The sequence below is a fragment of the Pedobacter africanus genome (assembly GCF_040548825.1).
Classification (GTDB): Bacteria; Bacteroidota; Bacteroidia; order Sphingobacteriales; family Sphingobacteriaceae; genus Pedobacter; species Pedobacter africanus_A.
In genome coordinates, this window is record NZ_JBEPSL010000005.1 from 173,014 (window position 1) to 288,356 (window position 115,343).

Sequence of the window (115,343 nt, forward strand, 5' to 3'; positions counted from 1 at the left end):
AGGAGCCTTTTTTACATTAGAGGTGGCTATTTCCCAGATTTATCCTGGGCAGCTTTCTGTAGCTGCATGGCCATCATTTCTTTCATGGTACGGTTCATACCTTCTGTAGAACCATCCAGGAAGATAACATTGCCTTCGCTGTTTTCCGCAAATTGTTTGATGGATTCTGTCCACATGGTGAAAAGAATAACCGAGATATCCAGATTGGCTTCTTCCATTTCCTGGGCAGCTTTGGTCATACCATGTGCCACTTCGGCCCTGAAGAGTGCAATACCCTGTCCGCGCAATTGTGCGGCCTCGCGTTCTGCCGCTGCAGCAATTTTAATGGCATTACCGTCGGCCTCGGCACCTTTGGTCTTGGTGATCAACAGCGCCTGACCTTCATTCTCAGCAGCTGCCTTCAGGTTGTTGGAGGCCACTACCCTGCTCATAGAGCGCATGATCTCTTCATCAAAAGTAATGTCATTCAGCTGCAGGTCCTGCAGGTGATAACCCCAGCTTTCCAGTACCTGATCTATCTGTTGTTTCACGTGTTCTACAATTTCGTTGCGCTGGGCAAGTACATTGGCTTGTTTTTGCGTGGCCACATAGGCCCGGATAGAGCCTTCAATGGTGCGGATCAGTGCCTGCATCAGGTTGTTGGAATCCACAAACTTAAAAGCTACGTTTTTAATGGTTTCTTCATCATGGTTGATGACAGAATAAAGCAGCATGGCCTTAAAATACACATTGGCCTGATCCTGGGTAACGGCCTGAAAGGACAATTCCACCGATCTGTTCTGTATTGAGATCCTGGAGTGGATGTTTTCTATCAGGGGAATCTTTAAGCTTAGTCCCGGACGTAAGAGCCTCCTGTATTTCCCGAAAATGGTAATCACAGCAATTGTTCCTTGTTTTACGGTAACAAATGAACTGATCAGGATAATAAAGGCTACAAAGAGAAAAATGTAAAGCGAATAATTCATAAGTCGTTTTTAAATGATAAATAATTCATTTAATATACGAACAAATCTGAATGATCAGCGGTTTTTGTTTAGCGAACTGCACATTACATGCAGGCACGGATGTTGTGTATTGATAATGAACTAAATTTCAAACGTTATGAATGTAAAAAGAACATTTGGCACTATCTTAACAATTTTAGGTATCATCGGCCTTATTTATGCAGGATACGGATTTGTTAAACACAGTATACAGAGCCGGGAATTAATTGTTGCGGGCATCATAGGGCTTATTTTCTTCGTTTCGGGGATAGGTTTGGTAAAGAATACAAAAGACGAATCTTAATCCTTTAACTCAATACGGCCAGATCCGGAGAATTTTAGCCTGTGGCCCGGGAAATCGGTATTGGTCAACGATCTGATTTTGTTGAATGCCCCCTGGTTTTCATCTAAAGTCAGGCGGTTAACTTTGTCCTGTTTTACAGATACGATATCGGCGTACACAAAATCGCCTTTGGAATTTATTTTTAATTGCAGTACTGGTGCGATCCCATTAGGGCCTTTAAGGCTAAACATGCCATAGGTACAAAAGTTGCCGAGGCTGTAAGCAATAAACTTGTTTTTGTACACTTCCACCGCCCTGGTAACATGCGGGCCATGTCCAAGCACCACATCTGCTCCTGCATCTATTACAGCGTGGGCAAAGGCATATACATTGCCCCTGTTCTCACCATAAAATATTTCCTTGCGTTTTAAAACATGCTCGGCTTTAGCCCCTTCGGCACCACCATGGAAAGAAACAATCACAATATCGGCCTGTGCCTTTAACCGGCGAACCAATTGCGTGGCGCTGTCTGTCTGATTAATGGAAACGGTGTTTTCGTTAGGTGCAAAAGCACAGAAAGCGTACTTTATACTATCTCTTTCAAAAATGGCATAGGGATGGGATTGCAGTCCGGCATAGGGAATTTCCAGGGAATCCAGAATCGCGGCAGTGCGGCTTCTGCCTTTGAGCCCGAAATCGCCCACATGGTTGTTCGCGATGCTCAAGAGGTTAAACCCGGCTTTTTTGATGATGCCTGCATACCGTTCGGGCATCCTGAAAGCGAAACAGCTGTTGCTGTTCGGGTCTTTGCATTTGGTAGATTTGCCATTATCGAGCAGGCAGCCTTCCAGATTGCCAAAAACAATATCGCCCTGCAAAAGGCTGTCCACCGCTTTAAAACTATGGATCGCATCATCTGGAGGCAGGTTTGATTTTGTCGGATAGGCCGAGCCGATCATGATATCGCCAACGGCGGTAATAGCTATCGTATCTTTTTTAGGAATTACAGGCGTGTCAATCTGAACCTGTTTGGGTATACTGGCGGCATTATTGGTGCAGCTTAGGGCAATCAGCGCAATTTTTACACTAAGCAGGGTTATTGCTGAAAGTTTCAATTGTCTATTCCTGGATCAGGTCTTCCTTAACGCCGTCTAGTATCCGGCCACCTTTGTAAAAATATCTTGAATAATAAGGCTCGTTTAAATTGCTGATCACTACACCGCGACTGGAAGAAGCATGCGCAAAGCGATTATCGCCCAGGTAAATTCCGATATGTGTAATACTTCTGCTTTTTATCTTGAAAAATACCAGGTCGCCTTCTTTCAGCTCATCTTTTGGCAGGGGATCTACCATGCTGAAAATATCGCGGGAGTTGCGCAATATCGTAGTGTTGAAAACTTTATCGTAAATGGCTTTGGTAAAAGCCGAACAGTCAATTCCTTTCTGGGTATTTCCTCCGAACCGGTAAGGGGTTCCAATCCATTCGTAGATGAACTTGTATAATTTAACATTGGAGGTTGCATCTACCGCAACACCCATAACCTGTGAAAAATATTGGGATGCTAAATTGTCGGGGTCTGCTACTTTGCTGGTCTCTTTTGTTTTTGTTTGTGCATTTAGCGCCGTTAAACTGCACAAACCAATGAGGGAAGAAAACAAAAACTTTTTAATCATGTTATACTGTTAAGTTTGGGTACTAATCACTTACACTTAAACGTACACCACTAGGGCTTATTGTCAGGCTGTCAAAACTATGTATTTTACAAATGTTATCCAAATGTATTGTTTCTAAATGTAAAAGTTATTAACAATTTTGGCATAATGCTTTATTTTTTTGTACCATATAAGTTTCGGTCGCTTCGAATTTACAGGCAACTTTATGATGGTTTATCGGGTATCTGTTTGCTTAAAATTTGTCAGGATGTCTATATGCACTAATATTGACCTTGTTAGCTGGCTTGCCGGATGGTGTAAAATAAGCGTCCTTAGTGTGCATTTTACATCATTTACTTCTATATATTGCAATAAAAAAGTAGATTTGCTCTCGTAAAAAAAATCAACACCCCAAAATGAGTGCAGTAGAAATAAATAAAGATACCTATCTGAAGTGGTTTGAGTCGATGTTGCTGATGCGCAAGTTCGAAGAAAAAACCGGCCAACTTTACGGACAACAAAAAATCCGTGGTTTTTGTCATTTATACATCGGTCAGGAAGCTGTAGTAGCCGGAGCGATTTCCGCACTTCAGCCTGAAGATACGATGATCACTGCTTACCGTGATCACGCTCATGCACTGGCTAAAGGTGTAAGTGCAAACAGCATCATGGCTGAAATGTACGGTAAGGTAACTGGCTGTTCCAAAGGTAAAGGTGGTTCGATGCACATGTTCAGCAAAGAGTTTAATTTTTATGGCGGACATGGTATTGTAGGTGGTCAGATTCCTTTGGGAGCAGGTATTGCATTTGCTGAAAAATATAAAGGCACTAAAAATGTAAACGTTTGCTATATGGGCGACGGTGCCGTACGTCAGGGAGCTTTGAATGAAGCTTTCAACATGGCTATGCTATGGAAACTCCCGGTTATTTTCGTTTGCGAAAACAATGGTTATGCCATGGGTACTTCGGTAGAACGTACCACCAACATGACTGATATTTATAAAATTGGTTTAGGTTTTGACATGCCTTGTGCCCCTGTAGATGGCATGGACCCGGTTGCAGTACACAACGCAATGGATGAGGCCGCACAACGTGCAAGGAACGGAGAGGGACCAACCTTCCTCGAAATGAGGACTTACCGTTACCGCGGGCATTCTATGTCTGACCCGGCTAAATACCGTACCAAAGATGAGCTGGAAGAATATAAAGCTAAAGATCCGATTGAATTGGTAAGAGAGGTAATCCTTAAAGAAAAATATGCCAGCGAGGCCTGGATCGAGGAAATCGAAAATAAGGTAAAGCAGATTGTTGATGAGTCTGTAAAATTTGCTGAAGAATCTCCATTCCCTGATGCATCAGAACTGTATACCGATGTATATGTGCAGCAGGATTATCCTTACGTAAAAGATTAATTAAGAACGCATTTCATAGATATATAGCATGGCTGAAATAGTTAGAATGCCCAAAATGAGCGATACCATGACCGAAGGGGTAATGGCTAAGTGGCATAAAAAAGTTGGCGATAAAGTAAAGAGCGGCGATGTAATGGCCGAAGTGGAAACCGATAAGGCGACCATGGATTTAGAATCCTATTGGGATGGTACCGTATTGTACATTGGTGTAGAAGAAGGTAAGGCCGTTCCTGTTGATGCTGTTATTGCTGTTATCGGTAAAGAAGGCGAAGATTATAAAGCTGCTTTGGATGCAGAAGGTGCTGCTGCCCCTGCCGCTGATAACAAACCTGCTGAAGCTGCTCCTGCAGCCGAAAAAAATGAAGCGCCTGCGGCTGAAGCCAAAAGCGGATTGTCTGAAGCTGAACTGGCAGCAAAAGGGGTTACCGTAATCCGTATGCCTTTGCTTAGCGATACCATGACTGAAGGTGTAATTGCGGAATGGCACAAAAAAGTCGGCGATAAAGTTAAAGACGATGATATCCTGGCCGATGTGGAAACCGATAAGGCAACCATGGAGGTAATGGGTTATGCCAGCGGAACTTTACTGCACATCGGTGTGGAAAAAGGTGCTGCTGCCAAAGTAAATGGGATCATTGCCATTGTAGGGCCTGAAGGCACAGACATCAGCGGTATCCTGGCACAGGGCGATGTTCCTGCCAAACCGGCTGCTGATGCGAAATCTGATGCCCCTGTGGCAGAGAAAGCTCCTGAGGCAAAAGAAGAAGCTCCTGTTTCATCTGGAAACGGTGAAAGGGTAAAAGCATCTCCATTGGCCAAACGCATTGCAAAAGATAAAGGGATCGACCTTTCACAGGTTGCCGGAAGCGCAGATGGTGGTCGTATCATTAAAAAAGACATAGAGAACTTCAAACCTTCCGCTGCCGCTCCGAAAGCAGCGTCTTCATCGGCTCCTGCTGCAGAAAAAGCTGCGCCGGTAATCCCTCAGTATGTTGGTGAGGAGAAATTTACCGAGAAACCGGTATCGCAGATGCGTAAGGTCATCGCTAAACGTTTAGCAGAGAGCCTGTTTACCGCTCCGCATTTCTATTTAACCATCAGTATTGATATGGACAATGCAATGACTGCCCGTACGGCAATTAATGCGGTTGCTCCGGTTAAGGTTTCTTTCAATGACATCGTAATCAAAGCGGTGGCTGTTGCCTTAAAACAACACCCTGCGGTGAACTCTTCATGGGGCGGCGATAAGATCCGTTTCAATGAACATACCAATATCGGCGTAGCCATGGCGGTAGAAGACGGCTTACTGGTACCTGTAGTTCGTTTTGCGGATGGCAAATCCTTATCTCATATCTCGGCAGAGGTTAAAGAATACGGACAAAAAGCAAAAGCCAAAAAACTGCAGCCATCAGATTGGGAAGGTTCTACCTTTACCGTTTCTAACCTGGGTATGTTTGGTATTGATGAATTTACATCAATCATCAACGCTCCCGATGGCGCTATCCTTTCTGTAGGAGCGATCCAGGCAGTGCCTGTTGTTAAAAACGGAGCCGTTGTACCGGGTAATGTCATGAAGCTGACTTTAGGCTGTGACCACCGTGTGGTTGACGGCGCTACTGGTGCCGCCTTCCTGCAAACCTTAAAAGGATTGCTGGAAGAACCAATCAGGTTGCTCGCTTAGTACCAGCATTGAGCCCCTTAAGAGAACCTTAAGCGCAGGCCAATAGTGTCGAAATATTATAAAGGTTGCCTGCTCATTAATGCAGGCAACCTTTTTTTATGCCTGTTAGTTTTGTACTTTTGCGCCTATGTCAAACATCAAACCCTCTTTAGCAAAAGGAACCCGCGATTTTTCTCCACAGGAAATGGTGAAACGCAATTATATTTTTGATACCATTAAAACAGTATTTAAAAAATATGGTTATGCCGAAATACAGACCCCGGCAATGGAAAACCTGGCCACACTAACCGGAAAGTATGGTGATGAGGGGGATAAACTGATATTTAAGATCCTGAACAGCGGTGATTTCCTTTCCAAAGTGAAACCCGAGCTGATGGCCCAGGCCAATTCAAATGCCATTACCTCCTCCATCAGTGAAAAGGCATTGCGTTACGACCTCACGGTACCTTTTGCCCGTTATGTGGTGATGCACCAGAACGATATTGCCCTTCCCTTCAAACGTTTTCAGGTACAGCCGGTATGGCGCGCAGACCGGCCTCAGAAAGGGCGCTACCGCGAATTTTATCAATGTGATGTGGATGTTGTGGGATCGGAGAGCTTATTGAACGAGGCCGAATTTGTACTGATCTACCAGGAAGCGCTGAGTAACCTGGGACTTAAGGACTTTACCATAAAAATCAACAACCGCAAGATCCTTTCCGGAATTGCGGAGGTAGTGGGTAAACCCGAGCTGATTGTTGACATGACCGTTGCTATTGATAAGCTGGATAAAATCGGCCTGGAGGGGGTGATCAAAGAACTCCTGGAGCGCGGTTTTACTGAAGCGGACATTGAAGGGTTAAAACCGGTTATTTTACTGGAAGGTTCCAATACGGAGAAGTTAAACAGCCTCCGGGCTGTGCTTTCCGCGTCGGCCATCGGCCTTAAAGGCATAGAAGAGATAGAGCAGGTTTTTGCATATTTAGCTGGAATGCTTACCGCTGATATATCGAAACCAGACCTGGAACTGGACATTACACTGGCCAGGGGGCTGAACTACTATACCGGTTGCATATTTGAGGTCAAAACCAATGAAGTAGCAATGGGCAGTATAGGTGGCGGCGGCCGTTATGATGACCTTACAGGCATGTTTGGATTGAAAGGCTTAACAGGTGCGGGAATTTCTTTTGGGGCCGATAGGATTTATGATGTTTTGCAGGAGCTCAATCTTTTTCCCGAATCAGCGGCAGCAGGAACAAGGGTGCTGATCAGCAACTTTGATAAAGACGCCGAGAGCTATGCATTACCAATACTGCAGGAGTTGCGTAATGCCAACATCGCCGCAGAGTTGTATCCATCTTCAGCAAAGCTGAAAAAACAAATGAGCTATGCAGATGACAAGCGTATCCCATTCGTCATTTTAATTGGAAGTGACGAAATGCAGACCGGATTGCTGACCTTAAAAGATATGCACAGCGGGGCACAGCAAAAGCTTACAGCGACAGCGATAATAGAGCTGTTAAAGGGCTAATAGGTTTTGCCGGCCAGTATGCCCTCAATCCGGTCCAGTAATTCATCTATATCAAATGGTTTTGGCAGGAAGCCATTAGGCTTATATTCACCATGCTGTATATTTTCAGCCGTATATTTGGCTGATATCAACAGGACGGGGATGTGAGTAGTTGCCTCGTTTAGTCTGATCTCTTTTAACAGGTCCCTTCCATCACCATCAGGAAGCATGATATCCAGGATCACCAGGTCAGGCTTCATCTGGTCAATATGGACCATCATATCTGCACTCCTGTTCAGGCCGGTCACCTTATAGGATTCGCTTTGCAGGATCAGCGTGATTACATCAAGGATGGCATGATTATCCTCAATAACAAGAATGTTTTTGTATGTTGCAGTGTTTTTTTTCAATTCGACCAGTTTGAATTGCAAATATATCAAGTAGATTTGTTTGTTTACCTATTTTTTGTTTTTTTTAAACAATTAATAATGAAGTCATAATACGGCCATGTTCTAAGCTCCGTATGCCAGATTAATCGCATAATTGATTAATTTTGTTGCCGATTGAAAAGGAAACACCAGCATATTCATCGGCGTCTGTCGATTTTGCTGTTATGGGTATTTGCCATAGCACTTACTCCTTTTAGTGCTTTTCACAGCCACAAACACGAAGAGCCCTCTTGTGCAGGCTATCAAAAAACCTGTAATCACAAACTGCACGTCAGCAATCATAGTGACGACTGTCTGGTATGTAAGGCTCATTTTGAAAAAAATTACCTGCGTGCACAGCAATATTTTCCAACCTACAGGACTTATACGCATGCGAGGCCGTATTATTCCATCGTTATTGGTACATATATTGAACTGATCAGCCTTTCCCTCAGGGGGCCCCCTATAGTTTAAGATCTTCACAAAAGGCAATCTGCTGCCTTGTTTTTATAAATACCATACATTTCATAAACCGGCATTGCTGCGCTATAGCTATGCGGTAAAATAACAGATAAATGAAAAAGACCTATCTTTTACTATATACATTATTGTGCTCATTTTTTACATTGAGTAGCTTTGCAACCGATATGGCCCAGTTCAGGGGCAAGGTTGTTGATGCTTCAGACCAGAGCCCGCTGGTTGGGGCAACCATTTACATTACAGATTTAAAGGCCATTACCACGACCAATGCACAGGGAGAATTTGTTTTAAAGAATGTGCCTGCAAAAGGAAAATTCCTGCTGGAAGTCCGCTATGTGGGTTATAAAACCTATTCTTCGGTGGTCGACCTGGGCAGTCAGAATGGCTTGTCCATTTCCTTAACCCCATCAATTATTGAGAGTGCCGAGGTGGTGATTACAGGCTCGCCGTTCAGTTCAAGCAACAAGACCAGCAGTTTATCGGTAGTTACGGTTGGCAAAACCAAGCTGGCGCAGGCAGGGGGCACTAACCTGATGGATGCGATTGCCAAAATACCGGGTGTTGCTCAGGTAAGCACGGGTGGTGCAATCTCCAAGCCTGTTATACGCGGCTTAGGTTATAACCGGGTGTTGACTATGGTTGACGGTGCCCGTGAAGAAGCCCAGCAATGGGGAGATGAACACGGAATAGAGGTCGACCAGTTTTCGGCAGCAAGGATAGAAATTTTAAAAGGACCGGCAAGTTTGCTGTATGGCTCGGATGCTCTGGGCGGGGTGATCAATGTAATTGACGACCTGGTTCCTGCTCCCGGGATGCATAACGGTGAATTTACCAGTAATTATAGCACCAATAACGGACTTACCGCTTCATCCTTAATGCTGCAGGGTAATGAAAATGGTTTTGTATATCGTGGCCGTGCATCTTACAAAAATGCCTACGGTTTCCGGTATAAAGATACCACGGTGCCCAATTCCGGTTTCAACGAACTGAACTTTAACGGGATGCTCGGCCTGAACAAAAGCTGGGGCTATTCTCACCTTAGCTTCTCCCGTTTTCATACCAATATTGGTCTGGTAGAAGATGGTCCCGATGAAAATGGCAATTATTTAAATGAAGACGGAGAGGTCATCTCAAGCGCGGCAGCCAGGGAGCGCAGATTGGGCTTACCTTACCAGGATATCAATCACTACAGGGCTGCTTTAAACAGTAATTTTATTTTAGGTAAGGGCCAGTTGAAAACCGTTTTTGCCTTTCAGAACAACATCAGAAAAGAGTTTGAAGAAAGTATAAGTGAGCCGGGTTTGAACCTGAACCTCAAATCCTATACTTACGATGTAAAATATTACCTCCCGAATATTGGAAAATGGGAACCCGCTTTTGGTCTGCAGGGCATGTACCAGGACAATTTGAATAAAGGAGATGAGTTTCTGATTCCCGATTACAACAGCAATAACATTGGCGCATTTGCCTATCTGAAGCGGAATTTTGAGAAGGGCGCGATCAATATAGGCGCGCGGTACGATTATAAAAAGGTAAACGGGAAAGATCTGAATTTTGAAGGGGAGCAGGTGTTTTCAGGTTTCAGCAATGAATTTTCCAATGTATCAGGATCCCTAGGCCTTGCCTTCGAGATTGCGAAAAACCTGGTGCTTAAAGGGAATGCAGGATCGGGTTTCAGGGCGCCAAATATTGCGGAGCTCGGGGCAAATGGCCGGCATGAAGGAACTTTCAGATACGAGATCGGGAACAGCAAGTTGAAGCAGGAAACCAGTCTGCAGTTTGACCTGGGCCTGGAGTACACTGCAGAAAATGTAAGCTTTGGCTTAAATGCTTATGCCAACCGCATCTTCAACTACATTTATCCGGGTAACTTTAACAACGAAACCATGCCTTTTGAGAACGAGGATGGAAGCGTGGAAACGCTGCCTGTATACCGTTATGTACAAACCAATGCTGATTTAATTGGAGGCGAGGCCTCGGTAGATTTTCACCTGGTGAAATCATTGCATTTTGAAAATTCTTTTGCCTATACCAGGGGTGTTAACCGGGCCAATGATGCTGCACTGCCTTTTATTCCTGCAGCAAGCATTAACAACGAGATCAGGTTTGAGCCCGGCATTAAAGGGCTTGCCGATAGTTACATTAAAGTTGGAGTAAGCAATACCTTCAAACAAGCCCGTTTTGATAGTTTTGAAACGCAAACCGATGGTTATACCTTGCTGGATGCCGGAATTGGAACTAGCATCAATACCAAAAGGGGGAAGCTTAACCTTTGGATAACCGGGCAAAACCTGCTGGATAAGCAGTATTACAATCACCTGAGCAGGTACAAACCTGTTAACATTTATAATCCGGGCCGTAATGTAACCTTTGGCATCAGTGTACCATTTTTGTAACAAAAGAGGCTAAAGCCTTAAATGAATAGCCTGGGGACATTCTTCAGGCTATTCTTTTTCCTTTAAATTTCCGGAGAATTGTAAATAATGCTTATGTTTAGAACTTTCGCTAACACTTATTGTTCTTTCAGAAAAAACCTATGTTAAAAAAAATATCATTCTCCATTTTAATGCTTTGCGGACTTGCATTAACGGCAGGTGCGCAGCAGATCGATACCCTATCCATTACACTGGAAAACGTTAAATACGCATACCCTGTAAAATATTTCCCGATTGTGGCAGAAGGCCAGGATGTACGCATGGCGTATATGGACATTGCGCCTACACAACTGGCCAATGGCCGTACTGTAGTTCTTTTTCACGGGAAGAACTTCGGCGGCTATTACTGGACCGGGGTAATCAGGTCTTTAACCAGCAGAGGGTTCAGGGTGGTGGTGCCCGATCAGATTGGCTTTGGCAAATCGTCCAAACCTTTTATACATTACAGCTTCCATCAGATGGCGGCCTGGAACAAAGCTTTGCTGGATGCCCTGGGTATCCAGAAAGCCAGTATTTTAGGTCATTCCATGGGTGGGATGCTGGCCACACGTTTTGCGCTGATGTATCCGGACCAGACAGAGAAGCTATTGCTCGAAAACCCAATAGGCCTGGAAGATTACCGCCGTTTTGTGCCATACGCCAGCACCGGGGAACAATATAAAACAGAATTGAAGTCGACTGCAGAAAGTGTACGTAAGTATTATCAGAGTTCTTATTTCACCCTGTGGAAACCAGAGTATGAGGAGCTGGTACGCATTGCCGGAGGGGTAACCAATAGTGCCGATTTCCCGCGCTGGGCAAAGGTTGCGGCCATGACTTATACCATGATTTATGAGCAGCCTGTAGTGTACGAGTTCATCAACATAAAGGTACCTACCGTTTTGTTTATAGGTAAAGAAGATAAGACCATAGTAGGCAAAGGCTTACTGAGCCCCGACCAGCAGGCTTTGTACGGGCAATACCGGTTTTTAGGAAAACAAACTGCCGCGAAGATACCGGGTGCTAAAATCATCGAATTTGACGGCTGCGGTCATATTCCGCATATTGAAATCGCCACGGAGTTCAATGTGGCTTTGCTAGGCAGCCTGTAGGTTATTTTTTTGCCGGATCCTGTAAAAAGGTTTCTGATAGGATATGATAAAGCTCCGGGTGTTTTTCTTTTAACTGTCCGGGCTTTTCAAAAAAGTATTCCGATACTACGGCAAAGAACTCTGCTTCGTTGGTAATGGCGTAAGGGTTAATGTCTGACTTCCCCTTTTCAATGCGCTGCATCTCCTGGTGGATCATTTTTACCCATGGAAGGGTGTACTCATGCTTCATTAAATTATCTGGTACCCCATCTGTAGCACCATCAGATTTGTCGAGCAGGTGGACGAACTCATGGATGGCGGTGTTCTCCTTGTCGGCCATGTTGGAAAAACCAAGGTGCAATGCCGATTTTGAGAGAATCATTTGTCCGTTCATATACCCGTCACCTACCATGCCTAAAATACTTCTTTCGGCGCCCTCAAACTGGAAGTCTTTATTAAAGGTATCCGGATATAATAATACACTCGACAGGTTTTTATATTGCCAGTCTTCTTCAAACCCAAATACAGGAATAATAGCGCTGGAAGCAACCAATAGCCTGTCAAGGGCTTCAATGGTTACCCCTACGCCTTCAATGCGTACATAGGCTAAAAATGCTGCGATCTTATGTTCAAACCTTTGCTGCCCTGCCGCATTAAGCTGTTGGTAATAGTGAACATGATGCGCTAAAAGATTTCGTTCGGCTTCAGTAAGCTCGTTTACAGGCCTTTGCCTTGACTTATTCCCTCTTAGAATAAAATAAACGACAATTATAAAAGCCGGGATAAGTACAAAAAGAATGGCATTCATAAACTATGCTTCGAGGATTTCCAGTTGGGCAATGATTTGTTCTTCTGTAACCGGATAAGTTACCTCATTAACTATGGATTGATAAACGGCCTCAAACAGTCCAATGTAATTTCCATTCTCGGAATCAACGTAGCTTACATGCGGATTTCCCTGCTCATCCATAATGGTCAAGCGGCCTTTGCTGTCGGCCGGTTCAATGCCATAGGCAGGATTATTTAATTTCATCCCCTTTAACAATTGCTCTTCCTGCACATCGGAGCGGCCTTTAACAAATGAGCCTGCGGAGCCGTGCAGTACAAAGGCTTTTTGCGGGTCTGCAACCAGCAGACTGGACGTAAGGAATATGTTAAGGTCGTTGGGGTAAGCCAAATGGATCATAAAGTAGTCGTCCACTTTAGTGCCCGGCCGGTGTTTTCCCAATATTTTATAGAAGGAGCTGGGTTTCCCAAACAGGCTGATGGCCTGATCAAGCAGGTGGGGGCCCAGGTCATAGAGCAGCCCGCTTGCCGGATGAGGCTCTTCCTTAAATGTTTTAGGCCCGATGGCTTTTCTGTAACGATCAAATCGGTAATGCACCTCGTTGATTTGGCCCAGTTTTCCGCTTTCCACTACCTTTTGAATGGAGGTACAATCGCTGTCCCAACGCCTGTTGTGGTAGACAAAGATTTTTTTACCCAAACTTTCCGCAAGCCTAAACAGTTCTTTGGCTTCGGCGGATGTCGCCGTAAAAGGTTTTTCAACCAGGATGTGTTTGCCTGCCCTTAACGATTTTTGCGCATAGTCGTAATGGGTATAATTGGGTGTATTGATAATGATCAGCTCGATTTGTTCATCTGCAATTAAGTCGTCGATCGTATCGTAGCTTATAACCCCTGGATAGTCGGCGGCAGCTTTCTTCTGTGTCCGTTCGGTTACGGCATGTAGCTTAAACCCCGGATGATTATCTATAAAAGGGGCATGAAAAACTTTTCCTGACATCCCATATGCCATTATACCTGTTATAATTTCCGTCTTCATTGTTTAAAATTCTGTGTTAAGGGCCGCTCAGGTCAGTAAAATCTCTGACTGGCTAAATTTAGCTAAATCCCTTTGGTATTTGCGTAATATATTGCAATAAACCTACATTGCTAATTGTATCTTTGTCGTATGAAACCTGCAGAAACACATGCGAAATGGAAAATTTTGCAACAGAAGATAGCGGATGAGTTTGATGCAGAGGCTCCTGATTTAAAAGTGATATTGTTTTTGATCGGGGTGCAGGAGTTGGGTAAGGGGCCGCGTAAGTACAGCAAGCGTCAGAAAGAAGAGCTGATGCACATTGCGACCTGTCGTTTGTTAAGTGAAATGGGCTTTTATGAGCTTGAAGGCCTTGATCAGGACGGCTGGCCACACTGGAAACTGGTTAAACCCGTTCCTTCCTTTGCGATGATGGAACAGGAGCTACTGCTGAAATCGCTGGCGATACACTACTTTGAAGATATCTACGAATTTTAGCTAAAATGGAAAAACCCGAAGTACATGGTACAACGGGTTTTCTTTTTATAGGTAGATGTAAATGTGCTGAATTATTTTCCTTGCTGCTGCGCTTCTTTTTTCAACTGATCGTTGGCCACAATAACCACCTCAACCCTACGGTTAGCAGCCCTTCCTGCTTCAGTTGCATTGTCCTCGATTGGTTCAGAAAATCCTTTTCCCAGGGTAATCAGACGTGAAGCCGGTACACCTTGTGAAACAGCATAAGCTTTAACGGCTGCAGCCCTTCTTTCAGATAAGCCCATGTTGTAAGACTCTGTACCTTTATTGTCGGTATGACCAATTACCTTGATATCAGTTCCCGGATATTGGTTTATTGATCCGGCTAATGATTTGATGTTTGTTTTTGCCTGAGCTGTCAGGTCAGATTTGTCAAAACCAAAAAGGATACCGCTATCAAATTTAACGATGATACCTTCACCCTCACGGATAACTTCGGCATTTGGAATGGCATTTTGTATCTCTGCAGCTTGTTTATCCATTCTTTTGCCGATAAAACCACCTGCTGTACCACCCACAGCTGCACCTATAATAGCACCAACTGCTGTGTTACCAGCCTTCTTGCCGATGATTGCGCCGATAACACCACCCGCTGCTGCACCAATACCTGCTCCTTTCTGAGTTTTTGTTAAACTATCGCAACCTTGAAATGCCATGGCACCAAGGGCTAATGCTATACTAAATGTTGCTATTTTAAATTTTGAAGTCATCATAATGTTATCATTTGTTTATAACAACAACAAATCAAACCTGATGCCAATCTTTTTTGTTTCCTGATTTTTACCTTATGCATCCTTAAATTAATACAATCTACCAGTTCGGCCCGGGGAAACAGGTAGGCCCGAAGTGGTTGGTGACCACAATTCTATACAGTCATCATTCAGCAAAATAGGCTTCCAGTTCTTTCAGTGTATGCTCATCCTTATGGAAGTCTTTAATTATCACGCCTTTTTCCAGCAGGATAATCCTGTCGCATACGTCGGTTACATGGTTCAGGTCGTGACTCGAAATTAGGGTAGTCATGGTTTGTTGTTGTTTTAACGATTTAATCAACGTTTTGAGCCTGATCTGCGTGGTGGGGTCCAGATTGGCGAAAGGCTCATCTAATATCAGCAGTTCCGGATTTTGCATCAGTGCGGCAGCAATGCCAACCTTGTTCTGGTTCCCCTTGGAAAAATCCCGGATGTATTTTCCTCTGTTCAATATCTCACCGTTAAAAAATTCTGAATACCGTTGCAGGTAATCTTTAACATCTGCCAGGCTAAGGTTATGCAGACTGCCTATAAAAACAAAGTATTCTTCGGGAGTTAAGTAATCGATCAGAAAACCTTCATCCAGGTAAGATGCGGTATAATTTTTCCAGTTGTCACTATGCATCACATCTTCACCTTTAGAGAAAACCGAACCCGAAGTTGGGCGGATAAGGTCTAAAATCATGCGGAAGAGCGTGGTTTTTCCGGCGCCATTGTTTCCTACCAGTCCAATTGTTTCGCCGGCACCTATTTGCAGTTGCTCAATGTTTACAACAGGCCTATTGCCATAAACTTTTTTTAAATCCTGTATTGCTAACATCATATTATTCTCTGAAGCCTTCGGCTATTTTATATCGTTGTTTTTCAAACTTTCTGGTGATGAAATTTATCCAGTAACCCCGCATCAGGAGCATCGACAGGCCAAACAGGGAGACAATCATCAAACCTATATAGGGTTTGTCGAGCAGACCAAACGGAATGTATATTAAAATCGGGGTCAGTGTGTAAGGGAACATCAGCAGCCACTGGTTGGCGCTAATGCCCTGGTAATTAAAAGTTGCCCCTTTGTTGATCTCCAGTCTTTTATAATTGAAGTTGGCCAGGTATAGTACCACTACCGTCCCAAAGCCTACATTGTACAGGTAGGCTGTTAAATGCAGCAGCAGTAATTTGGGGCTTAAAAACCCATAAAAGCTGGCGAGTAGTGTAATCAGGGTGCAGGCAATTGTAAAGAGCAGGAATTTGGCTTTTATAAAATCCTTAAAACGGATTTTATTGCTAAGCAAACCATCAAAATGGGCACTTTGCCAGGCAAACATGAATTGGCCGTACATCAGGATGGAAATGCCGGTCATAAAGATAGCCCCGAACATCATCTGTCCGAATGCATCTGTGGCTATTGCCTTTTGTTTATAAAAGATGAAACCATACAGCAGGAACAGAAAGCCCATGAATAGTGAGGTGCGGGAACGTTTGTGCCGTAAAATGAGTTTTAACTCTAAAGCCGCAAGTTCGCCTGTTCTGCCAAAACGGTTTAAAAAAGGATAGTCGGTACTTACCTTTTTCTCTTCTGCTGCGCTCAGTTCTTCTGTGTATAAATTTTGCCGCAGGTACCGGCTATTGATATAAAATATCACCAGGGCTGCAGCAGAAAAAAACATTGCTGTTAGTGGCTGCCTTGAAATGATACGGAAAATATAATCAGAGCCAGTCATGATAGAGATAACTTTGTAGTATTCCAGTGCGGCAAAAAGACCGATTACCGAAAGTCCGATGACCGTATACCAGATGTTTGTTATGGATTTTCGCTTGATGTACAATACCAGGTAGTTGTTAAAAAAAGTGATGGAAAGAATGGCTACGATGTACATCAGTGTTACCCAGGCTCCGTATGTGGCCATTATTTTTACGAAACAGAAAGGCAGGAACAACAGGAAAGGCCAAAGGTTAAAGGCCGAAAATAAAGCTCTGATGTTTAAGAAACTGATGATCTTGCGCTTGGGAATCTTCAGGTGAAGGTAAGGAACTATGCTTAGTGTGGGCAGTTCCTGCAGCTGCAGGCGCATGATAAAATCGAATGCAAAGTAGTATAAAATAATGCCGTTGAAACTTTTGATGATGTTCTGATCAGGAAATACCCTTGAAAGCAGCTGTGCCATTCCAAAGCCTGCGGCTAAAACTACGATCAGGAAATACAGTAAAAAAAAGATCAGCACGATCTGTGCGGCCAGGCTGCCCTTGCGGTTTCTTGAGCGCCAGAAGGCTTTCCACTGATGGTTTAAAAAGGTACCCAGCATATCAATAATTGTACTTGTTTTTCCAGTTTCTTCTCAATTGCTCCCTTAGTTTTTCTTCTGCTGGGTTTTTTCCGGGATCATATAATTTTGTGCCGGTCAGTTGTTCTGGCAGGTACTCCTGTTCTTCAAAATTCCCCTCATAGCTATGTGAATATTTATAATCCTTACCATAACCGATGTTCTTCATCAGTTTGGTAGGCGCATTACGGATGTGCAGGGGTACAGGCAGGTTCCCGGTTTGTTTAACCAATGCCTGGGCGTGGTTAATGGCTTCATATGCAGCATTGCTTTTTACAGAAGAGGCCATATAGGTAACGGCTTGTGACAGGATGATCCTGGCTTCGGGAAAACCGATCACGTTTACCGCCTGAAAACAATTGTTGGCCAGCAGCAGGGCATTGGGGTTGGCATTTCCGATATCTTCGGAGGCCAGGATCAGTAACCTGCGTGCAATAAATAAAGGATCTTCGCCACCTTCTATCATCCGGGCAAGCCAGTATACGGCGGCATTTGGGTCGCTGCCCCTTATAGATTTGATAAAGGCAGAAATGATGTCGTAATGCTGTTCACCTGCTTTATCGTACAGGGCCAGGTTCTGCTGGGCATGTTCCAGTACATTTTCGTTGGTCAGGACTATTTTACTGCCGCCGATGCCGTTGATGGCGATCTCCAGCACATTCAGTAATTTCCTGGCATCCCCTCCGGATAAACGGATCAGAGCTTCATGTTCTTTAATGGTAATTTTCTTTTCCTTCAGGACCACATCCTGTTTAATGGCCGTTTGCAGCAGTCCGGACAGTTCCGTTTCATTAAGGGCTTTCAGGATATAAACCTGGCAGCGGGAAAGCAGGGCCGAGATGACTTCAAAAGAAGGATTTTCTGTGGTGGCACCAATTAAGGTCACCAAGCCCCGTTCAACTGCCCCGAGCAGACTATCCTGCTGCGATTTGCTGAAACGGTGGATCTCGTCTATAAACAGAATGGGCAGGCCCAGAAGGCTATCTTTCAATAAAGCAGCTCGGTCGATGACATCCCTGATGTCTTTAACCCCGGAATTGATTGCACTGAGATTAAAAAAGGGGCGGTCCAGTGTTTGCGATATGATATAGGCCAAAGTGGTTTTGCCAACTCCCGGAGGGCCCCAGAATATCATTGATGGCAGCTGTCCGCTTTGTATGGCTTTTCTCAGTACGGCATCAGGCCCTACCAAATGCTGCTGCCCCACATACTCGTCCAGGTTTTGGGGACGCATACGTTCGGCTAATGGAGGGAGGTTCTGCATAAGCGTAAATATACTAAAAAAAGTAGCAAAGAAAACCCTTTATTTAGGCACTTTCTTTAGGGCCTGCTTTAGGCTTTTTCTTCCAGAACTTGCGTTTAGGCTTGCCTGCGTCATTTTTTTTAGGAAATCTGTGCGTGGACGGGCTTGTTGCCGCTTCCGAAGGGGCCGATCCCAGATGTTCCGGTAAAGGAATTCTTTCGATCTCTTTTTCGATCAGCTTTTCAATACTGCTCAGCTTCCGTTTGTCCCTGCTGTTTACCAGCGTAATCGCCGTTCCTTTGGTAGCTGCCCTTGCTGTACGGCCAATGCGGTGTACATAATCTTCTGCGTCATGGGGCACATCAAAGTTGACCACCAGGTCTATACCTTCCACATCAATACCGCGACTCAAAACATCGGTACCTATTAAGATTGGTAATTGTCTGTTCTTAAATTTCAGCAAGATGCTTTCCCTTTCTTTCTGTCCAAGGTCCGAATGAAAAGCTTCCGCCTTAAGTCCCAGGTTACGGAATACCTTGCCCAGGTTTTTAACCTTTTCTTTGGTGGAGGCAAAAATGATCACGCTTTTGTAGGTGTCTTCTTTTAAAATTCCAGTCAGCAAAGGGATTTTTTGCTCGTCGTGCACAAAGTAAATCTGCTGTAAAATGCCTTCTGCAGGTTTTGATATGGCAATGTTAACCTGTTCCGGATGCTGTAGCAGGTTTGCTGCCAGTTTCCTGATCTTCGGTGGCATAGTCGCCGAAAACATTACGGTCTGCCTTTTTTGCGGCAGATAACTCACGATGCGCATGATGTCATCATAAAAGCCCATGTCGAGCATCCTGTCGGCCTCATCGAGCACCAGGTGCTGCAATTGGTCAAGTTTTAAAACACCTGAAGAAAGGTGGGAGATTAAACGGCCCGGTGTGGCAATAATGATATCTACCCCTTCACGCATAGAGCGCTTTTGCTGTTCATAGGCAATGCCATCCCCACCTCCGTAAACCGTTAAAGAACTGATATTGGTGAAATAAGAGAGGGCTTCTACCTGCAGATCGATTTGCTGGGCAAGTTCTCTTGTAGGGGCCAGGATCAGTGTATTGTTGTGGCGGTTTTCTGTTTCAACAATCATGTTCATGATTGGTAACAGGTACGCACCGGTTTTTCCGGTTCCGGTTTGTGCGCAGGCAATCAAATCTTTCTTATTTAAAATAAGCGGAACTGCTTGCTGCTGGATTGGGGTTGCATTGCGGAAACCCATTGCTAATAACCCTTCTAACAGTTCAGGGTTAAAATTAAAATCTTTAAAATCCAATATACTTTTATCTTGTTAGTATTTTCTGTATAAAAGTAATGCTTTTATTTCTATTTATTCTTATCTGCATAACCAAACACTTTCTGAAGCAGCGAAGATGACCTTGCCCCCAGATTGTCCCTTATTTTAAGTTCTTCCTGGGCTACCTGTATAAACATGCCATCTATGGCTTTTTGGGCCACATAATCGGAAAGGTCGGTGTTCACTGGCTTTACCAGAGGTATTTTATTATACTGACCTGCTGCATCGCCCCAATATTTGGTGGCACCTACTGTAGCCAGGCTTTGGGTAATAACAGGTTTAAATTTTTCCATCAGCTGTGCAGTGGTTACCCTTTTGAAATAATTGGTAGCGGCGTCCTTACTACCCAGCAGGATATTGGTGGCATCGGTAATGGTCATTTGTTTAATGGCCGAAATAAAAATAGGCTTTGCTTCTTTGGCTGCACTCTCGGCAGCGCGGTTCAGACTCAGGATTACATTGTCGGCCAGTTTTCCCATCCCCAGGCTGCGTAAAGTTTTTTCAACTTTCTGGGCTTCCGGCGGGAAAAGGATCTTTACAGCCATATTACCAAGAAAGCCATCTTTTGCTGAAAGAAGGTCGGCCCCCCTCGAAGTGCCAATCTCCAGCGCTTCCTTAATGCCCATCCCGATTTCCAATGCGCTTGGTGTGCCTGTAGTACCTGTTGTGCTGCCGTTTTTACCGGTAACCTGTTTTAAAATATTTCCTAGTTTGATCTGGCTGTAAGCCGTGTAGGTATTTAATGATAAACCAGCCGCCAGGGCCAGGTATATTAAGCTCTTTTTCATTCCTGCTGTTTTTTGGCTGAAGATAGCAAATCTTCTGCCACCTTTGGCTCCAGCCCCGCATATTTATTGATCAGACGATTCAGGAGCTGGTTCAGGTACTCTACCTGGTAGCTTCCAACCGTAGGTTTCAGGTGACTGTTTCCTATTCCGCTGTCGTCAGTTAAGAAAACATAGGTTCCGTTGGTTCCGATGGCCATAAAACGCATTAAAAATTCTGTGCGTTTATCGATACCACTGGCAACAACCGGGATTAAGGCTATCCCACGGGAAGCCGCTTCTTTTACCGAGCGCTGGATGCTTTTTACCCTGGCGGCATCGTAATGCGGCGGGGCATCCAGGATCATGAACATGAGCCTGGCCGATGTTCCGGTTTCAGACCAGCGCTGCTGATAAATGGCATTTTCCATGGCTTCTTCTACCGCTTCTTCAAAATCGCCCCCGCCATCGGCGTACTGGTTGGCCAGGTTTCGTTTTACCTTTTGTAGGTCCTGCTCAAAACCGAAATCACGGATGACGTATTCATCACCCCTATCCCTGTAAAATACCATGGCTGTCCGGGTGTTCAATTGGTTTTTGGTATTCAGGCGGCCAATAATGTCTTCCAGCTCTGATTTCAGGTAGCTGATCTCATCGCCCATAGAGCCGGTTGCGTCGACCATAAACAGCACATCCAGGTTCCTGATTTTTTCTGCGGGCTTATCCATAGCAATGTTAACCTTGCGCGCATTTTGTGCAAATACCTTTCTGTAGATCTCCTTTCCCTCCGGACTTTCAACCGTTATCGTCAGGCCGTCTTTCCTGTTGTCGTATAAGGATGGCCATAACTCGGCCTTACCTTCAAAATTGGTTTTTGCTTTCCAAACCGGGTTCCCGTTTTGTACAGCAGTAACGGCATAGCCGATCAATGGCTGTTGCTGCTTATTGCTGAGCTCCACGCTGATGCGGTTGCTGGTATAAAAGGACCAGTACGATTGCATGTCCGACCATTCCTGGGTATTCATCAGGTTGTTCCAGAAAGGCCAGTGTTCCATGTCGTTCCATTCGCCGGCAGTAAGCTGATTTGACTGGGGTTTTGGCCTTTTTGGCCAGGGACCGGGAGCTACAGATTTTTTATCGCTTATTGCTTCAGATCTGGACCCGCGTATGGCAATGCCCGATTCTGATTTGGCTATCCCAACCGCCCTGCTTTCCAAAGCAGGGGCTGACACACTGCCGACGGTTGCTGCTTTAGCTTTGCCATATCCAATCACCACAACCTCGGCCAGCTTCGCATCACTTGCAGCCATAGATACATTAACTGTTAACCCGCCATTCAGTTTTATAATGGCGGTATTATAACCAATATAACTAAACCTCAAACTGTGTTCCCCGTCTTTTACACTGATGGAATATTTGCCATTTTTGTCGGTAACCGTTCCTGCCTTACTCAGCTGCGCAGTTACTGCAACACCCGCCAGCGGGCTGCCGCTATCCTTATCTTTTACCATTCCACTAATGGTTTTAGCGGTAAGAGGTTCAAATGCTGCAAACAGCAACATCAATACTGGGAACAAAATCTTTTTCATAGCCGTTGTTTTGGACTTATGATGTCAGCTTTGCAGAAATTCCATACCAGTGTCAAAAAATATTTTTATACTTGGGCAGCCGTTACCGGTTTACAGCTTACGATTGGACATCACCTATGTTTTAAACAGCCCTTGAGATTTATAAAGAATAACGCCCGGATACAGGAGCAGGACGATGCTGCTTTGATTGCGCACTACAAAAGCAGTGGCAACCTGGAGGCATTGGGTACACTTTATAACCGCTATATGCACCTGGTATTTGGGGTGTGTTTAAATTATCTGAAGGATGAGGAACAGAGCAAAGATGCGGTAATGCAGATTTTTGAAGAGCTGGTATTGAAACTGAAGATCCACGAGGTGCAGAATTTCAAAAGCTGGCTGCATGTGCTCACCCGGAACCATTGCCTGATGGCCATTCGCAAACAATCTAAGCACAATACGGTTTCAATAGACGATACTTTTGTGGAAAACAGGGATTTTGTGCATCTTGATATGGATGATACAAAAGAGAAGAAGCTGACCGTGATGGAAAAATGTATGGAAACGCTTTCTGTGGAGCAGCGCATCAGTGTTGATCTGTTTTACCTGCAGGAGAAATGTTATAAGGAAGTAGCAGACATTACAGGCTACGAAATGGTTAAGGTGAAGAGTTACATTCAGAACGGGAAAAGAAATCTTAAAATTTGTATAGAGAAGAACAGCAGTGAATAAGGATTGGTTAGATATCGGTGTTTTAGAGGATTACCTGGACGGTAAGCTGGATGCTAAAACCATGAACAGGGTAGAACGCGAAGCGCTTGAAGATCCTTTCGTGGCCGAGGCCCTGGCCGGTCTGAGCGAGTCGCCAAAACGTTCCCTGCAGTCGCTGTCATTGCTCCAGAAACAGCTGCAGGAAAGGATCGCAGAACAGCATACCCTAAAGAAAACCGCTGTGGTTACCTGGCAGCGTTTAAGTATTGCGGCTGCAGCAGCGGTGATGTTTATTGCGGTGAGTGTGATGTTCTGGATGCGCGAAAACAACCTTCAGAAAGAACTGGCGGGCAGGGCCAAAAAAGTAGATGTAACCATCTCAGCAGAAAATTCTGTTGCTGCGGCTGATACTCCTCCTGCAGTAGGAGCTGCGCCGGTTCCGGAAGTTGAAAATGCAGATCAGGTTGAGGTAAAAGAAAAGGAAATTGAAAAGGCGATAAATGCGGCGAAAACCAATACCTATGCATCCAGAACCAAAGCCAAACCAGTTATCGCGCAGGCCAGAGCTGCTTCAGAACCCGCGCCTCAGCAACTCAATGAAGTTGCAGTGGTGGGATTTGGGGTCCAACGAAAACAGAGCATGACGGGTTCCGTATCATCATTTGCTGCTTCCCCACTGTCAAATGTATTGACTGGAAGGGTAGTGGCCCAGGACGATGGGAAGCCTTTGCCTGGGGTGTCGGTAAGTATGCGGGGAACCAATGTCAGTACGGTTACCGATAACAATGGCGAATTTAAGATCAGTGCGGATACTTCCGTTAAAGCGGCAATTCTCCGTGCAAATTATATTGGTTTTAACGGTACCGAGATGCTTGCAAAAGCAAATCTGCCGGTAAACATTGCATTGAGCCCGAACAACCAGCAATTAAATGAAGTGGTGGTTACAGGATTTGGTAAAAAGAAAGAACGGACTACGGATAACGGGCAGATTGAAGAGGCTTTGAACGGAAAAGTTGCGGGGATTCAGATCCGGGGCATGAACTCTATAGCAAAAACTACCGCAAAGCTGGCTTCAAATCCTGTCGGGGGTTGGGATAAGCTGTTTGACTACATCAAAGCAAATAATGCTTTTACCGATGAGCCTGCAACAGGTCAGCAGGTTGAACTGAGCTTTAAGATTGACCGGAAGGGGAATCCGAAGGATATAGAGATCATCAAAGGTGCAGACAGCAAATATGAACAGGAGGCCATCAGGTTGCTCATTAACGGGCCCAAATGGGAAAAGCCGGAGAATGCCCGCGAGCGGATGACTTTTACCATAAACTTCTAAACAAAAATGCCCGGTGTCTAAACACCGGGCATTTTTGTGAGTATATCAATAAAACCTTCTGCTTAAAAGAACAGGTGGATAATGCTGAAAACGATGGCAGCAAGTGTAGCTGAAACAGGGATGGTTAACACCCATGCCCATAACAGGCTTACGGTAACGCCCCATCTTACTGCAGATACCCTTTTTAGCAAACCAACACCTACAATAGATCCGGTAATGGTATGTGTGGTAGAAACCGGGATACCAAAATGCTCTGTAATACCCAAAGTCACGGCACCTGCGGATTCGGCCGCAACACCCTCAAAAGCATTTACCTTGGTAATTTTTGATCCCATGGTTTTCACAATTTTCCAGCCGCCACTCATGGTTCCAAGTGCAATTGCCGCGTAACAGGAAATCGGTACCCATTCCGGCATCGCATCACCGGAGTTTAGCTGATTGCCAGCTACCATGGCTACATAAATGATACCCATAACCTTCTGGGCATCGTTACCACCATGGGTGAAGCTTAGTGCTGCAGATGAGATCAGCTGCAGGCGTTTAAACCATTTTTCGGCTACCGAAGGTCTTGCATTTTTAGAGATGTGTAAAATAATAATAGAGATGATCACCGAGATCACCATACCGATAACCGGCGCCAGCACAATAAAGGCCACAACCTTTAATATAGGGGCCAGATTGATAGCCGACATTACGCCTGCACCCAGTGAAGCTGCTTTTGCCATACCTGCACCTGCAAAACCACCGATAAGGGTATGCGAGGAGCTGGATGGAATACCAAACCACCAGGTAAAAAGGTTCCAGGTGATGGCCGCTAAAAGACCGGCCAGAATGACTTCCAGGGTAATAAAGTTCTCTGCTACCGTTTTGGCAATGGTGTTGGCTACTTTATGGTCTGTAAAATAAAAATATGCGGCAAAGTTGAATACTGCCGCCCACAGTACCGCCTGGAAAGGCGAGAGTACTTTTGTGGATACAATGGTTGCAATGGAGTTTGCAGCATCGTGAAAACCGTTTATATAATCGAAGGCAATAGCCAGGACGATTACAATAACCAGTAACGTAAATGTAGATACCATTTTTTAAGCTTTAAGCATTCTTTACCAAAATAGATTCCAGCACATTTGCTGCATCCTCACATTTATCTGTAGCCAGTTCAAGGGTCTGCAGTACTTCTTTTTGTCTGATCAGTTCGATGGCATTGGTCTCAAATTCAAACAAACGGGCAATCGCCAGGTTACATACGTAATCGGCCTGGTTTTCCCCGCTGTTGATCCTGACACAGGCATCAGCAATTACACGGATATTTTTAAAACTTCTCAGTTCTTTAATCGCTTTTTCAAGGTCGGTACACATTTCAACCAGCAATTCAGCCAGCTTGATCATGGCGTCACCAATATTGGTTACATTGTACAACTCAATATTACTTGCCGATGCATGGATGTAATCTGCAATGTCATCAACCGCACTGGCCAGGGCATGAATGTCTTCCCTGTCGAAAGGCGTAATGAAGTTTTTACTTAATTCAAGAAAAATTGAATGGGTGATGTCGTCACCAACGTGTTCCAGACGCTCCACTTCTTTGATGTGCTCTTTCCTTTTTTCCAGATCGGTAGCACTCAGTGCAAGCAGCAGGGCCTGTGAAATTTTCAATACATTGCTTCCTGCCTGCTCAAATAGTGGCTGAAATTTCTTGTCTTTAGGGGTAAAGAACTTAAAAATGCTATTCATATTAATTTAAAATATGATGCAAAAGTATGAGAGTAATGTTAAGTTAGTGTTAAGTGTTAAGTTATTTTTGAAAATGTAGCTTGTTGTTAACCAATCTTTTCAAGTGTGAAAGCAAAAGTCGTCCCGATTTGCAGCGTGCTCCTTACCGTGATGATCTGTTCATGGGCTTCCAGGATATGTTTTACAATAGCCAGCCCCAGGCCGGTGCCACCTTCTTCCCGCGACCTGTGGGAATCTATGCGGTAAAAGCGTTCGAACAGGCGCGACAGGTGTTTTTCGTCTATGCCTATCCCGTCATCCGTTACCTCTATCAGGTACTGGTCGTGCAGTTCAAAGATCTTAATGGCAGTAGAACCCTGTTCTTTACCATATTTTAAGGAATTGTGGATCAGGTTGATCATGACCTGCCTGATCTTTTCCCGGTCGGCCCTTACAAATGCGGGATGGGTGTATTTATCTTTGAAGGAAAGCTTGATGTTCCGTTTTTGGGCGCTGTCTTCCAGTCCTTCCATTACTTCTTTGGCCAGCAGTACAAAATCAAACTTCTCATAATTGATCGGGATCTCGCCGGTTTCCAGCTTCGATATGGAGTCCAGGTCGGTAATGAGGTAACTCAGCCGTTCCACATTTTTTTCAGCTTTATCCAGAAACTTAGCCGCCATCTCCGGATCATCGGTCAGGCAGTCCTGTAAAGTTTCAATATAGCCCTGTATGGCAAACAAGGGGGTCTTAAACTCGTGCGAAACATTTGATAAAAACTCTCTTCTGAACTGTTCCTGTTTTTTCAGGATCTCAATTTCACGTTTTTTGGCACCTGCCCATTCCTTTACTTCCTGTTCCACATCATTAATAGGATCGGAACTCACATACTCGCCCAATGCATCTTTCAGGTCTTTGCCCAGTTTCAGGTTATGGATCATTTTGTAGATCAGCACGATCTTGGAATAGATATATTTTTCGAGCAGGTAATAGAAAACAATGAAACTGGTGATAAAAGTTACCACAAAAGAGATCAGCATAAAATACCAGCTTTGCTGGAAATAGAAATTAACCAGGCCTATAGATAAGCCCACTGCGAAGGCAGCAATTAATACAAGGACACTTAATTTCATTACAAAAGCTTTAAACAAACGGCCCTGTCCGTTTCGGACCAATTTACAAGATTAATGTGATATGAATGTTTTTTCTGTAAGATATTTCCAATATCTTTTTGGAACATGCTGAACATGCAGCCTGGTGTTTTTGCGTGCGGCAATATTTGTACTTTTAAAGTAGTTCTTCCATAGCATGGCGTAAAGGCTTTCTTTTTCATCGCCCAGGTGTTGTGCTGGTTTCTGCAGCAGCTTTTCACTTTCGGGTTCCAGCTGAACCTCCTCAACAGTGTCCAGGTTATAGTGCAGGCCATAGTGTCTTTTGATATCGTATATGATCCATTGCTGGTCTGCATAACGATTTTTGAAATGAAACAGCAGTAAGGGCAGCACATTGAAGTCGGGATCTATAGCGCAATAGAAAATGCCGTCTGCGGCATGTTGAAAACGGATAAATGCTTCCATGCGGTGTTTTTCACGTTCCACTTTTTTTGCCATTTGCGCAAGGGCCAGTACATGGGGGTTCCCGTAATTGCCTTCGGCACCCTGGGGATGTGTGAAGATATAGCAGGCAAAAGAAAACAGGCTTTGATAAGCCGCTGCATCTTCCGATAGAAAAGTGCAATAAAAGCGTCTTATCCAGTCTTTGGGCAGTCGTTTTTCCAGGCCTTTCCAAACTCTTGCGGCCTTTTGCTGGTCGGAATAGACGCTAAAGCATTCCGTAAAAGCGTCGGGCTGGTAGACCTGTTTTGTTTTTAACAATACTCCGCCAGGCTTGCGCTCAAACCAATCGAATACTGCACAAAGGAGTCCTTCAAAGCTTCCATCAAATACGTAGGTCATAGTCAGGTTTTTCAGAATAATGCCAGTTGTTTCAGGTCGTTTTTAAGGTATTTACTTTGACTTTCCGCCAGGATAAATGATTTGATCTGGGTAGCCTGGTAATCTCTTAACTGATAGGGTGTATCTGCACAGCAGATAAAGTGCCGGGCCTTATTGTAGGCGATGCCAATTTTCTTCAGCTGGTCTGACCTCAGCTTCCCGAACTTACGGGCCTGCACAATCTTCAGGGCAGAACTTAGCCCTATACCAGGAATGCGGAGTATCATCTTATAGGCGGCCGTGTTGATGTCCACAGGAAAGTACTGCAGGTTCCGGAGCGCCCAGCTTAATTTGGGGTCTATATCTGCATCCAGATGGGGGTTGGCATCATTGAGCAGTTCATTTACATGAAAACCATAAAAACGCATCAGCCAATCGGTTTGGTATAACCTGTTTTCCCTGACCAGCGGCGGCGGCGACCCCAGGAGTGGAAGGCGCTGGTCGTTACTGATAGGAATATAGCCAGAGTAGTAAACCCTTTTCAACGAAAATTCCTTGTAAAATGCTGCGGCAGTGTGCATAATGTCTTTGTCTGTTTCGGCGCTTGCCCCAACGACCATTTGCGTGCTTTGTCCGGCAGGAACAAAGACCGGGATGCTTTTGATCAGCTTCCTCTCATCCTTATATTGTACAATCTGCTGCTGTACCAGGCCTAATGGCTTTTTAACGTCTTCATGGCTTTTTTCGGGGGCAAGTAACTTCAGCCCGCTCGCGGTAGGCATTTCGAGGTTAATACTCATCCTGTCTGCATACAAACCCGCTTCTCTTACTAATTCTTCACTGGCGCCGGGAATGGTTTTCAGATGTATATAGCCGTTAAAACGTTCCTCCAGCCGTAGCTTTTTTACAATCCTGAGCAATCGCTCCATGGTAAAGTCAGCATTTTTAAAAATGCCGGAGCTCAGGAAAAGGCCTTCGATAAAATTGCGCCGGTAAAAGTTAATGGTCAGGGAAACCACTTCTTCAACCGTAAAAGCTGCCCGGGCAATATTGTTGCTCTTTCTGGAAACACAAAAAGCGCAATCGTAAATGCAATGGTTGGTGAGCAGGATCTTTAGCAGGGATACACAACGCCCGTCTTCAGTATAAGTATGGCATATGCCTGATTTGTGGCTGTCGCCCAGGCCTTTATTGTCATTCTTTCTTGTCCCGCCGCTCGATGAACACGACACATCATATTTTGCTGCATCGGCCAGTATGTTTAGTTTTTCCCTTATTCTCTCAGACATAACCACTATCTTTGCTAACAAATATAGTAATTTTGCTAAATATAATGGTTTTTGTTCGGGTTAAACTTCAGCGTAAAACTGTTCCAGGTAAGCCAGCATAAAATCATGCCGCTGCTGTGCCATTTTTTTTCCTTCATCCGTCTTCATCAGGTCTTTCAGCCTTAGCAGTTTTTCATAAAAATGATTGATGGTAGGGGCGGTACTTTTCTTGTACTCTTCCTTGCTCATGTTCAGGTTGGGCTTGATGTTGGGATCGTACAATACCCGGTTTTTATAACCCCCGTAAGTAAAGGCACGCGCTATGCCAATGGCGCCTATGGCATCCAGGCGGTCGGCATCCTGTACCACGTCCAGTTCTTTGGAGGAAAAGCTGATCTCACCCAGACTCGCCTTATAACTCAGGTTCCGGATAATCTGCTGTACATGTTCTACCACGGCGTCGGGCAGGTTAATGGACCGCATAAAATCACCCGCTATACGGGGGCCTATTTCCTCATCACCGTTATTGAACTTGGCATCTGCAATGTCATGCAGCAGAGCCGCCAGTGCTACGATCAGTTCGTCTGCCTGTTCAATGGCGTTAATGCGGACTGCATTTTTATATACCCGTTCAATATGGAACCAGTCGTGACCGGCCTCAGCATCGGCAAGTGTGGCTTTTACAAAGGCTATGGTTTGTTCGATAGTAGCATGCATAGCATAATAGCTTATCGTTTCGGACGCTCTTCGTCAGGTCTGCGGCTTCCATCGTACAGTTCGTACTCCAGCATGCGGCAGTCGAGTTTCCCGTTATAAAATTCAACTTTACGGTCGGCTTTCAGCCCGATTTTTTTGGCCAGATCAGGGTTTCCTGTAAAGATATAGCCAAAATACCCTTTACAATGCTGTTTCATGAAATCGCCCATGCGTTTATAAGTGGCCTCCAGTTTGGAATGTACTCCTAAACGTTCTCCATATTCGGGGTTAAAAACCACTACACCTTTTCCGGTATCGGGTACCGGGGTATCGGCAAAGTCGCAGACCTCAAAAGTAATCAGCGTATCTACACCAGCTGTTTTGGCATTTTTACGACTTACCTCTACCGCATCTTCAGATAAATCAGTAGCAATGATCTGCAGCGCTGCATTTTTGATCACCTGATCTTTAAGGATCCGTCTTTCTGCAAAAAATACCTGCTCATCATAACCCGAGATGTGCATGAAACCATAGTTCATACGGAAAAGGCCGGGGCGGCGGTTGGTCGCAATTAATGCCGCTTCAATGGCCAGGGTTCCGGATCCGCACATGGGATTTACAAAAGGTGATTTCTGGTCCCATTTGGTAGCCATCACCACACTTGCGGCCAGGGCTTCCAGCATAGGGGCTTTTCCCGGAATCTTGCGGTAACCATGTTTGGCCAGGGTTTCGCCCGAGGTATCTATAAATATGGACGCTTCGCTGTCTTTCCAGTACAAATGCACCACGGCTTTGTTGGCATCCGGTCCCGAATTGGGGCGCATGCCTTTTTGAGCTTTAATGCGGTCAACAATAGCGTCCTTAACTTTTAAGTTTGCAAAAAGCGGGGTGGTAATATTGGGGTTATCCACATTTGAGGTTACAGAAAAGTAACCCGAGAAGTCGATCAGTTCTTCCCATGGCATTTCCGACAGTTCGCTGTACAACTCATCAGGTGTATTGGCGCTGAAGTTTTTCAGGCAGTACAGGATCTGGCTTGCACACCTCAGGTTTAAATTGAGTTTAATACATTCCGTCAGGGTGATGTTGAGTTCTAGCCCGGTTGGAAAATCCCTGACAATGTCGTAGTTCAGGGCTTTAAGCTCTTCCTGAAGGTAGGGGGAAAGGCGCTTGTTACAGGTGATGATCACCTTGCTTTTGGTGTGGAAAACTTGCATAATTAATTCTGCGAAGTTATCAATAAAAATATAGAGATTTGAACTTCGTAGTAGAATAAAAGAGTATTTGATATGGAAATAAAAGGAAAGGTGCATGAAATTGGTGCATTACAACAGGTGAGCGAGACTTTTAAGAAAAGAGACCTGATTATAGAATATGCAGAAAACCCAACTTATCCTGAATACATCAGGTTTGAAGCCTTACAAGATAAAACCGCTTTATTTGACAGCCTGAAACAAGGTGATGACGTTGAAGTTTCTTTCAATTTACGCGGCCGTCCCTGGACTGACAAAGCAGGTAAAACATCTTATTTTAACAGTTTAGTAGTATGGCGCATTAACGCACTGACCAACAGTGCAGCTGCGGCTTCTGCTCCTGCATATGCCCCACCAGCTGATTTAAACAGCGCTCCGGGCGAGGAAGACGATCTTCCTTTTTAAGAACTTTTTTTAAGTAAACAAATTGACCAATCTGCCGGAAGCCCCTTCCGGCATTTTTTTTTGCCCGCTGCTCTGGGTCTGGGCTGAACAGTTTTTCTTTTTCTGTCTTTATTTAGAATAGTTAAAAATAGTTTGCATTGTAACGTTTGATTTATATAGATTTGCGACTGTTTAGAATCAATCCAAATAAAACAGTCATGAAGAAAACCCTACGTAATTTGAATGCTGACGCTCTCTTATATGCATTTTTATATACGCTCTTAAATGCTTTCCTGGTGCTTACGGCACTGCCAGCATCCGCACAGCAAAATGCTACGATTAAAGGCCGTGTAGTTACTGCCGAAGGAAAACCTGCTGAGGGGATTTCGGTAAAGATAAAAGGCAGGAAAATAGGCGATGCTACAAATGGCAAAGGAGAATATAAAATCAGCAATGTTTCTCCGGGCGATTATACCTTACAAATTTCGGCAATCGGTATCTCTTACCAGGAAAGACAGGTGACTGTGACTGCCGGAGAAGAACTTCAGCAAAACTTTTCCCTGAGTGAAACCAATGCAAGGCTCCAGGAGGTAAACATTTCGGAAGGAAGGAAAAATAAATTTGTAGCGAGAAAGAGCGAAACGGTTGCAAAGATGCCTTTAAGGAGCCTGGAGAATCCGCAGGTATACACCACAATTTCAAAAGAATTGATCACTGAGCAGCTGGTAACCAATTTTAATGATGTATTAAAGAACTCACCCGGTTTAGACAAATTGTGGACATCAACTGGTAGGCCTGGCGATGGGGCCGCTTATTTTTCTTTGCGCGGTTTTGTGATACAACCAACCATGGTGAATGGAATTGCTGGATTAACCAATGGAGACCTCGATCCTGCTGGCATAGAGAAAGTAGAAATCATTAAAGGTCCGTCAGGAACATTATTTGGTGGGGCGCTGACCAGTTTTGGTGGATTGATTAATGTTGTAACTAAAAAGCCGGTTGATACCCTGGGTGGCTCTTTAAGTTATACCGTAGGAAATTTTAGTCAGAGCCGTTTAACGGCAGATGTTTATGGTCCTCTTAATAAAGAAAAGACTTTACTGGCACGCGTAAACACTGCCTATCATTATCAAAACAGTTTTCAGGATGCCGGATTCAGGAAATCATTTTATGTGGCTCCGGCAATTGAATACCGGGCATCTGATAAATTGCTCCTGAATCTGGATGCAGAATTTTACAACTATGAGGGGACAAATCCTTTGATGGTGTTTTTAAACAGGACCAGACAGTTGATTGCACGCAACCCTAAAGAACTTGATTTTGATTGGAAAAGATCCTATACAGCCAATGACCTTACGGTAAAAACACCTTCTGTAAATATCCGTGGTAAGGCCACCTATCAGATCAATGACCAGTGGACTTCACAAACCAATATTTCAAGAAGCCTCCGTAAGTCTGACGGATTTTATCAATATGTAATGTACATTGGAGCCAGTGATACCTTATTGAACAGGTACGCTGCTTATCAGAATTCAACAAGTACGGCAACAGCAATACAACAAAATTTTATAGGGGATTTTAAAATTGGAAACCTGCGAAACCGACTGGTGGTCGGACTTGATTTCCTGAGTCAGATTAATGACAATAACAATTCCCCTTACCTGTTGTTCGACCAGGTAAGTTCTATTAGAAGAGACGATCCCAGATACATAGCGCTTAGCCGTTCTACACTTACCGCCCGTTTGGGAGCGAGTAATACTGGTGCATCCAAAACCAGCAACACCATGAACATTTACAGTGTTTATTTTTCCGATGTATTAAATGTTACCGACGACTTGCTGGCCCTGGCCAGTTTGAGGGTAGACCGTTTTCATAACAAAGGAACGTATTCAGTTTTAACCAATAAAACAGGAACTGGTTATTTGCAGACGGCCTTTTCTCCAAAATTTGGACTGGTTTACCAGTTGGTTAGAGATAAGGTGTCCTTATTTGGAAATTACATGAACGGATTTAAAAATGCGGGCACAGCCCAGGTAATTAAAAACAATGAATTGATTACCGAAGCATTGAAGCCGCAACAAGCCAACCAGATAGAAGGGGGGATTAAATTGGATGTGTTAAACAACCGTTTAAGTTTTACCGCGAATTATTACAACATTTCCGTAAACAATATGGCGTTCAACCAAAGTGTAGACTTTAACGGTACAAACGTCAATATTACCATTCAGGACGGTACCCAAAAGAGCAAAGGCTATGAGTTAGATCTGGCAGCTAATCCTATTCAGGGATTAAATCTGATTTTAGGCTATAGTCATAACGATAGTAAAATGACCAAAGCCAGTCTGACCATCGAAGGCAGAAGGCCGGTTAGTGCCGGCCCTGAAGATCTGGTAAATTTCTGGCTGAGCTATACGGTGCCTAATGGAGCGTTAAATGGATTAGGTGCTGGTTTCGGTGGTAACTATGCCAGCAAAAACATCATCACCAGCACAACAACAACGGGCGATTTTACTTTGCCCGCCTATACCGTGCTCAATGCCTCCTTGTTTTACAACATGAGCAAGTTCCGCATTGGCTTAAAAATGGACAACCTAACGGATAAACAATACTTTAAAGGCTGGACCACTGTTGAGGTGCAGCAGCCAAGAAGTTTCATGGCCAACATTTCTTTTAAGTTTTAAAGGCCGATGGCTGCCGAAAACAAAAAAGTTAAAACCACTATAAATCGGCCTTCATCAATCCCTATACCGGGGAGGTGACAGGGATAATGGACTACGAGAAAAACTTCTTTGCCAGTTATTTAACGCGGCTCCATACTTCGTAAATTTTTGCACCCTTGCTGCTCAGTCCGCTATGGTGCCATGCGCCATCTTCCAGTTTGCCATCGAATGCAAGCGAGGCGCCAACGCGACTGTTATCCCGGGAAAAGAATTCGATATTCTCGGTGTATTTTCCGTCTTTAAAGGTATAACTGCCTCCGCCGGTACCCGAAAACTGCTTTTTCCCCGGGTCAATGGCCACCCACTGAAATTTACTGCCGGTAAGCATTTTATAGGTCTGCCGCGTTCCGCTCTGGTGTATGGGGGCAATTTTCCCATCTTCCTGCATCCTGCCGGTAATTCGCCAAACGCCCGCCAGGGGGGCTTTGCCGTCGTCAATGCGTTTGAAATAGACGCGGCCCTCCGGCGCATGCAGGGAAAGCGCATTGTCTGTAACGCTGAAATTCACATTCATAGGTAAGCCTACCTTCGAGGAATCCGCACTATTAAACAGAATGGTGCTTTTGATCTGATCATTTTGGATTTCATAGGATCCGCCCCGCGTCATTATAAATTTATTGCCCTGCGATACGGTATGAAAATACATCTCGTCCATAAAAAACAGGTGATGTGTTTTGTCGTCCTCATTGAATTGCCAGGCCCCGGTGATGGAAGTGGTTTGCGCATAAACACCACATGCGCTGCCAAATACAAATGCTATAAATAAAATGATTCTCATGAGCTGTATGCCATCGCTTTTAAACTGAGCTGACGGCTTTATAAATATAACAATTGTAGAACAGGGCTGTGTTAAAAATTGTTAAATAAGGCGTTTTGTGTGAACGCTTGCTTATTTTTGAGTAGTTTATCATGAAAAAGAGGAGCCTTTGGCTGATCACCGGCCTCATGACCGTAGCTTTGCTAGGTGTGTTTGTAATGCAATTGTATTACATAAGGGAAGCCTATAATCTTAAATCCCAGCTTTTCGAACAAGACGTACAGCAGGCCCTGGGTACAGTGGTGAACAAAGTGCAGAAGATCTATGCCGCGGGGCATATCAATAAAAAAGATAATGAGATCAGGAAAGAAAGGGAAAGGGATTTCAGGGCTAAAGCACAGCAGATCATCGATTTTAAAGAAAGGTATAAGGAAGAGGAAGCAAAGCGTAAGCTGGAACAGCAAAAAAAGATCATTGCCGATCTCAACCTGCGTGATGCTGAAGTAAAAAAAGCCTTCCTGAAGGCGCAGATGATTAGCGAAGAGTTCTTCCGGGAGATCTCCAATCCGAATAACAAGGACAATTCCTCCCTGCAGGTAGATATTAATTTTGGTGTGGACGCTTTCGGTAATGTAGTGGGCAATGTAAGGCAGACCGTAATTTCCAAAGCAGGGTCCGCTTTCTCTGTTGCGGGCACCAAACCGCCGGACAGCATCCGGTACCTGGCCTCAAATCCGCGCACCTTAATGCCAATGACCGTTTCTATTGAACGTGTGCGGCCCGAGACAGCGCTTAAATTTAAAACGGAAGACCATATTGCAGAACAGAAATATAAACAGGGACTGAAAGCACTGATGCAGGATACACTTGCCCTGGAAGCCAGTAACCTGAACTTACTGGAAGATGTGGCCAAAGAGATGCGCCAGGTAAATGTACCCATCAATCAGCGCATTTCAAGGGATGTGCTGGATACCCTGATCAAAAAAGAAATGCTGGACCGGAACATCACCCTGGCCTACGATTTCTGGCTCAAGCTGGCCAACAAAGATTCAGTATTGTACCAGAAAGTTTCCAATGGTTTTGCAGATCCATTGCCCCAGAATACTTACCGGACTACTTTATTCAGCAATGACGTGTTTAATGATCCCGGAATGCTGTATCTGTATTTTCCGAATAAAAATTCGCTGATCCTGAGTAATATGTGGGCAACCATGGCCTCCTCTGCAGGCCTGCTGCTGGTGCTCATCTTCATTTTTACCTATACCATATACACCATTCTGAAGCAGAAAAAGATCTCGGAAATGAAAACTGATTTCATCAATAACATGACCCACGAGTTTAAAACCCCTGTGGCTACCATTATGATTGCCAGTGAAGCACTGAAAGATCCCGAAATTGTGGAAGACAAAAGCAGGGTAAGCCGCCTGGCTGGGATCATTTACGATGAGAACGTAAGATTAGGCAACCATATAGAACGGGTTTTAAGTATTGCCAGGTTGGAAAAGAAAGAACTGAAGCTGGAACATAAAGAGGTAGATATTCATGATCTGATCACAGCAGTAGTAGATAGCATGGATCTGCAGCTGCAAAAGAAAAACGCAGCGCTGACCTTAAACCTGAATGCTCCGCAATCGCTGATCTCTGGTGATGAACTGCACCTTTCCAACGTATTTTATAACCTGGTGGACAATGCCAATAAGTACAGTACTGAAGCACCTGAAATAACCATTACCACCAGGAATACAGAAAAGCACCTGGTAATAGCCATTGCTGATAAGGGTATTGGCATGACCAAAGAGCAGACAAAACGTATCTTTGACCAGTTTTATCGGGTGCCAACAGGCAACCTGCACGATGTAAAAGGCTTCGGGCTGGGCTTAAACTACGTACAGGATGTTATTGAGCAAATGAACGGGACGATAAAGGTGAATAGTGAAAAGGACCACGGAACTACATTTGAAATAAGCTTACCACTAAACCATAACCATAACAGATGAAAAGAATTCTATTGGTAGAAGATGATCCCAATCTTGGATTGCTCTTGCAGGATTACCTTCAGTTAAAGGGTAAATTTGATGTTGTATTGTGTACAGACGGAGAGGAAGGACTGAAAGCGTTCAGTAAACAGGAGTTTGATCTGTGTATCCTTGATGTGATGATGCCTAAAAAAGATGGGTTTACACTGGGCAAGGAGATCCGGAAAATTAACCAGGACGTACCGCTTATATTTGCAACAGCAAAAGCCATGATGGAAGATAAAGCCTCTGCTTACGATCTGGGTGGCGACGATTACATTACCAAACCATTCAGAATAGAAGAATTATTGCTTCGCATCAATGCATTGCTAAAGCGGACCGCAACAAAGGAGCAGGCTGATGCAACACCTGAACAGACACAATTTCACATTGGTGATTATATATTTGACTATACTACACAGCTCATCAACTATCAGGGGATACAGCAAAAGTTATCTACCAAAGAAGCGGAATTATTGCGCTTACTTTGTCTGAAGAAAAACAGTGTGCTTACCCGTGAAGAGGCTCTGCTGAGCATCTGGCATGACGACAATTACTTTAATGGCCGCAGTATGGATGTGTTCCTGAGCAAACTGCGCAAGTACCTCAGAGATGATCCTAAGGTGGAGATCCTGAATGTGCATGGCAAGGGTTATAAGCTGCTGGTGAACTAAAGCACCAGGGGCCTGACAAAGCTGTTCATCTGGTTTTCCCGTCCTCCCCATTTGCTTACCAACTTGTTGATGGTTTCCATCAGTCCTTTATTGTCTACCGGCTTTCCTTTTACTGGTGGCCTTATTTCATTTTCAGGAACGGATTTGTCAGTTACTGTTTTGGCAAACCAGGTAATGTGATCGTGAGGCAGGGCCACGCCAAGGATCATGCCCGGCAGGCCCGTAAAAGATTCCGGTCCGCCCGAAACAGGGATCTTATCGGTATAAAAAGCAACCACATAAACCGAATCCATAATGATGGCGTTTGCCCTCCGGCATTCGTACCCAGCAATGGTGCGGACCTCGTTGGTCAGTTTCCAGTTGATCTTCCGTGTGCTGTCTTTTACCAGGAAGGTTTCTTCAAATAGCTTTTTTTCCGTGGTAGAAATGCTGCTGTTCAGATCGGTATAAATCGTATTGATCTGCCCTGCTCCGGTATCGAACATATGGCCCTCTGTTTCTGCTACCGGGGTAAATAAAGATTTATTACCGGAAAACTTCAGCGTGCTTTTGGAGATCTTGAACTGAGGGGTATTTTTTTTCATGTCTTCGAACATGCTCCCGAACCTCGCGTCGGTTGAACTGCCAAAATTTTTCTTCATCAGGGCGTGCTGATTGGTGCTTTTTTCAAATTCTATGACACCACTGTTTGTAAAGCGCGCATTTTGGGCAAATAAGCTATAGGTATTGAAAATTAAGCCTGTAAGTAAGATGAACTGGATTTTCATGGTGTTTTTATTTATAGTCCGCCCATTTTGTTGAAATCCCAGGATAGGGATAACATAAAATAGCGACGGATGGTCGTGTAAGTATTCTGATTGATCATATTGCCCGAAACCGATCTGCTGAAACCTGAGTTCTGGTTGAGCAGGTCTTTCCCGGTCAGCGATAGCACAAGGTCTTTTGACTTCATGAATTTTTTGCTGATGGAGGCATCCCAGATCAGCCGGTTCAGCGACTCGTTGAAAGTCTGGCTTTTGCCGGTATACTGATAGGTTCCATCGGTACCGATTTCAATACTGCCCGGCAGGGTTATCCTGGCATCAAAGTTCCCGCTGGCGCCCCAGCTGTTGTTGCTGGTTTTGATACCCCTTAATGTGCTGCTTGAGGTGTTGTAGCCCGGACTTAAACCCAAGCTGAAGTTGACCTTTTCCTTGTAGTAGCGGATGGTTGGGCCAAAGGAATAATTTAAGGATTTGGAGGTGTTCAGTATCCCATTGGAGATGCTGTAACTCTGATTTCCGTTGATGCTGGCGTTAGTCTGTAAGTTTATTCCCTTAATTTTTCGTCCCATATTTGCCATCAGCATAAAGTTAACAGGGGTTTTGTTGTGCAGGTTGATGGCCTGGGTAGTGGTGATACCCGCATCATCGGTAACCGTATTGCTGGAAATGGCGTTTGAGGTAAAACTGAAATTACCATTTATCCATAGATTCTGCTCGCTCATCATCTTGAAGGAATTGTAGGAAATATTTATGTTGCTGCTAAATGAAGGCCGCAGGTCGGGATTTCCCAGCACAATGTACAAAGGATTGGTGTTGGCCCTGTATGGCTGGATTTGCTCCATGGAGGGCTGACTGGTATTGCCATTGTAGTTGACCCTTACAGAAGCGCTTCTGCTGAAATTGTAACTGTAGCCAATCTGCGGGGCCCAATTGATGAAGTTCCGCTTTATGGTCCTGTCTTCGTATTTGTCGAATTGTTTGAATTGTACGGCTGTAAGCCTGGTGCCAAAATTCAGGATAGATTTTCCCTTTTTATAGTTGAAGTTCAGGCCTCCGTTATTCGTCATCTGATCCAGGTCAAAATTGTTGCTGAATTTCAGGTCCAGGTCATCATAATTGCCCGCGCCATCTTTATTGAAAGAGCGTTTGTCGGAACTGCTGTTGTCGATATTGAGCCCATAATTTAAGATCATGGAAAACGATTTGGACAAGGGTTCGGTATAGGTGGCGTTGCTGCTGAATGCTGACTTCAGGACCTTACTGGTTTTGAACTGGTCTATTTCAGCAATGCTATCTGGTTTATTTGGCTTAAAGAAACGATTTGTAGAATTCAGATAGCCTTCACCGCTGCTCTCGTTTAGGGATTGTTTAAGGTTGACCGAAAGCGTGCGTCCTTTTTTACGCAGCTTTTTGGTCCAGAATGCCGTGGCGTTAAAGCCCTTATTGTCCCCTTCATTGGTAATCGTTCTGTTGTTTTCGTTCAGAAGACCCTCGCCGTCCCTTTGGGTAGAAGCATTATAGGTATCATCAGAATTGGTGTTTTTGAGTGAGCCACTTACCGTTACCTTCAGATTTGAAGTGGAGTCGATCTGCATGTTAAATGTCCCATCCAGTTTCTGGCTGAAAGAAAAATTATCGGATTGCTGGTTGGATGCGGTGGTCATGTTTCCGTTCGGGAGGGTGTTGATGCTCAGGCTGCCCGCCTCACCTTTGGTTCGGACAGAGCCCAGCTTATAATTGCTGTTGATGCCGTATTTGTCTTTCCATTTGTTTTCATAATGGAAGCCTGCATTTTTGTTTACAGGGATTCCCCCGGCTCCGCCACCGTCCATGTCAAAATCATCCGCACTCACGCTATAGGCCATCCCCATTCCCCCTCCGCCATCTATAAATTCAACAGCATCATAAGACATTCCATGGCCTAAAGATTCGCCGGTATTTCCCATAGATCCATACACAGAGGCCTTTTGTTTTCCCTTGAAAACATTCGCGGTCAGCTGCCCTTTGTAAAAGTCGCGCGTGCCCCCTCCGGCTTCAGCTTTACCAAAATAGCCGTTCTTCTTGTCCTCTTTCAGTTTAATATTGATGGTCTTTGCTTTTTCGCCGTCATCTATGCCGGTAAAGGTGGCCTGGTCGCTTTTTTTATCGTATAGCTGTACTTTATCCACCATATCGCCCCGCAGGTTTTTGGTTACCAGCGTCGGGTCGTCCCCAAAAAACTCCTCCCCATCCACCAGCACTTTATTCACCTTCTGCCCCTGTGCCGTAATTTTTCCATCTTTATCTACCGTTATTCCCGGAAGCTGCTTCAGCAGGTCCTCTACCTTTGAGTTGGGCTGTATGTTATAGCTGCCGGCATTAAACTCGGTAGTATCCCCTTTTATGGTAATGGCGGCCGCTTTTCCCTTAATGATGACCCCTTCCAGCAAGGTCGATTTCAGGATGAGGTTAATAGGCCCAAAATCTTTGACGGGGTTCAGGCTGTCAAGCGCAAAATCTTCGGTATAATCGGCATAGCCCGGATAGGTGATCAGCAGCATAAACTTGCCCGGGAGCAAATGGCCAAGGTTAAAATTACCGGCTGTATCGGCCCGGGTGTATTTGACCAGGGTAGAGTCTTTTTTGTTGAGCAGTACAATTGAGGTGTTTACCAGTTTGTAGGTGGCCATGGAATCCGTTACCGAACCTTTCATGGCATAGGGGCGCTGGGCAAATACGAATAAAGTATTCAATACCAGCAAGAGGGTTAAACAAGTCAGTTTCATTATGTGTGGTTAGCTCAGGCTAAGCTATAACTAAAAGTTTAGTAATAGAAGTCTGCAAATGTTAAAGTTTGTTAAACAATGTTAAAAGAGGTGATTTTGCTAAATATGATTACATTTAGGTTTAAATGTTACAAGACATCAAAACCTATCTATGAAACTCAAACTCCCATCTTTACACGCTTTATGGCTCAGCTTTCTGAGGGTTATTGCGCGATTCCCTTTACAGGTTATAGTTGCCCTTGCAGGAACCATTGCCTGGTGCTGCGTGGTCGATATGCCCTATACCCAGGTGCACAAAGAAGAGCAGCTTATAGAATTTATGGCAGTATGTAACCTTGCGCTCACTTTGTTGCTGGCGGCCGACCTTTATGCTGAAGTGAACCAGTTTGGTAAAATAAAACAATGGGGCCTGCGCTTGCTGATGGTATTGATCTGTACCGGTCTTTACTTCCTGCTCAAGCCTTATTTTTACCTTGCCGATATGTACCGCCTGGGCCTGCTGGCCGTCGCTTTTTACCTGCTGGTGGCGTTTGCCCCCTTTATTGGCAGGGGAAACCTGAATGGCTTCTGGCAATACAATAAATCGCTGTTCTTACGGATACTGACTTCAGGGTTGTATGCTGCGGTCCTGTTTGCCGGTCTGGCTATTGCGCTGGGGGCTATTGACGGGCTGTTTAATGTGAAGATTGGCTGGCAAACCTATATGCGCCTGTTTGCGGTGGTAAGTGCAGGTTTCATGACCATTTTCTTCCTGGCAGGGGTCCCTGATGATTTCGACGTACTCAATAAAGAAGAGAGCGGGGAGAGCGGGGAGAGCGAGCGTTATCCTAAAGGCCTTAAAATATTTACACAGTATGTGCTGATCCCGCTGATGACCATTTACCTGGTCATCCTGCTGGTGTACGAGGTAAAGATCGTGCTCAGCTGGCAGCTGCCCAAAGGACTGGTATCTACCTTGATCCTGGGCTATGCCGTCTTCGGGATCCTGTCGCTGCTGCTGGTTTATCCCATTAAAGAAAAAGAAGGCAATGGCTGGATCAAGCTCTTTTCCAGGTTCTTTTATGTAATGATGATACCTCTGGTGGTACTGCTGCTGCTGGCGGTATGGAAAAGGGTGGGCGTATATGGCATTACCGAATCGCGATATATCCTGGTAGTCCTTGCCCTGTGGCTCACCATAATTACCTTCTATTTCCTGATCAGCAAAAAGCAGAACATCAAAATTATCCCGGTAAGTTTATGCATCCTGGCCCTGCTGGCTACCTATGGCCCGCAAAGTGCCTTTTCTGTTTCCCGGTACTCGCAGGTAGCCCGTTTAAAAAAACTCATGGCCTCTAAAAAGGATAAAGACATTAAAGAACGCGGGCCTGTGGTAAATTACCTGGTCGACCGCCACGGACTGGCGGTGTTACAGCCTTTTACCAAAAGAGACCTCAGGCAGATCGAAAATAAAATAGAAAAGGATGCCGACAGCCTCTCTCGATATTCCGTAATCAGCATCAAAACCGATACCGCCAATACCCTGCTCAACATCAAATACGATCCGCACAGTTCTTTTATCGACAGCCGTCGTTTTGAAGCAGAAACAGGGACGCTCGTACCGGTTAATGGCTACGATTACGTTGTTGCTATTGAAAGTTACGTCGATAAGCAGAGCTTTAAAGCAGGCGGAATAAATGTAACCGTTGAAAAAACCAATCAGTATGGGAACCTGAAACTGAAGGTGGGCAATGCGGCCCCGGTAGAATATGATGTACGAAAGCTGGCAAAAGATGCGGTTGCCTTGTACAAGGCAGGCAAATTAAAAGGTAAAAAAGAAGATGTGGGGGTGTCTTATGTACCTTCGGAAGGTCTTTCTATAACCAGGCAGCTGGGCGGGCTGGACATAAAGCTGGTGATTACCAGTTTAAATACCACCCTCAATGCAGCCGATGAAGAGGAGCTCAACAAGTGGTTAAACTATAATGGTTACCTGCTGGTTGGGTCAAAGCGGTAATTCTTGCTAGATTTGCATTATGCTGAATCCAGAAAATGCAAATCTTACCGGAACTGATGGGGCCAACGCTGTGGGGGCTGCTAACGCGCCTAACGCTCTCAACGCGCTCACGGGGCTGGCGGCGAGGTTTGTAAACTATACTGCTAAACACATCTTCCTTACGGGGAAAGCCGGTACGGGAAAAACAACTTTTTTGCGGCAGCTGATGGAGCTGACCCATAAAAAGGCGGTGATTGCTGCCCCAACGGGTATTGCCGCCATCAATGCCAATGGCGTTACCATTCATTCCCTGTTCCAGTTGCCTTTCGGGGCTTACCTGCCCAAGCAGCCTGCGGCAGATGGTGGGCATTACAATCAGCAGTACAATACACCGAAATCTATAGTGAGGCATTTGAACATGACCGCTGCCAAGCGCAAGGTGCTTACAGATATGGAACTGCTCATTATTGATGAGGTAAGTATGTTGCGGGCCGACCTGCTGGACGCCATTGATATGGTACTGCGCTACGTCAGGAGAAACAACAGTGCCAGCTTTGGCGGGGTACAGGTGCTGTTCATTGGCGACCTGCACCAGCTGCCGCCGGTTGTAAAGCCTAACGAATGGACCATGCTGGCACAATTTTACAACAGTGCCTACTTTTTTGATGCCCATGCCCTGCAGCAGCATCCACCGGTATATATAGAACTGGAAAAGATTTACAGGCAGGCCGACGATGTATTTATCAACCTGCTGAATAACCTGAGGAACAACCAGGTAAACCAGCAGGACGTGGCCCTGCTCCAAAAATATTACCAGGCCGATTTTAAGCCTTCGCTAAACGACAAATACATTACCCTGACTACCCATAACAATAAAGCAGATGCGCTGAACAAGCAAAGCCTGGAGGAACTGAAAGCCCCTTCCTACCTCTATATGGCTAAGGTAGAGGACGAGTTCAGCGAATATGCCTACCCTGCAGAACAGATCCTGGAACTGAAAGTTGGGGCGCAGGTGATGTTCATCAAGAACGACTCCAGCGGGGAGCAGCGCTTTTTTAACGGAAAGATAGCTACTGTTACCGCGCTTAAGCCCGATCAGATTGAGGTGCAGACCGAAGGCAATAACCTGAAGGTCATTGTAGAAAAGTACAAATGGGAAAACATCCGGTACACTACCGATAAGGTGAGCGGCGAGATCAAGGAAGAGCTGATGGGTACTTTTACCCAATACCCGCTCAAACTGGCCTGGGCCATTACCGTACACAAAAGTCAGGGTCTGACATTTGATAAAGCCATTATTGATATTGGCAGTGCCTTTGCTCCCGGACAGGTTTATGTGGCCCTGTCGCGCTTACGCTCGCTCGAGGGATTGGTACTGACCTCCCAGATTTCTGGCTCAGGCATCCGGCAGGACCAGAATGTTTCTTTTTTCTCTAAAAACAAACAAACACCTGCGCTGCTCGAAAGTCAGATCAGCCAGGAGAGCGAAAACTTTTTGCGGTCATATCTCCTGCAATGTTTCGATCTTACGGCGCTCGACAACTATGTATATGAACATGTGCATTCCTATACCAAGGATATCAACAAATCGGCCAAGCAGAAACACGTAAAATGGGCCGCCCAGCTGTTGAAAGACCTGAGCGGGGTAAAAGCAAATGCCAGTAAATTCCTGCTGCAGATCCAGCGCTTGTACCAGGACAAATCGGAGAGCGGACTACAGGCTTTGCTTGAACGGACTACGGCTGCCGAAAATTATTTTAACCCCTTGCTTTCCGGTTTTTCGAAAAGGATATTTGAAAGGATGGAACTGGTAAAGCAGGATAAACAGGTGGTGGCTTACTTAACTGAATTGCTGGAGATGGAGGCGCTGTTTTATGAACAGGTCAAAAAAATCTGTAAGGCAAGTGCTTTGCTCAGCGCTACCATCAGCGGTAAAGAGTTTACCAAAAAGGATGTCAACGCACTATTGAGCCAGGCTGAAAGGGCGGCACAAATGGAAAAGGTATTTGCCATGCCGGGTAAGCTCGACTTTACAGAAAAGAAAACAAAAAGCAAAACCAGCGGTTCAAAAACAGTAAAAGCCAAAAAAGAAAAGGAACCCAGGGCCGATACCAAAGAACTTTCACTAACCCTGCTGAAAGAAGGAAAAACCATTGAGGAAATTGCCGAGGAACGTAAAATGGTGATCGGTACGATAGAAGGCCACCTGGCGCATTATGTGGCCAAACAGGAAATCTCTGCCAAAGACATCATCGGAAGCAGAAAGCTGGATCGGATCCTGGAGGCCATCAACAAATTGAAAACAATTCAGATGAACCCCATCCGTGAACATCTGGGGCGCGAATATTCTTATGGTGAAATTAAAATTGGTATAGCCGCACATCTGGCCGAACGCGAGTAGCCTAAAAGCTGATCTCTCCTTCAAAAACCTTTTCGGCAGGGCCGCAAAGGAATACGTTGCTAAACTGTTTCCCGTTGTAATCAAAGCTGATGCGCAGATCTCCGCCCAGAACTTTTACCGGGGTTTCAATATGCCCGTTCTGGTGTTTGTGCTGTGCCATTGACAGGGCCACAGCGGTAACACCTGTTCCGCAGGCATAGGTTTCATCCTCTACACCACGTTCAAAAGTGCGCACAAAAAGGTAGTCGCCTTTGTCTTCCACAAAATTAACGTTGATCCCTTCCTTTTTATAAGTGTCATTGTTGCGAATGGCTTTGCCGTTCTGGTATACATCATAGGTTGCCAGGTCCTGCATCTGCAATACATAATGTGGCGATCCGGTGTTGAGCACATAGGCGTCCCCGTCTGTATTGATGGTGTCAATATCGATCATCTGCAGGTCTACCCAGTTGCCTTCTGCTGAAATTTTGGCATAATGAGGACCATCTACTGCCAAAAAGTTAGTTTCTTTGTCAATGATACCCAGATGTTTGGCAAAAGCTACAATGCAACGGCCCCCATTGCCACACATGCTTCCCGGACGGCCATCGGCATTAAAATAAAGCATTTCAAAATCATAGTCAGGATTGCTGGTCAGAAACATCAGGCCGTCCGCTCCGATACCAAAACGGCGGTCGCACAGTTGTTTAACCCGGTCATAATCAATATCTTTGACTGGGGCCATTCTGTGGTCGATAAGGATAAAGTCGTTTCCGGCTCCCTGGTATTTGAAGAAATTTATGTCCATTTTGGTGATCTGCTGGTATTTAACATTTTTTAACAGTATTCATGACGCATTACAGATGCAAATATCGTTGATATGGTATTAAATTTGAATAAATCAATGAAAAGAATTGTTAACGGTTTTTTTAAAGATAAAATTTAAACGGATATATAAATGAAAAGATTAGGATTGATAGCGTTGGCTGCATTTATAGGTGGTGCGGCTGCGATTGGTGGCTATAAATTATTAGAACCAAAAAATGGCGAGCTGGTGTCTTTTGCAGACCAGCAGAAAGTGTTGTTTGCAAATAACCCGAAAATTTCTTCGGCGGGCACGGTAGATTTTGTTGAAGCTGCTGCTGCGGTTTCTCCGGCAGTTGTCCACATTAAAACTTCTTATTCCGGAGGTGGCTCAGAAGGAAGGGTACGTTCTTCTTCACCTTTTGATATGTTCGACGATCTGTTTGGTGGTGGCGGTGGCCGCAGGATGCAACGCATGCCAAGGGCGGCCTCTGGTTCGGGAGTGATTTTAACGCCTGATGGTTATATCGTAACCAATAACCACGTGGTAGACAATGCGGATAAAATTGAAGTGATCTTATCCAACAAACGTAAGGTAAGTGCAAAAGTGATCGGTAAAGACCCGAATACAGATCTGGCCCTGATCAAAGTAGAAGCTACTGATCTGCCTGTAGTGAAAATGGGTAACTCTGATAATGTGCAGATTGGTGAATGGGTATTGGCCGTTGGTTTCCCCTTAGACCTGCAAACTACCGTTACCGCTGGTATTGTGAGCGCCAAAGCCAGAAGCATCGGTATTTTGGGCAGACAACAGCAGCAGGATTTTACTGAAGAGGAATACGAAGAATACCGCAGGACTGGTAAAGCACCTGAAAGAACAAACAGCAGTATAGAATCGTTTATTCAGACTGATGCGGCCATTAACCCTGGAAACAGTGGTGGTGCATTGGTAAACGCAAACGGCGAGCTGATCGGTATCAACGCTGCAATTGCATCGCAAACCGGTACCAATGAAGGTTATGGTTTTGCCATCCCGATTAACCTGGCCAAAAAGATCCTGGACGACTTCAGGAAATATGGCAGCGTAAAACGCGGATATATAGGGGTTTCTTTCAGACCACTGGATGCTGATTATGCAGAAGAGCTGAAAATCAATGATATCAACGGATTGTATGTAAGTGAAGTACTTCCTAACGGAGGCGGTGCAGCTGCGGGCATCAAAAAAGGTGACATCATTAAAAAAGTAGACGGTGTTGCAGTATACGATTCTCCGGACCTTCAGGAAAAGATCGGACGCTTAAGTCCTGGTGATAAAGTACAGCTGACTTTGCTTAGGGATGGTGCGTTAAAAGATGTAAAGGTTACTTTAAGGGGCGACAACAGCGTTGGTGTCAATACCTCAAAACTGGCTGAGCGGTCGGCCGGAACCAGCCTAGGTAAACTGGGTGCTTCTTTTGAGCCCGCATCGGCACAGCTTAAAGCACGTTATGGCGTGAAAAATGGTGTTGTAGTGAGCAACATTGAAGCAGGTAAACTGTTCGACTCCTGGGAAATTCCTAAAGGTGTGCTGATTACTTCAGTGAACGGAACACCGGTAAACAGTGCAAAAGATGTAGAAAGCGCCTTGCCAAACTCAAGGAATGGCATGACCACCATTTCTGGAGTAGGATCACAAGGCAGGTTTACCTATTCGCTGACTACAGGAAGGTAATTTCAGGCTAATTTAATTTACAAAAGCTGTCTCCCAAAAGAGGCAGCTTTTTTTGTTGTCAAAGGTTTTGGTAGCTGGATTGTTTTAGCTAAATTACCAATCATAAATGCCAGATCCTGGCAATTCATACCAGCATACCCTCTGCTTATAGAAAGCAAAAAGGCGGCTAAAACCACAGCAGACATTAAAGCGCAGAAAGGCTAAATTAGGAGTAAAGCTAAAGCTCAGTTCAAAAAGGCTTTGTAATAACTACAAGTAAATCACATATAAATCACAAGAAAATAACTGAATTATATTACCATTAAGATACCATTGACTTACCCTTGAGATAGGGTTGGTTTACCGTTTGGGTATTTCAACGGTAAACCAATGGTAAGTTAAGGGTATTTCAACTATGTAATTTACCAGTGATTTATATGTCAATATTTTGTAATCATTACTAGGGAAGATGCTGATCAGTAGGGGTTTATAGGTAACTTTAATTGATTGCCCGCAGAATTGCGGTGGAGAGTGATTGAGTATTTCCCAAAACAGGAAAAGTCCATTTTACACTTTTTGGGAAGGATAGGCTGGCAGGCAGCGACCTGCTTGAAATACCACCAAGTCTGCAGGGCGAATACATGGAAACCTATATGTCGTTTATTGCGGCAGATGGGAAACTACAGGGAAACAGTGTGTACATTGCTGAGCTGACAGTGCTGTAACTAAGTATAAGTCTCCATGAGTAAAAAATCGGATATGTGGATGTGCCTTACACCTTCGACAGATTCTTTCCATTGCTCATCCATGCTGACAACATATTTGGGGTACTGGTCTCTTATCGCAATCAGCGGATCGAATTCCCGGGTTATCGTGCTTTCACTTTCCAGTTTGTAGGTTACCTGAACATAGATTTTATTTCCTGATTTTTCGGCGATAAAATCAATTTCCTTGTCGGCCAGCTTGCCTATGTATACAGTAAAACCTTTTCGTTTCAGTTCCAGCATGACCATGTTTTCTAAGATGCCGGCAATAATGCGGTCGCGATAGCCCATAACCGAATAGATCAGTGAGGTGTCACTTACAAAGAACTTTTCCTGTGTTTTAAGTAGTTCCTTGCCTTTTACATCATAGCGCGGGATGCGATAAATAATAAAGGCGCCTTCCAGGGCATAAAGATAATTGTACACCGTATTCAGGTCTATCTTACGCTGCTGGCTTTTGAAATAATCGGCTACGTTTTTTCCTGAGAAGCTGTTGCCTATATTGTCGAACACATATTTCACTACACGTTCGAGCAATTCCACATCGCGGATCTTGAATCGCTGTACGGTATCCCGAAGGATTACAGAGGAATAAATGTCATAGACGACTTTGTAAGCGGTATCTTCCGTATAGTCTGCGGTATGGATAACCGGAAAGCCACCAAGGCGAAGATAGGACAGGAAGGCTGTCTTATAAGTTTTGCTGTCCTCCTGGAAATAATATTTTCTAAATTGCAGGTACTCGCTAAATGAAAGGGTGTAGATTGGGATTTCTATATAGCGTCCTGCGAGATAAGTAGCCAGCTCAGATGATAAGAGATGTGAATTGGAACCTGTGAGATAAATATCGACATCGAAATCGACCAGAAAAGAATTGATGGCTTTTTCCCAATTCCTGACTTCCTGTATTTCATCAAGTAGTATATAGTATTTTTGAGGCCGTTCAATTTGTTGATTTACAAAAGCGTATAGTTTCCTGGCTTCGTCGAGGTCTGCATATTGCATGCTCTCCAGATTGATGTGTATAATGTTCTCCTGGTTTATTCCTTTGGATAATAATTCTTGCTTGAGCAGCATAAGAACAGAAGATTTGTCACTGCGTCTGATTCCCGTAAGTATTTTTATCAGGGGCTTATCAATAAAGCCGGAGAGTTGATTTAAGTAATTGTCCCTTCGTAGAATATCCATATCAGTTCTTTTTGACATAAAGATATAAAAGTTTTTATGGTTATAACCATAAAAACTTTTTATTTATTGAGGTTTTTATGGTTATAACCGGTAAAAATCAGGGAAAGACGAGCTTGGAAAGCTACACCCCTGCCTGACATAAAAATTACCTTCTCTGAGAAGGCATAGGAATAATTTGCGCTTCTTCAGCGCAATTTGTTCCCGCGTGTGAAGAGAACGGTTATTTTTAATTATCATTTAATTGTAATGTTAGAATGTTTCTAAATAGCTGATTTGTGCTTGGAATTAACCATTTAATTCTTTTATTAAATACTTTTGCACATAACAGAAATAAAATAAACAATCTAATGGCAAGTTTCGGAAACGCTTTTTCCTCATCAATTGGAAAAAAATTAATAATGGGCATAACGGGCCTGTTTCTCATTTCATTTCTTTTAGTGCATTGCTTTATCAATGCCCTGATTTTTGTTAATGATGGCGGCTTAACCTTTAACATGGGTGCACACTTTATGGGTACCAACTGGTTGATCCGGGCAATGGAAGTGGTATTATTTGCAGGTTTACTGGCGCATATTTTCCAGGGCTTCAGGCTAACATTCCAGAACCAGGCAGCAAGACCGGTAAAATATGCAGTGAACAATGGCGCAGCAAATAGCAAATGGTACTCCCGCTCTATGGGTTTGCTGGGAACTTTGTTGTTGATCTTCCTGATTGTGCACATCTCGAAGTTCTGGGTAATGTCACGCTTTACAGGCATTCCTACAACAGATGCAAACGGGAATCACGACCTGTTTGCGGTAATGGTAGAAACCTTTAAAAACCCGCTGATCGTTTTGCTTTATGTATTGGCAATGGTTTCCCTGGCTTATCACTTGTTACATGGATTTGCTTCGGCTTTCCAGACACTGGGATGGAACCATAAGAAGTATACACCGATTATTAAAGCAGCTGGGGTTTGGTTCTCTATCCTGATCTCGCTGATTTTTGCCGCCATGCCGGTAGCAATGTACCTGGGCCTTATTAAATAATTTTAGCATAAAAGACATGTCAGATTTGAATTCAAACATACCAGAGGGAGAATTAACCACAAAGTGGACTAAGTATAAGTCTTCTGTGCCTTTGGTTAACCCCTCAAATAAAAGAACGATAGAGGTGATCATTGTTGGCTCAGGTTTAGCAGGTGCTTCGGCAGCAGCAACCCTGGCTGAAATGGGTTATAAAGTGAAGTGTTTCTGCTTCCAGGATTCACCACGCAGGGCGCATTCCATTGCAGCACAAGGTGGTATCAATGCAGCAAAGAATTACCAGAACGATGGTGACAGTGTGTACCGGTTGTTTTATGATACCATTAAAGGCGGAGATTACCGTGCACGCGAAGCCAACGTACACCGTTTGGCCGAAGTGAGTGCAAATATTATCGATCAGTGTGTGGCACAGGGTGTTCCCCTGGCCAGGGAGTACGGCGGTTTATTAGATAACCGTTCTTTTGGGGGTACTCAGGTACAAAGAACATTTTATGCAGCCGGACAAACCGGTCAGCAATTGCTGCTGGGCGCATATTCTGCTTTAGAGCGCCAGATCGGTATGGGTAAGGTAGAGATGTTTACCCGCCATGAAATGCTTGAAGTCGTAAAAATTGATGGCAAGGCACGTGGTATCATTGCCCGTAACCTGATCACAGGAGAAATTGAGCGTCATTTTGGCCATGCTGTAGTATTGGGAACGGGTGGTTACGGAAACGTTTTTTACCTTTCCACCAATGCTATGGGCAGTAATGTAACTGCTGCCTGGAAAGCGCATAAACAAGGTGCCTATTTTGCCAATCCCTGCTATACACAGATTCACCCTACCTGTATCCCGGTTTCGGGCGACCACCAGAGTAAGCTTACGCTGATGTCTGAATCGCTGCGGAACGACGGCAGGATTTGGGTACCGAAGAAAAAAGACGATCCGCGCAAGGCTTCTGAAATCCCTGAAGATGAAAGGGATTATTACCTGGAGCGCAGATACCCTGCTTTTGGTAACCTGGTGCCACGCGATGTGGCTTCAAGAGCGGCAAAAGAGCGTTGCGATGCCGGTTATGGTGTGGGCGCATCTAAACTGGCGGTATACCTCGACTTTAAGGCCAATACAGAGCGTTATGGTCGTATTGAAGCTGCTAAGGCTGGTAACCACAATGCTGACAAGGAAACCTGTATGCGTTTGGGTACTGAAGTGATCAAAGCAAAATATGGTAACCTGTTTGATATGTATGCACAGATCACAGGCGAAAATCCTTACGAAACACCAATGCGGATTTATCCTGCGGTGCATTATACGATGGGCGGACTTTGGGTAGATTATAACCTGATGACCAGCGTACCTGGGCTGTATTGCACAGGTGAGGCCAATTTCTCTGACCATGGTGCCAACCGTTTGGGGGCATCGGCATTGATGCAGGGCCTGGCAGATGGTTATTTTGTGTTGCCTTATACCATTGGGGCATATTTATCGAAAGAGATCTCTGTCAAGGCCATTCCTACAGACCACCCTGCTTTTGTTGAAGCAGAGGCAAGGGCGAAAGGTATTCTGGATACGCTGATCAACATCAAGGGAACAAAATCGGTAGATCATTTCCATAAACGCCTGGGGCACATCATGTGGGAAAAATGTGGCATGGCCCGTAACGAAAAAGGCCTGAAGGAAGCGATTGAGGAGATCAGGGCACTGCGCGCTGAGTTCTGGAGGGATGTTCGCGTACCGGGATCGGCTGATGAGCTGAATACGGAGCTGGAAAAAGCAGGTCGTGTGGCCGATTTTATAGAACTGGGCGAATTGATGTGCATAGATGCATTAAACCGCAACGAAAGCTGTGGCGGCCATTTCCGCGAAGAATATCAAACGGAAGAAGGCGAGGCACTGCGCGACGATGAGCATTACGCTTACGTTGCTGCCTGGGAATTTAAGGAAGGAGTAAACTTTGAACTGCATAAAGAAGAGTTGAAGTTTGAAAATATTAAAGTAGCACAAAGAAGTTATAAATAGTACAATATCATGAGTACAGGAAATATGAACTTAACGCTGAAAGTTTGGCGTCAGAAAAATAACAAGACCAAAGGTGCTTTGGTGGATTATAAGGTGTCTGATATTTCGCCTGATATGTCTTTTTTAGAGATGTTCGATGTGCTGAATGAGCAGCTGATCAATAAGGGCGAGGAGCCGATTGTATTTGATCACGATTGCCGTGAAGGTATCTGCGGAATGTGTTCCATGTTCATTAACGGCAGGCCGCATGGGCCGAAAGACCTGGTAACAACGTGTCAGTTGCATATGCGCTCTTTTAAGGACGGCGATACGATTGTGGTTGAGCCATGGAGGGCAAAGGCTTTTCCGGTAATTAAAGACTTAACGGTAGACAGAACGGCGTTTGACAGGGTAATTGCTGCGGGTGGTTTCATCTCGGTAAATACAGGTAATGCGCAGGATGCGAATAACCTGCCGATCCCTAAGATTCAGGCAGATGCTGCTTTTGAGGCTGCGGCCTGCATTGGCTGCGGGGCCTGTGTAGCCACCTGTAAAAATGCATCGGCTATGCTGTTTGTTTCTGCAAAAGTATCACAGCTGGCATTGTTGCCGCAAGGACAGCCTGAGCGCTACCGCAGGGTACAGAGCATGGTTGCGCAGATGGATGCAGAAGGTTTTGGGAACTGTACCAATACCGGGGCCTGTGAAGCGGAATGCCCTAAAGGCATCTCTTTAGAGAACATTGCCCGTATGAACCGGGATTTTTATTCCGCAAAATTTGTATCTGAAGAAGATATTTAATAGTTTTATAGCACCGAGACAAGGTGCCACATTGCAAAAAGCCAGCTATATCAGCTGGCTTTTTGCGGTTTAGTGTGGTTGGTGAAGCGCGTTGTTTATTCTTTTTCGAACCCTGTTACCACAACCTCTTTAAGCTTTAAAGGCTTGCCGGTTTTTGTAGTGACCAGGATAACCCCGTTGGCGGCCCTTGCTCCATACAAGGCGCTGGCAGCAGCATCTTTCAGGACAGTTACGGATTCAATGTTATCCGGGGCCATAGTGCTCAGGTAACCGGTGGCTACAGGCGCACCATCAACTACGTAAAGGGGAGCGGTTGTCCCGGTACCGTTAAGTGATATCACATTGCCTTTTTCATCTCTGAAGTTGATCCCGTTGCTCCGACTCCGCAATTGCAGGCTACCGGTTTTTTGCTGGGTTGGAGGTGTATTTCCTTCACCCAGGCTAAAGCTGATGGGGATGTTGTATTTTACGCGTACCGGTTTGCCTCCTTGTGTTCCAGGTAACCACTTCGGGGATGCCTTAATTACCCTTACCGCCTCTTCATCAGTACCGCTGCCCAGTTTTCTTTCTACCCGGATCCCGGTTAACGCACCATCTGGCTCTACAATGAAGGAGAGAAATACTTTGCCTTGTATTTTATTCTTTTTGGCTTCTTCAGGGTATTTTATTTCTTCTTTTAGATATTTATAGAAGTTAGACATCCCGCCGGGAAAGCTGGGTTGGGTATCAATGGATACAAAATCGAAGATTTTGGACTCGTCGTAAGTAGTGGTTGTTGCTGTTGTTTTTAGCCCCCTGTAGGCTACGGCTGCTATAGTAATGTCATTTAGCGGTGTATAACCTTTTACAGATGGAGAACCAAGGTCTTTTGTTGTGCCGATTGCATCGTTCAGATAAAAGATGAACCGGATGGAGTAACTGCCATTTTTAATGAGTTCGTAACCAGGATAGCTCAGCACAACACGCATCACTTCAGCATCACATCCTCCTGCCAATTTTTTAGCGACGCCTATATCTTCTATGGTCCCATCCTGAATTTTAAAACGGATAATGGTATTGCCCTGGATGTTATTCTGCTGTGCTTTAGCCGGATATCTGGTCGTCATTTTCAAGTATCTGTAAAATGCATCCCAGGAGGCATCATTTGTACTGTTATGAGGCCCGGCAGGCACTTCAGTTTTAACAGCCTGGACAGTATTCATCATTGCTTTAGTTGCGGTCACCTTTCTGACCTGCGGAATAATGGCTTCATTAACTACTTCCTTAACGACCTCAACAGGATTGTTTAAAGGAATTTCATCTGCGATATCCTGGATCTTTTGGTTATTCCGGATGGTTGCTGAGGATAAAAGCAGTGTAATGGCAAACAAAGGCAGGAACAAGCCGTATTTTAAGAATACGGTTCTTTTTGAACGTTGTTTATGTAACATAAAAATTCTTTTTTTAATCAGTGATTTATTGAAAAAACTATTGGTAAGGGCGCTGGAAGAAACACCGAAAGCATTGCTCAGCAACAAGAGGGCATATTCTTTTTTATCGCCCTGAAATTCTGCTGCAGCTTCATCGGCCAGGTATTCGTGGATGTTTTTTACGGCATGCTTATAGGCATATGTAACCGGATTGAACCAGGTAAACAGGCCCAGGAGTTCAAAGAAGATGACATCCACACTGTGGAATTGGCGCATGTGGACTTCTTCGTGTTTGTTGATGGTTTGTACCTGTGGAAGATTTGCGTCCACTTTTTTACGGTTAAAGAAAGAGAATGCGGCTCCCGGCCCCCCTTGTTTCAGCAGCATGCTTACTGAACTGAGCTGCCAGATCAGTTTACCGGCAAAAATGAACACACCAAGGGCATAAACGAAGACAATGATATTGCCCAGGCTAAAATGATCTGTTGCTGCCGGTTCAACAATGACCTGGGTCATGAACGTGTTTACCTGTTCCACGCCTACATATACCGGTTCGGCTACCGGCTGTTTGCTGAACCATTCGAACCTTAAAAAAGGAATGGCCAGGGAAAGCAGCCCGGCAGACACCAGGTAAATGCGGTTCAGGGTAAAATAAGTTTCCTTGTCTAACAATAACTTATAGAAGCCATAAAATACAATGAGGTAGATGTTGACTTGCAGGATGTAATGTGCGGTACTCATCTTGGTCTGTTTTTAATTTTGTTAATCATTTTAAGGATTTCATCCACATCGCTCAGGTCGAGCTTTTCTTCTTTCACAAAAAAGGAGAACATGCTTTCCACAGAGTTTTCAAAATAACCATCGAGCAGTTTTTCTGTAGCATGGCGTTTGTAGTCTTCCCTGCTGATGAGAGGATAGTACCGGTGCGACTTGCCGAAGGCCTCATGGCCGATAAAGCCTTTGGTCTCCAGGATCCTGATAATAGTGGACACGGTATTGTAGGCCGGCTTAGGTTCTGGCAGAAAATCCATAACTTCTTTAACGAAGCCCTTTTCTATTTGCCATAGAATTTGCATGATCTGTTCTTCTGCCTTTGTTAGGTCCTTTATTTCCATATTTAGTTTTGTATTGTCAGTTTCATCCGTTAATTATATCGTATAACGCGTATTTTACGGTATAACTAAAGATTTAGTATAAACTTATAACTAATATTTTAGTTTTCAAAATATTTTGCAAAAAAAATGGCGGTATCCACCGCCATATCCAATTATTAACTAAACTAAATTTATGATAGAATCCTCTATTACCTAGAGAATGGACTTGCTATTTTAATGAAGGATGCCTTTGCCGGCTTTTTTGCTGCAAATTCTTCATTCTGGTCCTGATTGCTACCTGCAGCAAATGTCAATAACATCATGATAAAGACAGGGATCAGTAACAATAAAAATGGTGATGTATTTGCCAGGGTTTTCATAGTTGTATGTTTTTATTTTTGTGCTTGTTCTGTTTTTTGTTGTCCAGGAACCCATTGTCCCTGTTTGATGAAACAAATAGAACCATAAAAAAAATGCTGCTAAAATGTTTTAGACCAAGTGCATAATATCCTAGATAAACGGTTAAAATGAATAGTTTTGTAGTTAAAGCTGTTGTTTGGCCCGTTCGTATAAGAAAAAAGCCAGTTGGTCGAAAGCAACTGCTTTAAAATAATTAGATTGGTGTAATTTGAATGCGATAATAAAATAGATTTTTAATGAAAGGTAAAGGCCCGCTTGTTGTACATCTGTTCTTTTGGCTCATTATTCTGGGCATATTGCTTTGGGATACCTTTAGTGGAAACCAGACTCCTTCGCGTTATGAGGTTGCGGTTAAGCTCGGCTATTTCGCAGTGATCAATCTTTCTATCTTTTACATCAATTATACGCTGCTGATCCCCATCCTGATAGAGCAAAAGAAACGGTACGGATTGTATGTGCTTTCCATTTGTCTGCTGATTGCCGTTATGGTGATCATCAAGACGGTTGTAGCCAGCCTGAACAGTGATTTCTTTCTGACGTATTTCAGTCCCGATACCGGACAGATCGAGTATTACGAGATTACCAAATATGTGATATTTGCCATTTTTGTATCGGGCTTTTTTGTGGTCGTGAGCGCACTTTTGAAGTTTGCCATCGATTGGTTTGGGAGTGAGCGGATACAGCGCGACCTGGTAAGTGAAAAACGCGATATGGAGCTGCAGTTCCTGAAATCGCAGTTGAACCCACATTTTCTGTTCAACTCTCTAAATAATATTTATTCGCTGGCTTATCAGAAATCGGATAAAACGGCCGATGCCATTTTGAAACTCTCGGAGATCATGCGTTACATGATTTACGAAAGCAACGATAGCTGGGTTTCATTGAGCAAGGAGATTACCTATGTGCAGAGTTACATAGAACTGCAGAAGCTGCGGTTTAAAGATGGGGCGGCAGTGGAATTTACCGTTAACGGCGAGATTGACGATCAGCCGGTGGTACCACTCATCCTGATCTCTTTTGTGGAGAACGCATTTAAGCATGGCGTAGCCAACGACCCCAAGGATCCCATCCGCATCAACATCATCGCCAACCAGAAAATACTGCATTTCAGCATCAGCAATAAAAAGAACAAACACAACAAGGACCAGATGGGCGGAGTGGGGCTGAACAATGTGGAACGCAGGCTGCAGTTGCTTTATCCCGACCGATATAAATTAAATATTGTAAATTCGGCTACTCATTATACGAGTGAATTAATGCTAGATATATGACAAAGTTAAAATGTATTGCGGTTGATGATGAGCCGCTGGCGCTTGACATTATAGAGGACTACGTTTCTAAAGTCCCTTTTCTGGAATTGGTTAAACGCACGGAAAATGCCATTGAGGCCTTGCAGATGGTGCAGGCCGGAGGTGTGGATATTGTGTTTCTGGATATACAGATGCCGGAACTGACCGGCATCCAGTTCTTAAAGATTGCCACCGGAAAAGCAGATTATATTTTAACAACGGCCTATTCTCAGTATGCTCTGGAAAGCTATGACCTGAATGTTTCGGATTATCTATTAAAACCCATCGCCTTCGACCGCTTTTATAAGGCTGTAGAAAAAGTACACAATAAAACGAAGGTGGCCGCCCCGGTAGAAACCATCCAAACTTTTCTAGCCCCTGTTCCCGCAGCTGCCCCACTTAACCCCGTGCAGGACTTTATTTTTGTGAAAACGGAGCATAAAATCCAGAAGATTGAGCTGGACGATATCCTTTATATAGAAGGCTTAAAGGATTACATTTCCATTTTTACCAAAACCGAAAGGGTGATCACCTTGCAGAATATGAAAAAGATGGACGAGACCCTGCCTAAGGGACAATTCATCAGGGTGCATAAGTCGTATATCATTGCGCTCGATAAAATTGAAAGCATAGAGCGGAGCCGGATCAGTATAGGCGATAAGATCATTCCGATAGGAGATACCTACAGGGATGAGTTTTTCAGGCATATAGACAATAAGAATATTTAAAGCTATTGCGCAGGTTTTATCTGGTTTAGCTTTGCCCTAATTGCATTTTCTGCTTCCAGTACAATTTCTTCTGGATTTTTGCCTGTAATGTCGAGCGGTTTCAGTACCGTCCAGCGTAGTTTTTCACCAAAACTAAGCGGATAAGATCCATACCTTACCAGTTTCCAGGAGTTTTCTATCGCCACCGGTACGATGAGTGCGTGGGGTACAACTTTGAGCAGGGTGGCAATACCGCCCACCTGGAAAGCTTTCATCTGTCCGTCTTTAGCTCTTGTACCTTCTGCAAAGATCATGGCCGACCAGTTTTTTTCTTTCATCCTGCGGCCCAGTTTAATGAGTTCAGAAACGGCTTGCTTGCTGTCTTTACGGTCTATATTTGCCCCGCCGCCATATTTCAGGTTATAGGAGATGGAGGGAATGCCTTTGGTCAGTTCAATTTTAGAAATGAATTTGACATGGTATTTTCTCAGGAACCAGATCAGTGCCGGAATGTCGTACATGCTCTGGTGATTGGCCACGAAAATAATGGGCCTGTCGGCCGGCAGTTCCTGTTTGTTCTGAAAGCTGACGGAGGAACCCATCAGCAGGTCACTGTAGGTCAGAAAAAAGTTCAGTACATCAACAGAGGCTTTATGCGCATTGTATCCAAAAAACCGGTAACAGATCCATTGTATGGGATGGAAAATGAGTAGTACCAGTCCGAAAAAGATATAAAAAACGGGGCTGAAGATATACCCTAAAAACTTATTCATGGTGTATTTGGAATAGTAGTTACAAGTGGTTTTCCTGGATTAATATTTTGGTCCTTAAAATGGCGGCCACACTGATGCTATCGGTAATTTCACCGTTGATCACCATTTGGTAGGCCTCTTCAAAGGGGAGTTTGCGCAGGCTAAGCTGTTCGGTTTCTTCAGGTTCGGCTTCTCCCTGGCTTAAGCCGCGGGCAATATAAATGATGGCCAGTTCGTTGCTCACAGAATTGGAGAGGTGCATGCGCTGTATTTCTATCCAGTCTGTTGCCTGCAAGCCCGTTTCTTCCATCAGCTCACGCTGTGCACTTTCCAGCGGGTCTGATTCGAGCGGCCCCCCGCCTTCGGGGATTTCCCAGCTGTATGCTTTTAAGGGGAAGCGGTACTGCCCCACCAGCCAGGTATTGTGCTGTTCGTCGAGCACCATAATGCCTATGGCATAATTTTTAAAATGAACCTCTCCGTATATACCTTTGCCGCCGGAGGGGTTGATCACATTGTGTTCTGTCAGGCCGATCCAGTTGTTTTCATAGATCTTATGGCTGTCTATCGTTACCCAGGGATTATGCTCTTCCATGGGCGCAATATACGAATTTCTGTTTTCAGCCCCGCTAATTCGGCTTAGGTGGAGGCGGAACTTTTTTTATTTTGGTGAAGCGGTAGCTGAGGCTCAGTGTAACATTGCTGGTATTGCTTGTCGAATAGCTTTGCAGGCGGAAATTAACGCCCTCGCTAAACAGGCTGTTGTTGCGCCTGCCAAAGGGATCGCTTACACTGATACGGGCATTGAGCCTGTTTTTAAAGAATACCTTTCGGGCCGCCAGGCTGCTGGTTACCGACCCTTTGGCCCTGCCCTGTGCATTTACGTTATTGGCGTAATTGACATTGGCCTCGAAAGCCGTTTTAAGGGGTAACTGCATGGATAAGCCCAGGGCACTGCGGATGCTCAGTCCCTTTCTGTTCAGCGCCGAATTGAGGGAAGACCGGTAATTACTTTGCGTGAGCGTAAGGTTGGCATTGGTAGATAGCTTTTTATTTGGCCGGTAATTACCGATCAGGATCAGTCCGAAGATATCGTTAGCGCCGACATTGTAATAGCTGGTTTCCGATTTGGCTACCCCGTCTGTTACGGTAACAGCACGGTAACGTTCAATTACCCCGCTGCTGGTTGAATAAGACAGGCGTGGTGTGAATGACCATTGCTCACCAAAGGCACCAAAGCTGATGTCCATCTGGTGGGTATAGGCAGGCACCAGGCCCGGATTACCATAGGAAATGTTCAGGGTATCGTTGTCGTTGATCTGAGGATTTAAGGCGATCTCACGTGGACGGTTGATGCGGACGCTATAGGTAGCGCCGATATTGTATCTTTTTTTGAAAAAATGGTTGATGGAGATATTGGGGAACAGGCTGAGGTAAGGTTTAACGTTGTAATTGCTCCCGGTGGAAAGGTCAAAATCCACATCGGTAAGTTCTGCTCTTACACCGGCTTTTACACCGATGCTTTTGCCCCGGTAGTTGTAAGAGGTATAGCCGGCAAAGATCCGTTCATTATAGCGGAACTCGTTGCTCAGTTTTTCGGAAATGACATATTGCTGGGTAACGAAGTCGAAATCGCGCACCAGCTGATCGTTGTTGTTTCTTCGGTAGTTGTACATGAGCCCTGCTTCCAACTGGTCCCTTTTTTTGAAAACAGGCCGGTCGTAATCGATATTGAAGGTTAATCCGTCGTTGCCTGTTCCATTGGTATTTTCCCGAAGGGAGGGTTTTCCGGTAACCGGTAAGGAATACTTCTGGTCCTGTATCCGCAAATTATCGTTGTTATTGGTATTGTAGGTTAAACCGATACTTAGCTTATCACCACTTTCGGTGCCTTTGATGCTATAGTCGGCATTAAAAACAAAATTGTGACTGCTGCCATCCGCTGTACTAATCTGGTTACGTACACGTTTTAAGGCAAAATCTTCATTCAGGAAATTAAAATCAGTGCCTGCCCTGCTGCTGCTGTTATTGGTATTGAAGTTGGAGGTAACGCGCAGGTTTTGCTGTGAGCTAATGTCCCAGTCGAGCCCTGCCCTGAAGTTGCCGCCATTGCTGTTGCTTCTGTTGCTGGCGTAATTATCATAGTAAAAGGTGGTATCCTTCAGGAGATCAAAATTCTCCCGGTAGGAATGGGAGGTGCTTTTGCCGATATTGCTGCGGTAGGCCGCCCCGCCCGTTAAAGAATAGTTTTTACTGCGGTAAGAGGCGTTGGTATTCATATTGGTGTTGCCCTGGAGCCCGGCCGTTATCCCTGCATTGCCATTAAACCCTATGGCAAAGCCTTTTTTCATCACAATATTGATGACCCCTTCTCCGTCGCCCGAATACCTGGCCGGCGGGTTGGTCATGACTTCTATCTTTTCTATGGCATCTGAGGGCAGGACATTCAGGAGGTCGGCAATGTTGGAGGTCATGTAATCGGAGGGCTTTCCATCTATGAAGATCCGGGTAGAACGCTTTCCGGATATGGTGGCATTGCCATCGATATCTACCTGTACCATGGGCACATTTTTGAGGATGTCGGTAGCGGTACTTCCTTCGGCCAGTATAGACTTGTCGACATTATACGTGATCTTATCGGCCGCAAATTCTATGACCGGTTTTTCGGCGGTAATGGTAACTTCGCTCAGGTTATTCTGGTCGCTGCCCAGCTTAAGCGTACCCAGGTTGCGTTCAAAGTCCTTTTCTGTAAGGATAACCTCGTTGATGGTAAGACTTGCAAAGCCGACAAAGCTGACCTTAACCTTATAGGTGCCATATTTAAGGGCATTAAATTTAAAGACCCCGTTCTCATCAGTTGCCGTAGTTTGAAAAGGGCGTTCAGCATTGAGCTCATAAACCGCTACTACAGCCGATGGGATGGGCAGCGCACCTACTTCTTCAATTACCTTACCGGTGATGCTGCCTTTGTCGGCCAGGGTATGCGCCTGCATAGCGCCCGCGCTAAGCAGGAGCAGGCTGAATATCAATATGGCGTAGTTTTTCAATGCAATGTCTGGTTCTTGTGTTAAAAGGATTCTTCGTCTGAGCGCATTTCCTGCTGATCAGATTTCTTATTCTTTTTAAAGTTAAAATCATTTTTACCAAATCGGTAAGCATAAGTTAAACTGGCCATGGTGCCCTGCATGTTACGTCTGAAATCGGTAATGGCGTTGGCTGCACCTGAGGTCATGCTCCAGTTCCTGGTATTGAACACATCCCTGATATTGAAACTAAGGGATGACTTTTTGTTTTTGAAATCGTATTTCGCCCCGGCATCGACTACATAGTTGGAATTTCTTTTCCCTTGTGCCATAACCTCCCTTGAGCGGTAATCGCCTTTGATTTGCAGGGTAATGTTGTAAGGGAGCACAAAATTATTGGTGAGGTTGGCATTCCAGCTGAAGCCTGAATTGTCGACAATGCCATAAGCAGGCACACCATTGATTTTGCGCTGGTAAAGATTGACGTTGGTGGTAAAGTTCCAGGCTTTTGCGACATCAAAACGGCCGATAAGTTCCAGCCCGCTGGAGAGTTCGCGTGTTAAGTTCTGCGGGGTAACAATGGTAACACCATTTTCATCAGCTTCTGTTCTGATGCGCTGGATGACGTCATTGGTCTGGCGCATATAGGCTGTGGAGATGAAGGTGATCTTTTTCCAGTATTTGCTGTAACTCAGCTCGTAGGCATGTACGTCCTCCGGTCGCAGGTTAGGGTTACCCTGGCGCCAGATCAGTGGGTCGGATACATCCAGAAAGGGATTGGTATCCCAGCCCCGGGGCCTGTTTACACGTCTGCTGTAACTCAGCTGCAGCTGTTGCTCGGCTTTGAATTTCTGGGTAAGGAAAATGCTTGGGTAAAGCCGGGTATAGTCTACCTTTCCCGGAACATAACTTAATCCGCCGGTTTTATCATACATGCCCAAACGGGTATCCAGTGTAGCATCTTCGGCCCTTAAACCTACCTGGTATCCAAAATTCTTTACCTGGTTCTGGTAGTTGATATAGAGTGCATGTACCTGGTCTTTGCTGTTAAACTCATTGGTGAGTGCAAAATTGATGTCGTATTCCCCGCTCAGGTGGTTAAAGTTTGTGGAGAACATATTGTTCTCTGCATAACGGATCTGGCTGCGGTAACCGGCTTCAATTTTTCCTGCAGTTCCTATAGGAAGGGTATAGTCGGCCTGAGCGTTATAACTCCTGTTGGTCCCTTTGCCATCGTTGATCTGTATCACCGGGAGGGTATTTACTTCCGCGCCGTTGGCATAATATACATCGGTAAGGTAATTCTGGTAGTTGTCGTTGGTACCATCAGAAAAGCTGAAGTTAAAGGTCAGTTCTTCTTTTGGTTTTTTAAATTTCTGTACAAAATCCAGGCTCAGGTCGTAACTGCCGCCCGAACCGTCGTTGGAGTTGTCCCTCCGGCTGCGTTCAAGTGGGTTTTTCGAAGGGTTCAGCTTGTCGATACTCAGCAGCTCGCTCCTTTCATTGTCCCTGATGTTGAAGCCCCCTGTAAAGCTAAGGATGCTTTTTTCGGCCAGGTAATAATCCAGTCCCGCTTTAAAGTTATGGCCCTTGTCCATCGATTTGGAATCTGTGTTCTGATTGGCAAATGCGGTCGGGAATGTAGGGTTCAGGTAAGTGATATTGCTGTAGCCACCGCCCAAACGGTTTCCGTAGCGGTAGCTGTAGTTACCATAAATATTTACCTTGCTGTTTTGAAAACTAAGGCTGGTGTTGGCGTTGTAGTTGTCGCGGTTACCTGCGGTAAGTGCAAGTGAACCGTTCAGGCCTAGTTTTTTGTTTTTCTTTAATACAATATTGATGATGCCTGATTGCCCTTCCGCATCGTACTTTGCCGATGGGTTTGTAATCAGCTCAACACTTTCAATGGAACTGGCCGGGATGGATTGCAGGATCTGGGCTACATTACCCCCGGCAATCATGGAGGGCTTTCCATCGATCAGGACCTTAACGCCTGTGGAGCCCCTGAGGCTTACATTGCCATCCATATCTGCCTGTACAGAGGGTACGTTCTGCAGCAGATCAGAAGCAGATCCGCCTTCGCTCACCAGGCTTTGGTCTACCGAGAATACTTTTTTATCGATACCCAATTGCATGGTGCTTTTTTGAGCAGTGATGGCCACTTCTTTTAATGCGGTGCCTTTGGCGGGTTTCATTTTGATCGTTCCAAGATTGACCTCTTGCTGCGCATCGGAAATAGATACAGAATCCCTGACCATGGTCTGGTAGCCTACATAACTTATTTTAAAGGTAAAGACCCCTTTAGGAAGGGCAGTCATCAGCAGGTTCCCGTTGGCATCGGTCTGCATCCCTTTGACTACCGCCTTTGTTTTCCTGTTGAGGATCATTGCTGAAGCAAAGGGAATGGTTTCATTGGTTTGGGCATCCACAACCTTTGCGGTTATTTTGCCGTTTTCAGTTTGTGCATTAAGTTTTACAGTGGAAGTACAAATGGCAAGCGTTAAAATCAGAACTTTGTAGAAATAGTTGGTCATTAAGGTGGTTTTGTGTGTGTTTAGTTGGACAAATAAACGACTAGGAAGTTTAAAAACCCGGGCGTAACTATTTTATTACAGGTTAATTGGAAAATATGATCGATTACAACAGCATTTTTAGCGAAGAAGGTTTAAGCTACACCGCTTACAGGAATTTAATTGACGAGCTTTTAGCACAGCATAAAACTACGGGGCCCGACCACTCGGAAGCCATGCTGCATTATACCAAAATGAATGTGCACCGCATGAGCCGGGTAGACAAGACCGTAGCCTTGAAAGAGGACCTTTTAAATGCATTGACTTCCCTGCAGGGAACTTACCGTTTGCTGGTGATATCCGAAGGATGGTGTGGCGATGCAGCGCAGATTGTGCCTGTGTTTGATAAGATTGCCAGTACTTTCCCTGAAAAGTTTAAGCTCAGGTTTGTATTGAGGGACATGAACCTGCCCTTGATAGATGCGCACCTGACCAAGGGGGGCAGGGCCATACCGGTACTATTGGTGCTGGATGAAACCGGAAATGTACTGGCCAAGTGGGGACCCCGGCCGAAGGAGATCCAGGAGCTGCTGACGGAGTGGAAGAAGGAAGAAACAGATATTATGGCACTGGCGGAAAAACTGCATGGCTGGTATGCCAAAGACAAAACAGCGGGCACTCAGGGAGAGCTTGCATTGCTATTTGCGGGATTAAAGCAGGTTTAATCGACAGTAACGGTTAAGCCTTCCTGCTGTAAGATTTTGCGGTAAACTTCCATTTCTGTAAAAGAGCCTTCCAGAACGGCACATTTCCCTTTGTTGTGCACTTCCCAGGCTATTTTTTCGGCCTGGTGTTCGGAGTAGTCCAGGTATTTCATCATGCAATGGATCACATGGTCAAAAGTATTCACATCATCATTCCAGAGGATTAAGCGATGAACAGTTTTCAGGGAAGTCAGGATTTCTTCTAATGTGAATGTTTCTTCTTTTGTTTCTGTTGACATCTTACAAAAATAAGCTTATTTCAAAATAATGTTGCAGTTAAAGTTATTTTTGCTTAAAATTAATAAAGCCAAGTGTTATGCAGCGTTCAAAGATTGCCGGAATAGGTTACTATGTCCCAAAAAATGTTTATACCAATAAGGACCTGTCGCGTTTCATGGAAACCAGCGACGAGTGGATACAGGAGCGTACCGGGATTAAAGAACGCAGATTTGCAGATAGATTGGAAGAGACTACCACTACCATGGGCATTGAGGCTGCAAAAATAGCCATACAGCGGGCGGGCATTACCGCTCAGGATGTCGACTTCATTATTTTTGCTACACTGAGCCCTGATTACTATTTTCCGGGATGCGGGGTGTTGCTGCAACGCGAAATGGGCATGAAAGAAGTGGGCGCGCTGGACATCCGCAACCAGTGTTCAGGTTTTGTTTATGCGCTTTCTGTTGCCGATCAGTTCATCAAGACCGGCATGTACAAAAATATTCTGGTGGTAGGCAGCGAGAAACATTCATTTGCCATGGATTTTGAAACGCGCAGCCGCAATGTATCTGTCATATTTGGTGATGGTGCTGGTGCGGTGGTACTGCAACCCACGCAGAAAGAAGGACAGGGGATTCTGAGCACCCATTTGCATAGTGATGGAGCTGACGCGGAGATTCTGGCGATGTTTTACCCGGGTGCGCATGCCAATAAATGGCTTAAAGATAAGCCTGGTTACCCGGATCAGGAACTTGGTGGCTTGTTTTTAACTACAGAGCAGCTGGAAAGCGGGGCCGCATTGCCTTATATGGATGGGCCTGCGGTATTTAAAAAGGCCGTAGTGAAATTTCCCGAGGTGATCAATGAGGCCTTAAGTGCCAATAACCTGACAGCAGCAGATATCGACATGCTGGTGCCGCACCAGGCCAATTTACGCATCAGCCAGTATGTGCAGCAATTGCTCGGCCTTGGTGATGACCAGGTGTTCAACAACATCCAGAAATACGGTAATACCACCGCTGCTTCAGTTCCCATTGCGCTTTGCGAAGCCTGGGAAGCAGGAAAGATCAAGGAAGGCGATCTGGTTTGCCTGGCTGCTTTTGGCTCGGGCTTTACCTGGGCCAGCGCCCTGATCAGGTGGTAGCGGCTTAGCTGCCTTTGGCCGAGCGGGTCATCTCCTCAAAAGCGTCCCACATCTCGTTGGGGATGGCTTCCAATCCGTTGAATTGCCCTGCGCCCTGCAGCCATTCACCTCCGTCTATGCTGATGACCTCTCCATTGATATAACCTGCAAAATCGCTGATCAGGAATGCCGCCAGGTTGGCCAGCTCCTGATGGTCGCCTACACGCTTCAGGGGTACCCTGTTTTTAAAGTCGAACTTTTCTGCCAGATCGCCGGGCAGCAGGCGTTCCCAGGCACCTTTTGTGGGGAAGGGACCCGGTGCGATGGCATTGGTACGGATGCCATATTTGCCCCATTCTACCGCCAGTGAGCGGGTCATGGCCAGTACACCTCCTTTGGCACAAGCCGAGGGTACAACATAGGCCGAACCGGTAAAAGCATAGGTGGTCACGATGTTTAACACGCTTGCCGGCTGTTTTTCTTTGATCCAGTGTTTGCCAAAGGCCAGGGTACAGTTTACAGAACCTTTTAATACAATATCAATAATGCTGGAAAAAGCATTTGCAGATAGCCTTTCTGTAGGCGAAATGAAGTTGCCCGCTGCATTGTTGAGCAGGCCATCTACTTTTCCGAAGGTTTTAAGGCTTTCGTGAAGCATGGCTTCTACCTGCGCATAGTCGCGCACGTCACAGGCCAGTGCCAGTACCTTGCCTCCCGTTTCCTTTTCCATTTCGGAAGCGGTTTGCTGCAGCACGTCAAGTTTGCGGCTGGTGATCACCAGGTTAGCGCCCAATTTTAGAAAATAAGTACCCATGGCCTTACCCAAACCGGTACCTCCGCCGGTAACCACTATGGTTTTGCCTTTTAAGGCATCGTCTCTTAACATGGGCTGATTAAACATACGCTTATTTTTTTTGAAGGTTATCGATAATGGTTTTCAGGATACTCCTGGTGGCAGGCGACCACCACTGTTTGAGCATGACTTTAAGTGCAGCGCTCTGATCGGCGCTGGTTGCGGCAATGAGGTTCTGCCGGATGTTGAGTTTACTCTGTTCCCAGGTGTTGCGCTCCATGGCCATATATTTCCTGATCTTACGTTCGGCGGCAGTTAAAATGCTGGCCGGATTGGCCAGTTCATCTATCAGGCCGATCTGCAGGGCCTCATCCGGACTAAAAAGTTTCCCTTCCAGCAGGCTGCGGGTAGCATTGGCCTGGCCCAGCCAGAAAGCATACAGGCTAAAAATGCTGTTGGGTACGATGATGCCTACCGGAACTTCATTCAGGCCAATAATGTATTTTCCTTCGGCCATGATCCTGTAGTCGCAGGCTAGGGCAATTACGCAGCCCCCGGCCGGACTATGACCATTAATGGCGGCCACAAGCGGTTTTTTAAAGGCCGTGATGTTGGCGCTGAAATTCAGGAACAGGTGCCAGAAAGATTCTGCTTCCGCTTCAGAATAGTTATAAAGTTCTATCAGGTCCAGTCCCGCCGAGAAAAAATGCGCTTTACCGGTGATGATGACTCCTGCAATATTGGGATCGGCCGAGATGTTGTTCAGCATATCGTTCAATTCGGTAATCATTTCCCGGTTCATGGCATTGGACTTGCCCCTGTCGAGCGTAATGATGCTTAAATGATCTTTTATCGTGACTTTTATGGTATTCATTCAGATTTTATTTTACTTCATAGGTATAAACCGTTCTGGCCAGGTGGCCCATCACATCTATTCCTTCAATAACAACGCGGTAGCTGCCGGCTTCGTCTGTATTGAAATAATTAATTGCCGCTTTTCCTTCTTTATCTGTTACCACATGCGGGTTCCAGTAAACGGTGCTGCGGAGGTCTGGCCGGCTGTCTGTTGTTCCAGCCTCATATTTAGGAGAGTAGAATTCTCTGATGGCATGGTAGCCTTTAGGGGCATAGGTAATGATGCCCGGAGCAAAGCTAGAGCCGGTAAAACCGCCCCCTCTTTTTGTAGTGATGATGAGTACACCGCCCCCGCCACGTGAACCATATATGGCCGTGTTACCGACTGACTTTAAAACTTCGATACTTTCTACATCATTTGGCATAATGTTATCCAGAAAATCTGCTTCCACATGCATGCCATCCAGAACGATCTGCATAGGCACCTTGCCGCTAAGACTGCTGAACATGTTCCTGGTAAGGTAAGGAATACCATTTTCGATAATCAGTCCCGCTACGCGGCCCTGCAGGCATTGAGAGAGTGTAACGCAGTTTTGCAGCATCTCGGCTGTAACTATGAAATCGGCCCGGCCGGCCCCGTTTAAGTTTGAGGAATTTTTGGCATCGTTTCTTTTCTCTACGATCTTAACCTCATTGAGCATGAGGCTTCGTTCGAGCAATCCTCTTTTGGTCAGTTCATCGAAATAATTGTTGCTGCGTTTCAGGTATGCCTGCAAAGCTTCATTAACATTCACTTCAATATCGCCGGTGTTTGTATTTTTGGTAACGATTTGGCCAGGAACAATATCCAGCTTAATGTCGACGCTCTTTTTGTTTTTGGCCGTACGGCCCTGTACAATAAATTTGGTGCTGTCGTTAAAAATAAGGTTGTCGAAGTTAAAGCGGCCCTGGGCATCGGTTAGCGTATCAATGGCAAAAAAGCCTCCCGAAGATGAGAACAGGGAAACTTTGCTGTTGGGCAGTGGTTTCCCCCCGTAAGAGGTTATGGTGCCACTGATGGCCAGTGATCTTTCGGGCTGATAACGGACATTCGGCGGGATGTTGTTGATGATGTTTTTCCAGAGGATCCGGCGCCAGCCCTGGGTCATCAGCAGGTTGTCGAGTGCCTGAACGGTCTTCTCATCGTTATTGAGGAAATAATAGTTCGGCTTTTCGATATAACCTACCAGATCTGAGCGGAGCAACAGGCTGGTCAGGATATTGGTCTCGTTTTCCGGATCGGGCTTAACCGAAGCGGTATTGGTTACTGCAATAGAAAAACTGCCCTGTATCGGTTTTTGGGCAAACTGCGTAAGCAGACTAATGTCTACTTTTCCTCTTTTGCTGTAACTGGGGTTAAGTTTTTCCACACTGGCATTGATGCGGTCTTCGGTATTGTTTACGAAGGCCAGTCGCTCTGCAACAGGGTTGTTTGCTGCATTGAACAGGGTAAACTGTACGATACCCGACGGCAGGTCCTTTTTAGGGATACTTGCCGTAACAATCTGTTTCTGGGATGTGGCCTTGGTTACAAAATAAACATTTCCGCTGTTCTGGGCCACCAGTTTGAGTTCACTGGCACCGATCAGGTCGGCCGACATCAATATTTTAACTACAATCTTTTCAGGACTGCTGCTGTTTACAGATAAAACGTAGCCGCTCGGCAATACTTTTGGGAGGGCAACCGTTTGTTCCGATCCGTCTTTAAATTTCACTTTTGCGGAGTAGACTTTTCCCGGCTGCGGGTTCACTACAAAATTGCCCATGCCCAGGTGCGTCGTTTCAAAACGGTTTACTTCAGTGCCTTCGTTGTCGACAATAACCCCTGTTACATCTTCGCCCAGACCACCGGAATTAACGGCCTTTAATGCTATTTTATTCGGCAGGCTTTCTACCAGGTTACCACCTTCAGGGAAAAACTGCACATCGACAGCATTTGAAGTGGCTTTTAGAGGGATATTCTTAATTGCTTTCTGCTTGTCTGGCAAATTTATGGTTGCTATAATTTTGCCTGATTTATACAAGGCAGGTTGGGTATTCAGGTAGCTGATGGTGATTTCACCTTCGGCATTGGTGGTTGCTTTACCCTTGGCCAGGTTCCTGAAGTTGAGCTGCAACTCGTAGTTTACTTCGCTATCGGAATAAGGAAGTCCATTTTTATCTGCAAATTTAATTTTTGCCGTCACCTTTTCGGCGGTGTTTTCCTTGCTGTAGCTGTATTCTGTATGGGTGAAGACCCGGTTAGCCCAGGAGTTCCCTATTTTTATGGTTTTATCGAAAAAGAACTCCGTACCTGCATTTCTCATCCATTGGGTATAGGCCCGGATGCGGTAATTGCCTTCTGACAAGGTATCAGGAAGTTTGAAATCGCCCCAGGTAATTCCTCCGCTCAGGGGTTGCTTCAGTTGTGTTTTTATAGAATCCTTTTCATTGATCAGTTCTACATATAAGGCCTGGCTGATGTTTGAGGGCGCTCCGTTTTCGGTATTGATTACATAGGCTTTAAACCAGATGTCATCGCCTATGGCGTAATAAGGCTTGTCGAGGTGCAGGTGTACCTTTTCCTGAGGGTATTTTTTGTTGTAATCCTGCAGCCTTTTCAGCAGTTCATCAAAAGGCGGATCTGTCAGTTTGGCGACAAAAGAAAAGCAAATGCCAAGTATGAGCAGGGCAGGAACGACGAATTTAAGTTTCATAGTGTGAGCATAATTAACAAAGCCTCAATATACAAATATTGAGGCTAATTATGCGAATTAAATAAGCGGGAAGAATTGTCAGAATTTATTCTTCCACATCATGCTTTCGACAGGCTTGGTGGTTTTGTTGTTGTATTTGGCGTTGCTTTTAGTATTGTAGAGGGTACCTATGTTGCCTTCAACAACAAAATAGATGAGCTGGCCAATGGGCATACCTGCATATACGCGTACGGGCTGGGCACATGAAATCTCGAGGGTCCAGGTATTGCAGAAACCCACATCACCCTTACCTGCCGTTGCGTGGATGTCGATTCCAAGCCTGCCAGTACTCGATTTTCCTTCCAGGAAAGGAATATGAACATGGGTTTCGGTATATTCGAGGGTAACCCCCAGGTACAGGGTGCCCGGTTGAAGGACATAACCTTCTTTAGGAATCTCAAAATGCTCTACTTTATTATGCGCTTTGGCATCCAGTACCCTGTCTTTATAGGTGGCAAGATATTTACCCAGGTGAACATCATAGGAGTTGGTACCCAGGCATTCGGGCTTAAATGGTTCAATGATAATGGTGCCTTTATCTATTTCTTCAAGAATTCGTTTGTCGGACAGGATCATTTCTAAATGAATATTTGTTGTTTAAAGGTCAGGAAGCCTGCAAAAACCGGATTATTCTTTTTTATAACTTTAAGTTTGCAGGTTTCTGGTATTTGGACGAAATTATGATTAATTTAAGATACTTTTGCATTGTTTTCTAAAATAGAGATGCCTGTAGTTTTTAATAAAAATATTGACGAGGAGACCATACTTGCCGTGTGGAAAATCGAAGAAACAGAGGAACAGCTGCTTTCGGCTTTACAGCTAAAACAGCATGAACTGGATATCATCTCGTCCTTAAATAATGGCAAACGTTTGCTGCACTGGCTAAGTACGCGTGTGCTGCTGAGAACGATGCTGAATACCGACGAATATATTGATTGCAGGATGGACGAACATGGTAAGCCGTATCTGCCTGATCTGGATTATCACATTTCACTGAGCCATTCCTATGACTATGCCGCTGTAATTATTGGCAAGACCAAAAAGGTTGGTGTGGACATTGAGCTGATCAAGCATAAAATAAAAAGCATCAGGCATAAGTTCCTGTCAGATATTGAGCTCGCCCAAAAGCAGATCGGGGATAACATCAACGGTTTATATGTTTGCTGGTGTGCCAAAGAAGCGATCTATAAATGGAATGGCAGGAAGGGACTTGAATTTAAACAGGATATGCACATTCAGCCATTTAAATTAAAGGCAGAGGGGAGTCTGAACGCCCTGGTAGATCTGCCCGAGGGCACAGCCAACCTGTGTGTGCATTATTTTAAAATGGGTGATGACTACATGCTGGGCTATGTGGTAGCTTAATTTTTGGGAATGAACAAAAAAGTAGAATTTATAGATTGGGGACTTACCGATTACCAGGATGCCTGGCAAAAGCAGGAGGCTATTTTTGAGGGTACGGTGGCTTTAAAAACACAAAACCGAACCAACAATACGCAGCTGGAAACGCCTAACTACCTGGTTTTTTGTGAACACTCACACGTGTATACCCTTGGTAAAAGCGGTCATCCTGAAAACCTGCTGCTGGATGAGCGGGGGTTGCTGGAGAAGAAGGCGACTTATTATAAGATCAACCGTGGCGGAGACATTACCTATCATGGCCCCGGACAAATTGTAGGCTATCCCATCCTCGATCTGGACAATTTTTTTACTGACATACACCTTTATCTGCGCAAATTGGAGGAGGCTGTGATTTTAACACTGGCCGATTTTGGTATTGCTGCAGGCCGTTATGAAGGCTATACAGGGGTATGGCTGGATGCAGATAACGATAAGGCCCGTAAAATTTGTGCCATGGGCGTAAGGTGCAGTCGCTGGGTAACCATGCATGGTTTTGCATTTAATGTGAATACCGATCTTGACTATTTTAAAAATATTGTGCCCTGTGGAATTGATGATAAAGACGTAACTTCCATGCAACGCGAGCTGGGGTATGCGCCTGATATGGATGTGGTTAAGGCCAAACTAAAGGACCACATTGCCAGCCTGTTTAAAATGGAACTGTTTTAGGTGTTGAAAAAACATGAAGTTCATAGTTTTGATTTTTTAGAACAAAGCTTATCTTTATAGAAAAACTACTTTAAAAAAACAAACTATGGATTACAACTCAGAGTACTCAGCAGCCGGAGCCGGCATTGGAGCTGGAATTATCATTTTTTATCTTGCCATATTGGTTTTGGTATATGCAGGATTATGGAAAATCTTTGTAAAAGCCGGTAAACCAGGATGGGCGGCAATTATTCCGATTTACAACTTAATTGTGCTTATCGAGATCGTGGGCAAACCAACAATCTGGATATTATGGTTATTGATCCCTTGCGTAAACATCGTATTTGGAATCTGGTTGACAAACCTGTTGAGCAAGAGCTTTGGCAAAACCGAAGGGTATACTGTGGGCCTTATTTTACTGCCTATTGTATTTTATCCTATGCTGGGTTTTGGTGATGCAAAATATCTCGGTCCTTCAGCTGCAGAAGCACAAGCCGGATTTGCAGGCGGAAATAGCCCATTTGGCGTAAATAATCCGTTTAACAACACAAACGATCCTTTTAACCAGCCGCCGACAACCCCTAACGCATAATTGTTGGTATTGGAAACATACTTGTTATCCGCCTGGTCTTCTTTTTTAGATCAGGCGGATAATTTTTTTCTGCCCTGCCCGTTTAAGGCACTTACCGGCTTCGACTGCCCGGGCTGCGGCTTTCAGCGTTCTTTCTTTGCTTTGTTAAAGGGAGATTTGCAGGAGAGCTTTCATTTATACCCGCCTACCATTCCGCTGCTGATCACTTTTGCTGTGGTGCTCTCCGCACGGTACCTGACCGGCAGAAATAACGATAAACTTGTTAAAACTTTATACCTTATTACCGGAACAATTATCATCGGAAGCTATTTATTTAAGATATTTGCCCCGCATCAGCATTGAGCATAAAATGATAAATGACCATACCATCAGTTACCTGGCCCTTGGCGATTCCTATACCATTGGAGAGGCCGTTCCGGCAGCAGGCAGTTTTCCTTACCAGCTTGCCGCGCAATTAAAGGCCGAGCAGATCGTTGTTGCTGAACCGCACATCATTGCGACTACGGGCTGGACCAGCAGTGAACTTCAGGCGGCCATAAAAACTGCAGCCCTGGCCAGAAAATTTGATTTGGTTACCCTGTTGATAGGGGTGAACAACCAATATCGGGGAGAATCCATCACGGTTTACCGCCAGGAATTTGCTGCATTACTGCAAACTGCGCTTGATTTTGCCGGAGGGGACAAAACACGGGTGTTTGTGGTGTCGATACCTGACTGGGGCGCAACACCATTTGGTGCAGCCAGCGGCCGCGGCCAAGATGCGATTGCTTCGGATATAGACGCATTTAACGCTGTAAACAAAGAAGAGACATTACTTGCCGGGGTCAGTTATACGGATATTACTCCAGCTTCAAGAGCTGCGGTTGCTGATCCTGAACTGGTGGCAGAAGATGGCTTACACCCTTCCGAAAAAATGTATTCGGATTGGGTAAATAATTTATTGCCCGCTGTACTGAAGATATTAAAGTAACTATTGCGCCAGTGAAGTCTGGTGGTTGTAATCTTTCACTACTGTTTTTAAAAACTCCATTTCGTTCATGCCTTCGGGCCTGTTAACCGCTAAGATGCTGGCCACTTTTGTTGCTGTGGCATAGATAAGATCAGGGTTATAGGTTTTATAATAGGTGGCAATCACTTCGTGAATGAGCTCTATGTCCCGGTCGCTCAGCAGGCTGGCACTGGTAAAGACCGGATTGTAGGTTTCTTCAACCGGGTGAAAAGCGATATGGTTAATATTTGTACGCGGAACAGTTTTAATCACCGTGGTTCCGGCCACCATATCACCAATTCTTTGTTTGTTCTCGGATACCGCCACAGAGATCAGGGCACCCAGCTGGGCGGTTAACCAGAAATCGACCAGCCGGAACAGCCAGCGGATAAAATACTGCCCTATACTGGCCTGACCACCATTCAGACTGATCACTTTGATTTTCAGCAGGCGCTTACCTACGCACTGTCCATTCATCAGGATCTCGCAAATGAGGTTATAAAAAACGAAACCGGCAGCATACAGGCCAATCAGTATGTAGAAAAAATAGGGTGATCTGTCGAGCGCCCCAGAAAGTCCCGTGAGCACAACAAGGAAAACAAAAATCAGGTATAAACCCAGAAATACGGCCATATCTATTAACCTTGCTGCTATACGCTCGCCTAAGCCTGCAACAGGATAGTCGATATCTATGTGCTGACTGGTATTTACCTTTATTGTTTCCATACTTGTTCAAATATAATACTGATGTTCAATTTATTCTTGTAAAATTGTTTTTTGTGGTTATTTTAACAGAAAATTACATTCTACCAAAATCTATGAGAGAGGCGCTGTTTGTCAAACAAAATTCAGGGAAGTGGAAGTCCTATGAGCAGTTGCAAACAACGAACCCCGATGAACTGGCCGAGCGTTTCATTGACATCACCAACGATCTGGCCTACGCCAAAACCTTTTATCCAAAATCCAGAACTACAGCCTACCTGAACGGATTGGCTGCGGGCTTGCATCAATCCATTTATAAAAATAAGAAGGAGGACACCAGCCGGTTCATCACCTTCTGGAAGTTTGAACTGCCGGAGTTGTTTTACACCTACCGGCGGCAATTGCTGTATGCTTTTTTATTTTTCCTCATCTCGGGTGCTATGGGGGTACTTTCTGCAAAGTATGACGATACCTTCGTAAGGCTCATTCTGGGTGATGGTTATGTGAATATGACCAACGAGAACATTGCCAAAGGCGATCCCTTTGGGGTCTACAAACGACAGGGGCCCGTGGAGATGTTTTTTATGATTGCCATCAATAACGTCTATGTTTCGCTGCTTACTTTTTTGAGTGGCATCTTTTTGAGTGTGGGACCAGTTTTTATGCTGTTACGGAACGGGATTATGCTGGGCTCGTTTGAATATTATTTTTTTAGCAGGGGGCTGGGAGCTGAGTCCATCCTGGTGATCTGGATTCACGGAACACTGGAAATTTCGGCAATCATTATTGCTGGAGCCGCCGGGCTGGTACTTGGGCATGGCCTGCTGTTCCCTAAAACCTACACGCGCTTTCAGGCATTTAAGAATAGTGCAAAAGATGGGACAAAGATTGCCCTTGGCCTGGTACCTATCTTTATTGTTGCCGCATTTTTTGAGGGTTTTATTACCCGTTATACCCATATGCCTTTGTGGCTTAGCATCAGTATTTTAGGGGGATCGCTGGCATTTATCATCTGGTATGTGATTGTCTACCCCGCCAAACTTTATAAACGCAATCAAATCAGCTAAACATGTCAGAAAAAATTGAATTTAAGAAATTGAGGGAGTTTGGAGAGGTCATTAGTGACACGGTTTTGTTTATAAAACAAAATTTTAAAGCCCTGCTAAAGGTGTTTGTGTATTTCTGCGGCTTTTTTATTGTTGCCGGTATCATTGCTTCGGTGATACAGCAGCTGGGCCTGCAGGGCATGGCCAAAGATACCGGCAATCCTTTTAAGTTTGCCCGGCCATCGGAAATTTTTACCCTCAGTTATTTTATGGTTATCGTATTTACGCTGTTTACCTACACAGCTATTAACGTTTCGATACTCAGTTTCATCGTATTGTACATCGAAAAACAGCGTACGGCCCCTTCCCCTGAGGAAGTATGGGGATACTTTAAATACTATTTTGTGCGGGTCTTTTTCAGTGGTCTGTTTGTCAGCATTTTTGTGATGGTTGCTTTTCTGTTCTGTATTTTACCCGGCGTTTATATTTTTCCGGCCATGTCTCTGTTTTCTGCTGTAATGGTAATGGAGAACGGAAGCTTTAGCTATTCCTTCAGCCGTTCCTTTAAATTGTTGAAAGACCAGTGGTGGGTTACGGCGGGTACTATATTTGTGATCTGGATGATTGCCTATGCCAGTATGTCTTTTGCTTCCTTACCAGCTGTATTTTTAACCATGGCAGGAACCTTTATGCCAATATCCAGTGAATGGAGCAAGGTAATGATCGTTATAGGCACTATAGTGCAGCACCTGTGTTATGTATTTATGATGATCCCGGTAATCGGATGCACCCTTTGTTATTTTAACCTTGCTGAGCGGCAGGAAAGTACAGGCCTGATGGACCGCATTAACCAGCTGGGGCAAGAGAAAGATCAGCTGAGCGGCTTAGAAGAGGAGTATTGATATGTATAAAGCGCTCGCTCTGTTGATATTGTTATGTACCTCTGCCGTATGTTTCCCTGCGGCTGCACCGGCCTTGGCTGCAGGCAAAAGCGTGCTGATAAAAAATGACAGCACAAAGCTGGAACTTCGCAATTTTAACCAGCAGAAAATACAGCAGTACAAGACAGAAAAAGAATTCCTATATGAGGAGGCCGAGCGTATCGACCTGAGTTACTGGGACAGGTTCTGGAAATGGTTCTGGAGCCTGTTTGATGGAGTGGTAAGCAATGAATACTCCGGAGGGATTCTGAAATACCTGGTTATGCTGCTGGCAGCAGGACTGATTGTTTTTATCGTGGTCAAATTTTCGGGGCTCGACTTAAAGATCTTTGCCGGAAAAGCTAAGGCTGTTGATGTTCCTTACAGCGAATCGCCCGATAACATTCATGAGATCAATTTTAATGAGGAAATAGATAAGGCAGTTGCTGCAGCCAATTACCGGCTTGCCGTACGATTGTTCTACCTGAAGTCCCTGAAGTTGTTAAACGACAAGGCGCTGATCGACTGGCAGCCCGAAAAAACCAATCAGACCTACATCAGCGAGCTGACTGATCCCGATAAAAAAACGTCATTCACTGCACTGACCACTCAGTTTGAATACATCTGGTACGGTGAATTTTTTATCGACCGGGAACACTTCATTGAAGTTAAGGATAATTTTGAACGGTTTAACCTTGCAGCGGGATGAAGGGGCTGAGGTTATATCTTATAGGAACTGCACTGGTTACCCTGGTGTATCTGATTGCGCAATATTACAAACCCAAGCCCACAGACTGGACCCCTACCTATTTAAAGGAAGATAAGATTCCCTTTGGTCTTTTTATCCTTTACCAGGAATTGACGGCTATATTTCCGGAGGCGACAGTGAAAACAACCCGGCTTCCGGTATACAATACGCTGAAGGACAAGTCTTTTGAAAACAGCAACTACCTGCTCATTAACGGGGATGTCAAAATGGATGAGTATGACTTCAAGGAGCTTATTAAATACATGAACAACGGTAATCATGTATTGATTGCTGCTTTTCAACTGAGTGATTTTTTACAGGACACCCTGAACATTCAACTCAATTCTGTGTTCAACCCGCCGAATAAAAAAGGGACACCCATCAATTTTGTAAACCCGGAGGCAAGAACTGCCCGGGGTTATGTGTTTGAACGGGGCCTGAGCGACCAGTATTTCAGCAAACTGGATACAGGCAGGGCGCTGGCACTGGGCAGAAACAGCAAGGGCGATGTTACCTTTGTAAAATATCCTTTTGGTAAAGGTGCCCTGTATATCCTGCCCAACCCGCAATTGCTTTGCAATTACAGCTTGCTGAACAAAGATGGGCTGGATTATGCCTCTAAACTTTTGTCGCACCTCCCGCCTGCCAAAACGATCATCTTTGATGAGAACAATGCCAAAGGCAACGCCGAAGAGGCATCTGTGCTTCGCGTGTTCCTGAAACATGCCCCGCTTCGCTGGGCCTATTACCTGGCGCTGGCCGGTTTGCTGGTATTTGTGCTTTTCGAAATGAAGCGCCGGCAGCGGATCATCCCTGTTATTGAACCCTTAAAAAATACCTCGGTAGATTTTGTTAAGGTAGTAGGTAAAGTATATTACCAGCAAAGGGACAACGGCGACATTGCCAGGAAAAAGATCAGTTATTTCCTGGAACACCTCCGGTCGGCCTACCATGTAAAGACCACGCAGCTGGATGATGAACTTTTAGCGGTGGTTGTACTTAAGTCTGGTGTGGAGCAGGAGCTGGTGCAACAGTTGTTTAAGCTGATGAACGGTCTGGACAAAGCTGCATTTATAAGCGATGAACAACTCATCGCCCTCAATAAAACAATAGAGAAATTTTATAAACAAGCCCAATAAATTATGGAAGCGGAAATGTTTAACCAAAGAACGGACCTTACACAGCTGAATACTGCAGTAGAGCAGGTCAGGCAAACGCTGGGCAAGATCATTGTAGGTCAGAAAGATACGATAGATTTTTTAATTGCAGGCTTACTTGCGGATGGCCATGTGCTGCTGGAAGGCGTACCTGGAGTGGCCAAAACCCTAAGCGCCAAGCTGGTTGCCAGGAGCATTGATGCTTCATTTTCACGTATCCAGTTTACACCCGACCTGATGCCTTCAGATGTGCTGGGCACCTCGGTATTCGACCCAAGGTCTGCCACCTTTGAGTACCGGAAAGGTCCCATCTTTGGGCACATCATCCTGGTAGATGAAATTAACCGCGCCCCAGCCAAAACACAGTCGGCCTTGTTTGAAGTAATGGAAGAGCGGCAGGTTACGGTTGACGGGCATACCTACCAGATGGAGGAGCCTTTTATGGTATTGGCTACCCAAAACCCTATAGAGCAGGAAGGCACATACCGGTTGCCAGAAGCACAGCTGGACCGCTTTCTGTTTAAAATTGAAGTGAAATATCCAAGTCTGGAAGAAGAAACAGCCATCCTGTTAAACCAGCACCAGCAAAAACTGGATGACGAACTAAAGGAAGTAAAAGCGGTTTTAAGCATTGAACAGATCAGGGCCTGCAGGGCGATAATAAAAGGGCTGCATGTAGAACCAAAGCTGATTGAATACGTAGCAAAGATTGTACACGAAACCAGGAACAACAAATCGCTTTACCTGGGCGCCTCGCCCCGGGCATCGCTGGCCATGGTAAACAGTGCCAAAGCCATTGCTGCCATGCAAGGGCGTGATTTTGTGACACCCGAAGACATTGTTAAGGTTGCTGCGCCAGTGCTGGCACACCGGATTATGCTGACACCGGATAAAGAAATGGAAGGGCTTACCGCCAGCGACGTGGTTGCACAGATCATCCAGAAAATAGAGGTTCCAAGATAAACCCGGCAGATTGAAACACCTGATCAGAAAATATTACACCGACCTGTTTTTGGGCAAGAGATTTTTTGTCGCAACCGGCCTGTGCGTGACTTTATTCCTGTTCTCTTTCTTTTTGCCATGGCTGGCCGACCTGCCCTATATCTGTTTCTGCGTATTTGTATTGCTGGTACTGCTGGACCTGCTGCTGTTGTACCGTACAAAGCGGGGTGTTTTTGTGCGTCGCGACCTGCCGGAACGTTTAAGCAACGGAGACGACAATGAACTGTACATCTATGTAGAGAATTTCTATTCTTTTGCCGTAAGGATTGGCATCATAGATGAAATCCCCTTTCAGTTTCAAAAGCGGGACCTTTGGTTCAAAAGCAGCCTGAAAGCAGGGATGCACAAAACCATTACCTACACCTTAAGGCCTGTAAAAAGGGGAGAGTATCTTTTTGGAAAGATAAGACTGTATGTCCAGTCGCCACTTGGACTGGTTAGCCGGCGGTTTAATTTTGGGGAGGAAGCCATGGTCCCTGTGTACCCATCTTTCCTGCAGCTGCGGAAATACGAATTGATGGCCATTTCCAACAGGCTGAATGAAATCGGCATTAAAAAGATAAGGCGCCTGGGGCACAGCATGGAGTTTGACCAGGTAAGAAATTATGTGCAGGGCGATGATTACAGGACGGTTAACTGGAAAGCGACGGCACGTAAGGGCGATCTGATGGTAAACTCCTTTACCGATGAAAAGGCACAGCATGTATACTGCGTTATTGACAAATCCAGAACGATGAAAATGCCTTTTGAGGGATTGAGCTTACTGGATTATGCCATTAATGCCAGCCTCATCCTGTCGAACGTAGCCCTGGTGAAGGAAGATAAGGCCGGTTTGATTACTGTGGCGGAACAAACGGCAAGTGTTGTACCTGCCGACAGACGTCCTGCCCAGTTGGGTAAAATAATGGAGGTGCTGTACAAAGAAAAGACAAGGTACCTGGAACTGAACATGGAGGCTTTGTATAGCAGCGTGAGGGCAACCTTAAAACAGCGCAGCCTGGTGGTGTTTTTTACCAATTTTGAAAGCATGTCGGCCCTGAACAGGCAGCTTCCTTTTTTAAAGCGCATCGCGCGGTTCCACCTGTTGCTGATCGTATTTTTTGAAAATACCGAACTGCGGGCCTTAACAGAAAAGCCTGTCGGGAATGTGGAAGATATTTATATCCAGACCATAGCGGCTAAATTTGCTTACGAGAAAAAGCTGATGGTAAAGGAACTGGCAAAACACGGTATACTGAGCATGCTTACCCCTCCGGATCAGCTCACTATAAATGTGGTGAACCGCTATCTGGCCATAAAGGCCCAGCAAAAAATATAGCTAGCTAGCACTCTGGTAAACTGATCGGGATATTGGTTGCCAGTCCCCCGTCTGATGTTTCCTTGTATTTGGAGTTCATATCGAGTGCTGTTTCCCACATGGTATTGACTACCGCATCCAGGCTCACTTTGGCTTTGTCAGGATTGCTTTGCAGGGCAAGCTGACTTGCTGTTATCGCTTTTATGGCACCCATGGTATTCCTTTCGATGCAGGGGATCTGCACCAGGCCGCCTATAGGGTCGCAGGTGAGGCCCAGGTGATGTTCCATGGCAATCTCTGCCGCCATTAAAACCTGGCGCTGTGAGCCACCCAAACATTCTGTCAGCGCTGCCGCTGCCATAGCGGATGATACCCCGATCTCGGCCTGACAGCCGCCCATTGCCGCAGAAATGGTTGCCCCCTTTTTAAAGATACTGCCAATCTCAGATGCGCAGGCGATAAACTGCATGATCTTCTCGTCTTTAAAGCCATCACAAAATGTGATGTAATATTGCAGTACCGCCGGGATCACACCAGCAGCTCCATTGGTAGGGGCAGTTACCACCCTGCCGAAAGAGGCGTTCTCTTCGTTTACGGCAAGGGCAAAACAGCTTACCCAGTCTAAGGTGTAATTAAAACCATTACCGCCTTCCCTGATCGCCATTACCCAGCTGGCATAGTCGGTATACACCTGGCTGCCCATCAAACGTTTGTTTAAGGCCCAGGCCCTGCGGGCAACATTCAGCCCCCCCGGTAAGAACCCCGAAGTATGGCAGCCCCGGTAAATGCAATCTTTCATTACCGTATAGTGCTGCATAATGCCTTTTTTGGTTTCTGCTTCAGTACGCCAGGCCAGTTCGTTCTCCATCACAATTTCGGATACTTTCAGGCCGGTAGATAAACACCAGTGGAGCAGCTCGCTTGCCTTATCCACTGGAAAAGGCAGGTCTACCTGTTCCTTTTCGCTTCCGTTCTCTCCTTCTTTCACTACAAAACCACCACCTATAGAATAATAGGTTTCGGAAAAAGCTTTTCCAGAGTCTAAAAAGGCTTGAAACGTTACCGCATTGGGATGAAAAGGCAGGCTTTCAAAGAAAAGGAAAATGAGGTCTTCATTATAATCAAAGGTGATGGGCCGCTCGCCGGAAAGGGACAGCAACTGTTCATCTTTAATAGATGCAATGGTAGAATCGATGGCATTGACATCAAAAGTAACCGGATCCGCACCGGTAAGTCCCAGTAAGATGGCCACATCCGTACCATGCCCTTTACCCGTTTTTGCGAGTGAGCCATACAGCAGGATTTTTATTTGCCGTACCTGTTCCAGCAATCCGTTTTGTTTTAAGGATGCGGTAAACTGTTGTGCGGCCCTCCATGGCCCTAATGTGTGCGAGCTTGACGGGCCAATGCCTATCTTGAAAATATCGAATACCGAGATCTGTTCCCTTTGCATAAAACAAAGCTACTATAGTTTGCTGATATTGTTGATATGTTATGCTGCGGATACGATTTAAAAATCAAAAGCAATGATATTTTTATCCTGCAGCATACGGTCGACAAAGGATTTATGGTTCTTTGGACTGCCAATGGCGATCCATGTACCACTGATGATGCCGTTGGCCAATTCCTGTTTCCCTCTGGAAAGTTTAAGCTTAGAGGTTTTGATGTCCTGTTCGTATCTGTCGAGACTTTCGCCTTCATACCTTTTTACGATGCGGTATATCCTTTTGGTAAAGCGGCGTTCTGCCATTTCCTCCAGAAAAGGGAAAATAAGCAGCGCAAGTAAAACAACCAGGGTTACACCAACAGCCTGCTCATAGTAGCCGGAACCAATGGCCATGCCTATAGCGGCAACGATCCAGATGACGCAGGCCGTGGTTAGGCCTTTTACCTGGTTGTCTTCCTTAAAAATAACCCCTGCGCCCAGGAAACCAATTCCGGTAACAATGTTTGAGGCAATACGGTCGTGACTGCTGAGGCCTATTTTAATGGAAAGAATTGTAAAAAGGGTAGAGCCCAGGCCAATCATGATCATGGTTTTTAAGCCCGCCTGTTTGCTCCGGAACTCTCTTTCGGCACCGATAAGGCCACAGAGCAGGGTGGCCATTAAAAACTTGTTGACCTCACTTTGTGTAAGGAAATGGTTGCTCTCAAGAATGTTCTCCATAGCTGATTAAATGATCTAATATAACAAAGATTCCTGTCAATAGAAATCGTAGCAGCGCAGACCATTGAATTTGTTGTAGCCAGAGCTGTTGGGGAAGTATTTTTCGTAGCCGATGCTGGCCTCTGTGGTGCCGCTGGTATTGGTATAATTGATTTTTGAGGTGGTGGCATCATGGCTTAAGCCCAGGCGCAGCTTTTCGCCATTCCTGCTGCCTTTAAAGAGGTCGAATATGAGCGAAACCACGATGGCATCGGGGCCGCCCTGACCTGCGCTGCGGTACCAGATGCCAGTGTTCAGGCCTTTGTACTTGAACTGGGCACCGGCACTCATAGATGTGGAACTGGCCTGTTTGTAATAGACCACAGATGGGATGAGGTAAGCGCCATCGTCCTGGTTATAGTCGTAATACGCACTTAGCGGAATTTTATAACTGGCATTTGCCGTGATGCGCATGGGCAGTTTGGCTACCGTACCGCTAAAAGATTCGTCGGGCTGGTTGATGTGGTGGACGGCTGCGCCTACCATCAGGTTCCGGAACACAATGTTTGTGCCCCCTGCAGCATCAAAAAACATTTTAGTGGCCTGGTCGGGAGGCTGGGCTGCCGATACACTGCCGGGAATGTAACCCAGCCGCTGGTCTATCTGATCGGAAAATACCAGCTTGCTCCAATCGATCTGCCTATTGGTAAAGCCAGCCTGGATGCCAAATGAGGCTACAAAACCATCACCGCCAACGCTGTAGGAATAGGTGGCGGCTGCGTTGTTTTTGACCAGAAATGCGGTCCCTTCACTGCTGCGGGTGAACATCAGCCCTACACCCCCTGCAAATTTGGAGATGTTCAGATCGGCAGATGCCGTGATATAGGACAGGTCGCCGCTCAGGCTGGTCCACTGGTTACGGTAAATGAGGTTCAGCCTGATGTCACCTTCAAATTGTCCCGTCAGGGATGGGTTGAGGTAGATAGGCGAATTGAAGAATTGCGAATAAATATGGTCCTGTGCCTTTACGGATAAGCAGGCCATCATCGTTAACAACATCGTTATGTATACTGATCTCCCCCTCATTGTTATCTGATTAAATGTATTGCCCCGGTACGTTTAGGCGGCGAACTGTCGTAAGTCATTCCCTTCCATTCTGAACCGTTGACCATTTTTACGTCTATTTTCCAGTAATATACACCCTGCGGCATGGCGCTGCCTTTAAATGTGCCATCCCAGCCTTCTGCAGGCCGGCCTTCTTCCAGTTTGGTGGTTTCCCATAAAAGCTGTCCCCATTTGTTGAATACGCCAAAGCGCCAGGACAGGATGCCCGATCCTTTGGCGCGGAACTCCCGCAGTTCCGGCCTGGTATCTCCGGGGGTGAATGCATTCGGCACAAACAGGTAGCCTGGGACACCTTTAATGGTGACGTTTTTGAATGTAGTGGTAAAACAGCCCTGCTGGTTGGTGGTTTTAAGGGTTACTTTATAGGTGCCTGTATCCAGATAAGTATGGCTCGGGTTTCTTTGTGAAGATGTGGTGCCATCACCGAAATCCCATTCCCAGATAGTTGGGTTGTTGGTGCTTTCGTCCTGGAAGCTGAAGGTATAGTCAGGGATGCTGATGAGTGTAGAAGGATTGACATTGAAGGCCGCTACAGGGGGTTGTACAATGCGGATGAACTGGTTTTTGATGATGGTTGCTGAACATTGGAGCGTATTGGTTACAGTGAGGGTCACGGCGTAATATTCCTGCGTACCCGTATAGGTATGTATCGGTTCAAATTCATTGGAAACGGGTGAACCATCACCAAAATTCCAGGAATAGCTGACTGCTCCTATACTGGTGTTGGTAAATTTAACCGCAAGGCCGGTGCAGCCCAAGGTATTAACAGCATTAAAGTCTGTCTGCGGCTGTGCACGTACCACTATAGTTTCAGATGTTGTATCTGTAGAGCAGCCATTGGTTGCAGTTAAGAGTACCTTGTAGGTTCCCGGATTGTTAAAGGTATACTGGAACCTTTCAGGAGCAATGATGGATACTCTTGGCTGGGTTCCGTCATTAAAATCAACTGTATAGCTGGTTGCGCCTGTGGTATTGTTATCGAAAGTAACGGTATGCGGTGCGCAGCCCACCAGCTGGTTGCCGTTTACCACCAGTTCTGCATTTACGGTATTTGGCCGCACGATGATGGTATAAGGTGTTGTGGTAACTGTGCCACATTCGTTCTGGGCGGTAAGAGTAGCGTAATAAGTTTGTACTGTTGCCCTGATAGGATAAATATGGGTCACCGGACTTCTGTCGTTCCTTGTTTCCTGAGTGCCGTCGCCAAAATTAAATGTATAGGTAACACCGGTCTGCAATGGAGAATTGTTGCGGAATGTAATCGGCGTAGGCGAACATACATTGGTAGCATTTGGCGAGAATACTGGTCTTGGCGGCGATTTGACCAGTATATTCACTTTTGCCGAGTCGGTTCCGCAGCTGGTAATGGAATAAAGGGTAACCACATAGGTGGTGTCTTTGCCCGAAGCGTCCGGCTGGAAGGTTACCGTTGTTGGGTTGGTATCATTTGAAGTTTGTCCATTTCCAAAGTTCCAGCGGAATGTTGCGCCGGCATTGGATGTGTTTACAAAATTGGCTGACACAGGTCCGCAGTTACTTGAAGTACTGTGTGTAAATGATGCAGGAACTGCCTGATTGGTGCTGAATACATGCTGTAAGGAATCACTGGCACAACCGAAGCTGCTGGTAACTACTAATTTTATGGTTACAGACTGGTTGCTGGCAGTTATGGTGTAACCCGGGAAAGCAGAACCTGAGGAGGCTAATCGTACATTATCCGCATACCAGGCATAAGTTGCATTCTCCGGATGTTCAACAACAGTAATCGGTAAGCTGAAAGGAAAGCAATCGATGTCGTGTGTCCAGGTAAATTCTGCCCGGGCATTTGGGTTGACCGTTATTTTTACGCTGTTGCTGTAAATAAAAGCAGATCCACAGGCTGCAGTGCTTGCGCCTCTTCTGTAGAATGTGGTATTGGTAAGTATTGCTGGCTGGTAATCTATCGCGTTGGCAGTGAGGATGTCTGTCCAGGTTGTGCCATCAAGGCTAGACTGCCATTGATAGGTAAATACCCCATCACCCCCTGTCGGGACAGGGCCTGTCAGTAATACAGGTGCAGTGGCGCTGCAAATGGTCTGATCTGCAGTAATGTTGTTAGCTGTTATTGCGGGGCGAACGGTAATCGGGTATACATTGCTGGTATCTGTACAACCTCCACTATTTACAATCCTGCGGAAGTTTACAGTTCCTGGTGTGGTTAAGGTGATGGTCAGGCTTTCCTCATCACCATCACTCAGTTGTGGCAACCAGGGTCCTCCGTTTACCTGAGATTCCCATTGGTAAGCGTATTGTCCGTCTCCCCCTGTAGGAGGATTAGCACTAGTAAGAATTACATCCTGGCCGTTACATACAACTACACTAGTGCTGGTGATGCTTTGATTGATAGTAGGGTTATTGGTAATGGTAACCGTATCGGTAGTTGGTCCGCAAGCCCCGGTTCCAGTAATTGTCCATACAAAGCGATAGGTTTGGCCGGCAAGTAGGTTGGATACTGTAGTGTTAGGATTGCCCGGGGTCGTAATAAATGCTGAAGGTGCACCTGCAGGAATAGACCACAGACCCGTTTCATTTTTAGCCAGATCCGGAGCGTTCGCCGCCAGCGTTGTTCCCGGTTCAGCACAAAGTATCTGATCCGGGCCGGCCTCGGCTAAAGTAGATGCAGGTGATACAGTGACCATTGTTGCAGTGGAAGGCATCTCATTACATTGTCCATTCTGAACTATGGCCCTGTAAAAGATTGTTGTGTTCAGATTACTAAATGTATAAGTGCTGCCTGTATTTGTTCCAGATACTGCTGTCCAGTTGGTTGTTCCATCAAGGCTGGATTCCCATCTGATCACTGATCCCAGATTTCCGCTAAGGGTTATGGTGCCTGAATTGGTGCCGGCACATACGGTAGTTGGTGTTCCGGCTGTTGTACCTGGAACTGTAGGTTGATTTACAGTGATCGTCACGGATGACGAGGAAGAACTACATACTCCCGGGGCTGCGATGGTCCAGCTAAAAGTATAAGCCTGGCCGGCTACTAATCCATCAACCCCTGTACTGGCTGAATTTACATTCGTAAAAGAAATTCCTGTTTGTCCAGAGGTGAGGCTCCATGTACCGGTCTCATTTGATTTGGGCACATTACCATTTAAAGTATATGTCGTTAAATCGCATATACTTGCATTCAACCCGGCATTTGCGGCAGTTATTGCAGGATCAACATTTATAGTAACATCTACAGGTGCTCCGGGACAACCTGAAGCAGAATAAGGTGTAATGGTATAGGTTACTGATCCCTGGGTTGTACCGTTGTTGATTAAAGGATCATCTATTGTAGCTACAGTAATTGGAGTAGGGTTATTGCTCCCTCCGGTAACCCCATTTGGAGATGAACTGGTCCAGGTATAGGTTGTGCCTGATATATTTGAGCTGAGTGCAACGCCTGAAGTTGTATTGCTGCAAATCGTTGTATTTGCCGCCACCGCCGTAATGACCGGTCTTGGGGTCACAGTAACTGAAAGGGTGTAGGATATTCCGGTACAACCTTTCGCTGATGGCGTAATGGTATAGATCACAATAGCATTGCCAGTAGCATTATTATTCGTAATGACATCGGTAATATTCCCGCTTCCGTTTGCAGTAAAGCCACTTGCATTTCCATCAGGGTTACTTGCTGTCCAGATAAATGTGCTCCCCGGAACAGTAGAGGTTGGTGTATAATTTAATGGATTACCTGTGCAGATTTCTTGCGTAGTGTTTACTCCTGTATTGTTTGGACGAATGATAATTTCTTTACTTACCGGTACATATTGGCAACTACCTGCAAGTCCGGTATTTAATGTTAAAGTTATTGTAACCCTGAGTGCCGTAAGGTCCGCAGAACCGGGAGTATAGGTCGGGGTTAAAGTATTGTCATTTGTAAAGGTCCCATTTCCTGAAGATGTCCAGGTGTAACCGATATAATTATTATTAGAAGGTGTCCCTGTTAAGTTTATAGGTGTATTGTAACAGATGGTATCCTGGCTGGCAATAGTAGGAACAGGAGATTCCAGGAATGTTATGACCTGTTCATCTTCTGAGGTTCCACAGCTGTTTACATGTACAACTTTTATTTTATAAGTTTTGTAAGAATTGAATCTAATTGCTGGATACTGGTCATGCAGATCCGAATTTTCAAAAACATAGTCAGAAGCGGGTAACGGATTCCCGTTTACATCTGTTACAGTCCAGGTATAAGTCTGGCCTGGAATTGTTTGCTGTGTACCCTCCAATATAGTTCGTGTAGGCCCCGGTGTGGTATTGAATCCGAAGGCACCTAACCCACACAATGTAGTATCACGTGACAATTCTGTTCTTGGATTTCCATCTACGAGAACAATCTGTTGTGGGATTTGTGTTCTTACAGTACCACATGATGCAGTCTGAATCTCGAGAATTACCTCATAAGTACCTGGTGTGTTAAATGTAAAGACTGGGTCTTTAGCTGTTGGATCAAATTGAACCGGTGCTGGTCCGTTTACAATCCAGTTATAAAAATTGTCTGTATTACATCTTGCATCTATTATCGATCTGTCAAATGCTTGGATTCTAAAAGGGGCACATCCAGTTTTTGCCACATTATTAAAATCAAAAGCTGGTCGAGGAGGATCTTGAATACATATTGTTCTACTAACTGCGACACCTTTACACTGACCAGTAGTAACTGACTCCAACCTAATAGTATAAACTCCTGGGGTTGGAAAGGGGTGTGTGAAGATGTCTTCTCTTCTTAAGTTGGTGCCGAATCTAACACCATCTACATACCAATTGTATCTCACGTTATTGTCAATACAATTTGGAGTGTTTGTTTCGGTCTCACCGGCGATGGATGTATTTTCAAAGTTAACGGTACTCCCCGTACATGCAGCAATCGGAGATGTGAAGCTATTTTCAGGTTTTCTAACTACTCTTACATAAGTAGAAAGCCCTGCGCCGGCACCCGGACAAAATGGGCTTACAGCGGAGATATTTATCCCAAAGACATTGTATTGGTTACCATTACCGGTATTGTATACGGGTTGCCCGCAAGAAGATCTTACGTATTCATGTCTGACAAAACCGGTTGTAAGATCACATCGGGTATATATTTCAGCAGTGCCATTTGCATCCCCCCATTTTATTTCATAGGTCGTGCCCGGAAAATTATTTTTAATTCCTGTTTCTGATAGATCGACCGTATATTGAAGAAATCCCCCCGGCAAACAAACAATATTAGAACCAGATGTACCAAAACTGTTATTAATATTGTTATTCACAACCAAATACGCTCTTGTTCCAACGGTTCCATTAAGCCTTGAGATCACAAATACTGTATAATGGGCTAAAGTAGCTGTGAAAGAAGCTTCAGGGGGTGTAGAAGTGAATGAAAGAGGAGCTTCAAATAACCCACTGATCTCGTTTTTTACCGTAGCAGAAACTACACTTGATGCTGTCGATGTGTTAGTAAAATTAAATGGGGTATTGTCTACGCCCGGACACATTCCAAAAACTTCTGCTTTTCCTGAAGCATCATATGCCAATTCTGGAAATGAACTAACCGATGCGAGAACAGGAGCTGAACCAGTCTGAATATTAAACGGAGCAGAATCGGTGGAAGTAAATGCTGGTGTTGTTGATTTGATTCTTAGTTTATATCCTATTCCAGCAGGTGTTCCCGCTGGAATAACTCCATTTACAAATGTTGAGTAAAATCCATTGTAGGATCCTATCGGAGTCGGAATCTCTGTCCCATCCGGACGTACCAAATAAAGATCGAATCTATTACCAGGTCTGATACAAGTCGTAGGGTCTATTGTAAAAGTCGCCGCTATACTCGATCCGGGCGTATACGGCCCCGCATCGACCGTACCTATACTGATCTGAGAAAATACCTCAGATATTTGGAATAAAACGAGAGCAACTACTAAAATGAGTAAACGTTTTACCATATACGCGGGATGCTGTATAAAAGTAAATATTTTTTTGCTCTAATTAATTATTTTGTATTAAAACGGGCTAAAATAAAAAAAGCCACGGAAAACTGCTCCGTGACTTTCTTTTTATTTAAATATGGTCTTTATGATTACATCATGCCGCCCATGCCGCCGCCGCCCATTGGAGGCATACCAGCACCGCCAGCAGGAGCATCTTCAGGATCATCAGCCAATACGCATTCAGTTGTTAACAACATTGCTGCGATAGAAGCTGCATTTTCCAATGCTACACGACCAACTTTAGTAGGGTCAATAACACCAGCTGCGATCAGGTTCTCATAAACATCTGTACGTGCATTATAGCCAAAGTCAGCTTTACCTTCTTTAACTTTCTGTACAACGATAGAACCTTCAATTCCAGCATTCTGGCAGATCTGACGCAATGGCTCTTCGATAGCACGTTTAACGATAGCGATACCTGTAGTTTCGTCTTCGTTAGCGCCTTTCATGCCTTCCAATGCCTCAATAGCGCGGATGAAAGCAACACCACCACCTGCAACGATACCTTCTTCAACCGCTGCACGGGTTGCATGTAAAGCATCATCAACACGGTCTTTTTTCTCTTTCATTTCAACTTCAGAAGCTGCACCTACGTAAAGTACTGCAACACCGCCAGCTAATTTAGCCAAACGCTCCTGTAGTTTTTCTTTATCGTAATCAGATGTAGTGGTCTCAATCTGAGCTTTGATCTGGTTAACACGGGCTTTGATGTCCTCAGACTGGCCAGCACCGTTGATAACAGTCGTATTGTCTTTATCAACAACAACTTTTTCAGCAGTACCTAAGTAAGTCAGGTCTGCATTCTCTAATTTATAACCTCTTTCTTCAGAAATAACAGTACCACCGGTTAAGATCGCGATGTCTTCCAGCATGGCTTTTCTGCGGTCACCAAAGCCTGGAGCTTTAACAGCAGCAACTTTCAGTGAACCACGGATTTTGTTTACTACCAATGTAGCCAAAGCCTCGCCGTCTAAATCTTCAGCGATGATCAGCAATGGCTTGCCAGTTTGAACTTGTTTTTCCAGAACAGGCAGCAATTCTTTCATGTTGCTGATCTTTTTGTCATAGATCAAAATGTAAGGGTTTTCTAATTCCGCTTCCATTTTATCTGCATTGGTTACAAAGTATGGAGATAGGTAACCACGGTCAAACTGCATACCTTCAACTGTTTTTACTTCAGTTTCAGTGCCTTTTGCCTCTTCAACGGTAATTACACCGTCTTTACCTACTTTACCCATTGCTTCAGCAATCAGCGCGCCGATTACTTCGTCGTTGTTGGCAGAAATGGCAGCAACCTGTTTGATTTTGTTGTTGTCCTCACCTACAGTCTGTGATTGTGATTTCAGGTTCTCAACGATGGCGGTAACAGCTTTATCAATACCACGTTTCAAATCCATAGGGTTTGCACCGGCAGCTACGTTTTTAATTCCGGCAGTAACAATTGCCTGTGCCAGTACAGTTGCAGTTGTAGTTCCGTCACCTGCAATGTCAGCAGTTTTAGAAGCTACTTCTTTAACCATTTGGGCACCCATGTTTTCGATAGGGTCTTTAAGCTCTATTTCTTTGGCTACAGTTACACCATCCTTGGTAATTGCTGGTGAACCGAATTTTTTATCAATGATTACGTTACGGCCTTTTGGACCTAAAGTTACTTTTACTGCATTAGCCAAAGTATCAACACCTCTTTTCAGGGCGTCGCGGGCTTCTACATTATATTTTACTTGTTTTGCCATTTCTTAAATCTGATTAAGTTTTACTGTTTAAATGTTATTCCAATTATCCTACGATTGCGTAGATGTCGCTTTCGCGCATGATCAAATAGTCCTTGCCGTCGATAGGGAGTTCTGTACCACCATATTTGCCGTAAAGAACCACATCGCCAACTTTAACTACTGGTTTCTTACCTTCTGAATCTTCCTCTGAAACCGAAACAACAGTGCCTTTTGACGGTTTTTCTTTCGCAGTGTCAGGGATATAAATTCCTGATGCTGTTTTTTCTTCTGCCGCAGCAGGTTCAACAATAACTCTGTTTGCCGTACCTGAAATTGGTTTAAGGTTTAAAGCCATAACTTGATATTAATTTATTTTTTTAGTTAAAAATTAAAATTCGTATTGTGTACATAGTTGTACATAGGTAATACATCAGTTTTTATGCCAATGCAAATATGCTTGACAAATTTGCATTGCCCTGTCAGCTAAGGTATTTTGGCAAAGCTTTTTTGTGTCAGAGTGGCAGGATACAAAAAAAGCCCGGTACAATTGTGCCGGGCTTTCTATCAAACGAAATTCGTTTTTATTTTTTGGTTGTGTCTTTAGCTGGAGCCGGTGCAGCAGAAGGAGCTAAGCCACTTCCTATCGGTGATGGTGCAGGTGTTTTGTCCAGATGCTCCTGTATTTTAGAAGCTCCACCTGTAGATGAACCGCCAGACTTTGCAATTGTTGTAATTGATAATGATATCACTACAATCAGGGTTAATAAAACCCAGGTGCCTTTTTCAAGAACATCACCTGTACGCTGTACGCCAAACATATTGCTGCCAGCCCCACCGGTTGCCAGGCCACCACCTTTGGGATTTTGTACCAAAACAAACAGCCCTAAAGCAACGCAAATAATGATCAATAAAATAATTAAAAAAAGCATAATGTGTTATGTTGTTAAATTTTCTTTTCTATAGATTGGATAAGGTCGGCAAAGTAACGGCTTTTTTCTGGAAACTTCAAACTTAATTTTTCATAAGTCTCTATTGCTTTGTCGTAAAGCATTTGCTCAATGTAAATTTTGGCTAAAGTTTCGGAGACAAGGTCGTTATGGTCTTCTGCGCTCTTTTTAGCCTTGTTCTCGTTGTCTATCTGCTCGGGTTTTGGGGGGCTGATCTGCGGGTCGTTCTTGATGAAGCTTTCTATAATCTCATCCCCTTTAGTTGGATTTCTCAGACTATCTGTAGCATAAATGCTTTCACCATCGCCATCAAAAGGGCTTTGCATATGAAATATGTGTTCTACATATTGTTGCTGTAGTCCGCCCGGGTTATGTGCTGTAACTGGCTGCTCAGATGCTGTAACACTGGCGTTTTTCGGCGAAGCATAGGGTTGAAAGATCTGCTGGTGCTCTTTGCGGGTTTTTGCCAGCCACCATAAAAAGGTATAAGGGAGCTGATCGTCATCGTATTTACTGATCACAATGGGCTCTTCCTGCTCCCTATGCGGACTAGAAGTTTCTGGCTCATTCTGCGCAGCCATCACCGGCTTTTCTAAATCAGGGATGGCCGTTTCTACAGTGAAATTCTCCTGAAATGCAAAAAAGTCTGATGAAACAATGTTTTCTATAACAAGGTCGTCTTCTGCTTTGTCCTGGCGATTTCCCGGATCAAACTCTTTAAAGTCAACCTCGCCGATTTCTTCAAAGATCTCCTGCTCATCTGCAGGCAGGGTTGGATATCCCTCTAGGTCGGCCGGAACTTCGTCAATAGCATCTACAACAATTGGCTCTGGCTGTGTGCTTGCGGCATCAGCGTTGGGAATGACATGAAATGTCATATCTATGAGTTGTTCAGGCGCGTGCAAAAGGTTGTGCAGGAGTTGGCCGTTTGTATAAAGTGCAGCGGTTGCCAGACTGTCGCTCTTTTCCGGACGTTGCAGATTGGCCTTAGCCAGCAAAAGATGCAGGGGCTGGAAATAAGGATAACGTACGGTTAAATCTTTCAACAGCAAGGCATCCTCTTTTACAATCTCCTCCGGCGCTGCAAGCCATGCTGTCAGTTTTTGCTTTATGTCTAATTCCTGCTCCACGTTGCTAAGTTAACAATTGAAACTTCAATTTGGCTACCAATTTGCAAATGCTTTGTTAAAAATGTCCTCCGTAAGCTGTGCAAGTACATCTTTTACCAGTCCCTGTTCCATGCTTTGAAAACTACCTGTCAGTGGAAAATCCTTGAAGCGTTCAAAAGATTGCTCAAAGCTGAGCTTCGGGTTCAGGTTATTGGTATATTTTACCATAATGGTTATACTTAACCTGTTGGCGCCAGCAGTTGGCCTGTTGTTGTCCTGTAAAGCCACCGGGTTGACCGAATAGCCGGTAATATTACCAGAAAAAACACCGTGCGCATCGTTCTGCGTAATGCTCAGGCGCGTCTGGTTGCGGATCCTGGTTTTCAGCTCTTCTGTAAACAGTGAGCTTAAATAAGGCACCACCAGTGGGGCATTGTTCTCAAAAGTAACTACCGAAACGGTTTTCATCTCGGCCGGGATAGAGGCCCCATTCAAGCCTATTTTACATCCGCTGAATGTAAAAAACAACAAGGCAATTACAGCTAGTTTTTTCATCCTTAGTTTAAGTTCAGTTCTTTAATCTTTCTGTATAAAGTGCGTTCTGATATGCCCAGCTCCTGTGCAGCAAATTTGCGTTTGCCCTTATGCTTTTTCAAGGCTTTTTTGATCAGATCAGATTCCTTGTCAATGAGCGAAAGCGATTCTTCTACTTCTTCGGCATCCTGTGTATAATTGTACTCGCCTGAGGGGCTTTGTAGCGGGTTTTTGATGGTCAACGTAGCTTCATTGCCCAATGTCTGGTCTACATCCTGGTACAGCTGGTTGATGTAGTGCGGATTGTCGGCAATGATATGCGAAGTATTGCCACCGCTCTGGATGATCTCTGCAACCAGTTTTTTCAGCTCGACCATATCTTTTTTCATGTCAAAAAGCACCTTGTAGAGGATGTCGCGCTCGGAAAAGTCGTCTTTACTGCCATTACCGTTGATGGCCATGGGCAGGTTACTGCCGCTTTCATTCGGGATATAGTTCAACAATGCCGCCCCGGTTACATTCCTGTCCTTTTCCAGTACACAAACCTGCTCGGCTATATTTTTCAGCTGCCGCACATTACCGGGCCAGCTGTAATTGGTCAGTATCTGGATGGCATCGGGCTCAAGCTGTATTCCCGGACTTCTGTATTTATCACTGAAATCAGCAGAAAATTTCCTGAACAACAGGTAGATGTCCTCTTTACGCTCGTGTAAAGCTGGTATGCGCAGAGGTACCGTATTGAGCCTGTAGTATAAATCTTCACGGAATTTACCCGATTTTACCCGGTCGTAAACATCTACGTTGGTTGCAGCGATGATACGCACATCTGTTTTTTGTACTTTGGAAGAACCTACACGCAGGTATTCCCCGCTTTCGAGTACCCTTAGTAAGCGGGCTTGTGTGCCCAGGGGCAATTCGGCCACCTCATCCAAAAATATGGTACCCCCGTTAGCCACTTCAAAATAACCTTTACGGGCTTCATGGGCACCGGTAAAGGACCCTTTTTCATGCCCAAACAATTCTGAATCTATGGTTCCTTCCGGAATGGCGCCGCAGTTTACGGCAATAAAGGCACCATGCTTGCGGGCACTCATCTGGTGAATGATGTGCGAGAAAACCTCTTTACCGCTACCACTCTCGCCGGTAATCAATACAGACATGTCGGTCGGCGCCACTTGTCTGGCTATATCTATTGCCCGGTTCAGCAGCGGGGAGCCACCTATAATTCCAAACCGGTTTTTAATATCCTGTATATCCATTTATACTTTTTTCTAGTTCACCACTGTACCCAGCAGCGTGGCTGATGTACAACGGTCTATATGTACATTCACATACTGACCTGCTTTAACTCCTTCTGTAGCTGGGAAAACAACCATTGCATTCTGGTCGTTCCGGCCACAAAAGTCTTTATCCGATTTTTTAGAGGTACCCTCTACAAGAATCCTAACAGTTTTTCCAACAAATTGTTGCAGGCGGAATAAAGAAGTTTCCTGTTGTTTGGCTAAGATCTCGGCAAGCCTGCGTTTTTTTACTTCTTCAGGGATGTCATCTTCCAGCTTTCTTGCGGCCAGGGTTCCCGGTCTTTCCGAATAACTGAACGTGAAGGCAAAATCATAGCCTACATAATCCATAATGCTCAGGGTTTCCTGGTGCTCTTCTTCTGTTTCCGTACAAAAGCCTGCAATGATATCCGATGAAATAGCGCAGTCAGGTATGATTCTCCGGATGGCATCCACCCTGTTGATGTACCATTCCCGGGTGTAAGTACGGTTCATCAATTCGAGAACCCGCGTGCTGCCCGACTGAACCGGCAGGTGTATGTAGTTACATATGTTGTCGTATTTGGCGATCGTGTACAAAACTTCGTCTGTAATGTCTTTAGGGTGGGAAGTCGAAAACCTGATCCGGAGTTCGGGGCTGATCAGTGCAACTTTTTCGAGTAACTGGGCAAAGTTGACTTCAATTTCCAGGTCTTCGTTGTTTTCTTCGGCATTGGTGCCTTTCCACTTGTAAGAATCGACGTTTTGTCCCAATAAAGTAATTTCCTTATAGCCTTTGTCGAACAGATCCTGTGCTTCGGCAAGAATAGAATGCGGATCCCGGCTTCTTTCGCGGCCCCTGGTAAAAGGCACTACGCAAAAAGAGCACATGTTATCACAACCGCGCATGATCGAAATGAATGCGGTGATGCCATTTCCGTTCAAGCGTACGGGATTGATATCGGCGTAAGTTTCCTCGCGGGATAAAAGCACATTGATGGCTTTCTGGCCGCTTTCTACCTCGTTCAGTAGCTGTGGAAGCTCACGATAGGCATCAGGGCCAACCACAACATCAACCAGTTTTTCCTCCTCCAAGAATTTAGATTTCAATCGCTCGGCCATGCAGCCCAGTACCCCTACAATCAGTTTTGGATTTTTGCGTTTCTCTGCTCCGAATTGCGACAGTCTGTTGCGCACCCGTTGTTCTGCGTTTTCACGGATAGAGCAGGTGTTGATGAACACCACATCAGCTTCTTTATAGTCGCCCGTAGTTTCAAAACCCTGATCCAGTAAAATCGAGGCTACGATTTCGCTGTCGGCAAAATTCATCTGGCAGCCATAACTTTCAATGTACAGCTTCCGGCCATTACGCACCACAGGTGCATCAACAACCAAAGCTTCACCCTGGCGCGCTTCATCGTGTTTCTTATCTGTCAGCTCTAAATCAATCATAAATAATCACTTTTATGGGGCTTCAAAAATAAGCAATAATATTTACAAATGACAAATTGGCAGAAATATTACTTTTTAATAGAATATGAGCAGAAAAGCCCGTTGTAACCAATTGATCTAATGAAGGTTTTAGAGCAGGTTCATATTGACTTTTAGAGGGTTTTAGCCGAGGCGAACCCGAAATAGACCCCTGGTGAACCTGGTATGGAAAAAAAGTACAATAAAAGAAACAAAGCTTATAGGACTTTTTAATAAAGGCGTTGTCTTGTATGCAGATTTTGGGAAAAATATGCTTCAATACTGCACTTTATTTAATTCATTGTATCTGACGCGTGGCCTGGCCATGTACAATTCACTTTTAAAACATTGCCGTGATTTTCACCTGTATATTGTGGCATTTGATGACGATTGTTTTTATGCCTTGTCCAAACTGCGGCTGGAACATGCTACGGTCATTCCATTAAGCGATTTTGAGAATGAAAACCTGCTGGCAGTAAAGGCAGACAGGACGGCCGGCGAATATTGCTGGACCTGTGCTTCTTCATCAGTTAAGTACTGTATAGAAACTTACGGGCTCGACCATTGCACCTACGTTGATGCGGACCTCCTGTTCTTCAGTGATCCAAAAGTATTGTACGATGAAATGGCTGAAAAATCGGTGCTGATCACGAGCCACCGGTATACACCGCAATTCGACCAGAGTACTACCAGCGGAATTTACTGCGTACAGTATGTAACGTTTAAAAATACGGCAGAAGGTATGGCTGTTTTAAACAATTGGGTTGACGCCTGCCTGGAATGGTGCTTTAACAGGTTTGAAGACAATAAATTTGGGGACCAGAAATACCTGGACGCCTGGACGCAGCAGTTCAGCGGCATACATGAACTGGAGCACCTTGGCGGGGGCGTGGCGCCTTGGAATGTGCAGCAATATGCTTTTGATCATGCTTCAGGACGCATTCAGGGACTGGAGCTGGCCAGCAATAACCGCTTTGACCTGGTTTTTTATCATTACCATGGGTTTGCCTATGCCCTGAACAACAATTTTATGCTCACCAATGATACCTACCCTTTAAACCGGAACCAGATCAAACATATTTACAAACCTTATGTACTGGCCCTTTCAGCAGCAGAAAGCCAGATCGAATTATTGGAAGAAAACATCCAGGCATATAAGGCTACCAATGATGGGACCTGGGTAAAACAGGTGATCGGAAGATCGGTATTGTTCTTTTTAAGAGGATTTTATAAGCAATTCTATTCTAAACGTGCCATAGAATACGGCTTTCCGAATTAATGAGGCTATAGTTCCTGAAATTTAGTATTTTAGTGCTCGGTTAAGACACTAAAATGAGCAAGATCATCAGGGGCATGGCAGGAATAATTGTAGCTGCCGGTCTTTTTTTTGGGACAGGCTGTAAAAAGCCAGAGGGATCGGAAGATACACGGATTAAACCTCCTGTAAGGACTTATGTGGTAACGGCAAGGATAGATAAAAAAGGTACCAACAGCAATTCTGAGGGGACTGCCGTGCTAAAAGGCACTTATGATGAGGGGACAAAAGAATTGAATTATACACTTGAATATAAAGATCTGGTGCCTCAGTTAATTACCCTCAGAAGCGGAGCTAAAGGTTCTGTAGGGACTTTGGTAAAAGAGCTGTATAAGCATACAGATGAAAAGGCAAGCCCTTTACCGGTAAAAGGAGGATTTACTTTAACCTCCCTGCAGGAAAGGACCCTGCTGAAAGGGCAATGGTTTGTTGCTATTGGTACTTTGACATTAAACCCCGAGATATCAGGGATACTTACATTAAAGCAAAAGTAAGATTGGCATGGGGCAGGCGGGCTTTAATGATGAAGACAGGCATTTGCTGGATGCAATTGTACAACACGACAGGCAGCAGTTTGAAATGTTGTATAAGAAATATTACCAGCAGCTGTTCGCCGTGGCCCTTAGGTATGTTGAACATACACAGGTGGCAGAGGAAATTGTACATGATGTATTTATCACCATATGGGATAAAGCAGCACATTTAAATATTCAGTATTCGGTGAAAGGTTATCTGTTTAAAGCTATTGTGAACTCAGCACTAAACTTTATCAAAAAAAATAAGTCAGATGCTAAGAAACAATTGCAGTACCTGTCGGTAAGCGATAAAGAAACTGCGGTACAGTACCAGGCCGATGAAGCTGACGAAGCGATGTTAACTGCACTGGAAGAAGCTTTGAAGCTGCTTCCCGATAAATGCAGACAGGTGATGTACCTTAGCCGCTTCGGAAAACTGAAACAACAGGAAATTGCCGATCAGATGGATATCTCGATCAAAACAGTTAAAAACCATTTAACCTATGGTTTTCAGAAGCTGAGGGAACACCTGGAAAAGCGAAAACAAACGATGATTTCTATTTTAATACTCTTAAATATATTAACGCACTAGAAGAACCTCTTATGAAACAATTTGAAACAAACGAAGAATTGATATATGCCCTGATCATAGATGATCTGGATGGGGCAATTACACCTTCGGATAAGGTTTTTCTGGATCAATGGAGATCTGCTGCCGCTGAAAATGAAAAAACCTATCGGGACTTTTTAAGCGTTCAGCTGAATATGGATAAGCTGTACCAGAGGGACAGGGCTGGGGTAGAGGAGTCCTGGAACGCCCTGGACAAGAAGATCGTGCAGAGGCTGCAAGTTCAGCAGTTTCCGCAAAAAGGGCGGGGTATCCGTTTTTGGTTATCGGCTGCAGCTGCAGTACTGGTACTTTTGTCGCTGACTTACTATTTCATAAATGACAGCAGGTATGTAGTGGTTTCTACAGCAAATCATACTGCAATTACCCGTGTTGTTTTGCCCGACGGTACTGAGGTGAACCTTAATGCAGGAACAACCATCAAATACCTTAAACACGATTTTGTAAAACACAGAAAACTGGAACTGAAAACCGGAGAGGTCTTTATTCATGTTGCCCCGAACAATGTTTCGCGTTTTAGCGTTGACCTGGGAGATGTGACTGCCGAGGACATCGGGACAAGTTTTAACGTGGTTAAAAATGATCAAAAAGTAAGCGTTATTGTAGAAGAAGGGAAAGTTGCCCTTAAGCATTTACAGCTGGACAGGAGCGTGATGCTGAGTGCCGGAAAACTGGGTGTTTATGACATCGGCACCCAGGCACTTGCGGTAGCCGACAATCCGAATGTCAATTACAAGGCCTGGTTGGACAGGAAGTTTGTTTTTAAGGAAATCTCTGTCGCGGAGGCTGCAGAACAGCTGGAAAAAGCCTATCAGGTACCGGTTAATGTTAAAGATGAATCTTTAAAAAGCCGAAAGCTAACGGCCAGCCTGCATTATCAAACTTTGGATAGCGCTCTTGCCGTAATTTCTGCATCTTTGCAGTGCAAGGTAACCAAAGAGAAAAACATGTATGTTTTATCAGAGCACTAAACAAGCATTTTTTATTCTTCTTTTTTTTTGTTTGTTCTGCTCCGCAAAATCTTTTGCCCAGCAAGGGAACCTTCTTGAAATTAAAATCACCATTCAGCTGCCTGCAGACTCCCTGATCAGTACACTGCTCAGGCTGGAACAGAAAAGCGGGAGCAATTTTGCTTTTGATCCTGACCAGCTCAGGGCCATAAGGGTTCCAGCAAGCCGCTTCGTGGAAGCTCCACTGGCCAGGGTGCTCGACAGGATCCTGTTTGGTACCGGCCTTGGATTTAAGCAAATTGGGAATGATATTGTTATAGCACCTGAAAAAGCGCAGGTATGGACCATTCACGGGCATGTGCGCGACCAGTCTAATGGTGAAGAGCTGATTGGTGCTACGGTCCAGATCCCTGCCCTTGAGGCTGGCATTAATACCAATCAGTATGGTTTCTATTCTCTTTCTATTCCCGAAGGGAGTTATTTACTGCTCATTTCGCATCCGGGCTACCAGACCGTCCGGAAGATGATCCGGTTGGATAGAAACCGGCAGGAAGAAATAGAGCTTGCCCTGAAAGAGCGGAACCTGGAAGAAGTGGTCATTAAAAAATCTGACGTGACCCCTAATCCGATATTGCGTAACGAGCAGAATTTTGGGCCTAGGCAAATTGGTCATGTACCTTATTATGCAGGCGAAACAGATGTGATGAAAAGGTTGCAGATGGAAAATGGCATCAAGAACATTACTGAAGGCAGCTCTGCATTGTTTGTCAGGGGTGGAAATTCAGACCAGAACCTGATTTTACTGGATGAAGCCGTTGTTTATAATCCCTCTCATCTGTATGGACTGGTATCGGTTTTCAATGCGGATGCGGTAAACAACCTCCAGGTTTACCGGGATTATATGCCCGCCAACTTTGGCGGGAGGCTTTCATCGGTAATTGTAAACAGGATGGCAGAGGGTAACAGTAAAGAATTTCACGTGAATGGCGGAATTAACCTGATGTCGGCCCGAATAGCGGCTGAAGGGCCCATAGTGAAAGATAAAAGCTCATTCATTGTGGCCTACCGTCGCAGCCTGCTTGATGTATTCCAAAGCAGGTTTAAGCTGTTTAATCCTAACTCTGTTTACTACGACATCAATGCGAAGGCCAATTATAAAATAAATAAGGACAACAGTGTTTTTTATTCTGCCTATATTGGAAAGGACCACCTGCTCTCAGAAAATTCCTATACCAACGATTGGGGAAATTTAACCTCTACCCTCCGCTGGAATCATATTTTTAATTCGAGAGTGTTTTTAAATGTTTCGGCTATTTACAGCAATTACAGCAATTTGCTCGACCTGAATGCCGATACCTTATCCCAAAAAAGTCAGTGGAGCACGGGTGTAAGAGACCTGACTTTAAAGGCGGATTATACCTATTTCCGCAGCCCTACAAACCAGATTAAATTTGGCATCTCCGGTATATATCATCAATTTTCTCCAGGTGAAATGTACCGGCAGGAAGCTTTTGAGTTTAACATTTCCAGGGACAGATCAGTTGAGACCGCAATTTATTACGCCCAGCAGATTTCGCTGGGCAAACGTTTTGAGCTGAACTATGGGTTGCGCATGGGGTTTTTCAGGAACTCTGAGGAAAAGCGGAATGTTTTTGACGATAAGGGCAACAGGCTAAAAAAATATGAACATACTTTCTTTGCCAATCCCGAACCAAGGGTTAACATCAGCTACCTGGCTGCAGCAAACCAGCGCTTGTATGCCACTTATAACCTGAACTACCAATACCTGCAGCTGATCCAGAGTAGCACGCTGGCTTTTTCTTCGCTGGAACCCTGGATTCCTGCTTCTGCAAAGATCAAGCCCCAGCGGTCCGGTCACGCTGCGCTTGGCTATCGCTATGCGCCATTGAATTACCTCTTTTCGGCCAGTGTGTATTATAAAAGGTTCAGCAATCAGCTCGAGCTGATGGGACATGCCCAGATCATCCGTAACCCTGAGGTCAGGACCCAGTTGAAGGCCGGCAGCTCAGACGCCTATGGTCTGGAGCTGGAGGTAAGCAAGACTGCCGGCAAGTTTTCAGGAACCCTGGCTTACAGCTATTCCAGGGCATACCGGAAAATTGCCGGTATAAATTTTGGGGAACGTTTTGTGGCCAATTATGACATCCCGCATGAGCTAAAGCTTACTGCCCGGTACGAACTGAACAACAGCTTTTCATTTCAGTCGTTTTTTACCTATACTACCGGCCGCCCCCTTACTTTGCCTGTGGGCTACTATCAGCATGATGGCCTGAACGTGCCTATTTTTGAAGGAAGAAATACAAACCGTTTCCCCGATTTCAGCCGGCTGGATATTTCTGCACAGTACCGGTTGCAATCCAGGTTGGGCAGTAAGCGTGTACTGTCGCATACCATCTCAATAGGGGTATATAATTTATATAACCGAAAAAATCCCTTATATTACCATCTGAATTCTTCTTCATTTGAATCAAAAAGAAGTACTATTGAATATGGTTTCGGTGTTTATCCATGGCTTGCATATAGCTTTAAAATTTGATCTCTGATATGTGTTGTTTCAGAAATTATATGGCGGTGCTGATGTTGTTTCTGACCTTTACCGGTTGTAAAAAGATAGCTATGGAGGATTCCTTTTTAAAACCCCGCAGGGTGTACGACCTGGCGGTTGAGGGTGGGATCAATACATTGATGAGGGTCCAGTACCTCCGGCTTACCAAACCAGCGCTGCATCCCGATTCGACACCCAAGCCCATTTCAAAAGCTTCTGTGGTGGTGAACGATGGAAAAACAAATATGGTGTTCCGGGAAACGACTACGGCAGGTGTTTATACGGTAACAAACCTTAACGATCCGAACTACAATCATGCCTATACGCTAACCATAAAATACGACAATAAAACCTATACTGCCGTGGATACCCTGAGGCAGGTGGTCAATATTGTAGACGATTTTTTACCACTGTCGGCGCGCCAGCGCAGCGAAACCAAAACCGTAGACGGCACCATTCCCAAACATACATTCGGGTACATTAACCCCAATAAATGGTTCATCGCCTACCAGGATATCCCACTCTGGAACCCTGCAAAATTTGATCAGACCAAATATTACAGCTATACCCACATTCTTGGCTCTCCGAATTCCCTGTATCCACTCAATAACCTGAAAAGAACATTTACATTGGGGCAGGACGACTATATCTCTATATACAAGATTTCCCTGTCGGAAAACTATGCAAAATACCTGTATGCGGTGTTTATGGAGACGGATTGGAGTGGTCTGTTTTCGAGTGTACCGGTAAATGTTGAGGGAAATATTTCCGGGAACGCGCAGGGATATTTTTCTGTAAGCGATGTGGACCTCCGAAGGTACAAGGCCGGGGAACTGTAGCACTTTAAACATTAAGGTAGTTGTTGTTGTTAATCCATAACAGTTTAACAAGAACGGCATGGGCGACAAAAAAGATAATTATAGATTCTGGAAATGGGCGGGAGGTACTTTGTGCATTTTATTGATCATTGTTGGAGGAACCGCATGGTATCTGAGCGTAAAATGGAAACCCATCATTACTACAAAATTAAAAACCGCTGTTTACAACAAATCCCGACACCTTTACAGACTCGAATTTAAAGATGTCAGCATCAACCTGCTTACAGGAAGTGCAGCCCTGCACGAGGTGTCGCTGGTTCCCGACACTGCTGTTTACCGGCAGCTAAAGGTGGCAGAGCTTGCCCCGGCCAATATTTTCCAGCTGAAACTGAAAAAACTGCAGATCAGCAGGCTGGGGATTTTAACGGCCTGGTTCAAAAAGGAAATTACCATGAACGCCATTATCCTCGAAAACCCCTCCATCAATATGATTCACTACCAGGTCAGGAAAAAAAAGGATAAGGATACTGCCGATTTGTACAAAATGATTGCTGAGCAGTTTCGCTCTTTACACATTAAAACGATCCGGGTTGTGAACGCTGATTTCGACTATATCGATGGTGCAACCTCAAAAAAAAGAAATTCTGTTAAGCACCTTAACCTGTATATCGACGATTTTCTGGTGGATTCCCTTTCGCATTCGGATACCTTGAGATCGTATTATGCCAAAGATATCCGCTTTGAGCTGACCGGCTACAGGTCGTTAAGCAAAGATAAAATGTATACCATGAAAGTGGATTCGATCAAAGGATCGGTTAAAGGAAAAACCGTCACTGTTACCGGTTTTCAAATGATTCCAATGTACCCCGAGCTCGAATTTTCACGTAAATATACTTATGGTAAAGATCGTTATGATTTGATCTTTAATAAAATAAGTTTTACAGGGCTTGATTTTGCCAGGCTCGATACTGACGGATCGCTGCATGCCCAGGCGCTTAAGCTGGGGCCGGCAAAGGTTGATATTTTTGTAAACAGGGAACTGCCGCCCCCACCAAATCTTGATAAAGTGAGGAACTTTCCCCATCTGGCCCTGAAGCGGCTTCCTATCCCCGCCATTATGGATACCGTGAAACTGGAGAATATCGATCTGGCCTATACAGAGTATAACCCTATCAGTCAGAAAAAAGGCACGGTTTATTTTCAGAACATCAAAGGGAATATTGTCAATGTGAGCAACGATTCCCTGCAGCTTTCCAAAAATAACCATGCCATAGCCCACCTGTCGGCCCTGGCTATGAAAACCAGCCGCATTGATGTGCGGATTGACTTTAACCTTACCGCAAAAAATGCAGCCTTCAGCTATAGCGGACATGTGGGGCCAATGAACCTGAAGGTCCTGAACCCCATGGCCAGGAATACAGGATTGGTAGAGATAGAAAGCGGACAGATGCAGAAGGCCGATTTTAACATTGACGCCAATGCAAGCGGATCGTCTGGCCAGGTAAATTTCTACTATACAGGTCTTAAAATAAAGCTGCTTAAAGAGGGAGAAGATGGTATGCCTGTAAAGAAAAAGGGCTTTCTTTCTTTTTTAGCAAATGAATTGCTGATAAAAGATGCCAATCCGTCAAAAGGGGAGCCTGCGAGGTCTGCAAAGATCAGATTTCAAAGGACACCTGCCGCTTCCTTTTTTAACCTGATGTGGAAGAGTTTTTTTATCGGCATGCGTGAAATTGTAGGGATTGGGGCAGTTCCTGTAAAGACCCCTGAAGAGGCCATGGAAAAGGTTAAAGACAAGAAACAGGAACGCCTGAAGAAAAAAGGAGAATAAAAATGTATATTGGGGTTAAACTACCGGCCTATGACTGTAAAAACCCGTCAAAAATACATGATACTTAAGTGGTTTGGCATCGGGTTACTCTTTGGCATAGTATTTCTTACCGCCATGACCTGGTATCTCAGCATTAAGCTGAAGCCCATCCTTACCAGCGAAATAAAGGAACTCGTGGCCAGCTCAACGGAGCAGCTTTATCACATCGAATTTTCTTCTGTAAGTACCAATGTTTTAACCGGAATATCTGCCCTGAATGAAGTAAAGATTAGCCCGGATACCAATGTTTACCATCGGCTAATCGCCTTAAAACGGGCCCCGAACAATCTCTACAAAATAAAGCTGAAGAAACTTGCGATCAGAAATTTCCATCCCTGGAGGGTATGGCGGGAAAAGAAACTGAATATAGACCTCCTGTTATTTGACAATCCCTGTGTGGTAATGATCAACCGGCAATTTGATTTTAATGAAGATAAATTGCCGCATCCCAAAAAATCGCCGTACGACTACATTTCCAAATACCTCAGGGAATTGCGTATTGAAACCATAGATTTTAAAAATGCCAGCTTTAAATACATCAATAAAAATGGTGCAAAGGCCGAAACTGACTCTTTAGCAAACCTGAATGTTACCTTAAAAGACTGGCTGATCGATGCCCATTCTGCTGCGGATAAAAGCAGGTTGTACCTGTTGAAGGATGTGATCATCAACCTGAAAGATTATACATTTGCCACGCCCGACAGCTTGTATCATGTGAACCTGAACCAGCTCGATTTCTCAGCATCCACAGGCGAACTGAACATCAAAAGTTTTACGGTTGTGCCCCGCTTGGATGAAATGACCTTTGCTGATCCGTTGGGCTACGCAAAAGACCGCTACAATGTGCAGATGAGCAATATTAACCTTAAGGGGATCAACCTGCCCCTATACATTTTAAAACAGGAACTTTTTGCCCGGGAGATGAATGTGGCGAACGGATCTGTTGCGGTACTGAACAACAACGCCTTCCCCAAAAAGGTGGAGCTGAAAACCGGGCGCTATCCACAGCAGTTGCTGCAAAAGGCAAAAGGGCAGCTTACGATAGCACAGCTTAATCTGAGCAATATCGACATCAGCTATTCTGAGTTTAATCCCAAAAGCGGGCATAGGGGCACGGTTACTTTTGCGCAGACTTCCGGCAGTGTAGGCAATGTAACCAATGTGGAAAGGACTAAAGCTAAAAACCCTGTTATGGTGGCCAGTTTTACGACCTATCTGATGGGTTCAGGGAAGCTGGACCTCAATTTCAAGGCCAATCTGGATGCTAAAGATGGCGCTTTTTCCTATTCGGGAGTGCTGACCAACCTGGATGGACGTACCCTGAACCGCATGACCAAGCCGTTGGGACTGATAAGGGTGAACAGCGGAAATTTCAAAAAGCTGGAGTTTGCCATTGACGCCAATGACCGGGAGGCCAGGGGAAAGCTTAGCTTTGCGTATAACGATTTGTCGGTAGCCCTGCTCAAAAAGGTAAAGGGACGGGAACGCCTGGTTAAACAGGGACTGATGTCTTTTCTGGCCAATGCCCTGATCATCAATGCTGATAATCCCAATTCTGCAGGCGTGTTTGTAACAGCCCCGGTTTATTACAAAAGGGTAGAAACGGCCTCGTTCTTTAATTTTATCTGGAAAACCCTTCTGCAGGGTATAAAATACAGTGTTGGCCTGACACCAGAAAAAGAAAAGCGGGTAAAGGCACAAATAGCCCGGTTTGGGAAGATGAAGGCCGAGCGGCAGGAGCGTATAAAAAGAAGGGCCGAACGGAAAGAAAAAAAATAGCCCCTGAATTTCAGAGGCTATCGATCTGCTATTTCAATAATTCTTCAGGAACCGGCCTGTTCAGCAGGTTCTGGTAATAGAAACGAAAGCGTTCTGCCCTGTCGTGAGGCGATTTTACACCACCCCAGCCATGCCGGCCTCCCGGATAGATCATCAGTTCGAAATGTTTGTTTGAATTTTGCAGTTTATCGATCAGTTGTATGGTATTCTGCATGTGTACATTGTCGTCCATATCACCGTGCATAATGCGCAGTAAGCCTTTGTAGTTGTTTACATAGGTCAGTACCGATCCGTTTTTATAACCTTCAGGGTTTTCCTGCGGGGTGTCCATAAAACGTTCTGTATAATGGGTGTCGTATAGCTCCCAGCTGGTTACGGGCGCCCCTGCATAACCAAAATCAAAATCGTTTGCCCCCATGGTTAAAGCCATACAGGTCATGTAGCCTCCGTAGCTATGGCCGGTAATGAGCAGCTTTTTATTGTCTACCCATGGCTTGGCTTTTAACCAGCGTGCCGCAGTGGTATAGTCTTTCATTTCCCATTTGCCCAGGTTGCGGTGCATCAGGGCAACGCCTGCTTTCCCAAACTGGCCTGAAGCACGGTGGTCTACGGCAATTTGTATGATCCCTTCATTGGCCCACCATTGGTTCCCGGTCCCTTTCCAGGTATTGGTTACTGTTCCGGCATTGGGACCACCATAAATGCTCATGACTACAGGGTACTTTTTGTTCTGGTCAAAATTTGTAGGATAAGTAATTACTGCAGGCAGGTTATAGCCATCATCAGTAGGGATACTGATCATTTCGGTTTTGCCGAAGGCATATTGGTCAAAGTCGGCCGACCGGCTGTCGCCCAGTTCTTTGATGATTTTTCCTGTATTGTCAAGTAATGCCCTTTTTGGTGGTGTAGCAACATTGGAATAGGTGGTAATGAAATAACTTCCCTCTGGCGACAATTGCACCTGATGTGTATAGTCGCCAAAGGTCAGGCGTTTAAAGTTCTTACCACTGTAATCTGCACGGTAAAGATCTGTGCGGGTTGAGGCTTCTTTACGGGCCATAAAGTAAATTACCTTGTTCTTTTCGTCTACATGCATCAGGTCGGTCACCTGCCACTTACCGCTCGTTATCGGGTTTATAAGTTTGCCTTCCAGTGTGTAAAGGTAAAAATGTGCCCAGCCAGTCTTGTCGCTTTTAAGGATATAGTGTTTTTTGTCCTGCAGGTACTCAATCCGGCCATCATAATCCAGATCAACCCAGGAAGATTGTTTTTCATCATACATCTCTTTTTTTGCACCCGTGGCCGGATTTACCGAATAGAATTTCAGGTTGTCCTGTCCGCGGTTCATCCATTGTACCATCAGGCTGCTGCCATCGTAGCTCCAGTAGGGTGTGCCGAAATACTGGTCGTCTTTTTCATTAAAATCTGCCCATACAACAGGGCCGCCACTGGTTTTTACAAAACCTACCCTGACTTCCGGGTTGGGGTCTCCGGCCTTGGGATAGCGTGTTTTTTCTACATAACCGTGCTGGCCGGTAGCACCGTTGATCGGAAACATGGGTACTTTGGTGTCGTCAAAACGCATAAAAGCGATGTGCCTGCTGTCTGGTGCCCACCAGAAAGCCCGGTAATTGGTTGGCCTGCCCAGAATTTCCTCGAAGTACACCCATGACGACCAGCCATTGTAAATTACATCCGTCGCATCCGTGGTATATCTGGTCTCTTTCGCGGTCTCTGTATCTACAGAAAATAAGTCGTTGTTACGGGTAAAGCCTACATGTTTACCATCGGGCGATAAGAGCGGGTTTTTCTCTTCGTCTTTGTCGTTAGTCAGGCGTTTTGCTTCATCCTTGCCATATTGGATATAAATATCGTTGTCTTTAACAAATACATTTACATTGCTTTTTGGAGGAGGGGTATAAGCAGTTTTTGCTCCGGTTTTTAAGTCAACAGCATACAGTTTGCGATCTTTGGCGTCAACCTCTACGTAATGGTTATTGTCACTCCAGCCAGCTACCATGCTCATTGGTTTGGTTAGTGAGGGCTGTCCGCCAAATATTTGCTGTTGGTTTAGCTGTTTGAGCTGGGCCTGGACATTGCTGTTTAAAAACAATACGCCGGCTAAGCCCAGGATTAAGTGTGGCTTCATTTGAATAAGTGTAGTTAGTTTTATAGGGTTTATAATAAAGCTTGGAAAACACTAAAGTAATAAAAAAGGCGCCCTCTTTAAGGCGCCTTAAAAAAATTAATCTTTATGTTACAATACCCAGTTCCAGCCAAACTCATCTGGTGCCAGTCCGTAACGGATATCGTTCAGTGATTTTGCAATACCTGCTGAAATGGTACGTGTTGCAGGGTCTGTTAAAGTATAGGTCTTACCCTGGTAACCAATTTCGCCGATTGGTGTAACTGTAGCCGCGGTTCCTGCCGCAAATGCATCGGTCAGTGTACCGTTCTCAATTCCTGCAATCACTTCTTTTACGCTTACACGTCTTTCTTCAACCTCAACACCGGCTTTTTTTGCCAGCTGAATAATGGTATCGCGGGTTACGCCATCTAAAACGGTGCTTCTTACCGAAGGGGTAACCAGTTTGCCGTTAAGTACAAAGATCAGGTTTGCAGTTCCGGCTTCTTCAATAAACTCATGCGTAGCAGCATCTGTCCAGATCAACTGATCAAAACCTTCTTTCTGCGCTTCAGCAAAAGGATATAAAGAGCGGGCATAGTTACCTGCAGTTTTGGCATAACCAACTCCGCCGTCATCTGCACGGGTATATTCTGTTTCGATTTTTACTTTTAAAGCTTTGCTGTAATAAGGGCCGGTAGGCGTGGTTAATAAAGCGAAGGTATATTTGTCTGAGGGTTTTACGCCCAGATAAGGGTCGGTCGCAAACATTACCGGACGGATGTACAGGGAGTAACCTTCCTGTGCCGGTACCCAGCGCTCATCAATTTCGATCAATGCAGCGATGCCCTGCATAAAGATTTCTTTGGATATCTCTGGCATCGACATGCGTACCGCCGATTTGTTGAAACGCTCAAAGTTTTTCTCTGGTCTGAAAACACTGATCTTACCATTTTCCAGGCGATAAGCTTTCATCCCTTCAAAGATAGCCTGACCGTAATGCAGCGCAGAAATGGCCGGGCTCATTGGAATAGGCCCGTAAGGCAGGATCTGCAGATTGCCCCAGCTCCCGTTATCATATTCTGCAATAAACATATGGTCAGAAAATACCTTCCCAAATGGCAACTGGGAAAAATCAGTTACCGTAAGCCTGCTCTGTTCAGCCTTAGTGATCGTCATATCAAGTGTATCATTCATTGTAGTAAGAGTTACCTGATGCAAATTTACGATAAATATCTGTCTGGTAGTTAATATAAAACCCGGAATTTTATGGTATGCTCAATCTTTTTCAGCGATTTGAACAATTGTTTATCGTATTCTGTGTTGATATCGGTTATTACATAGCCAATACTCGGATTGGTCATCAGGAACTGCCCCACAATATTGATGTCGTGTTTTGCAAAAATGGTGTTCACCTTCGCCATGATTCCCGGAACGTTTTTGTGGATATGGATCAGGCGGTGTGACTTGTCAATTCTTGGCAATTGTAAATTGGGGAAGTTACTGCTGAGGTAGGTGGTTCCGGTGTTCATGAAATCAATCATCCTTTTAGGGATGAAGGTGAGGTTGCGTGGGTTGTGTTTTACGTCGTCAAATACCACCACGCCCAGCCCGGTGCATATACCTGTGTCTACCTTGCCTTTTGTACTGCCCAGGTAGCCCAGGGTTTTCAGTTTAACTGCTCTTTTCAGTTTTTCGGGTTCCAGCTTTTCCCCATCAGCCAGCAGCAGCATGTGCACATCTGCTACATATTTCTCTTCGAAAGAGGTTTTATGGCGTACAGAGAACCCATCCTTCCTCAGCATATCGATGCTTTGTGCATCCACATCGCCGATAATCAGGCAAAGGATCCTGTTCTTTGGATAGGATATCGCCCTGGGCAGGTTGTTTACATATAAAAACTCATCAAAGCTTGGGGTGATGTGGTCGGCCTTTTTAACAATACTTTCCCTGGCGATGTTTTCTGTAAAAGCGTAAAACTTTTTGATGAGACCACTTTCGCGCAGCTGAAAATCAGAATACCCGTCACCAATGCCATACAAATCGCCCTCGAGGTTCATTTGCTGCATCAGCTTTACTTTTCCGCCCTCCTCACTCAATGGGTTGGAATGGTCATAATCTATAATTTTACCATCACCTGTTGTGACAAAGGTATTGGCATAGATATTTTCCTTTTTTATGTGATACTGACTAACCACCGGTGTGATGAACTCTTTAAAACCTCCGGAAACGATCAGTACTTCATCTGCATGTTTTTTAAAGAATGCTGCATTGCGCGAAAATGAAGCAGATACCTTTTTCTTTAAGCGGGTGATCAGCTGCTTCAAATGATCTTCATTTGCTTCCAGCAATTTTACCCTCTGGGCCAGGCTTTCGCCAAAGGAAAGTTTGCCTTCCATGGCCAAATTGGTATAATCTTCAATTTTTTGAAAAATAGCTTCTTTTTCAGGGTGTTTTTTCAGGGAAATGCGTGCCAGTTCATCCAAGGCTTCAACCTGCGTAAAAGTGCTGTCGAAATCAATGATGTAAAAATTCTTTTGCTTCATCCGTTCAGGAGTAATGATATTTAGGTGGTAATAAGGTGGTTAATAATTATGTCAAAGATATAAAACCATTTGATTTTTTGCCAATCCTTAAAATAAATCAACGAAATCGTAGTAGTTTGTTAACGATTAATGAAAAATGTAATGGAGATGAAAAATCAATCTGCTTGCCTGCAGATCTCTTCAATGCTTTGTTTTAAGGGTTTAAAGGTAATCCCGATAGCTGCTTTTATCTTCTCGTTGCTGTAAAGGCTTTCATTTAAGCTGCTCCTGGCTGCATCGCTGGTAAGTGAAGCGGGTTTACCCGTAAACAGGGAAGCCAGTTTTGCGGCCCTCCAGGCAATGGCCAGCATCCAGGGCCTTGCTTCCCTTGTGGGAGGTTTAACCCCATAACCCCGGGCTATTTCTCCAAAAAACTGTTTGTAGTGGTAATTTTCCGATGAGATGGTAAAACGTTCTGCTGTTGCCGGACTATCCATCAATGCGATCATGCATTTGGCTACATCAGCTACATCCACGATTCCTGTAGCGCCCCTGGTGTAGAACGAGAGCCCATCTTTCACCAGTTTAAAAATAGCTCCGCTGCCCTCAAAGCCGGCAGCTGCACCAATAATGACAGAGGGGTTTACGATGAGTGCGTCAAGACCTTCGGCAATGCCCCGCCATACTTCCATTTCACCTTCATACTTGGACACCGCATAGCTGTGGGCTTTCACATCATATTCCCAGAAATCCTTTTCCGTAATCAGCTCCCCTTTTTTTGCATTGCCCAATGCAGCCACCGAACTCACATGCAGCAAGCGGGCTCCAGAGGCTATACAAAGGTTTACAATGTTGGCCGTACCTTCAATATTGACCCTCAAAAGCTTCGCTTTGTCTTTAGGGTTAAAAGAAACAAATGCTGCACAATGGTAAACCTGACCTACACCTTCAAAAGCATCTTCCAGATCAGAAAAGTTATTGATGTCGGCAACAACCCATTCCACCAATCTGTTGTCTTTGATCAGATCCGGAATAGCCGAGCCCTCCCTTTTCAAAGCCCTGAGCTTTATGCCCTGCCTGGTTAGCTGGTGTATCAGTTCTGAACCTAAAAAACCAGTGGCACCGGTAACCAATATCATGTTATTTTTTTTAGGATGTTCATTAAAATATGCGCTCAAAAATAGATATTTGATGCCATACATTTATAGCAGAATATGTCTTTATCAGATTTTTTTTCTCCGGTAAACCCCGACAAGTTTACACCAAAACAGGGATTCTATACCAGTCAGCTTGGTTTAAAGGCCGGGTTTTTTACGGATAAATTCCCAGACCTGGGCGAAAAAAAATACGATATCGCCATTTTTGGTGTGCAGGACGACCGTGCTGCGGTAAATAATGAGGGCTGTGCATTGGCTCCCGATTATTTCAGGTCCCAGTTTTACAGTTTAAATGAAGGTCCGTTTATTTCCAGAATCATTGATCTGGGGAACATTAAGGCCGGGGCATCCATTTCAGATACTTATGTGGCGGTAAAAACAGTGGTGGCCGAGCTGATTAAGCTGGATATCCTGCCGGTGATCATTGGCGGAGGGCAGGACCTGACCTATGCGCAGTACCTGGCTTATGAAAGCCTGGAGCAAAAGGTAGATCTGGTGGTGGTCGACAGTAAGTTTGACCTTGACGAGGAAGACGAAGAAGGATTGGCCGCCAAATCGGATACCTATCTGAATAAAATCCTGCTGCATCAACCCAATTATCTTTTCAATTTCAGTAATATAGGGTACCAGACCTATTTTGTGAACCAGGACAGCTTGAAAGTCATGAGTAAGCTCTATTTCGATGCACATCGTTTGGGAGAGTTTGCCAGCGATATTACTTTAACGGAACCCATCATCAGGA

97 protein-coding genes and 1 pseudogene (1 of these 98 running past the window's edge) are annotated in these 115,343 nt (G+C 44.9%); 45 read left to right on the forward strand and 53 right to left on the reverse strand.

Annotated elements, in window-relative coordinates; translation table 11 throughout:
* Window positions 1-26 precede the first annotated feature (26 nt).
* Complete coding sequence (locus ABIE26_RS22540) at window positions 27-965, reverse strand: SPFH domain-containing protein (protein ID WP_310146030.1); 939 nt, start codon at window positions 963-965, stop codon at window positions 27-29.
* 136 nt (window positions 966-1,101) lie between these two features.
* Between ABIE26_RS22540 and ABIE26_RS22545 the strand changes: the two genes are divergently transcribed.
* A complete protein-coding gene (locus ABIE26_RS22545) occupies window positions 1,102-1,287 on the forward strand; it encodes a hypothetical protein (protein ID WP_310146029.1) in 186 nt (61 codons plus the stop codon).
* Here the strand turns inward: ABIE26_RS22545 and ABIE26_RS22550 are convergent.
* Both ABIE26_RS22550 and ABIE26_RS22555 read right to left on the reverse strand, forming a co-directional pair.
* Window positions 1,284-2,381, reverse strand: coding sequence for a CapA family protein (locus ABIE26_RS22550; RefSeq protein WP_310146028.1), 1,098 nt, complete (start codon window positions 2,379-2,381; stop codon window positions 1,284-1,286). The genes ABIE26_RS22545 and ABIE26_RS22550 overlap by 4 nt on opposite strands.
* Before the next feature lie 4 nt (window positions 2,382-2,385).
* Complete coding sequence (locus ABIE26_RS22555) at window positions 2,386-2,940, reverse strand: C40 family peptidase (protein WP_310146027.1); 555 nt, start codon at window positions 2,938-2,940, stop codon at window positions 2,386-2,388.
* A gap of 395 nt (window positions 2,941-3,335) precedes the next feature.
* On the opposite strand from ABIE26_RS22555, the gene pdhA reads away from it, so the two are divergent.
* From pdhA to hisS, 3 genes are all read left to right on the forward strand, one after another.
* Window positions 3,336-4,331, forward strand: coding sequence for a pyruvate dehydrogenase (acetyl-transferring) E1 component subunit alpha (pdhA, locus tag ABIE26_RS22560; RefSeq protein WP_310146026.1), 996 nt, complete (start codon window positions 3,336-3,338; stop codon window positions 4,329-4,331).
* 28 nt (window positions 4,332-4,359) lie between these two features.
* On the forward strand, window positions 4,360-6,012 hold the full coding sequence (locus ABIE26_RS22565; protein ID WP_310146025.1) for a 2-oxo acid dehydrogenase subunit E2: 1,653 nt from the start codon (window positions 4,360-4,362) through the stop codon (window positions 6,010-6,012).
* Window positions 6,013-6,139: 127 nt separating this feature from the next.
* Complete coding sequence (gene hisS, locus ABIE26_RS22570; RefSeq protein ID WP_310146024.1) at window positions 6,140-7,522, forward strand: histidine--tRNA ligase; 1,383 nt, start codon at window positions 6,140-6,142, stop codon at window positions 7,520-7,522.
* Here the strand turns inward: hisS and ABIE26_RS22575 are convergent.
* Entirely contained in the window at window positions 7,519-7,911 is a 393-nt protein-coding gene (locus ABIE26_RS22575) for a response regulator transcription factor (protein ID WP_310146023.1), read from the reverse strand. The genes hisS and ABIE26_RS22575 overlap by 4 nt on opposite strands.
* 153 nt (window positions 7,912-8,064) lie before the next feature.
* On the opposite strand from ABIE26_RS22575, the gene ABIE26_RS22580 reads away from it, so the two are divergent.
* The 3 genes from ABIE26_RS22580 to ABIE26_RS22590 all read left to right on the forward strand — a co-directional run bounded on the left by ABIE26_RS22580 (window position 8,065) and on the right by ABIE26_RS22590 (window position 11,935).
* A complete protein-coding gene (locus ABIE26_RS22580) occupies window positions 8,065-8,403 on the forward strand; it encodes a hypothetical protein (RefSeq protein WP_310146022.1) in 339 nt (112 codons plus the stop codon).
* A gap of 101 nt (window positions 8,404-8,504) precedes the next feature.
* Window positions 8,505-10,805: a TonB-dependent receptor gene (locus ABIE26_RS22585; RefSeq protein WP_310146021.1), complete on the forward strand. Its 2,301-nt coding sequence runs from the start codon at window positions 8,505-8,507 to the stop codon at window positions 10,803-10,805.
* 140 nt (window positions 10,806-10,945) lie between these two features.
* Window positions 10,946-11,935: an alpha/beta fold hydrolase gene (locus tag ABIE26_RS22590; RefSeq protein ID WP_310146020.1), complete on the forward strand. Its 990-nt coding sequence runs from the start codon at window positions 10,946-10,948 to the stop codon at window positions 11,933-11,935.
* A gap of 1 nt (window position 11,936) precedes the next feature.
* On the opposite strand, the gene ABIE26_RS22595 is transcribed toward ABIE26_RS22590, so the two are convergent.
* Both ABIE26_RS22595 and ABIE26_RS22600 read right to left on the reverse strand, forming a co-directional pair.
* Window positions 11,937-12,722: a zinc-dependent peptidase gene (locus ABIE26_RS22595; RefSeq protein WP_310146019.1), complete on the reverse strand. Its 786-nt coding sequence runs from the start codon at window positions 12,720-12,722 to the stop codon at window positions 11,937-11,939.
* Window positions 12,723-12,725: 3 nt separating this feature from the next.
* Window positions 12,726-13,739 (reverse strand): Gfo/Idh/MocA family oxidoreductase, encoded by a 1,014-nt coding sequence (locus ABIE26_RS22600; RefSeq protein WP_310146018.1) that lies wholly within the window; start codon window positions 13,737-13,739, stop codon window positions 12,726-12,728.
* A gap of 129 nt (window positions 13,740-13,868) precedes the next feature.
* On the opposite strand from ABIE26_RS22600, the gene ABIE26_RS22605 reads away from it, so the two are divergent.
* On the forward strand, window positions 13,869-14,216 hold the full coding sequence (locus tag ABIE26_RS22605; RefSeq protein WP_084238636.1) for a hypothetical protein: 348 nt from the start codon (window positions 13,869-13,871) through the stop codon (window positions 14,214-14,216).
* Window positions 14,217-14,287: 71 nt separating this feature from the next.
* On the opposite strand, the gene ABIE26_RS22610 is transcribed toward ABIE26_RS22605, so the two are convergent.
* The 7 genes from ABIE26_RS22610 to ABIE26_RS22640 all read right to left on the reverse strand — a co-directional run bounded on the left by ABIE26_RS22610 (window position 14,288) and on the right by ABIE26_RS22640 (window position 22,254).
* Window positions 14,288-14,968, reverse strand: coding sequence for an OmpA family protein (locus ABIE26_RS22610; RefSeq protein ID WP_310146017.1), 681 nt, complete (start codon window positions 14,966-14,968; stop codon window positions 14,288-14,290).
* 163 nt (window positions 14,969-15,131) lie between these two features.
* Window positions 15,132-15,830 (reverse strand): ABC transporter ATP-binding protein, encoded by a 699-nt coding sequence (locus ABIE26_RS22615; protein WP_310146016.1) that lies wholly within the window; start codon window positions 15,828-15,830, stop codon window positions 15,132-15,134.
* A gap of 1 nt (window position 15,831) precedes the next feature.
* Entirely contained in the window at window positions 15,832-17,304 is a 1,473-nt protein-coding gene (locus ABIE26_RS22620) for a DUF5687 family protein (protein WP_310146015.1), read from the reverse strand.
* Between the two features lies 1 nt (window position 17,305).
* Window positions 17,306-18,586 (reverse strand): replication-associated recombination protein A, encoded by a 1,281-nt coding sequence (locus tag ABIE26_RS22625; RefSeq protein WP_310146014.1) that lies wholly within the window; start codon window positions 18,584-18,586, stop codon window positions 17,306-17,308.
* Between the two features lie 43 nt (window positions 18,587-18,629).
* Window positions 18,630-19,880, reverse strand: coding sequence for a DEAD/DEAH box helicase (locus ABIE26_RS22630; protein ID WP_310146013.1), 1,251 nt, complete (start codon window positions 19,878-19,880; stop codon window positions 18,630-18,632).
* Between the two features lie 50 nt (window positions 19,881-19,930).
* A complete protein-coding gene (locus ABIE26_RS22635) occupies window positions 19,931-20,689 on the reverse strand; it encodes a DUF4197 domain-containing protein (protein WP_310146012.1) in 759 nt (252 codons plus the stop codon).
* The gene (locus ABIE26_RS22640; RefSeq protein WP_310146011.1) at window positions 20,686-22,254 is read right to left on the reverse strand and encodes a vWA domain-containing protein; all 1,569 of its coding nucleotides are present in this window, start codon (window positions 22,252-22,254) and stop codon (window positions 20,686-20,688) included. Before ABIE26_RS22640 ends, ABIE26_RS22635 begins: the two co-directional genes overlap by 4 nt.
* 132 nt (window positions 22,255-22,386) lie before the next feature.
* On the opposite strand from ABIE26_RS22640, the gene ABIE26_RS22645 reads away from it, so the two are divergent.
* Together ABIE26_RS22645 and ABIE26_RS22650 are read left to right on the forward strand one after the other, a co-directional pair.
* Entirely contained in the window at window positions 22,387-22,965 is a 579-nt protein-coding gene (locus tag ABIE26_RS22645; RefSeq protein WP_310146010.1) for an RNA polymerase sigma factor, read from the forward strand.
* Window positions 22,958-24,274 (forward strand): carboxypeptidase-like regulatory domain-containing protein, encoded by a 1,317-nt coding sequence (locus ABIE26_RS22650; protein ID WP_310146009.1) that lies wholly within the window; start codon window positions 22,958-22,960, stop codon window positions 24,272-24,274. The genes ABIE26_RS22645 and ABIE26_RS22650 overlap by 8 nt, the downstream gene beginning before the upstream one ends.
* Window positions 24,275-24,336: 62 nt before the next feature.
* Here ABIE26_RS22650 and ABIE26_RS22655 read toward each other — a convergent pair whose 3' ends face one another.
* From ABIE26_RS22655 to ABIE26_RS22685, 7 genes are all read right to left on the reverse strand, one after another.
* Complete coding sequence (locus tag ABIE26_RS22655; protein WP_310146008.1) at window positions 24,337-25,353, reverse strand: inorganic phosphate transporter; 1,017 nt, start codon at window positions 25,351-25,353, stop codon at window positions 24,337-24,339.
* Between the two features lie 10 nt (window positions 25,354-25,363).
* Window positions 25,364-26,005: a DUF47 domain-containing protein gene (locus ABIE26_RS22660; protein WP_310146007.1), complete on the reverse strand. Its 642-nt coding sequence runs from the start codon at window positions 26,003-26,005 to the stop codon at window positions 25,364-25,366.
* A gap of 86 nt (window positions 26,006-26,091) precedes the next feature.
* Window positions 26,092-27,117: a sensor histidine kinase gene (locus ABIE26_RS22665; RefSeq protein WP_310146006.1), complete on the reverse strand. Its 1,026-nt coding sequence runs from the start codon at window positions 27,115-27,117 to the stop codon at window positions 26,092-26,094.
* Window positions 27,118-27,168: 51 nt separating this feature from the next.
* On the reverse strand, window positions 27,169-27,939 hold the full coding sequence (locus tag ABIE26_RS22670) for a TIGR03915 family putative DNA repair protein (RefSeq protein WP_310146005.1): 771 nt from the start codon (window positions 27,937-27,939) through the stop codon (window positions 27,169-27,171).
* A gap of 11 nt (window positions 27,940-27,950) precedes the next feature.
* On the reverse strand, window positions 27,951-29,207 hold the full coding sequence (locus ABIE26_RS22675) for a putative DNA modification/repair radical SAM protein (protein ID WP_310146004.1): 1,257 nt from the start codon (window positions 29,205-29,207) through the stop codon (window positions 27,951-27,953).
* 60 nt (window positions 29,208-29,267) lie between these two features.
* Window positions 29,268-29,903 carry an HD domain-containing protein gene (locus tag ABIE26_RS22680; protein ID WP_310146003.1) on the reverse strand — a complete coding sequence of 212 codons (636 nt, stop codon included), beginning with the start codon at window positions 29,901-29,903 and terminating at the stop codon, window positions 29,268-29,270.
* Window positions 29,904-29,914: 11 nt separating this feature from the next.
* Complete coding sequence (locus ABIE26_RS22685) at window positions 29,915-31,099, reverse strand: THUMP domain-containing class I SAM-dependent RNA methyltransferase (RefSeq protein ID WP_310146002.1); 1,185 nt, start codon at window positions 31,097-31,099, stop codon at window positions 29,915-29,917.
* A 72-nt stretch (window positions 31,100-31,171) separates the two neighbouring features.
* Here ABIE26_RS22685 and ABIE26_RS22690 point away from each other — a divergent pair, with 72 nt between their 5' ends.
* Both ABIE26_RS22690 and ABIE26_RS22695 read left to right on the forward strand, forming a co-directional pair.
* A complete protein-coding gene (locus tag ABIE26_RS22690; protein ID WP_310146001.1) occupies window positions 31,172-31,540 on the forward strand; it encodes a DUF3127 domain-containing protein in 369 nt (122 codons plus the stop codon).
* Window positions 31,541-31,737: 197 nt separating this feature from the next.
* On the forward strand, window positions 31,738-34,200 hold the full coding sequence (locus ABIE26_RS22695) for a TonB-dependent receptor (RefSeq protein WP_310146000.1): 2,463 nt from the start codon (window positions 31,738-31,740) through the stop codon (window positions 34,198-34,200).
* Between the two features lie 115 nt (window positions 34,201-34,315).
* Here the strand turns inward: ABIE26_RS22695 and ABIE26_RS22700 are convergent, their stop codons facing one another.
* Window positions 34,316-35,017, reverse strand: a complete 702-nt coding sequence (locus ABIE26_RS22700) for a hypothetical protein (RefSeq protein WP_310145999.1) — start codon at window positions 35,015-35,017, stop codon at window positions 34,316-34,318.
* A gap of 131 nt (window positions 35,018-35,148) precedes the next feature.
* Between ABIE26_RS22700 and ABIE26_RS22705 the strand changes: the two genes are divergently transcribed.
* Together ABIE26_RS22705 and ABIE26_RS22710 are read left to right on the forward strand one after the other, a co-directional pair.
* A complete protein-coding gene (locus ABIE26_RS22705) occupies window positions 35,149-36,993 on the forward strand; it encodes a sensor histidine kinase (RefSeq protein WP_310145998.1) in 1,845 nt (614 codons plus the stop codon).
* On the forward strand, window positions 36,990-37,685 hold the full coding sequence (locus ABIE26_RS22710; protein ID WP_310145997.1) for a response regulator transcription factor: 696 nt from the start codon (window positions 36,990-36,992) through the stop codon (window positions 37,683-37,685). The genes ABIE26_RS22705 and ABIE26_RS22710 overlap by 4 nt, the downstream gene beginning before the upstream one ends.
* Here ABIE26_RS22710 and ABIE26_RS22715 read toward each other — a convergent pair.
* Complete coding sequence (locus ABIE26_RS22715) at window positions 37,682-38,452, reverse strand: GLPGLI family protein (protein ID WP_310145996.1); 771 nt, start codon at window positions 38,450-38,452, stop codon at window positions 37,682-37,684. The two genes, ABIE26_RS22710 and ABIE26_RS22715, sit on opposite strands and share 4 nt — an antisense overlap.
* Window positions 38,453-38,463: 11 nt before the next feature.
* Window positions 38,464-41,214: an outer membrane beta-barrel family protein gene (locus tag ABIE26_RS22720; RefSeq protein ID WP_310145995.1), complete on the reverse strand. Its 2,751-nt coding sequence runs from the start codon at window positions 41,212-41,214 to the stop codon at window positions 38,464-38,466.
* Between the two features lie 151 nt (window positions 41,215-41,365).
* On the opposite strand from ABIE26_RS22720, the gene ABIE26_RS22725 reads away from it, so the two are divergent.
* Both ABIE26_RS22725 and ABIE26_RS22730 read left to right on the forward strand, forming a co-directional pair.
* Window positions 41,366-43,210, forward strand: coding sequence for a DUF4153 domain-containing protein (locus ABIE26_RS22725; RefSeq protein WP_310145994.1), 1,845 nt, complete (start codon window positions 41,366-41,368; stop codon window positions 43,208-43,210).
* Window positions 43,211-43,229: 19 nt separating this feature from the next.
* Window positions 43,230-45,590 carry a helix-turn-helix domain-containing protein gene (locus ABIE26_RS22730; protein ID WP_310145993.1) on the forward strand — a complete coding sequence of 787 codons (2,361 nt, stop codon included), beginning with the start codon at window positions 43,230-43,232 and terminating at the stop codon, window positions 45,588-45,590.
* Between the two features lies 1 nt (window position 45,591).
* Here ABIE26_RS22730 and dapF read toward each other — a convergent pair whose 3' ends face one another.
* The gene (gene dapF, locus ABIE26_RS22735) at window positions 45,592-46,377 is read right to left on the reverse strand and encodes a diaminopimelate epimerase (protein ID WP_310145992.1); all 786 of its coding nucleotides are present in this window, start codon (window positions 46,375-46,377) and stop codon (window positions 45,592-45,594) included.
* Window positions 46,378-46,527: 150 nt separating this feature from the next.
* Between dapF and ABIE26_RS22740 the strand changes: the two genes are divergently transcribed.
* Together ABIE26_RS22740 and ABIE26_RS22745 are read left to right on the forward strand one after the other, a co-directional pair.
* Entirely contained in the window at window positions 46,528-48,084 is a 1,557-nt protein-coding gene (locus tag ABIE26_RS22740; protein ID WP_310145991.1) for a trypsin-like peptidase domain-containing protein, read from the forward strand.
* A gap of 548 nt (window positions 48,085-48,632) precedes the next feature.
* Window positions 48,633-48,788 (forward strand): annotated as a pseudogene (locus ABIE26_RS22745) (DUF6266 family protein); the annotation flags it as partial.
* Here ABIE26_RS22745 and ABIE26_RS22750 read toward each other — a convergent pair.
* Window positions 48,789-50,033 carry an ATP-binding protein gene (locus tag ABIE26_RS22750; protein WP_354376256.1) on the reverse strand — a complete coding sequence of 415 codons (1,245 nt, stop codon included), beginning with the start codon at window positions 50,031-50,033 and terminating at the stop codon, window positions 48,789-48,791.
* Window positions 50,034-50,362: 329 nt separating this feature from the next.
* Here ABIE26_RS22750 and ABIE26_RS22755 point away from each other — a divergent pair, with 329 nt between their 5' ends.
* The 3 genes from ABIE26_RS22755 to ABIE26_RS22765 are packed head-to-tail and all read left to right on the forward strand — an operon-like array spanning window position 50,363 to window position 53,819.
* Window positions 50,363-51,043 carry a succinate dehydrogenase cytochrome b subunit gene (locus ABIE26_RS22755; protein ID WP_310145989.1) on the forward strand — a complete coding sequence of 227 codons (681 nt, stop codon included), beginning with the start codon at window positions 50,363-50,365 and terminating at the stop codon, window positions 51,041-51,043.
* A gap of 16 nt (window positions 51,044-51,059) precedes the next feature.
* Window positions 51,060-53,039, forward strand: coding sequence for a fumarate reductase/succinate dehydrogenase flavoprotein subunit (locus ABIE26_RS22760; protein ID WP_310145988.1), 1,980 nt, complete (start codon window positions 51,060-51,062; stop codon window positions 53,037-53,039).
* 9 nt (window positions 53,040-53,048) lie between these two features.
* Window positions 53,049-53,819 (forward strand): succinate dehydrogenase/fumarate reductase iron-sulfur subunit, encoded by a 771-nt coding sequence (locus ABIE26_RS22765; protein ID WP_310145987.1) that lies wholly within the window; start codon window positions 53,049-53,051, stop codon window positions 53,817-53,819.
* 95 nt (window positions 53,820-53,914) lie between these two features.
* On the opposite strand, the gene ABIE26_RS22770 is transcribed toward ABIE26_RS22765, so the two are convergent.
* From ABIE26_RS22770 to ABIE26_RS22780, 3 genes are all read right to left on the reverse strand, one after another.
* On the reverse strand, window positions 53,915-55,969 hold the full coding sequence (locus ABIE26_RS22770; protein ID WP_310145985.1) for a TonB family protein: 2,055 nt from the start codon (window positions 55,967-55,969) through the stop codon (window positions 53,915-53,917).
* Window positions 55,966-56,343, reverse strand: coding sequence for a BlaI/MecI/CopY family transcriptional regulator (locus ABIE26_RS22775; RefSeq protein WP_310145984.1), 378 nt, complete (start codon window positions 56,341-56,343; stop codon window positions 55,966-55,968). The genes ABIE26_RS22770 and ABIE26_RS22775 overlap by 4 nt, the downstream gene beginning before the upstream one ends.
* 188 nt (window positions 56,344-56,531) lie before the next feature.
* A complete protein-coding gene (locus ABIE26_RS22780; RefSeq protein ID WP_310145983.1) occupies window positions 56,532-56,702 on the reverse strand; it encodes a hypothetical protein in 171 nt (56 codons plus the stop codon).
* A gap of 276 nt (window positions 56,703-56,978) precedes the next feature.
* Here ABIE26_RS22780 and ABIE26_RS22785 point away from each other — a divergent pair, with 276 nt between their 5' ends.
* A complete protein-coding gene (locus ABIE26_RS22785) occupies window positions 56,979-58,013 on the forward strand; it encodes a sensor histidine kinase (RefSeq protein ID WP_310145982.1) in 1,035 nt (344 codons plus the stop codon).
* Complete coding sequence (locus ABIE26_RS22790; RefSeq protein ID WP_310145981.1) at window positions 58,010-58,759, forward strand: LytR/AlgR family response regulator transcription factor; 750 nt, start codon at window positions 58,010-58,012, stop codon at window positions 58,757-58,759. Before ABIE26_RS22785 ends, ABIE26_RS22790 begins: the two co-directional genes overlap by 4 nt.
* 2 nt (window positions 58,760-58,761) lie before the next feature.
* On the opposite strand, the gene ABIE26_RS22795 is transcribed toward ABIE26_RS22790, so the two are convergent.
* From ABIE26_RS22795 to ABIE26_RS22810, 4 genes are read right to left on the reverse strand one after another with little or no spacing between them, the layout of a single operon-like run.
* Window positions 58,762-59,511, reverse strand: coding sequence for a lysophospholipid acyltransferase family protein (locus tag ABIE26_RS22795; protein WP_310145980.1), 750 nt, complete (start codon window positions 59,509-59,511; stop codon window positions 58,762-58,764).
* A gap of 19 nt (window positions 59,512-59,530) precedes the next feature.
* Window positions 59,531-60,085 (reverse strand): NUDIX hydrolase, encoded by a 555-nt coding sequence (locus tag ABIE26_RS22800; RefSeq protein WP_310145979.1) that lies wholly within the window; start codon window positions 60,083-60,085, stop codon window positions 59,531-59,533.
* A gap of 34 nt (window positions 60,086-60,119) precedes the next feature.
* Window positions 60,120-62,537 carry an outer membrane beta-barrel protein gene (locus ABIE26_RS22805; RefSeq protein WP_310145976.1) on the reverse strand — a complete coding sequence of 806 codons (2,418 nt, stop codon included), beginning with the start codon at window positions 62,535-62,537 and terminating at the stop codon, window positions 60,120-60,122.
* Window positions 62,538-62,557: 20 nt separating this feature from the next.
* Window positions 62,558-65,047 (reverse strand): TonB-dependent receptor domain-containing protein, encoded by a 2,490-nt coding sequence (locus ABIE26_RS22810; RefSeq protein WP_310145975.1) that lies wholly within the window; start codon window positions 65,045-65,047, stop codon window positions 62,558-62,560.
* A gap of 95 nt (window positions 65,048-65,142) precedes the next feature.
* Between ABIE26_RS22810 and ABIE26_RS22815 the strand changes: the two genes are divergently transcribed.
* Complete coding sequence (locus ABIE26_RS22815; protein ID WP_310145973.1) at window positions 65,143-65,748, forward strand: thioredoxin family protein; 606 nt, start codon at window positions 65,143-65,145, stop codon at window positions 65,746-65,748.
* Here ABIE26_RS22815 and ABIE26_RS22820 read toward each other — a convergent pair.
* Window positions 65,745-66,026 (reverse strand): ATP-dependent Clp protease adaptor ClpS, encoded by a 282-nt coding sequence (locus ABIE26_RS22820; RefSeq protein WP_121269676.1) that lies wholly within the window; start codon window positions 66,024-66,026, stop codon window positions 65,745-65,747. The genes ABIE26_RS22815 and ABIE26_RS22820 overlap by 4 nt on opposite strands.
* Window positions 66,027-66,103: 77 nt before the next feature.
* Here ABIE26_RS22820 and ABIE26_RS22825 point away from each other — a divergent pair, with 77 nt between their 5' ends.
* Window positions 66,104-67,150, forward strand: coding sequence for a 3-oxoacyl-ACP synthase III family protein (locus tag ABIE26_RS22825; protein WP_310145972.1), 1,047 nt, complete (start codon window positions 66,104-66,106; stop codon window positions 67,148-67,150).
* Between the two features lie 4 nt (window positions 67,151-67,154).
* On the opposite strand, the gene ABIE26_RS22830 is transcribed toward ABIE26_RS22825, so the two are convergent.
* From ABIE26_RS22830 to dcd, 4 genes are all read right to left on the reverse strand, one after another.
* Window positions 67,155-68,030, reverse strand: a complete 876-nt coding sequence (locus ABIE26_RS22830) for an SDR family oxidoreductase (protein WP_310145971.1) — start codon at window positions 68,028-68,030, stop codon at window positions 67,155-67,157.
* 4 nt (window positions 68,031-68,034) lie between these two features.
* Entirely contained in the window at window positions 68,035-68,796 is a 762-nt protein-coding gene (locus ABIE26_RS22835) for an enoyl-CoA hydratase/isomerase family protein (protein ID WP_310145970.1), read from the reverse strand.
* 7 nt (window positions 68,797-68,803) lie between these two features.
* A complete protein-coding gene (locus ABIE26_RS22840; RefSeq protein ID WP_310145969.1) occupies window positions 68,804-71,512 on the reverse strand; it encodes a carboxypeptidase-like regulatory domain-containing protein in 2,709 nt (902 codons plus the stop codon).
* Between the two features lie 78 nt (window positions 71,513-71,590).
* Window positions 71,591-72,127 (reverse strand): dCTP deaminase, encoded by a 537-nt coding sequence (gene dcd / locus ABIE26_RS22845; RefSeq protein WP_310145968.1) that lies wholly within the window; start codon window positions 72,125-72,127, stop codon window positions 71,591-71,593.
* 147 nt (window positions 72,128-72,274) lie between these two features.
* On the opposite strand from dcd, the gene ABIE26_RS22850 reads away from it, so the two are divergent.
* The 5 genes from ABIE26_RS22850 to ABIE26_RS22870 all read left to right on the forward strand — a co-directional run bounded on the left by ABIE26_RS22850 (window position 72,275) and on the right by ABIE26_RS22870 (window position 75,162).
* Window positions 72,275-72,916 carry a 4'-phosphopantetheinyl transferase family protein gene (locus tag ABIE26_RS22850; protein ID WP_310145967.1) on the forward strand — a complete coding sequence of 214 codons (642 nt, stop codon included), beginning with the start codon at window positions 72,275-72,277 and terminating at the stop codon, window positions 72,914-72,916.
* A gap of 9 nt (window positions 72,917-72,925) precedes the next feature.
* Window positions 72,926-73,621 (forward strand): lipoyl(octanoyl) transferase LipB, encoded by a 696-nt coding sequence (gene lipB / locus ABIE26_RS22855; RefSeq protein WP_310145966.1) that lies wholly within the window; start codon window positions 72,926-72,928, stop codon window positions 73,619-73,621.
* A gap of 85 nt (window positions 73,622-73,706) precedes the next feature.
* The gene (locus ABIE26_RS22860; protein ID WP_310145964.1) at window positions 73,707-74,192 is read left to right on the forward strand and encodes a DUF5684 domain-containing protein; all 486 of its coding nucleotides are present in this window, start codon (window positions 73,707-73,709) and stop codon (window positions 74,190-74,192) included.
* Between the two features lie 9 nt (window positions 74,193-74,201).
* On the forward strand, window positions 74,202-74,534 hold the full coding sequence (locus ABIE26_RS22865; RefSeq protein ID WP_310145962.1) for a DUF2752 domain-containing protein: 333 nt from the start codon (window positions 74,202-74,204) through the stop codon (window positions 74,532-74,534).
* A gap of 7 nt (window positions 74,535-74,541) precedes the next feature.
* Entirely contained in the window at window positions 74,542-75,162 is a 621-nt protein-coding gene (locus tag ABIE26_RS22870; protein ID WP_354376257.1) for an SGNH/GDSL hydrolase family protein, read from the forward strand.
* Here the strand turns inward: ABIE26_RS22870 and ABIE26_RS22875 are convergent, their stop codons facing one another.
* Complete coding sequence (locus tag ABIE26_RS22875; protein ID WP_310145959.1) at window positions 75,163-75,906, reverse strand: RDD family protein; 744 nt, start codon at window positions 75,904-75,906, stop codon at window positions 75,163-75,165.
* 92 nt (window positions 75,907-75,998) lie between these two features.
* Between ABIE26_RS22875 and ABIE26_RS22880 the strand changes: the two genes are divergently transcribed.
* From ABIE26_RS22880 to ABIE26_RS22905, 6 genes are read left to right on the forward strand one after another with little or no spacing between them, the layout of a single operon-like run.
* Window positions 75,999-76,949 (forward strand): stage II sporulation protein M, encoded by a 951-nt coding sequence (locus tag ABIE26_RS22880; RefSeq protein ID WP_310145957.1) that lies wholly within the window; start codon window positions 75,999-76,001, stop codon window positions 76,947-76,949.
* 2 nt (window positions 76,950-76,951) lie between these two features.
* Window positions 76,952-77,830 (forward strand): hypothetical protein, encoded by an 879-nt coding sequence (locus ABIE26_RS22885; protein ID WP_310145955.1) that lies wholly within the window; start codon window positions 76,952-76,954, stop codon window positions 77,828-77,830.
* Between the two features lies 1 nt (window position 77,831).
* Window positions 77,832-78,557, forward strand: coding sequence for a DUF4129 domain-containing protein (locus ABIE26_RS22890; RefSeq protein ID WP_310145953.1), 726 nt, complete (start codon window positions 77,832-77,834; stop codon window positions 78,555-78,557).
* Window positions 78,554-79,735, forward strand: coding sequence for a DUF4350 domain-containing protein (locus ABIE26_RS22895; protein WP_310145951.1), 1,182 nt, complete (start codon window positions 78,554-78,556; stop codon window positions 79,733-79,735). The genes ABIE26_RS22890 and ABIE26_RS22895 overlap by 4 nt, the downstream gene beginning before the upstream one ends.
* 3 nt (window positions 79,736-79,738) lie before the next feature.
* The gene (locus tag ABIE26_RS22900; protein ID WP_310145950.1) at window positions 79,739-80,716 is read left to right on the forward strand and encodes an AAA family ATPase; all 978 of its coding nucleotides are present in this window, start codon (window positions 79,739-79,741) and stop codon (window positions 80,714-80,716) included.
* Window positions 80,717-80,726: 10 nt separating this feature from the next.
* Complete coding sequence (locus tag ABIE26_RS22905) at window positions 80,727-82,073, forward strand: DUF58 domain-containing protein (protein ID WP_310145949.1); 1,347 nt, start codon at window positions 80,727-80,729, stop codon at window positions 82,071-82,073.
* 4 nt (window positions 82,074-82,077) lie between these two features.
* On the opposite strand, the gene ABIE26_RS22910 is transcribed toward ABIE26_RS22905, so the two are convergent.
* The 11 genes from ABIE26_RS22910 to miaB form a co-directional block, all read right to left on the reverse strand.
* A complete protein-coding gene (locus ABIE26_RS22910) occupies window positions 82,078-83,505 on the reverse strand; it encodes an L-serine ammonia-lyase (protein ID WP_310145948.1) in 1,428 nt (475 codons plus the stop codon).
* 57 nt (window positions 83,506-83,562) lie between these two features.
* Window positions 83,563-84,219: an MgtC/SapB family protein gene (locus ABIE26_RS22915; protein WP_310145947.1), complete on the reverse strand. Its 657-nt coding sequence runs from the start codon at window positions 84,217-84,219 to the stop codon at window positions 83,563-83,565.
* 36 nt (window positions 84,220-84,255) lie between these two features.
* The gene (locus tag ABIE26_RS22920) at window positions 84,256-85,284 is read right to left on the reverse strand and encodes a PorP/SprF family type IX secretion system membrane protein (RefSeq protein WP_310145946.1); all 1,029 of its coding nucleotides are present in this window, start codon (window positions 85,282-85,284) and stop codon (window positions 84,256-84,258) included.
* Between the two features lie 2 nt (window positions 85,285-85,286).
* A complete protein-coding gene (locus ABIE26_RS22925) occupies window positions 85,287-91,277 on the reverse strand; it encodes a PKD domain-containing protein (protein WP_310145945.1) in 5,991 nt (1,996 codons plus the stop codon).
* 134 nt (window positions 91,278-91,411) lie between these two features.
* Complete coding sequence (groL, locus tag ABIE26_RS22930; protein WP_310145944.1) at window positions 91,412-93,055, reverse strand: chaperonin GroEL; 1,644 nt, start codon at window positions 93,053-93,055, stop codon at window positions 91,412-91,414.
* A gap of 43 nt (window positions 93,056-93,098) precedes the next feature.
* Entirely contained in the window at window positions 93,099-93,389 is a 291-nt protein-coding gene (locus tag ABIE26_RS22935; protein ID WP_084238754.1) for a co-chaperone GroES, read from the reverse strand.
* Between the two features lie 226 nt (window positions 93,390-93,615).
* A complete protein-coding gene (gene secG / locus ABIE26_RS22940; protein WP_310145942.1) occupies window positions 93,616-93,963 on the reverse strand; it encodes a preprotein translocase subunit SecG in 348 nt (115 codons plus the stop codon).
* 14 nt (window positions 93,964-93,977) lie between these two features.
* Window positions 93,978-95,111, reverse strand: a complete 1,134-nt coding sequence (locus tag ABIE26_RS22945) for a hypothetical protein (protein ID WP_310145941.1) — start codon at window positions 95,109-95,111, stop codon at window positions 93,978-93,980.
* A 33-nt stretch (window positions 95,112-95,144) separates the two neighbouring features.
* Window positions 95,145-95,645, reverse strand: coding sequence for an LptE family protein (locus ABIE26_RS22950; RefSeq protein ID WP_310145939.1), 501 nt, complete (start codon window positions 95,643-95,645; stop codon window positions 95,145-95,147).
* 2 nt (window positions 95,646-95,647) lie between these two features.
* Window positions 95,648-96,883, reverse strand: coding sequence for a sigma-54 interaction domain-containing protein (locus ABIE26_RS22955; RefSeq protein WP_310145937.1), 1,236 nt, complete (start codon window positions 96,881-96,883; stop codon window positions 95,648-95,650).
* Window positions 96,884-96,895: 12 nt separating this feature from the next.
* On the reverse strand, window positions 96,896-98,335 hold the full coding sequence (gene miaB, locus ABIE26_RS22960) for a tRNA (N6-isopentenyl adenosine(37)-C2)-methylthiotransferase MiaB (protein ID WP_310145936.1): 1,440 nt from the start codon (window positions 98,333-98,335) through the stop codon (window positions 96,896-96,898).
* Between the two features lie 289 nt (window positions 98,336-98,624).
* On the opposite strand from miaB, the gene ABIE26_RS22965 reads away from it, so the two are divergent.
* From ABIE26_RS22965 to ABIE26_RS23000, 8 genes are read left to right on the forward strand one after another with little or no spacing between them, the layout of a single operon-like run.
* Window positions 98,625-99,632 carry a glycosyl transferase gene (locus ABIE26_RS22965; RefSeq protein WP_310145935.1) on the forward strand — a complete coding sequence of 336 codons (1,008 nt, stop codon included), beginning with the start codon at window positions 98,625-98,627 and terminating at the stop codon, window positions 99,630-99,632.
* A gap of 53 nt (window positions 99,633-99,685) precedes the next feature.
* Window positions 99,686-100,162, forward strand: coding sequence for a CHRD domain-containing protein (locus tag ABIE26_RS22970; protein ID WP_310145934.1), 477 nt, complete (start codon window positions 99,686-99,688; stop codon window positions 100,160-100,162).
* Between the two features lie 7 nt (window positions 100,163-100,169).
* A complete protein-coding gene (locus ABIE26_RS22975) occupies window positions 100,170-100,775 on the forward strand; it encodes an RNA polymerase sigma factor (RefSeq protein ID WP_310145933.1) in 606 nt (201 codons plus the stop codon).
* Between the two features lie 11 nt (window positions 100,776-100,786).
* Window positions 100,787-101,782: a FecR family protein gene (locus ABIE26_RS22980; RefSeq protein WP_310145932.1), complete on the forward strand. Its 996-nt coding sequence runs from the start codon at window positions 100,787-100,789 to the stop codon at window positions 101,780-101,782.
* 31 nt (window positions 101,783-101,813) lie between these two features.
* Complete coding sequence (locus ABIE26_RS22985; RefSeq protein WP_310145931.1) at window positions 101,814-104,318, forward strand: TonB-dependent receptor domain-containing protein; 2,505 nt, start codon at window positions 101,814-101,816, stop codon at window positions 104,316-104,318.
* Window positions 104,319-104,326: 8 nt separating this feature from the next.
* Window positions 104,327-105,166, forward strand: a complete 840-nt coding sequence (locus ABIE26_RS22990; protein WP_310145930.1) for a DUF4249 family protein — start codon at window positions 104,327-104,329, stop codon at window positions 105,164-105,166.
* A gap of 58 nt (window positions 105,167-105,224) precedes the next feature.
* Window positions 105,225-106,976, forward strand: coding sequence for a hypothetical protein (locus tag ABIE26_RS22995; RefSeq protein WP_310145928.1), 1,752 nt, complete (start codon window positions 105,225-105,227; stop codon window positions 106,974-106,976).
* 30 nt (window positions 106,977-107,006) lie between these two features.
* Window positions 107,007-108,794: a hypothetical protein gene (locus ABIE26_RS23000; RefSeq protein WP_310145927.1), complete on the forward strand. Its 1,788-nt coding sequence runs from the start codon at window positions 107,007-107,009 to the stop codon at window positions 108,792-108,794.
* A gap of 28 nt (window positions 108,795-108,822) precedes the next feature.
* On the opposite strand, the gene ABIE26_RS23005 is transcribed toward ABIE26_RS23000, so the two are convergent.
* The 4 genes from ABIE26_RS23005 to ABIE26_RS23020 all read right to left on the reverse strand — a co-directional run bounded on the left by ABIE26_RS23005 (window position 108,823) and on the right by ABIE26_RS23020 (window position 114,583).
* The gene (locus tag ABIE26_RS23005; RefSeq protein ID WP_310145926.1) at window positions 108,823-110,943 is read right to left on the reverse strand and encodes a S9 family peptidase; all 2,121 of its coding nucleotides are present in this window, start codon (window positions 110,941-110,943) and stop codon (window positions 108,823-108,825) included.
* 108 nt (window positions 110,944-111,051) lie between these two features.
* On the reverse strand, window positions 111,052-112,116 hold the full coding sequence (locus ABIE26_RS23010; protein ID WP_310145925.1) for a branched-chain amino acid aminotransferase: 1,065 nt from the start codon (window positions 112,114-112,116) through the stop codon (window positions 111,052-111,054).
* Window positions 112,117-112,166: 50 nt separating this feature from the next.
* The gene (locus ABIE26_RS23015) at window positions 112,167-113,465 is read right to left on the reverse strand and encodes an HAD-IB family phosphatase (protein ID WP_310145924.1); all 1,299 of its coding nucleotides are present in this window, start codon (window positions 113,463-113,465) and stop codon (window positions 112,167-112,169) included.
* A gap of 155 nt (window positions 113,466-113,620) precedes the next feature.
* A complete protein-coding gene (locus tag ABIE26_RS23020) occupies window positions 113,621-114,583 on the reverse strand; it encodes an NAD-dependent epimerase/dehydratase family protein (protein WP_310145923.1) in 963 nt (320 codons plus the stop codon).
* Window positions 114,584-114,658: 75 nt separating this feature from the next.
* On the opposite strand from ABIE26_RS23020, the gene ABIE26_RS23025 reads away from it, so the two are divergent.
* Window positions 114,659-115,343, forward strand: partial view of a formimidoylglutamase gene (locus tag ABIE26_RS23025; RefSeq protein ID WP_310145922.1) — the 5' portion only. The gene runs 497 nt beyond the window's last position; 685 of the gene's 1,182 nt are visible here — the first part of the coding sequence; the start codon lies at window positions 114,659-114,661; its stop codon lies beyond the right edge, outside the window.

Coding starts and splice junctions, on each gene's coding strand:
- ABIE26_RS22540 (WP_310146030.1), bottom strand. CDS start 965: ATGAATTATTCGCTTTACATTTTTCTCTTTGTAGCCTTTATTATCCTG.
- ABIE26_RS22545 (WP_310146029.1), top strand. CDS start 1,102: ATGAATGTAAAAAGAACATTTGGCACTATCTTAACAATTTTAGGTATC.
- ABIE26_RS22555 (WP_310146027.1), bottom strand. CDS start 2,940: ATGATTAAAAAGTTTTTGTTTTCTTCCCTCATTGGTTTGTGCAGTTTA.
- pdhA (WP_310146026.1), top strand. CDS start 3,336: ATGAGTGCAGTAGAAATAAATAAAGATACCTATCTGAAGTGGTTTGAG.
- ABIE26_RS22565 (WP_310146025.1), top strand. CDS start 4,360: ATGGCTGAAATAGTTAGAATGCCCAAAATGAGCGATACCATGACCGAA.
- hisS (WP_310146024.1), top strand. CDS start 6,140: ATGTCAAACATCAAACCCTCTTTAGCAAAAGGAACCCGCGATTTTTCT.
- ABIE26_RS22585 (WP_310146021.1), top strand. CDS start 8,505: ATGAAAAAGACCTATCTTTTACTATATACATTATTGTGCTCATTTTTT.
- ABIE26_RS22590 (WP_310146020.1), top strand. CDS start 10,946: ATGTTAAAAAAAATATCATTCTCCATTTTAATGCTTTGCGGACTTGCA.
- ABIE26_RS22595 (WP_310146019.1), bottom strand. CDS start 12,722: ATGAATGCCATTCTTTTTGTACTTATCCCGGCTTTTATAATTGTCGTT.
- ABIE26_RS22600 (WP_310146018.1), bottom strand. CDS start 13,739: ATGAAGACGGAAATTATAACAGGTATAATGGCATATGGGATGTCAGGA.
- ABIE26_RS22605 (WP_084238636.1), top strand. CDS start 13,869: ATGAAACCTGCAGAAACACATGCGAAATGGAAAATTTTGCAACAGAAG.
- ABIE26_RS22610 (WP_310146017.1), bottom strand. CDS start 14,968: ATGATGACTTCAAAATTTAAAATAGCAACATTTAGTATAGCATTAGCC.
- ABIE26_RS22615 (WP_310146016.1), bottom strand. CDS start 15,830: ATGATGTTAGCAATACAGGATTTAAAAAAAGTTTATGGCAATAGGCCT.
- ABIE26_RS22620 (WP_310146015.1), bottom strand. CDS start 17,304: ATGCTGGGTACCTTTTTAAACCATCAGTGGAAAGCCTTCTGGCGCTCA.
- ABIE26_RS22625 (WP_310146014.1), bottom strand. CDS start 18,586: ATGCAGAACCTCCCTCCATTAGCCGAACGTATGCGTCCCCAAAACCTG.
- ABIE26_RS22635 (WP_310146012.1), bottom strand. CDS start 20,689: ATGAAAAAGAGCTTAATATACCTGGCCCTGGCGGCTGGTTTATCATTA.
- ABIE26_RS22640 (WP_310146011.1), bottom strand. CDS start 22,254: ATGAAAAAGATTTTGTTCCCAGTATTGATGTTGCTGTTTGCAGCATTT.
- ABIE26_RS22655 (WP_310146008.1), bottom strand. CDS start 25,353: ATGGTATCTACATTTACGTTACTGGTTATTGTAATCGTCCTGGCTATT.
- ABIE26_RS22660 (WP_310146007.1), bottom strand. CDS start 26,005: ATGAATAGCATTTTTAAGTTCTTTACCCCTAAAGACAAGAAATTTCAG.
- ABIE26_RS22665 (WP_310146006.1), bottom strand. CDS start 27,117: ATGAAATTAAGTGTCCTTGTATTAATTGCTGCCTTCGCAGTGGGCTTA.
- ABIE26_RS22670 (WP_310146005.1), bottom strand. CDS start 27,939: ATGACCTACGTATTTGATGGAAGCTTTGAAGGACTCCTTTGTGCAGTA.
- ABIE26_RS22675 (WP_310146004.1), bottom strand. CDS start 29,207: ATGTCTGAGAGAATAAGGGAAAAACTAAACATACTGGCCGATGCAGCA.
- ABIE26_RS22680 (WP_310146003.1), bottom strand. CDS start 29,903: ATGCATGCTACTATCGAACAAACCATAGCCTTTGTAAAAGCCACACTT.
- ABIE26_RS22685 (WP_310146002.1), bottom strand. CDS start 31,099: ATGCAAGTTTTCCACACCAAAAGCAAGGTGATCATCACCTGTAACAAG.
- ABIE26_RS22690 (WP_310146001.1), top strand. CDS start 31,172: ATGGAAATAAAAGGAAAGGTGCATGAAATTGGTGCATTACAACAGGTG.
- ABIE26_RS22695 (WP_310146000.1), top strand. CDS start 31,738: ATGAAGAAAACCCTACGTAATTTGAATGCTGACGCTCTCTTATATGCA.
- ABIE26_RS22700 (WP_310145999.1), bottom strand. CDS start 35,017: ATGAGAATCATTTTATTTATAGCATTTGTATTTGGCAGCGCATGTGGT.
- ABIE26_RS22705 (WP_310145998.1), top strand. CDS start 35,149: ATGAAAAAGAGGAGCCTTTGGCTGATCACCGGCCTCATGACCGTAGCT.
- ABIE26_RS22710 (WP_310145997.1), top strand. CDS start 36,990: ATGAAAAGAATTCTATTGGTAGAAGATGATCCCAATCTTGGATTGCTC.
- ABIE26_RS22715 (WP_310145996.1), bottom strand. CDS start 38,452: ATGAAAATCCAGTTCATCTTACTTACAGGCTTAATTTTCAATACCTAT.
- ABIE26_RS22720 (WP_310145995.1), bottom strand. CDS start 41,214: ATGAAACTGACTTGTTTAACCCTCTTGCTGGTATTGAATACTTTATTC.
- ABIE26_RS22725 (WP_310145994.1), top strand. CDS start 41,366: ATGAAACTCAAACTCCCATCTTTACACGCTTTATGGCTCAGCTTTCTG.
- ABIE26_RS22730 (WP_310145993.1), top strand. CDS start 43,230: ATGCTGAATCCAGAAAATGCAAATCTTACCGGAACTGATGGGGCCAAC.
- dapF (WP_310145992.1), bottom strand. CDS start 46,377: ATGGACATAAATTTCTTCAAATACCAGGGAGCCGGAAACGACTTTATC.
- ABIE26_RS22740 (WP_310145991.1), top strand. CDS start 46,528: ATGAAAAGATTAGGATTGATAGCGTTGGCTGCATTTATAGGTGGTGCG.
- ABIE26_RS22750 (WP_354376256.1), bottom strand. CDS start 50,033: ATGTCAAAAAGAACTGATATGGATATTCTACGAAGGGACAATTACTTA.
- ABIE26_RS22755 (WP_310145989.1), top strand. CDS start 50,363: ATGGCAAGTTTCGGAAACGCTTTTTCCTCATCAATTGGAAAAAAATTA.
- ABIE26_RS22760 (WP_310145988.1), top strand. CDS start 51,060: ATGTCAGATTTGAATTCAAACATACCAGAGGGAGAATTAACCACAAAG.
- ABIE26_RS22765 (WP_310145987.1), top strand. CDS start 53,049: ATGAGTACAGGAAATATGAACTTAACGCTGAAAGTTTGGCGTCAGAAA.
- ABIE26_RS22770 (WP_310145985.1), bottom strand. CDS start 55,969: ATGAGTACCGCACATTACATCCTGCAAGTCAACATCTACCTCATTGTA.
- ABIE26_RS22775 (WP_310145984.1), bottom strand. CDS start 56,343: ATGGAAATAAAGGACCTAACAAAGGCAGAAGAACAGATCATGCAAATT.
- ABIE26_RS22780 (WP_310145983.1), bottom strand. CDS start 56,702: ATGAAAACCCTGGCAAATACATCACCATTTTTATTGTTACTGATCCCT.
- ABIE26_RS22785 (WP_310145982.1), top strand. CDS start 56,979: ATGAAAGGTAAAGGCCCGCTTGTTGTACATCTGTTCTTTTGGCTCATT.
- ABIE26_RS22790 (WP_310145981.1), top strand. CDS start 58,010: ATGACAAAGTTAAAATGTATTGCGGTTGATGATGAGCCGCTGGCGCTT.
- ABIE26_RS22795 (WP_310145980.1), bottom strand. CDS start 59,511: ATGAATAAGTTTTTAGGGTATATCTTCAGCCCCGTTTTTTATATCTTT.
- ABIE26_RS22800 (WP_310145979.1), bottom strand. CDS start 60,085: ATGGAAGAGCATAATCCCTGGGTAACGATAGACAGCCATAAGATCTAT.
- ABIE26_RS22810 (WP_310145975.1), bottom strand. CDS start 65,047: ATGACCAACTATTTCTACAAAGTTCTGATTTTAACGCTTGCCATTTGT.
- ABIE26_RS22815 (WP_310145973.1), top strand. CDS start 65,143: ATGATCGATTACAACAGCATTTTTAGCGAAGAAGGTTTAAGCTACACC.
- ABIE26_RS22820 (WP_121269676.1), bottom strand. CDS start 66,026: ATGTCAACAGAAACAAAAGAAGAAACATTCACATTAGAAGAAATCCTG.
- ABIE26_RS22825 (WP_310145972.1), top strand. CDS start 66,104: ATGCAGCGTTCAAAGATTGCCGGAATAGGTTACTATGTCCCAAAAAAT.
- ABIE26_RS22830 (WP_310145971.1), bottom strand. CDS start 68,030: ATGTTTAATCAGCCCATGTTAAGAGACGATGCCTTAAAAGGCAAAACC.
- ABIE26_RS22835 (WP_310145970.1), bottom strand. CDS start 68,796: ATGAATACCATAAAAGTCACGATAAAAGATCATTTAAGCATCATTACG.
- ABIE26_RS22840 (WP_310145969.1), bottom strand. CDS start 71,512: ATGAAACTTAAATTCGTCGTTCCTGCCCTGCTCATACTTGGCATTTGC.
- dcd (WP_310145968.1), bottom strand. CDS start 72,127: ATGATCCTGTCCGACAAACGAATTCTTGAAGAAATAGATAAAGGCACC.
- ABIE26_RS22850 (WP_310145967.1), top strand. CDS start 72,275: ATGCCTGTAGTTTTTAATAAAAATATTGACGAGGAGACCATACTTGCC.
- lipB (WP_310145966.1), top strand. CDS start 72,926: ATGAACAAAAAAGTAGAATTTATAGATTGGGGACTTACCGATTACCAG.
- ABIE26_RS22860 (WP_310145964.1), top strand. CDS start 73,707: ATGGATTACAACTCAGAGTACTCAGCAGCCGGAGCCGGCATTGGAGCT.
- ABIE26_RS22870 (WP_354376257.1), top strand. CDS start 74,542: ATGATAAATGACCATACCATCAGTTACCTGGCCCTTGGCGATTCCTAT.
- ABIE26_RS22875 (WP_310145959.1), bottom strand. CDS start 75,906: ATGGAAACAATAAAGGTAAATACCAGTCAGCACATAGATATCGACTAT.
- ABIE26_RS22880 (WP_310145957.1), top strand. CDS start 75,999: ATGAGAGAGGCGCTGTTTGTCAAACAAAATTCAGGGAAGTGGAAGTCC.
- ABIE26_RS22885 (WP_310145955.1), top strand. CDS start 76,952: ATGTCAGAAAAAATTGAATTTAAGAAATTGAGGGAGTTTGGAGAGGTC.
- ABIE26_RS22890 (WP_310145953.1), top strand. CDS start 77,832: ATGTATAAAGCGCTCGCTCTGTTGATATTGTTATGTACCTCTGCCGTA.
- ABIE26_RS22895 (WP_310145951.1), top strand. CDS start 78,554: ATGAAGGGGCTGAGGTTATATCTTATAGGAACTGCACTGGTTACCCTG.
- ABIE26_RS22900 (WP_310145950.1), top strand. CDS start 79,739: ATGGAAGCGGAAATGTTTAACCAAAGAACGGACCTTACACAGCTGAAT.
- ABIE26_RS22910 (WP_310145948.1), bottom strand. CDS start 83,505: ATGCAAAGGGAACAGATCTCGGTATTCGATATTTTCAAGATAGGCATT.
- ABIE26_RS22915 (WP_310145947.1), bottom strand. CDS start 84,219: ATGGAGAACATTCTTGAGAGCAACCATTTCCTTACACAAAGTGAGGTC.
- ABIE26_RS22920 (WP_310145946.1), bottom strand. CDS start 85,284: ATGAGGGGGAGATCAGTATACATAACGATGTTGTTAACGATGATGGCC.
- ABIE26_RS22925 (WP_310145945.1), bottom strand. CDS start 91,277: ATGGTAAAACGTTTACTCATTTTAGTAGTTGCTCTCGTTTTATTCCAA.
- groL (WP_310145944.1), bottom strand. CDS start 93,055: ATGGCAAAACAAGTAAAATATAATGTAGAAGCCCGCGACGCCCTGAAA.
- ABIE26_RS22935 (WP_084238754.1), bottom strand. CDS start 93,389: ATGGCTTTAAACCTTAAACCAATTTCAGGTACGGCAAACAGAGTTATT.
- secG (WP_310145942.1), bottom strand. CDS start 93,963: ATGCTTTTTTTAATTATTTTATTGATCATTATTTGCGTTGCTTTAGGG.
- ABIE26_RS22950 (WP_310145939.1), bottom strand. CDS start 95,645: ATGAAAAAACTAGCTGTAATTGCCTTGTTGTTTTTTACATTCAGCGGA.
- ABIE26_RS22955 (WP_310145937.1), bottom strand. CDS start 96,883: ATGGATATACAGGATATTAAAAACCGGTTTGGAATTATAGGTGGCTCC.
- miaB (WP_310145936.1), bottom strand. CDS start 98,335: ATGATTGATTTAGAGCTGACAGATAAGAAACACGATGAAGCGCGCCAG.
- ABIE26_RS22965 (WP_310145935.1), top strand. CDS start 98,625: ATGCTTCAATACTGCACTTTATTTAATTCATTGTATCTGACGCGTGGC.
- ABIE26_RS22970 (WP_310145934.1), top strand. CDS start 99,686: ATGAGCAAGATCATCAGGGGCATGGCAGGAATAATTGTAGCTGCCGGT.
- ABIE26_RS22975 (WP_310145933.1), top strand. CDS start 100,170: ATGGGGCAGGCGGGCTTTAATGATGAAGACAGGCATTTGCTGGATGCA.
- ABIE26_RS22980 (WP_310145932.1), top strand. CDS start 100,787: ATGAAACAATTTGAAACAAACGAAGAATTGATATATGCCCTGATCATA.
- ABIE26_RS22990 (WP_310145930.1), top strand. CDS start 104,327: ATGTGTTGTTTCAGAAATTATATGGCGGTGCTGATGTTGTTTCTGACC.
- ABIE26_RS22995 (WP_310145928.1), top strand. CDS start 105,225: ATGGGCGACAAAAAAGATAATTATAGATTCTGGAAATGGGCGGGAGGT.
- ABIE26_RS23000 (WP_310145927.1), top strand. CDS start 107,007: ATGACTGTAAAAACCCGTCAAAAATACATGATACTTAAGTGGTTTGGC.
- ABIE26_RS23005 (WP_310145926.1), bottom strand. CDS start 110,943: ATGAAGCCACACTTAATCCTGGGCTTAGCCGGCGTATTGTTTTTAAAC.
- ABIE26_RS23010 (WP_310145925.1), bottom strand. CDS start 112,116: ATGAATGATACACTTGATATGACGATCACTAAGGCTGAACAGAGCAGG.
- ABIE26_RS23015 (WP_310145924.1), bottom strand. CDS start 113,465: ATGAAGCAAAAGAATTTTTACATCATTGATTTCGACAGCACTTTTACG.
- ABIE26_RS23020 (WP_310145923.1), bottom strand. CDS start 114,583: ATGATATTGGTTACCGGTGCCACTGGTTTTTTAGGTTCAGAACTGATA.